Consider the following 115,343-nt stretch of genomic DNA (forward strand, 5'->3'; position numbering starts at 1 on the left):
AGGTTTGATATCTAAATCCACTTTCCAGAGTGCTGCTTCCAACAGACCATTGATAAAAAAGGCCGATGGTAGATCAGCATCAGTACTGGTCTGCACCAGCTCTACCTTACCTGACTCTACAAACGGAGTCAGCAGCTGATCTATACCCAGTGAATAAGGGATATACTTGACTTTCTTGACCAAATCATTCTCTAATAAATCAATCAAAAAGCGTGCATTGACCTCAGACATATCTCCCGAACGACGTACATACGATAAAAATGGACCGCCACCTACCGTAGCAACAACAGCATTGCGGTTGTACGAGGTCTTCGTCATCTCAAAAAGAGTGCCCCCAGTAAGATCAATTTCATCTAGATCAGTGAAATAGAAAAGATCCTGCAAGGTTTTGGTATGTATAGGAAAGGTTAATTTCTTGATATTAGCTACACCTACTTGATTGAAGGTAGTCACTCCATTTTTCTTCAATATATCAGCTTCTGCCGGTAAAAAAGGAGTCGTCGATGAAGGCATAAAGAAACTCACTTTCTGACTCAAAACAACGGTATCGAGAATCTCAACTCCATTAACTTTGGGCACCACACGATAGTCCACATCGACGTTAACTTCATCCCCGGTTTTGAGGTTTTTCGCAAAAATACGAGGATTCACATCGCGCTGGCCTTTATTTTCGACCCCGAATTGATCCTCGTACGCAAACTCTAGATCACAATAAGTGAGCAATATGGAGGAGATATTATCAGCCCAATCCAATACCGCGGCAGAAGGAGATGCGAATATCCGGGGCGACTGCACCGCAATAGTCGTCAACTCATTATTGGTATAGGGAATCAAGGCGATCTCCTGTGGCACAGATTTGTTCCCATACTGATCTTCTGTATAGACCTTAAATCGGTACAACTTGGACATCTTTAAGTTAGGTATGTTGACCCAAGAAACGACAGAATCTATTACGATCCGCTCTTTGTCATACTCGACGACCGTCTTACTGGCTTTACCGAGATAAATCTGATCGCCCGTAACACGTCCCGCCTTCATCAGATCGAGTTCGACACGTTCAAACCCAACTTTACCCGATATGGTATCAAACTTAGCAGGATATACTTTCTCTCCACCAAAAGGCTCAACGTTATCGTAAATCCCCTTACAGGAATAAGTCACGAATATGCCCAACCAGGCAACGAGACTCCATAAAACAATATTTTTCATTATCATATCGCTATTAAGGGATGTGCTTATATAGTAGACTAAAGCCCCACTATAAGCACCCCCTGTTACTACTTAATTTGTGGCTTTGCGGCCATAAAGTGTTATCTCCGAAAGTGCATTTGCATTGGTTCCTGTATAATTGGACAGGAAGTCCGATATGGCTTCATAGCGAAACCATCGTGTCTTTTTCGTAAAAGTCGGGAAGTCGGGATACATATAAGCCATATCCCCGGCCTGACCGGCCTTCACAAAATCTAAATCGCTAGGCACTAATGGTATCGGAATCTGATGGTAACGGATCAGCACCCATTCCTTGGTATCCTCATCCCAATAGTACATATTATAAGAACCCACATTCTCCGAGCGGTAATACTGACCTCTGATACCTAGCGAAGCCGCGCCGTAGCGACGCTGATGGGTCACTACGCGGCTCAATTCGTAATAGTCTCCTAGATCAATCATGAGGTTCCAAGGAGTATTCTTATCCGCTAGATTACCCGTGCGCCCACGCCCGCCAGTATGCATAAAGTTAAAATCTTCACCACTATTGATAATTCCATCTATTGTATAGCGTGTACGGCCTTCTTTATCATTACCGAAAACCATAGGGATACCACCTACAGAATCATTTGCATTTGGTAGTTTCCATATATTCTTAGGAATCAACTCATCCTTTAATAGGATCACCTCACCCTTTTCTATAGGCTCGGTAATATTCCCATAGTTATCCTCTACGCGGACCTTTACACTGACCTTGTCCGAAACAACCTCGTCCAAATCATAAATAAACTGCCGGTCAGTCTCTGCTTTGGAACTGAAGATCGTGGTCACTTTTCTAGCTCCGGATTTATCCGAGAATTCAAAATCAACATACACATTTATATTCTGCTTTAACTCATTCCCCCAATCCACAAAAAAGGACCCAAAACCCGGTCTTACTTCCAGCGAACGAGCCACACGCTGATACGCTGGTTCTAATGGCTCTATATTGACAGCCAATGGAGTGGAGCGGTTACCAGCTCTATCCACGGCATACAGACGTATCGAATGCATATCCGTATCAGGAAGCCCATAGACATCCAAGGAATCTACAAAATAAGAGGCATTGAACCTAAATGTCTTTCCTTTGCTGTTGGTATATTCGGCCTCTACAGCCAAGAGATCTTCATCATCAGGCAACCTATAGAAAAATCGGGCACCCCCATAGAGGGCTTTATAATATTTGAGCACAACCGGCCCCGGCGGTGTACTATCATCAATGTTAATATTGTACCGGTCTTTCTCCTTACAGGAGAAAACCAATGCCAAGAGTAATACACATACAATGGCATTAAAAAAGTTCTTTATCTGTCTATGACTCATTATCGTTCCTATATAGGTAATACACTAAATATTAATACAATGGCCTAATTGACCCAGCCCGGATTTTGGATTAATTTGCTGTTCGTATTCATCTCGTTCAGGTCGATCGGCCACAGATAATCCGTAATGGTGAAGCGTCGCTGTTGTTTTACATCCAACACAAAGAAGGTTTTAGCATCCTTGCCATCGGTATCCCATCCCCACATAGGTGACGAGAATGCCTGTCCAGCACGCTTGTAACGCCACATGTCCCAAAAGCGCAATCCCTCAAATGCAAATTCTATGGAGCGCTCCTGTAGAATGATATCGCGCAGCCCTTCTTGACTGAGATGCTTGTTCGGATAGCGCGCTAGGCTGGTATTACCCCATGACTCCTGTACATCTGGAATCCCGGCACGTCGACGGATTTTGTTGATATCAGCATACGCTTCTTCGCTAGGCCCATAGTATTCATTCATTGCTTCGGCACGCATCAGATACAAATCCGACATCCGGATCAGCGGCAATGGGTATTTAATAACACGCTCCCACGCTCCAGACTGAGACTCGGGATGTGTCAGCTTTTGAACACCAATACCAGAAGCTATAAAATCGGTCGGGAAATAAGAAGAGCTACGGCCTCCATCTGCATTGTAATAAAACTGTGTATTGATACGCACACCATGTCCTCTCCAAAATCCTCCCGTGACACCAAGATTCGCATAAAAACGGGGCTCCCTGTGCAGGTACAGATTAATAGTCTCTGCACCTGGCTGCATATAGCCCTGCAAAGGTTGATAACCTACTTCTTCAATACCAGGCAAACGTACCACATCATGCTTACCATTCATATCGTAAGTCAGATCTTCCCCCACTGGCAAACCATTTTCAGTATAATAACGCTCGGCCATCTGATAAGATGCTCCCAGCCACTGGAATGAGAAAGAGTTGCTATTGGCCAAACCATCCCCGTAACCAATAGGAAGACGTATCGCCGCGGCGGATCCTAATCCTGCCGATCGGTAAGTAATCCCAGACATCCCCCAGACAAGCTCTTTATTCCATGGATCGGTAATCACCATACGGAGATCATATAAAGTCTTCATTTTATCAGGATTTTTTTCAAAAGCTTCGCGGTCGTAGATAAATGGTTCTTTTTGGTAAGTATACATTCCCAATCCATTCCGTTCGGCTATGACTATAGCTTCATTGACGCCATCAAGAGCAGCTTTCCACTTTTCCTTATTATAAGACAAAGGGAAGAACGGCTGCCCTTCGGCATTTACAAAATCACCGAAGAACTCGACATTGCCATTGAAAAACGGACTCGCCTGATAGATTAAAATCCGAGCTTTCATCGCCATAGCAGCTACCTTATCTACCTGTCCTAAATCACTATCCAAAGCCCGCTCCTTTAAATCGGGGGTAGCTTCGTTAATCAATCCCAGGATAAAAGCGAAACTCTCTTCTACCGTAGACCTAGGAATAAACAGCTCTTCCTTTGTGGATTCAGGGCCTGCTGTTTTTTTCATGATCACAATCGGACCGTAATGACGTAACAATAGAAAGGCATAGTATGCTTTTAAGAATTTAACCTGAGCGGACCATTCTCTTTTCTCTTGATCACTCATATCCTTGACTCTCCCAATATTTTCCAGAAAAACATCAGTCTGACGTATTGCTTCATAGAGTGATTTACCCGCACCTGTCCCGGACCAATAGCCCAACTGGGGAGAGGTCTGCGTCTGCAACCCTCTCATGATACGAATACCACGAAGGTATCGATCATCATTATTCAAATCTAGACGTGCCAACCATTCATCACCAAGCAACCAAGAACTACCATGTGTAATATCATCGTTAGGTATATAACTATACACCTTAGCTAATGCATCGTATGCATCCTGCTTTAAATTGAATATATTCTCTAACTTCAATGTATTGTCCGGGACTACGTCCAAATATTTGGTACATCCCGAAAATGTTAGAGTAACACCGCACATAGCGGTCAGTATACCTTTTTTCATATTCATCTTCATTCCCATTAAAAAATCAACTGAAAACCTACATTAAAACGTCTGTTAGGAGGATATCCTAACCCCTTGCTCCCCATCTCGGGATCCCACAGTTTGAAACTGCTCAATACAAAGACATTCTGTGCGCTGAGATAGAAACGAGACCCTTTCTTGACACCAAAACGTTCCAGGCCTTTTGGACTATAGCCAAACTCGACAGACTTCAGCCGCAAGAAGCCACCATCCCGTAACCACCAGGTCGAATTGCGCGTATTATTGGTCATAGCATTCGTGGATAACCTCGGCCAAAACGCATGTACATCAGGATTGGTCTCGCTCCAATAATCATCCGCTATAATCGCTAGAGCATTACGGTGATTGACAAATGGAGCTATCCCACTATCGCTCGCATTAATGAAGAAGGAAGTCCGTGCATTGCCTTGGAAAAAGAAAGAAAAATCAAAGGCCTTATACCCCATAGATGCTCCAAATCCATACTGTATCTCTGGTACTGTAGGATGTCCGATAGGTACCATATCATTCGAATTGACTACCCCGTCACCATTTACATCCATATACTTGATATCACCGGCTTTATACTCGCCAAAATCCTGCTTAGGTGAATTGTCTATCTCATGTTGATCGACAAAAAGACGTTCTGCGATCAATCCACGTGGCTGATTAATATTTGTTCCGATTTTCTTGAGGTAGGTATCCGAATAATCCTTTTCATCAAGTGCTACATATTTATTGGTCGCATAGGTGAAATTACCACGCAAAGACATCCAAAAATCCTGGCTGAAAGTTCTGTTAAACTCGACCATACCATCAAACCCCTGCGACTTGACCTCGCCCACATTGCCACTGATAGAGGCCTCTAGACCTGCAGTAGATGGAAAATTCTGTCTGATCATGTAGATTTTACTACGATAGTCTCGAAAGAAGTCCCCCTCTATTTTCAATCCACCATTAAAAAAACCGGTTTCAAAACCCAAGTTTATCTTCTCTGACTGCTCCCAAGTGATATCAGGATTGGCATAACGGTTCGTCTTATAACCTCCATATCCATTATTAAAGGTACTACCCCAAGTATATCCGGCTCCGCCCAATGATATATCCGAAAGGTAAAAGAAACGATCTTTACGACCTGCGATCGCATCATTACCAACAATACCCCACGTACCTCTCAATTTGAAAGTATTCATTACAGGTCGGATATTGTCCCAAAACTTCTCATTGGAAATCATCCAGCCTCCGCCTATTGAAGGGAAAAAACCATAACGTTTATTGCCTGTAAATTTTTCCGAACCATTGAAACCATAAGCAAACTCGGCAAAATAACGGTCATTGTAACTATAGGAAAAACGTCCTGAGTTTCCCATATTACGCTCGGGTAGTGTTTCATATATCGATTTACTAATTCCTGATGTCAGTAGCTTCTCTTCCATCATACCCACTGTCATAGCCGAAACAGTGTGATTACCAAACACACGATCCCAATTGAAACGGGCCTCAAAATAGAAATGTCCATTTGAATTGCGTGAAGGATCCACATCTCCTAAATAAGGTCTTCCACCTACCGGATTCAAGATCAACAAATCGTATGCGCCAGTGATCTGATTATACTTGTCAATATCATAATAATAAGGATCGTAACTCCGGCGTCCTGCATAGCGCCCCCAAGTAGTCGCCGACGCCTTACCTTGAAACTTTAGGCCTTTGGTAAAAAAATCTAAATCCTGAGAAAGCGTAGCCTGTGCGATTACACTATTCTCATTACGGTCTTCATAGCCGCGCACCATCTCTGCATAAGGATTGGGCATTAGTCCAGTCTCGGTATATTTATTACCAAATAGAATATGCTCTGTATATAAATTGGCGGCATCAGGCTGATAATAAGGAGCAAAATCAACCGGATTGATATTCATTACCATTCTGAAAATATCGGTTGCCGATTGAAAAGGGCCATTATACTTTTCATAACGTGCCTGAATACGGGTATCCAACTTGGTAGTCGGGGTCAACTTGAACACGACATTGGTACGGATATTATAGCGACCGATATCAATATTATTATTAAAGTTATTCTTATTATCCACCTTCAATAATCCAGACTCCCGATCCGCTCCAAAAGCGACATAATAAGTAGCAACCTGACCGCCTCCAGAGATATTTAAGTTTACTTTTTTGTTACTTACAGATTTGTTAAAAAGATAACTATACCAATCAATATTAGGATACAACATCGGATTTTCTCCATTGATTGTCGATTGTATCTTTTGTTCGGGATAATAGTTTCCCAACGAAGGATCTCTAGTGGTACGGGCCTCGTTATAGAGTTTCATATAGGACACCCCATCTACCATATCTATCTGCTGTACTGGTGTAGCAATATGATAATCAACACGGGCGCTCAGCTTTACCGGGCCTTCTTTTCCAGATTTGGTCGTAATCATGATAATACCGTTGGCTCCACGGGCACCGTACAATACCGTAGCGGAGGCATCCTTCAGTACGGAGAACGACTCAATGTCATCCGGTTGCAGACGGGCTAAGTTATCGGTGGTAGATTCAAAACCATCAATAAGTATCAGCGGTGAAGATTGATACCCAAAGGTCGTAACCCCACGAATAAAGAATTCCGCATTGTCAGCACCCGGTTCTCCCGATGGCGAGAATGCGATCATCCCTGGAATCCGTCCCGCAAATGCCGAAGTAAGATTCGAAGAAGGAACCTGTAGGTCTTTCGTATTGACCGTCGTAATCGCCCCTACAATACTGGATTTCTTTTGGGTACCAAAGGCTACAACAGTCACCTCATCAATCTCAGATTCATCTTCTGAAAGCTGAACCTCGATAACATGCCTATCACTGACAGGTTCCAACCTCAGGATATAGCCTACAAATTTAAACTCTAGCGTATCCTTGGCTGCACTGGAAAGTGAGAACCCTCCATTTTCATCGGTCGAGACGGTACTACGCTTAAGTTTAGAAAGAACACTTACACCGGCAAGTGGCTTTCCTGTTTTTAAGTCTTTTACGATACCTGACACATTTCTATCTTGCGCCTGTACCGAAGCGCTGAATAAATAGGAAATGGTCAAAAATACCCATACAACAATGTAACGTATTTTCATATATAACAACTATTTGGTTTAGAATTATCGATCAATATTTCATGACTGGCATATGCTTTCCAGCAACTAAAAACAAATCCTAGTTTGCAAGCAACTTGACCCCAATTTTATTCGTTTAAGATTAATTACAACAAAGTTCTACATTTAAATAACAGGTCTTTTCATTTGGACTAGTCGTATATTTAAAATCTAAACCACAAAACAAGCAAACAGCTGAAAAACAAGGAATTAAAACAACAAACAAAACCTAAAATCTAGACTTTTATTTATAAAAAATTGAACTAAAAGCACGACAAATAAGAGGGAATATATTTTTAGAGAACCGGGTACATGAAGATCGTATAAGGGGGCTATTTTGAAGCTGAAAAACCCCAAATAGAAGACCTATTGGGGATACATGCTGCAGCTATAACAGGCTATTAAATATTACTTAATATTGCACAAGGAATAGGGCTTCTTCTGAAGATCTCTGATAGTATCTTCAAACAAATCCGGATGTGAAGATCTATTTTTATTCTTCGACCTGTAAGTATAAACAGTGGTTATGGAGCACCTCAAAAATCTCGCAATCTTATTATTATCAGTAATACCCAATCTAATAAGCGCGTAAATGCGGAGTTCCGTGGTAAGAAGATCATTATTCTTGATTAACTGCTTTTCTTCTTGTGGAAAAAGATTATTAAATTCATCTATAAAATTAGGATACAATTTTAAAAAAGTCTCATCAAAGTTTGTTAGAAACGACTTGTGCTCTCGCTCTACATGAACCTTCGAGTCGAGTTCTTTTTGAAGTTTCTCAATTTTTCCACCCTTGAATAATCTTTTCAAATTCGTCCTATAATCATCAAGTTTATCAATATAGTCAGAGCAAAGATCTATAAACTTGCTTAAATAGGTTTCTTTCAACAAACCGATTTTCACCAGTTCACTATTTAGGAAAACAAGTTGGCTATTGGCGATCTGTAGCTCCGCATTGGAAAGATGCAAACTCTCACTTACAGAATTCAAGTCTCTATTTGCTATGATTAAATCATTGTTTAAATGATGCAGCTGATTTCTTGTCTTGCGAAGTCTTCTGTACTGTATCGTGATTCCCAGTAAAAGACAAGCAATAACCGAAAACCCAACTATCATAGCATTACGCTGTTGTAATATTTTATTATTATAAGCATCGTAGATATTGGGGAGAACCTGTGTAATCTGTTGCATCCATCTAAAAGCCCCACTATATATTGCGTCTTGCAGGGATATTTCTACAAATTTATGTGCGATGTCGATTTCCCCTTCCTCATATAAAAGCCCCCCCAATTTCCATAAGGATACGTACTCCTTTACCGCGAACTTTACGTCTGTAATAGCCGATATAGCTAGATATAGCTTTTCGCTTTCGGTATCTCCTTTCAAATTGTACAAATTAGCAATATAGAAAGCCACGATAGCCATATCCCGTTCATCTGTGGTTAACTTTTCATAAACTGCCAGCAAAACTTCCAACGCTTTATCATATTGCTGGCTCGATCGCAATTTGTTCGATAGGTATACAGAATGCCAAATCGACGTCTTAGGCGTATAAACCAAAAGGGAGTCCACATCAGCTTCTATTTTTTTGATATAGCTATTAAACTCCCCTTCTACGATAGTGTGCTCTGCCAATCCCTTATGTAACTCCATTTGCGTTACATAATAAAGTCTTCTGATTTCATCATCAAGGTCTGTTCTCGTAAATAAATCCTGGTTCAATAAATCCTGGCTTTCTTTATACATCCCCGTAAAAGCATAACAACGGGCAATCAATACGGTAGATTGGGCTTTGTATGAAATATTAGATGATAATTTATCCTCTGATAAGAGGAACATTTGCTGGGCGTACATCAAGGCAGAATCAATCTGCAAATCAAAATACATATCAAACAGCTCATGACAGAAATCAAACTCTTCCTTAGCATTGGAAACTGCTTGTAGCTTTTTCTTAGCCTGTTCAATCTGATCCAGCTTTGCATTAAAATAGTCCCCACGTTTGCTCAATACCTTTTCGAGCAATTCAAAAGACTCGTCATAAGACATCTTTATCTGAGCCGTAGGCATTAGCGTTCCGAACAAAAAGAATATAACAGTAAAAATCAAATTGGCTTTCATAAGGTTTAGTAATTGAATACATGATTCAGTTTATGCGAACCGACACATTGCTATCATCCCCCATACAACAATGTAACGTATTTCCATATTATAATAAAAAGGCAACATGATTAGAGGTTAAAATGGTTATGTTTAAAACCGTCTTTTTCAAATACTTTCCTATTTCTTCATTTTATTTAAATTTCAAAACCGAACAAACAAAAATCTGTTGCAAAAATAGTGCTCATCCGTTAAAAAATGACTAACCCGGAGTTAACAAAACATTAAAGATCACAATCAAATCGCTTATCAAAAGAAAATCAACACGATAACTACGTGATATTCGGGATTTATCATAATATGTTTAAAATTGGATTAGACTTCAAAAACAACAAAAATATGAAGCAATACGAAGTTAAATCAAAACCAAAATAAAAACAATAAAAGTAATTTCAAAACTTATTTTAATAAAAGGCAAAAAAACAAATTTAATTTTAAAGCTAAATATCAATACTTTACTTATTTTTTTACCGAAGACTAACGTACACAAGAAGAGATAAAAGGCTTTAGCTAAAATATGAAATAAAATGAAAACAAATAATTACATACGTGGCCCTATGTATCATTCGAATCAATAAAGACCTACATCGTCAACGCTTTATCTTTTTCTTTTTCCAGCCGTGTCTCCTGATGAGCAGGAGTCACTAACGGTGTAATCTCTATTTCGCTCTTATTGGCGTCTTCTTTTTCGGTGACTTTCAAAAACAAATTGATATAGATCAGTCCTGCAAATAGGAGTATAATCCCGAGCAACTGCAATAGCGAAATCTGTTCCTGCAATACTAAAAAGGCACATAATATAGCCGCAGGAAGTTCTAATGTAAGGAGTATCGCGCTGAGTCCGGGTCCTAGTTTGGGCATCCCTACGCTAAAGCATATAGGTGGGATTACCGTACCGAATATCGCCAAGAAAAGCCCCCACTGAAAAAGACCTCCGTCAATATGGGTACTGTGGTATAGGGAATTGCAGTTCATCAAAAAAATAGCAAGAGTAGAACCAGTCGTCATCAGGGCACTCTTTTCCAGGAAATGCATCCCTTTTCCCAACTCGCTGGTGAATAGGATATAAAAACAATACAAGACCGCAGAAGATAGAGCCAGAGCAATGCCCAACAACGAGAAGTCCTTGGTGGTAAACCCCGTAAATCCGCCCGCTAGAAATGTTGCAAACAGGATAAAAGCGGCAGCTCCCAACTGCTTGAGATGCGGCCGTCGACCGAGTACAAGCCATTCGGCAAACATGCTCATCCAGGCCATCTGCATCAGTAAAACTATCGCCAGAGAAGCTGTGATGTACTGTACAGACAGGTAATACAAATAGGTGGCGACGCCCATACAGGCTCCTGCCAAAAGGAGTTTCCACCGTCCGGCCTGTTGTGGTGCGGGGCGCTTTCTCCCATCACGCCACCATCTCCCAAATGAAGCTGCCCATAGAATCACTGCCCCGATAAAGCCCTGTATAAAGGTAACCTCTGCGGCACTATATCCCTGCCCATAAGCAATCTTGGCGAAAGAGGACAGCATTCCATAACTAAGCGCCCCAAGAGCAACAATCAACACGTATTTATTCATTACTTAATTTAGTACGGTCAAATCTATCAAAACCAGAACTATACCCAATAATTAAGTTTTAAATATGTATTTTGCACACAAAAACAAGCCCATTTTCGTTTTTTAAACAAAAACAAGTCTTAAAACAAACAAAGAATCGGAAAAAATACAATGGAAAAACTAAGCCTACAGGAGATGACGCTACTACGGGAGCTTCAGAAGAATGCTAAGTTTGATATAGCAGAGCTCACCGATAGCCTGAATATGTCCAGAACATCGGTATATGACCGAATAAAACGCCTGGAGAATGAAGGATACATCAAAGAATACGTCGCTATCCTGGATCAGGAAAAAGTCGGGCTAAACTTTACAGTGATTGTAAACGTCTCGCTGATCAGTCAGCAAAAGGTACATGTAGATCGCTTTTTAGAACAAATTACAGATCTGGATGAAGTCATGGATGCTTACGTAACCGGTGGGATATTCGACATTGTACTAAAAGTGGTGGTAAGTAGCCCCGAAGCCTATAATGCCTTCGCTTCAGGAAAGCTCTCTGCAATACCTGAAGTCAGCAAGATACAGAGTTCGTTTGTAATGCGGTATATCAAACAAACAACTGCCCTTCCATTTTAAGATCGGAGTAGAGACGTAGATAGGAATAACTGACGGGGCAGTCTAACTGAAAAGACCGCTTAGATAAGGGTATCTAAGAGGTCTTTGTTATTTAATAAATCGTAAGCTTTTACTTCGTCTATTTTTTCACTTTAATATTACGAACCATTTCCAATTGCTCATCAATGCTTCTTGTCGACTGATTCTTACGGATAAGATCCGCCCTGATCTGTTCCCCAATCCCCAGTGCTTTATCCAGCTGATGATTTCTCCAGGTAATATAGAAATACACATGCATATATCTCGGATCTGGATTTCTTTTCAGCAAGGTCTCCATCCACGCAATCCCCTCTACACTCTGATTGGGTCTGCCGGTGAGATTGCCCAACAAGCTGGTCAAAGAAAGGGTATAGTCATCACTGTTCTGACCATATTGATCCAAAAACGCAATACAGTTCTTGATGTAATTTTCAATGGTTACATCTAAAAACAGATTACAGTACATTTCATACTCGGCGACATAAGGATATCCTTTGGCCTTAAACTTCTGAAGAGCGGCCGCATATTCCTCCGCCTGTGTACCTGACCTCGCCAGACCGGACAGATAGTACAGGTAACTTTTAGATATAAATTCCTGAACCTCCTGATTACTGTTATTTATAGCAATCTCCTGCTGATGATCTTCTACATAAGTGAATAAAGTTGAAAAAGGCTCAGCTCCTACAAGCTTAATAAGTTCAAAAGTCGCTTTACTATTTTTCGCTACCGGTGTCAAGCCTTCAAAAAAATCTAAAAAATCCTTAGTAGCTTTCTCTTGTAGATAAGCCTCTTTAAGTGTTGTAAAATAGGTCTTCACAAAGTCACTATCCCTGTTTCCATTTTGCCACTTTTTCAGAATAGAAAGTAAGTTTTTGTCGGGGTTCATCGCTATCCGCGACACCTCAATAAGGGCATCCGCAGATAAGCCCCCTACTGCAGCGTGAACGACTTCTCCCTGTCCATTAAGAAACATCAGGGTAGGATAGGCCACAATCTGATACTTTTTACCCAGCTCTACTCCTACACCTTTATCATCACATTGGATTTTTAGATTTACAAAGTTGGTGTTGAAATGATTTCCAACTTTATCCTGAGAAAACACTTCCTTATCCAGCATCTTACATGGACCGCACCATGAGGTATAGAAATCGACAAAAATCAACTTGTTTTCTTGTTTCGCTTTCTCAAGCGCAATCTCATAGTCATGCAAAAAAACAATTCCCTGTGCTTTCAGCGGTTGATATATACCTGCTATAAATATTATAGCCAGCGCAAACAGGTTCAATCTTCCTTTTTTCATTATACTATCCATTTTTAAATTCCTTCGTATCCTGGGTTTTGAATAATTGCTTTGTTCAATTCTTTTTCTTTCTGTGGAATAGGCCAGATAAACTGTTTTACGGACTTGACCTGAGGTTTGATAGAATAAATCAACGCCTTACCATCCTTACCTTTTAAACGTAGGGAAGCAAACCATTCATACCCGTTTTCCAATGCCAGTTCACGCGTTATTTCCTCAAACAAAACCGTGTGCAATTCTTCATCCGCAATGTCATTTGCCTTTAATCCCTCTTCGCCAGCACGCAACCGCAACACATTAAGTGCTGCTACCGCATTTTCCTTTTGCTTAAGATGCACATAGGCCTCCGCTTTGATCAGATCCATCTGACTGGTACGCATATAGTAAGGAAGACAGTTGCCATCCTCTTTAAATAATTTTGGCACACGTACAGTTTCTTTGCCATTTACCATATCTACCCGCTTATAAAAAGGGGCTCTACTATCTCCGTTCAGGATTCCCTCTAATAATGCCGTAGGCTTGAATTCTCCGCCAAACATTCTAACGATACTTCCTACATTGGAGAACACATTGGCGAGCATCTGCGCGTCCATATATCGGGTAAACAGAAGCTCCGAAGACTTGTAACCATTTTTAAAGATATCGCCATAGGTGACTTCCCGTTTACGCAACGGATCGTTGAGGACCTCGTCTGCCAACTGGATTGCAGTATTCAAATCGCTGGCTGTGCCCCGCATTAGAAGCAGTTCGGCTTTATAAGCTTTGGCCAATAGATTGGACGGACGGTAGACGGTGCTGAATGATGGACTGGTAGCAATAACAAAGTCCAGATCCTCCAACAATAGGTTATAGGATTCCTCTACGGTAGCACGCGGATAATTATTGGTCGATACACGGGCAGGTTCTCTTCGCATCAGTGCACCATAAGGCGAGGTGATATCCCAAAACTGTCCATAATAGCGGAAGATATAATACTGACCGAAAAAACGCATAAATCTGGCCTCTGCAATAATCTCCGCCTTACGGTTTCCAGCAAATTTCGTATCCGGCAATTCGCCTGTCTTTTTGATTACCGCATTAGCCGCATTTATAATCTGCGAACACTCATCCCAAGCATCCCCAGTATTGACGGTATTTTCCTCGAGATCCCTATCGAAACCCCGGAAAATACCGGAAGTAAAACCGACCATATGACTTCCATCCGAGATATAAGCTGCACCAAAAGGCCCAGGGTTCATTGCCTTAAATGGCACATAAATCCCGATCAGCGCGGCTTCTGCACTAGCGGCATCCGTAATAGCATTATCTTCCACAAGGCTGTGTGGCGGTAACTTATCAAGATAGCTATCACAGGATGTGATCCCGAATAACGCACATAATCCAAGGCTATATATAACTGTTCTTTTCATTATTTTTCTATTACAGGTAAAACTTAAAACATGATCCGTGCACCTACTTTGAAAGTGCGTTCGTTGGGATAAGCAGAATTATCCATCATACTTCCCTCCAAAGGATTACTACTAAAACTCTCCACATTGTATCCTGGATACTTGGTAAATGTAATCACATTGTTAACCGCAGCAAAAACATTCAGACCACTGATAATCTTTGTCTTCTGCAATATTTCTCTAGGAATATAATAAGACAGATTAATCTCTTGAATCTTTAAGAAAGAAGCATCGTACAACCAGAAATCATTAATCTTGTTGGTATAATAACTATGGCGCATCAGCGGATACTTTGCATCGCGGTTTTCCGGAGTCCAGCGCTCTAAAGCCAGCGCATCCACGTTATTAGGTGATATATAGCTCATCTGAAGCTGATTTTCGCCATATTTCCAATATTTGACACCTCCCTTTTGGAAAGTACCAGTGATATCTAATCTTAGCCCTTTGTATTGTAATGACGAGTTAAATCCGCCATAGAAACTTGGCTGTGTTTTTCCGATCACTCGTCTATCCTCATGAATATCATCGTCCTTACCGGTTCCCGAAGAAATGTAACCGTCGCCACTCACATCCACAAACTTGATATCTCCTGGCATGGAATAAAAATTTGTTTCCTGATATCTTCTCTCTGTATTTAAGGCTTCATAGCGATCCACTTCTTCCCAACTCTGGAAAAAACCGTCTGTTTTATACCCGTAAACCAATCCCAGAGGCTGCCCCTCTTCGATGACATAATAAGATAGGTAAGTCGCTCCTGAAGTAGTTGATGCCCTATCAATGCCAAGCTTGGTCAGCTTGTTCGAATTTTTAGAAATATTGGCGCCAAGCTCCCAAGTAAAGTTGTCACGCTGTACAACGACACCGCTTAACCCCAGCTCAATCCCCTTATTGCTCATATTTCCAAAGTTCTGATATACAGACACGACACCCGTACTGGGTGCCATCGGTATACCGATCAGCATATTATTGATGTCTTTCTTATAGACATCGATAGAACCGCGGATGCGGCTATTTGCCATGAAACCAAAGTCTAAACCTACATTATACTCACTGGTAGACTCCCACTTCAGGTTGTCATTGCCCAGGTCTGTAGGCCGCACACCAGGCAGGTCCATATAGCTCACCCCACTCTGATACTGGGCTAACCAGCTGTAAGCTCCCACTCTATCATTACCGGTTTTTCCTGCACTCGCCCTGAATTTGAGTAGATCGACTGTGTTCTTGATCTTTTCAAAGAAAGGTTCATCAGAGATAATATATGCCGCAGACACAGCTGGGAAAAATCCGTATCTATTGGCCGGAGCAAAGCGTGAAGAACCATCGACACGAAACGATGAAGTCAACAAATAACGGTCTTTAAATTTATAATTGAGACGGCCATAGTACCCGATAGCAGCTGTCTCTGTCACGTCCCCGCTTCCCCATTGATATTTAGCAGCCTGCCAAACCGCATTTTGAATCTTATCATCGGCAAAATTCATATAGCGCTCATTGACGTAATCATTCTTTGAGGTATTATACTCAGTTCCCAATACAGCGGTGATATCATGGTCACCGACCGTTTTTAAATAGGACAGGTAATTCGTGAATGTGGTATTCACCCCGCTGCTCTGATTGTCCTGAAGTACACCTGTGGCGTTGCTATAATTCTTACCGACCTGGGTAGTTCTTGGATAATACTCTTTAGCCGCGCCCTGGCTGTAATAATAATTATAACGTGTCGTAAACTTAAAGTCTTTCAAGAACCTGAACTCAGCGTAAGGACTGATATTTAACACCTTACCCGTTCTTCTCTTAGTCACATCGTTGGCCAGGATCAGAGGGTTATCTAAATAATAGCGTGTGCCATTAAAATCATAGCTAAAAATATGGTAACTACCATCCTCATTATATACTGGAATATCAGGACGCATATTTGTCGCAGTACCGATAGAAACAGTTCCATTGGTCTCATCTGTAGTCCCCATCAAGCTAAAGCCTACCTTAACGTAATCGCTAAAGTTTTGATCGTAGTTCATATTGAGGGTATTCCGGTCGTAGTTACTTCCGACCAGCATCCCGTCATCTTTGTTCTTGCCGTACGAAAAGGAGTACTGCGAACGTTGATCCCCACCGCGAAGAGAGAGATGATGTACCTGGGAGGTAGCTCTGCCGATCATGAGGTCGACCCAATCGGTATTTGCCGAACCGAACTTATCCGCCGGCAGGTATCGTTCGTAAATATTCACTCCTGTAGTAGGGCTGGTAAATGCTTTGACCGCATCATCTCCCCCCCGCACGTTATACCCACCTGCGATATAATTGATCAGTCCTTCTTCAAAAAGATCTTTAAACTGATCTGCATTTAAGGATTTCACTTTCTTTTCCAATGCTTTCACCCCTATATTGTAGCTATAGGAAATCTGTGGCTTGGTATAGGCTGTACCCCGTTTTGTACGGATCTCCAGTACACCGGCGGATGCGCGGGAACCGTAAATCGCTGTAGCCGAAGCTCCTTTGAGAACATCCAATGCCTGAATATCATTCGGATTGATGTCGTTCAAGTCATAGTCATCGGGCATAGGTACACCATCGACAACAACCAATGGATCTACTCCGTTACCAAGACTTGCATCACCGCGGATACGGATACGTACGGGAGCTCCCGGAGAACTAGACCCGGTTATCACCTGTACACCGGGCAATTGTCCCTGAATGATATTACCAATAGAAATCGCAGTGGAAGATTCTAACACTTTGGGATTAAGACTGCTTACCGCATCAGTCAGGTCACGGCGTTTGATAGTACCATACCCTGCACTGACTGTCACATTGACTTCGTCTAAGGTCGAATCATCCAGTAGCATATTGATATTTCCAAGCTGTTCCTTTGCTTTGATCTCTATAGATCTATAGCTCACATAGCTGATGATCAGAACGGCATTTCTATCAACAGATGCTAATCGAAAGGTACCATCGCGTTCTGTTTGGACGGATTGTCCTTCTCCTTTGACATGCACAGAAGCTCCGCTCAACGCCTGTCCTTTCTCATCAACAACCTTTCCGACAACGGTTATTTTATCCGTCTGAGCACTGCTGACGCGGGGAGAAGGTGTTTTCTCCAAACGTAAAGCTACAATTTTATTGTCTATAGAGTACCTGATATTAGAGCCGGCAAAGCACGCATTTAGGGTTTCCTCTACAGTGGCATTTTTGACGCTGATATTGATTGGATTAGCTTCTTTAATGAGGGAAGCATCGCCCAGGATATCATAGCCACTCTGGATGCGGATCGCCTTTATGACTTTTTCAAGAGGCGCATTTTTTTCTGAGATTGTAATCCGCTGTGCAAAACTATTGGCCTGTCCCTGGGACAATCCGATAGTAAGCAACACGATCACAAACCGCATGGATAACATTGTTTTTCTTGGCATAAAAGCACGCAGCTTAAACCAATAGGAGTAATGGTCTTTCATATTTATTTTGGGTTAGTTATTCTTTCAAAAAAGGACAATCATGCGTGTCCACGAATTTAGGTTAAGTGTGCAGCAGCATAGCAGATCGGCTACGCATATTCTGCCTGTAATCATACGTTAGTACATCAAATTCACTAATTTAAAATGGTTAGATCTTTATATTAAATAACAGTAATTTTCCTGCCGGATATCTTAAACTTCACCTTTCCGGTACGCTCCAGGGCATGCAGCACTTCGGAAATATTCTTTGAACGGGATACGGTACCTATAAAAGCGATATTCTGGGGCTTGGATTCGTAAACGATATCCACATCGTACCATTTTGCTACCTTTTTCATGATGCTTTCAAAATCTTCATCATCAAACATAAAGTAACCGTTCTTCCAGGCAACTGCAGACTCGGTATCCACGGTCTTCACCGCTATCAATGAACTTCCTAATTCGGTTGTGCTTTGCTGATTAGGGGTTAGCATCTTGAACATACCATTGCCCGGCAACGCTATTTTCACACGCCCTTCCAACAAGGTGGTCTTTATAGTCTTCTCTTCCGGGTAGGCCGCAATATTAAAGGATGTGCCCAGTACTTCGACAACCTGGCCTGCATTGATTACCTCAAAGGGACACTTTGTATCTTTAGCGACTTCAAAGTAAGCTTCACCTACCAGCGTCACCTGCCGCTTACCGCCCACAAAACGGGTCGGATAAGTCAATGACGATGATGCATTGAGCCACACTTTAGTACCATCAGATAGTACAACACGGTATTGCCCGCCTTGGGGAGTACGGAGCACAGCCGATTGTACCGTACCTGCCTCTTCCATCAGCGGAGTACCATCTTCATAATGGTAATTGCCATTGACCGCAATAATCTCTTCTTTATCTTCCGACAGCTCCACCGAGGTGCCATCCGACAATAACATCGTAGCACGATTACCGCCAGCAGGTATATCCTGGTTATAGACCTGTGTCCCGTCCTTTATCTCTACCGCAGGATTTCTCTCATACATGGTATACGTTGCAAATCCAATCAATGCCAGCACAGCGGCCACACTGCCCCATCGCAGGACAATCTGCTTTATACTCCTTTTCTCTTTTACACTCTCCTGATCCACTTGTTGGTTGATACGACCCAAAAGTTGCTGCACACGTGGTTCGAAATGGCTAGGCACTACAAAATCTTCCTCTACTGCGATATCGGATGCTCCCAGTACCTCCTCTATCTCCTCATCCGTACAGTTGCAAAAAAAACGCATTAATGTCTCCCGCCCGCTATCGGGAATAGTCTTTTTAAGATACTGTTGATAGAGCTCTTTTAATTGTTTTAGATCATGCATTGGTCTCCCCATTTATAAACACTACGCTTAGAAAACACAAAGGGGTTAGTCTAAATCGAAAAAAATAAAATAAAATTTAAGAATGACGACAATGCCTAAGAATTTAGGAGTCGTTCAGATAGTATCAAAGCAACAGCCAAAGCACCTGAGATGTATTTCTGATGCGTAAACAAATGGCTCTTGACAGCCTGTGTTGCCTTGACCAAATGTACATGCACGGTCTCCGGGCTGATTTCCAAAATTGCCGCAGCTTCTTTGTAGGATCTACCCTGGATTTTACACAGCTGGAACACCTCCCGTTGCCTAGGAGTGAGTCCTTTTAGTGCATCATCCAAGAGCTGTTGGGTTTCCTTTGCAGCAAATGCTTCTTCTGTAAAATTTGTGATCTCCCCAACCCCATGGATCTCTTTATAGAGTAGCGTATTACGGGCTATACGGCGATAATGGTCGATCAACATGCGCTGAGCAATGCGATACAGGTACCCTGCAAAAGGCTTTTCGGGATCAATTTGTTCGCGGCGCTCCCACAGCTTAACAAATAATTCCTGCACAATATCATCTGCCTGCGCCGCCTCCGGCAGTTTGCCATCGAGCTTGAACAACAATTGTGGACTATGTCTATTGTACAGTATCTCAAATGCAGTATGGTTTCCTTCACGCAAAAGCAGAAGTAAAGACTTCTCATCATTATGGTCTACATTATTCACAACTGCTAACTCGATTAAGGTTCTAAAGTTAAGTTATTGTTTTTTCAAAAAAAAATCGCCCGGTCTCCCAAGCGATTTTCAATATTACTTTATAAAATATCGGAACTACAACTGTTGTGCTCTTTCCAATAGGGCATCTGCAATTTTGATTATTTTAGAAGTTTCATTATCGGCCAATGCCCGGGCGGCTTCAGCAGCTTTTACGGCTTCTTTTTTCTTTTTTAACGTAATACAAATCTCAGCAAAAGTTCCCTGATTGGAGTAAGAACTTCCATCCAGCTCTACGGCTTGTTTAGCAAGAACATAACATTGATTCAAAAGTGCTTTCGAAGGGGCTTTATCTTGTCCATATTTACCCGAATTGCGACGGGCTATGAAACTTAGCTTTTCCGCTTGATCTTTTAGAATGCCTTTGCGAAACTTGTTGGTCATTTGTACAAACTCCTGATCAGTACCGTTGGCAGCTATCCATTCGACCTTATACATGGCTGCTTCAACCTGCATATCTGAGTCTCCTTGTTCAAAAAAAACAAGGCCATTTTCAAATTCCACCTTATCTTTATCCCGGATGTAACCATACATGGCATACCGCAGAAGGTGCTGTTCTTTTTTCTGAAACTCATCTTTTGGTACGGACGTTTTAAAGAAGGCCTTGTTCGCCAAAAAGAACTTCCCATATTTATCGTTACCATTCTGTCCTAATTGCTTAATAGCCTCCCAACCGACGGGTGTCTTAAGAAAATCTGTATCTGCTAAAGCATCTAGGGCAACACGAGCGGACTGTGCTTCCTTAGGATCCACGCTACTCATCACTGTGATATAGCGCAACAAAAACTTAGGGTCTCTTTCTCCTGAAGCAAATTGTTCTTGAATAACAGGAATATGAAAGTCCTTATTTAGGGCCTGCTTACCCTCTATAAGGAATTTATCGGCTTCCATACGGGATTGCGTACGATACACCAAAGCACCTTCTCCATCTAAGAACAAATAGGTAGGGAAACTACGAATACCATACTTTTTAGCAATATCGATCCCCTCTCCGACTTCGCAATCGAACTTGGTGTTGATAAAATTTGTGTTATAGAAATCTGCAACTTCCTTCTGGTTAAAAACATTACCTTCCATCCATTTACAGGGTGCACACCAAGAGGTGTAGCCGTCCAAGAAAATCAATTTGTCCTCAGCCTTAGCTTTAGATTTAGCTTCTGTAAAGCTTATTTTTTGGAAATCGACATGCTCCTGTGCTTGTAAGGATGTCATTCCCATAAACAACACAAAAGCGGTAATAATCCTATTCATTCTGTTTGTATTTTATAGTTCTTTAAAGGGATAAAGGGGAATTACTCCCCTTTAAATTTCATTACTTCGTGACCTTCTTTATAGGCCTTGTAGCGACATAAGCCGAATTATCTGATGCATTTGCCGTTAACGGATAATATCCATGCCAGCTCGGATTTGTATTAAAGTCGAAAGTCTGAAACTGCTTGGACGTACCATTCTTCAGCATTGTTGACGACAGATAATATGAACCGGAGGAAGATGCAATTTCCAACGCAGTACCGTGTGTCTTAAGCGCATTGTTAACAGCTGTAAGATTTGCGTCCAATGCTTTTAATTCGTCCACAGCAGGTAAATACCAACCAATGGTATTTCCAACAGATGCTTTATATTCATACGCGTACACAAATGCACTAGTCGTCGCTGTAAGTTTGGTAGCTAACGTCTTATTCTGAGCAATTAACGCCAAGGTATTACCATATCCATCAGTATAACTAGGGGTAAAGAAATTAGCTCCGACAGCACCAAACTGCTTCGTAGTATGCTCTAAGGCTATTATTTTAGCTTCCTTAATATTGGAAGGATTCACCCAGAATACAACACCCGTAGGTTTAAAATCAGCATCGTAGATTAAATCTCCTACCTCATAATATGCTTTAGGAGCTGCTAATGTATAAGGAAGTGAGAGACTAGCTGTCGAACCATTACCACTTACGCTTAACTTGATTTCTCCCTTACGATTAATAGTGGTAGCACCAAAGAAATCGTTAGGTGCCTTTACGTTGAGAATATTACCTGATAAAGTCACAGTCCAATCTGACGGTGCAGAAACGATACTAACAGAAGCGCCTTCACTATAGCGGATTTCGGATTTTAGCGTTTGGCCCTCAACCGCATCAAAGCGTTTTAATGCGGAGGTAATATAAAGACCAGACGAGCTTACATTCTTAGGATGAGCTGCCATAAACTCCCACATCAAAGGCATAATACGTGTCCAATTGATACTGTGCCCTTCGTCTTCGATCATAAAAAGCTCAATATCGCCTTTACCCCCATTCCATTTTTTGGTTAAATAAGGTTTATAATTATCAATATATAAAGTATCGCTGTACACTGCATCGGCAGGAAAATATCCAGCCACCTTATTTGCCCACACCGTAATATTATCAACTACTGCTGAAGCTATTACGGATTCATCTTTCTTAGCATTAAACGCTCTAATAGGTACAACTCTATTAGGTGCAACCTCGGAATCTTGAATTTTCATTTGTCCAGCGACTGGAACTGCGGCTGCAAATATATCCGATCTATAAAATGCCAGTACATATGAAAAGATGGCTCCACTGGAATGTCCACAGGTATAGATTCGGTTTACATCTATTTTCGGAGTCTGATTTTTGAAAAAATCAACCATCGCGTCGACAAATGGAAAGTGGTTGTCAGAATTTTGCCAATTGACAGCACTTCCAGTATCTTCACCTGCAGGAATCGCTATGATACAGTTTTGCTTAATCGCCAACTGTAATAGAGGTTGACTCATGGATACATTAGCGATAGGATCCTGCCCCGCTCCATAGCTCCCATGGAAATCAAAGATCAAAGAAATTGGTTTACTTTTGTCAATAGAAACCGGCATAAAATATTTAAACCTACGGACAGTTGCTATTCCCTTTGTTTCGACATCAAGTTTCACCAAATGTATACCCGGTTGCAGTTCACCCTCCGTTCCTCCTGGAGTAACAGCGACCGTATCATATTGATCTATTTCTACGTCCTTCTTCTCCTGTGACAAGTATTCACTTGTATCTTTAACACAGGACGAAAAGGCAAAAAGATAAAACAAAAGGAGTGAAAAATAGATTCTTAAATTCATTATCTTCATTACTATTTCTATTAAATATTATCAATTAAGGTAACTCCCCCATCAGATCGACCATCCCGAAAATTGGTCTGGTATTTAACCTTTACATCCACTGGAATACCTGAAATACCCTCATATTTTTCTTTTAGATTCAATCGTAAGGTCGTTCTGTCCAAATCAAAACGTAATACATCACCTTTAAGTTCTGTTCCACTACCTTCATTATCGGCACCATAACGAGATACGCCCAAAAGTAATGTCCCTTCTGATCTGGACACGCTCATACTGGTAATCTTAGCTTCGTTATCATAACCTAATGAACTGAGTGAAAGCACTTCATGACCGGTTCCTGGGACAGTTCCTGAACCTATGTCTAAGACATTATACTTGTATAACTTGTTTCCAGCTGTAAAAACTACATAAGGTGATGTCTTCATATTATAAAACTTACTTTCCTCAGTGGCTACACCTCCACTAACTTCCCCAGTCAAAGAATATTTCGTTCCAGCTTTGCCAAGTAATAGGAAACGTAGAGAACTTGATGATGATTTCAATACTGCATAAGAAGTTCCTGATTGACTCGTAGGAGATCCATAAATCAAATCGTACCCAGGAAATGCTTTCACATCCGTAGTTGGTATTTGCCGACTTATTCCTGAATTTGAATAAGAAAATCGTCCAACAGTACGGTCGAATACAATAAAATCACCCAAATCATAACTATGATTAAACATTGTACCCTTATCTACAGTGGGTGTCATAGTATGATAATAGCCAAAAGGTGAGAAATAGTTACTACGGCCATAGGCGCTCTTACCATTATATGCAAAACTAGGAGTCCAGTTATAACTACTTAGCGAACCGTAATAAAGCGCCCCTCCGGAAATTAATTGAAAATTTTCCATTTGCTGAATTCCACTACCGTATGGATTTTTACGCCATGTATAAATAGCTGATGCCATAAACTCGGGCTTATAGCCTTCTGTATCTGGTTTTGGATAATAAGCTGTTCTCGTAAAAGCATCCGCTTCTAAATAGGGTACTACATTTGGTTCTAAGGTACCTTTATCAATCAAAGCCAACTGATTGTCTACCAAAACCAGAACCCGTCCATTTCTATTCGCAAATGGAGCATTATTGGTTTCTTCTACAGGCAAGGTCGCTTCCAACATCAAAAAGTTTAAACGCTGCGGATTGGTTCCTAACGGCTTTCCAAAGCGAGATTCATAATAGTTAACAACCCAATTAGACGGTTTATCCAGCCGCAGATAAGAAATCTCTGCCTTCCCATTGGATTTACTTAACACCATAATCAAATCGCCTGCAGTAGAAGAAGACACATTTACTTCAAAACGGAAGTAGCTCTTCACTTTAGTCTCTTTATCTTCTACTATAAAACGGGATACCTTATTTCCAGGAAGCAATTTTATTACCGTAGCTAACTCCGCACTTTGTCCAACCTTCTTACTATCAATCTCCCATAAATAATTAAACCTACTCGTATCGCTATAAAGTGTACCTTCGAGTTTTGGACTTATTTTTAAACTATCGTCCATATCTAAAGCATACTGTCTTTCTATTCCATCTATTTTTATTTCATTAATTTCCTGATAATCCTCAGGGCCGGTACCGAGATCTTTATAACAGGAACTCAACAACAAGGCTCCCATAAAGATTCCCCAAAATTTATTATGTATAGCTATCATATCTACTATCTTTATTACAATTAATTATTTTGCTCAACTAACCGATCAATATAAATACGTGCTCCAGTCTCATCATCAAAAGTCGGTTCGCGCTCTAGATAATTACGTAAAGCTTCAAAATATTCTCTCCCCCCATTATTGAAATTGAACGGTTCTTTCTCCTTATTTGCCCATTTTTCATTAAAAGAAATCAAGATCTTCCATTTTTTAGGATGATAAAACATTAAAGAGCCTACTCCATCCCACCATTTTGGTTTTACGAGATAGTTATTCATATACAGATGGGTGTACAAACCATCTTTCATACCCAAATTAAAGTCTTCTGTAGCCTCCATGTCCAATGTAAGGCGATAATCTACAGGATTAATAAAACTGGTCCCTAGATCTTTCCTTAAAACAACAATGCTGAGTGTATCTTTTCTTCGTCCTGCACGAAAAGTCTGCGTCGACGAAAAAGGCTTATAATGTACACCTTCTTTCGCTGTAGTCGAATCTGGATTAATACGCACTCTGTATGTTCTATCCTTATTGGAAACATCACCGAGAAATTCTACAACAATCTTAGCGGTATCCTCTTGGACTTCGTCATCTGACATACCAAAAGATAATGTAGTACGATCAAAATAAGTTCGTCGATAAACAGTGGCCTGTCCTTGAGTTACCGTATCTTCTTTAAAATACTTAAATTGGATACGCGATTTTTCTGTATACAAGTTATCTATGGATTGATCGCAAGAACTTAAATTTATTACGATAACAAAAAACGACAACAAGGTTAAAATATATATACTTTTCATAATAAAGTTTTCTTAATTACGGTGTCCGTTTTCAATTTCTTTTCGTGGCATTGGAAACACAAATATGTCGTCACTTGGTGGCAATACTCCGATTGTGCCACTATTGATTGGAATGCCAAGATTGAGTCGTTTGTATACATACCACAACTGTCCCTCGCCTACCATTTCGCGCTTCAACTCATCAAATATATACTCCATAGTAAGGTATCCCCATGGTGCATTATTACGAATACGATGATTACGTAACTCATTGATGTATGCCTGTGCCCGCATATCGTCTACTCCTAGATATGCTTCTGCCAAAATCAAATACATCTCTGATAACTTGATCATAGGCATCTTACGAAAAATATTCTTTGTATTATCAACGGTAAACTTCATGAAAGAACCATCTACTGTAGAAAACCATTTGATATTACGGATATCATCATTATTGCCTTCATACCATTGAAACCGACTTCCAAAAGTGAGAAGTGCAGCCTTACTTCCACCTGACTCTGGTGTTGATGAAAAATGCAAAGCTTTACTATAATCTGAAATCTTTCTATTCCGCAACGAAAAGATATGCTCATCAGAGAATAGAATATCTATTTCTTCATCAGGCTTGTCAGCACTAGCAAAGTTCAACAGTTTAAACCGATTTGACTCGATTACCTCCTTGGCATATTTTATCGCGTTGTTTTTATCATTTCGCATCAAACTGACACGTGCCATTAAACCTTTGACAGCGAATAGATTCATTCGTGCCACGTATTTATCCGCATCGTTTTTATTAGTCATCTCGTAAGGTTTTACACCTATAATTGGATCATCTGCAAGTAACCTTTCAGCTTCTCTAAGATCATCCATAACTAATTGAACGCATTGTTCAACCGTATAAATCGGAGGAAGTGATACACCGAATTGTGTATTGTAAGGAATCCCTTGCGCCTTTGGAGAACGCTTAACATCTGGAGCAAAGAGACGAACTAAATCAAAGTGTAGATAGGCACGTAAAGCATAAGCCTCCCCTAACACCTGACTTTTTACTTTCGGTGTCAGCACATCTACATCTTTCTCTGCCCAATAAATAATATTATTAGTTGCACTGATAGCCGTATAAAGCTTATTCCAAATACCCAAGAAAGTAGATTCTACTTTTTCATCTTTATAATCAAATGCTTTTAACTTTTCGTAATCAGCTGAAATACTATTGTAGTTATAATATTGTGCCAATAGATCCAACACCTCCATACTAAGACGCTTACCATACAAGTTCTCACTAGCCATCGCACTGTACACTCCGGCAAGAGCTTCTTGATAACCTTGCTCCGTACTAAATAACTTTTCCTGTGGAACCTTATCTGCCAGCTCCACATCCAACCACTTGTTGCACGCAGAAAAAAGAAAAACACAGCTTAGTAGTATTAAATATTTTATCTTCATATCTATAGTATTAGAAAGTCAAGTTAAGTCCCAATGAAACAGTCTGTGCATAGGGATAAGTCGTACCGCGTTCCATTTTTACAGTTGAGAACCGGAAAAGATCACTTGATGTCACCATAATTCGCGCACGCTCCATTCGTAAATGTTCTAACGTTCTTTTCGGGAGATCATAAGTCAACGTTAAAGTTTGTAATCTTAAGAAATCATTCCGCTGCACCAAACGTGTTGTCTGATAAGGAGCTGATGTGTCATCAATCCGCCTATATAATGTAACATCTCCTGGTTGCTTCCAACGCTCGTACAAAACTCTTCTATCCGCATTAAAGCGCGGATCGGAACCTTCTACCTTTTGCGCTAACGTGGAATTATAAATTTTTGCACCATATTCATAGGCTAAAATAAAATACAGGTTAAAGTTTTTGTAGATTAGATTAGACTGGAATGTCCCCATCCACTTTGGATTCATATCACCTACTATGATTTTATCTTTTGCATCATATTTAAAAGTAAGATCTCCGTTAAGTTTTCTATAAATCTCATTACCAGTCATTGGGTCAATCCCAAGGGATTCCACGACCATCAATGCACTTTGTGAACGCCCTGATTCGTAGGCACGTAATGGCTTAGGACCTGTTACATTCTCTTCCTTATTGGCTTCTTCGTTCATCGCTTCCAAAGCATTAGACAGTTTTACAATCTTGTTTTTATTGGTAGCTGCACCTAAGGTGAAATTCCAAGTGACCGGACTGTTCCCGCGTAAAACATTGAAACGAAGACGCATGTCCATCCCTTTGTTTTCCATTGCGCCTAAATTCTCGGTATAGCTAGTGAATCCAGTAGATGGAGCAACGTCGATTGGCAATAAAAGGTTTTGCGTTTGCTTAATATAAGCATCAACATTTAACACCAATAAATTGCGGAACATGGTCCAGTCGGCACCAAGATTAGTCTGTAACGTGTTTTGCCATTTCAAGGCAGGATTTCCATAACCTAGTAGTTGCGCGCCGTAGAAGCCATTGTATTCGTAGTCGGCATTATAGCTGTATTTTGTCAACGCTTGATCCGCTGAAAAATTGACCGATCCTGTACTACCGACTGATCCCCTTATCTTTAATGTACCATCGCTCTTCCACCAGGCCTCACGATCAACATTCCAAGCAGCCCCAACCGACCAAAAAGGAGCAAAACGAGATTCTCTTCCAAAACGGCTAGAGCCATCTGTACGGAATGATAAATCCACAAAGTATTTGTTGTCATACCCAACATTGGCATTTCCAAAAAATCCAATCATCCGTGACTTATCTAAACGACCATTAGGAGTTGAGTTTTCCTTGAATTGTTGTGCATATTGAATAAAATTCAAGTTGTCAGATAGAAACCCTGTAGCCGTATAGCCTTCTCCAATCTGAGATAAAGTAACTGTATTCGCTCCGACTCCAATGTTGGTAGATATCTTATCTAAAAAGACTTGATTATAGGAAGCTGTTACTGTACCGTCAAAATTAATATCATCCTGATCAAAAATAGTATAGCTACCCTTATTTTCACTTTTCAATTCTTTGTCAAAAATCGAAGAAAACGGTGAAATGTATTTTTCTTCCTTAGTCAATTTTTTACTTAATGAAGCACGTCCCGTTACCCTAAAATTAGAGCTGACACGCCAATCCATATTAAAATTGTCTTGTACCTCTAGGTAACGATTGTAATCTAAATTAGGTAAGGATGCATCCACCAATGGATTCATTGTATTATTGAATTCGTAATGACGAATCATCTCTCCTGTTGTTCGATCATAGATCCGATCAATAGGATTCATTCGTGCATACGAACTGAAGGACCCATATGGGGAATTAAAACCTTTAACATTATTAACCGTCACATCATTACGAATCAAGAAATTGCTTTTCGGATAATAGTTAAAGCTAACGTTAATCCCATAGCGATCCCTTCCTGATCCTTTCATCACTCCCTTATCTTTATCATAATTAAGTGTAATTCCGTAACGAAAACTACGGTCACCACCCTCTACAAAAGTACTGTAACGCTGATTGACAGAAGTCGTGAGTGGTTTTGACAACCAATAAGTATCAACACCTCGAACAACCTCTGCAAGACGGTCGCTGTATTGCATATCTAATAGAAACTGCTCCTCTCGTCCAAGACTTTTATACAACCCTCCTAATCTTTCATACTCTAATTTTTCCCAAGAATTCATCAAGTTGTAATCTCGAAGATCTGGAACGGATACATTCGAATTGGCATTAAAGGATACCCGAACGGCGCCTTCTTTGGGTGGAATAGTCGTTATAATAATAACCCCATTCGCACCACGGGAACCATATAGAGATGTAGCAGACGCATCACGAAGAATAGCAAAAGACTCGATACGATTCATATCCAAGTCGTAGATACGTGTAGCAGACACTTCAATACCGTCTAATAAATATAAAGGCGAGTTTGGATTACTTCGCGCATCATCGGCACTAGACCGTAAATCAAAGCCATTCTCCCCACGAATGGTAATATCGGGAACCCGATTTGGATCGGAACCAAACTCTAAATTAGGTGCTACACGAATTGATGGATCGAAAGCATTTAACGCCTGCATCAAGTTTAGTGACCCTACTTTTTTCAGATCTTCACCCGACACCACAATCTGTGATCCTGTAGCACTTTCCTTTGTACGATTGAAGTAACCCGTCGAGACAGTCACTTCTTCAATGCTACTAGAAGACTTTAACACAACAGTCATCTCCTTCTTGGCTTTGACTATCTGTTTTTCATAGCCCACAAACGAAACAATTAGATTTACCCCTTCTTTGGGTACCTTCAGTTCGAATTCGCCATTATTACCACAGGTACATCCTAGCTTCTGTCCCTCTACTTGTACTGTGGCACCAATTAGAGGTTTTCCATTCTCATCCGTAATTTTTCCTTTAATAATAACCCCATCCTGAACTTCTACATTACGTACAACAGAATGATCTTTTTCTTTAGGCAACAGTACAATGGTTTTTTCTTCTATCCTATAAGTCAATCCCTTGGTAGCTAAAATATCTTCTATAGCTTTCGACAAAGGGGCATTACTTAAATCTACAGAAATGCTACTTTCTAGGTCTAACATTCTAGAATTGTAGAGAAACCCGTATCCTGTTTGTTTGGTTACTGTGCGTAGAGCATCTTTTATTTTTACACGCTGTCCTTTTAGTGTGACTTGCTGCGAATACACAGAGGCACTGAGATGTAACAGCGGAACAAGCGTTAAAACTCCAGTTAATTTCATAATTCTCCAGATTTTTTGTGTCCTCGATCGATAACTGTCCGATTGGTCAATCGGAGAGGACAAATTAATACGGCATAGCCACCTTGCAAAAGGTGCTTTTTTATCCGAGTAGATTTGCATACTTTTGGTTAAGAGTTAGTTAATAAACAGTATAAAATGGGTAGAGACGACCTCTAATATCAGTCCCGATGGCCGTCGGGACTTTTTTATATTTTTTCGTCGTGTAAATTGTTATATCACATAGGCATCTTCTTCATTTTTTAGGTTTTTAATATAAGTTGTTAGTTTTTATTTTTTAAAACGGGATACAAGCACTCTTCTTTCCTTAATATCAAAAGTCAGTTGCTGTGAGGCGCTCAATATCCGCAGAACCTGATCGATATTTTCTTTTTTAGGTACCATTCCCCCAAATACACAATCACTATAATCTCCCTTTTCGAAAGCAACATCAACATCATACCACCTCGAAAGCGTCTGCATAATCTCCCTAATATTGCTATTATCAAAACTAAACATCCCTTCTTTCCAAGCTAATAAACTTCCTAAATCCGGAATATTATCGACACCTAAACCTCCTTGTTTCTCATTCCATAGGCACATCTGCCCTGGACGTAACTCGACCTGGCGCCCACCGGCAGAAACCGCCACACGTCCCTCGATAAGACTCGTTTTTACAATATGTTGATCGGGATAAGCATTGATATTAAAATGGGTTCCCAGCACTGTAATAGTCTGCTGTCTCGCCTGCACGATGAAAGGTTGCCCTTGCTTTTTAGCAACTTCAAAATAAACTTCACCAGTGATCTCGACACTACGTGTACCTTTATCGAATTGAGTAGGAAAGGTAATAGATGATTCTGCATTAAGCCATACTTTGGTTCCATCTGCCAATACTACGGCAAACTGCCCGCCTCGAGGCGTACTCAATGTGCGTTTTCCAATATCCTTTTGCGAAGCTGGCAGATCTTCGGTATTGAAAGTCATCATACCTCCACTGTCTTTAGTCAAAAAAAGGTCTCTAGCATCATCATCAACTAAACTGTCTAAATCTAAAACACGACCATCTTCGAGATGAAGAATCGCCCGATCATCACCTGGTAATATAGTAGAATACATAGAATCGCTCGAAACAGACTCTGAATCCCCATAATGCAGTCCCAACCAACCACCAACGCAGAGCAATACCGCAGCGGCTGTACCGATACTCCAATAAATACGTTTTACTTTTCGTCGGGCACCACGAATACGATCATGTAATGCCACTGAAACACGAGATAGAATAACTTGTTCACTAGCAATAGGAGCATCTTCTTCCCCCTCGAACTCGGCTAAAATCAAGTTACGTAAATACGTGGAGTCATTTTCTTCTTGAAAATGATCCAACAGTTGGAGGAGTTCGCTAGACGATGCTCGTCCCGCAAGATATTTGGAAAATAATTCTTTTAGATTCGTTTCTTGTTTCAAACTGATTAGGTTCTTTATAAGCTAATACGGGGATGTATTAAAAAGTACCTACTCTAAATTTACTTTTTTTTAATAAAATATTATTCAACTATATCCGATGCTATGCTAGCTGCCCCAAATCGTTTCATTTCCTGCAGAATAGTTGCTGTCCAAAAATCTAATTCTAACTCTTTTTTCCGGATTATCTCCAATGAAAAACGCCCTTTCTGATAACTATCTGCGAGTTCGCGCCGCTGATAATCGACCAGACTTAACTCAAGCTGTAGATAAGCTCCTTTTTGGGCAATCTGCTCGGCTAACATAACCGGCTCTACACGGCCGTCAATCAGCTCAGACTCTTCCGCCTCCAACTTGGAAACCATAGTTTTAATAGCACTTTCGGTAAGATGTCCCCGTATAGGGATATTGGCCAAATAAGAGATCGATCGGTCCAGCAACAGCAGGTTCAGAATATGCTCATCTTCTATCTTTTTGTCCACGGGTTTAATCAACTTAATCAATCGGGACAGCGTAAGTCCCTGTATCAACAAAGTGAAAATAATAACCACGAAAGAAACAAAAAGCACCGTACTCCGCTGCTCGATCAACAGCCCCCGCCCATCAGTAAATGGCAATGCTAATGCGGCTGCCAATGAAACAACCCCACGCATCCCTGACCAGGATAGAATAAGATATTCCTTCCCCGATTCTGCATATATCCCCATAGTATGGGCAGACCTGCTAAATGAAAAAGCAGGAATAGCAAAAAGCACCAATAACCGGACGGCTACGAGAATCAAAAATATCAGAAACCCATAGCATACTAAAGGGAAAATTTCAGGCGAAGGTATATCAGCGAGTATGCTTGGCAACTGCATACCTAAAATAAGGAAAATCAGACCGTTCAAAATAAATATAATGACATCCCAAATATGCCCCATCTGAATTCGGCTAGCAGCAGTAAAGATGGCAAAAGAATGCCAAGAAAGATACATCCCCAAAATGACAACAGCTAGCACGCCAGAAAAACCAAGATGCTCGGAAAGACTATAAGTCGCAAAAGGCAATAAGACAACGGCAAATGTTTCAACATTGCTATCATTACGAAGGAAAGCATATATTTTGAGAAAGAGAAACCCGACAGCAATACCAACAAAAACACCTCCCAAACTGATGTACAGAAACTGCCATCCGGCATCCCATAATGAAAAAGCTCCTGTCATAACCGCTACAACAGCACATTTATAAGCAATTAATGCAGAAGCATCATTCAGTAAGCTCTCCCCCTCTAATAGGACAATCAATCGCTTGGGCAGAACTATACTTTTGGTAATACTACTAGCTGCCACCGCATCGGGCGGAGATACAATAGCCCCAAGTACAAACGCCAAGCCCCAGCCAAACCCAGGTAACACATGATGGACAAAAATAGCAACGATAGTGGTGGTAAGAAATACGAGGATAACAGCGAGAATGGATATTTTCGAGAACTCCTTCTTAAAATCGGGAATAGAAGTATTCCAGGCCGCATCAAATAAAACAGGCGGTAGCACCACATAAAAAATCATCTCCGGACTGATATCTATAGTAGGTAATAAACCTGTCAGACTCAACAACAGACCTACAAGTACCAACAAGATAGGAAGTGCTAGTTTTACTCGCTCCTTGACGGAAATAATAACAATTAAAATAATAGATATCCAGATAATTTTCTCTAACTCTTGCATGTCTCCTCTATTAGACCGCAAAAGTAATTAGCCAAAACTCACCGACTATTGACCTAAGTCAAAAAGGAAATGTCTAACCCATCTTTATTTTAAAAGATCGAACATGGCAAACGTTATCAAAAAAAATAGAAAAGGGAACTCTTTCTTAAGAATACTGTTCGCCTTAGTAAGATGGTTATTGATAGTGGATTTGCTAATCCCTAGCAACTGAGTTATCTCCGCATAGCTCTTACCTTCTAATTTAAAAAGGATGTATACTTGCCTACATTGGGGGGGGAGCTTATCGATAGCCCCCATTAGTCGCTCTTCTGTCTGCTTAAAAATAATATCCTCTTCAATATGTCCATATAGTTCGGAGTAATTGCGTACAAATTCTGCACGGTACCGCTCATCAACACTTTGCTTCCGGAAATAATCGTAGACTAGATTTTGAGCTATTTTGAACAGGTAGCCCTTAAAAGATTGATTGACATCGATCTGCTCCCGCTTCTCCCAGACCCGGAAAAAGAGATCCTGCAAGAGCTCTTCGGCAGTGTCAGCCTGTCCAAGGAGACGTATCAACCGGCCCAATATCCGGGGACTATATTCTGTGTAGAGTGTGTCAAATGCGGCATAATTTCCTCTCTTCAAAAGCAATAACTGCTCTTGCTCCTCCATATCACTACTAAAACTATTCCTCCTGAACATGTGGCCTTTGCTATTTGTCTCATCACGTTGCCTCTACTGATACAACCGATTGGAGGTCAAATATAAATCATATTCAAAAACAATACAAGTCTATTTTCGTCTAGGTTAAATAACCCATTACGTAACTACCGTCTCACTGCAACCGATCTGGAAACTGCTCTACTTTTTCAATACTCAATTGCTGCATCAGTTGGTACAGTTGAGCTTTTAACAAATTAATAGTATGGGTACCTCCTGTTTCTCCCAATGCTCCTACACCATACATAAACGGTCTTCCCATAAAGTTGAATGCAGAACCTACAGCATGCGCTCTTCCTAAATCCACCCCCGAACGGATACCTCCATCCAACATAATCGTCATCTGCTTTTTATACCGTTCATTACTAGCTAGATACATCATCGAATGTATAGAAGACTCTGCGGCATCTAACTGCCTGCCTCCATGATTGGATACAATAACCCCATCTACACCAATATGTAATGCGTCTTCCATATCTTCTTCCGTAGCTATACCTTTCAATACCAGCGGTCCCTTCCAGATATCGCGGATAGCCTTGATCTTATCAACAGTAACTTTACCTGTAAACGTGCGATTCATAAACTGACCGAGCTGTGCCAGATCGAGTCCTTTTTCCATATAAGGCTTTAACGTAGCAAATGAAGGAATACCATGTTGTAAAGTCTTGATTCCCCAAGTCGGACAGCGTATCGCCTGTAATATCGTAGAAGGCGTTAACTTCGGTGGCATGGATAGCCCACTTTTTATCTCTCGATAACGGAGTCCGAATGAAGGCACATCGACCAGCACGACCAATACGGGACATTCAACATTCTTCAATCGTTGCAAAATATCATCACGCAAACGATTTTCAGTAGGATGATACAACTGAAACCAAGCCTTACCATCCGAAACTTCAGCTATGCGTTCAATACTCGCTGTAGATACTGTGCTAAGGATATAAGGGATGTCCTGATCCGCGGCGGCTCGCGCAAGTATCTCCGGAGCATTGGGCCACATAAGCCCCTGTAAACCGATCGGTGATATACCAAAAGGAGCACTATATTTCTTACCGAAAAGCTCTACAGACATATCTATCGCACCGACTTCCTGCAAATAACGGGGCTTTAGTAAAATTTGATCAAAATCATTCTCATTTCGAAATAGATTCAATTCTTCGTTACAGCCACCCTCTAAATAATCAAATGCAAATTTAGGTATACGGGATTTTGCCTTTTTCTTCAGGTCCGCTATGGAGGGGTATTGTGGGTTATATAACATATTGGTATAGTGACAAATTGAATTATAAAAATAGATTTTTTTTCGATTTTCACCTAACACAATATTACCCAATCGATACGTATTATTAACACCGCAGAAGCTGGGAAGCTCCTGCGGTGTTCTATACTTAAATTTGCTCGATATTAAATCCGGCTTCTTTGACAATTTCTACGACCTTGTCGGCACTAACACTGTCCGAACTTACCGTAAGGACTTTATCCTTATTCGTCGTATCTACTTCCCATGATGCGATACCTTCGACTTTATCCAAGTGTGGGGTCACTTTCGTAACACATCCACCACAGTTGATATTCGTTTTAAATTGAAATTTTTGAGTTTCCATTGTATTATTGATTTATGAGTATTTAAATAATTGTGTTTATTTTTTCAGTTTGAGACGTAAACTATTGCTCACCACACTGACGCTGCTCAGCGCCATAGCCGCCCCCGCAATCATTGGATTCAACAAGAAGCCATTGATCGGATAGAGTAATCCCGCAGCCAAGGGAATACCAATTAGATTGTAGATAAAAGCCCAGAACAGATTCTGCTTTATCGTCGCCACGGTCTGCTTAGAGATTTTAATCGCTTGCGGGATTTTCAACAAATCGGACGAGATGATCGTCATCTTGGCCACATCCATTGCAATATCCGATCCTTTGCCCATTGCGATACTAACATCTGCTGTCGCCAGTGCACTACTGTCATTAATCCCATCACCGACCATCGCTACAACATGGCCCTGAGCCTGTAACTCTTTTACAAAATCGGCCTTTTGATGCGGTAACACTTCCGCCCGATAATCTGCAATCCCTGTTTGTACGGCAATCGCCGCTGCCGTCGAGTGATTATCTCCAGTCAGCATGTACACCGATATACCTTTGGACTGAAGCTCTTTAATCGCTTTTTTGGAGGTATCCTTGACCTTGTCCGCGATAGCCATAATCCCAAGTACACTATGCTCATTGGCAAACCAGATAACCGTCTGAGCCTTATCAGCCCAAGTAGCGGCCAGTTCTGACACCTCTTTAGGAATCTCTATCTGGTAGCTAGCTAGAAGAGCAGGATTGCCCACAAGGTACTTCTGCCCATTTAAAACAGCCTCTACACCTTTGCCCGTAATACTCTCAAAACGATCTAAAGGTATCGAATTATAACCTTCTAAATGATGGACAACCGCATCGGCCAAGGGATGTTCTGATTTCCGCTCGATAGAAAAAAGCACCTGTTTTACTTCCGAAGCTCCCTCTTTCCAATATTCGGAAACGACTTTCGGCTTACCTTCTGTTATCGTACCGGTTTTATCCAAAACTATCGCGGTAATATTTTTTGACAACTGTAGACTTTCAGCATCCTTAATTAATATCCCGCTTTCAGCGGCTTTACCTACACCTACCATAATAGCTGTTGGAGTAGCCAGTCCCAGCGCACAAGGACAGGCGATAACCAATACGGTGACGGCTGATATTAATCCCATTACCCAGGCATTATCTCCTCCTAGCACGCCCCAGAGTATCGCTGTCACGATTGCAATACCGATTACTATAGGTACAAAGACTGCTGCAATCTTATCTACCAACTTCTGCACCGGAGCTTTGGAACCCTGTGCATCCTGCACCATCCGGATAATCTGTGCCAACATGGTATCTTTACCCACCTTGTCCGCCTTAAATTGAAAACTCCCTTTTTGATTGATAGTTCCTGCATACACCCGGTCTCCCTCTTTCTTTTCTACCGGAATAGGTTCACCGCTCAACATACTCTCGTCGACAAAGGAGACCCCACCATTGACACGACCGTCTACAGCGATCTTCTCGCCCGGTTTTACCAGTACAGTATCCCCAACCACCAACTGTTCGATCGGAATAAGCTGTTCCTCGCCATTGGACAAAATGACCAATACGGTCTTGGGCTGCAATCCCATAAGCCTTTTAATAGCAGAAGAGGTATTGCCTTTTGCTTTTTCTTCCAATAGCCTTCCCAATAAGATAAAAGCGATAATAACAGCGGCGGCTTCAAAATACACATGCGCCTCGACTCCTCTCTTGGTCAAAAAGTCCATCGCTACCATATTAAACAGACTAAATACGTAAGCGATACCTGTACTCAGTGCCACTAAGGTATCCATATTCGCTTTTTTATGCTGTAGCTGTTTCCAGGCATTGACAAAAAAATCTTTCCCAAACCACAGTACAACCGGTGTAGAAAATACCAGCATGATCTCATTGGCATAAGGCATATTCATAAAGAACATACCGATAACGACTACAGGCAAAGAGAGCACGATAGCACCTATCGTCTTACGCTTCAAGTCTGCATATTTTCGTTCATGGATTTCTTCCAGCACTTCCTGCTGTTTCTCTTCCTCCGCAACCAGTATATCGAAACCGATCTCCTGGAGAGCCTGCTGCAGTTTCGCAGGATCGTCATGCCCTTCCTTAAAATTGACCGTAACCGTAGCCGTAGCAAAATTGACAGATGCATCTATGATTCCATCCACGGTCTGCGCCATGCTCTCTACGCTCGAAGCACAGCTCGCACAGCTCATATTCAGTACCGGAAAGGATTTTTTTATTTGTTTTGTTTCTATTACTTCCATAATCCCATATGTATTTTAACCTTACAAAGGTGGGCAATCATTGCTCGATTGTATTATAGTATTTGGGAAATGTGTTATAGAATTACGAAGATGCTAATGCCAACAGGTCTTCTTTGGAAAGACTATTGAACCAGTTTGCATCGGTACCGACAAGGTCACTCGCCAGCTTTTGTTTGCGCTGTTTGAGGTCAATTATTTTTTCTTCAATGCTGTTGGTACAGATAAGGCGTACCGCTGTCACTTTTTTATCCTGCCCGATACGGTAGCTCCTATCAATAGCTTGATTTTCTACCGCCGGATTCCACCAGGGATCCACCAGATACACATAGTCGGCTCCCGTTAGATTCAACCCTACCCCTCCTGCCTTCAGGCTGATAAGAAATACACGGATGGAATCGTCATGCTGGAACTCCGAAACGATGACTTTTCGGTTTTTAGACTGCCCTGTAAGATAGGAATAAGCAATATTATTTTGATCCAACCGCTCTTTTACCAAATCCAGCATCCCTACGAACTGCGAAAAAACAAGTATTTTGTGCGCCCCCATCTTACCCTTTATCTGCTCTACGAGCACATCTATCTTAACACTATTTGAGGAGTAGTACCCTTCCTGCAATAGTGCGGGCGAGTTGCATAACTGCCTAAGTCGGGTCAGCGAAGCCAGAACATGTAGACGGTCCTGATCCAACAGGTCAGCATTGGTGCCGTTGATATAGTTGCGGACTTCCTCTTCATACGCCGAGTAAATAGTACGTTGCGCTTCGCTCATATCGCAATAAATGACGGACTCCGTCTTATCTGGGAGCTCGTGTAAGACCTGCCGCTTGGTCCGTCGCAATATAAAGGGGGCAATCTTTTGCTCGAGCTCTATCGCCCGTTGTCTGAAATCGAACTGATCTATTGGTGTAGCATAGGTATCTTTGAAAAACTGCTTATTGCCAAGCAACCCAGGACAAGCGAAGGAAAATAGTCCATAAATATCAAAAGTACCGTTCTCTATAGGGGTACCTGTCAGAACAATCCGATTGTCTGACTTTAAAATATTAACGGTCTTATAGCGTTCTGAATTCGGATTTTTTATCAGCTGTGCTTCATCAAGAAATACATACCCAAAGGATTGCGTTCTAAAAAAGCTAATATCCGACGAAAGTATACCGTAGCTGACTAGAATGACATCATAATCTGTGAGTAGCCGTTCTTTTTTAGACCTCGGCATCGCATTATAATTAAGCACGCGCAGGCTAGGTGCAAAACGGGCAAGTTCGTCCTCCCAATTGAACAACAACGAAGTGGGTAAAACAATAAGGTGAGGATTTGCACTTGATCTAGCCCTGAGGTGCAGCAAAAAAGCGATAACCTGAACAGTCTTCCCAAGTCCCATATCATCAGCAAGACAACCACCAAAGCCAAAACGGTCCAAGAAACAAAGCCAGTTAAACCCTTCCTGCTGATAGTCCCGTAAGGTAGTTTGCAGGCCAACGGGGACTTTCACCACTGGAATAGAGGTTGCTTCTAAAAAATCATGCTGGAGGACGGCGAGTTCTTCACGCACTTCGTTGGCTAACACATCTTTCTCAAAATACGCTGCTACTTCAGAAAAACGGATTTTGGGTATATGCAACAGTTCCTTTTCCAGCTGTGCCATACTAAAGTAACGGCTTATTCTATCCATCCACTCATCGGGCAACAGTCCTAATGTACCGTCATCCAATTGGACAAATTTGCTTTTATTTCGAAAAGCGCGCTGAATCTGCCGTATTCGAGCTACCTGTCCGCCAAAATTGATTTTGACATGTACATTGAACCAATCTTTACCGCTATTTACTTTGATATCGACTTTCCCTTTATAAGGATTAATTCCTGTTCCGCCCAGCTCTTGAAACCCTAAAATGGTAATACCTGCTTCACGCCAGGACTCAAATGCGGCTAAGAACCAGGAATCATCGAAAAACTTATCCTTGTGCAAGTAGAAATACTGCGCGTACTGCAACTGTTCTTCAAAATCGGGATGCTGACTGAGTATGGCAGCGGTAAAACGGTCTTCGTATTCCGAATCGCGGTTCCGTTTGAATCTATTGCCGCCCGCATCCAAAACATAGAGCTGTTTACGCGAATAGACCGGTATTTCAGAATCATCGTAACGAACCACCGGTGTAAGCGAGATAAAGGTGCCTTCTTTTTGTAAATACAGCAAACACTCCATCTCTGGTTTATCATCCCCGACCGTTGCAGAAAGGGCTTTATGGATATAGGCGTATTCGATGTCGACATAATCCTCTATGGGATCCAAAAACTGCTTCGCAAAAGCATCGTATTTCGAACTGTGTATCAACAGCGTTTCATTATTACTTTTTAAAAACTGTAGGACACGCAACAGATCACGATCAGGCACATAGATGTACTGCTGTTTAAAAAAGATAAAGCAATCGTTTTTTAAGACCAGTTCGGATATGGGCACAATGGCCCCTAAAACAGATAATGCGCTATTGACCTCGTAAAATGGTTCTTTCTTGAGGACTTTTAATTTTAACTCGGGCTTGACAACAGCGAGTTTCACAGGAAGCAGACTTTTCACAGCGATACTCTCCGAATAACTCCTATCATGATAATACACATCTAGCCCAATAGGGTTGGATGCAATAATCTTTAATGCGAGTATCTCGGTGGCGCTGGCTTCGCCCTCAAACCTATTCTGATAACTAAGCAAGGCCGTCAAAAAACGAACGTTATCCATACTATTGTCCTGTAATAATTGTTTCGTCAGGTCTACAGGAGTCAATGGATTTTTCAATTTGCCCTGTTGTGATGTCTCAGCCTCAAATAACAGGAAATTGACCTGATCGTAAAACCGGTGCTTGCTCAACACCAATATCCATTTTTTTACATCACTTTGGGATAGATAAACAGGTACAGGAGAATCAGTCCTGGCAAAGGAAGCTTGCTTTAAAAACGATTGGTCCACACGCAGTAACTCCTTTTGCTTGCTAAAGATCTGTAGTTTACCCTCTTCAAACTGTAATTGAAAATAGGCGTCCATATCCGTTTCATGCTCTAGTCCGTATCCCCTAGCAAGGCTACGAAGCCGGGCATCGCGGACCTTAGGATCAAAAAACACACGTAGCTCCTCGCGCTTGAGAATAGCATCCAACACTTCAAACTGATGGACGCATAGCTTATCAGACTGGATGCCACAGGTACAAGTCAACGCTACGGTATCCCTTTCCTGCGAAACGCTGACCTTCGGATAGTCAAGCTCCCCTACATCTTTCGTAAAAACAGCTTCATTCACCTTCATATCCAATGGAACGAAAAGTGCACTATCTTCTAGTGCTAGACCACTAACACCTACTGACAGATGACGCATCAAATCATAAATAGAACATGTCCCTAATGAGATGTTCCTAAGAATGACGACGTGTATTTGCTCCATGCAGTTATTGGGTTCTTATTCCAGCTGTTGTTTATACCGTTGCAATATCCTACTATTTGTGCAGAATACAGCTATGGAGGGCATAAAAAAAGGAGGTGCTCAACGCACCTCCTAAGGAAAAACCAAATTCTGATTAGGGTATCATATAAGTCTCGGTAAAACTTTTTTCCATCTCCCTAGAGTGAACGGATTTGTTTCGCATAAAGAACCATCCATGTGCGGCATTCGGATAAAGCATCAACTCAAATTGCTTCCGCTCCTCTTGCAGTGCATCGACCAAACGAATCGTATTGCGCATATGCACATTATCATCCAACGTACCTTGTGCAATGCTCAACTTACCCTGAAGATTTTTAACATAGTGTAGCGTACTGGAAGTGTAATATCCCTCCGGATTTTCTTTTGGCGTATCCATAAAGCGTTCGGTATAAGCCGAATCATAGAACTTCCAATCGGTAACCGCCCCTCCTGCTACCCCCGCTTTGAATGTTTCAGGCGCTTTAAGCAGCGCCATTACAGTGATGTATCCACCGTAACTAAAGCCTTTTATCCCTACATACTCAGGATCTATAAAGGGGTATTTTTTCTTTATTTCTTCGACGACGAAAGCATAATCTTTCACTTCCCAGTCTCCAAGGTTACGATGCATATAATCTTGTCCTTTCTTACCGAAATGTCCAGATCCTCTATGATCGATCTGCACACGTATCATATTGAGGGTATCCGCCATCGGGTCACCAAATCCTCCGTAATAGCCATCCCGCACCGTACCTGCATTCGGACCTCCATAAATCAATACCATCAGTCCGTGTTTACGATTTGGATCAAGCTTGGCTGGAAATGAGATGCGCGCAGGGAGCTCGAAGCCATCAACTGTCTGGAATCTCAACAGCTCTGTCCTAGAAGCCTGCCCCTGTAAGCGATCATAATCCTTTCCTTTACTATCGGCGAGCTCACGGATTACTTTGCCTTTGTTATCGAGAATAGCGATACGCTCAGGCGTCTTATAGTTGCTATAACTGCTAATAAAATAGCTAGCATCAGGAGAAAGTTGCGTTTTGTGTGTATATTCTCCAAAGGTAAGCCGATCTATCTGTCCGTTCTTTAAACTTACTTTGTACAAGTCATCGCGGGTAGAGTTCTCCCGATTGCCAGTGATATACAATACACCTTCTTTCTCTTGAACCTTATCGATACTCTTCACAGTCCATTCACCCGTCGTCAAGGGACGTACCAGTTTTCCACTTCTATCGTAAAGATAAAGGTGCATCCAGCCCGTCTTGTCGGATTGAACCAAGAACTGCTTACTATGAGGCAAGAACGTAATTTTATCCTTTTGATCTATAGCTACCCACGTTTTTTGAGTTTCAGCATAGATACTACGTTTCTTACCCGTGCGTGGATCTACGGCAGAGACAACTAGCGAGTCCTGACCTCTATTCAACCATTGTACGTAAAGCTCATCGGACTCGGGGGTCCATAATGGCTGCCCAAAATACTGATCTTCCTTGGGATCATAGTCCGCCCAAATCACCGCATCCTTTTCTAAATTGTATATTCCAACACTGACATCGGGGTTTTTATCTCCTGGAAGCGGGTAATAAACAGGAACCTGTATAACGTGTTGCGCCGTATCCACCGCCATATAATGAACAGGGACCTGCGTATCGTCAAAACGCATAAAGGCTATTTTCTTGCTATCAGGGCTCCACCAAAAAGCACGGTAGTTCATGTCTCTACCAAGAATCTCTTCGTTATAGATCCAGGAAGACCAGCCATTATATATAGCTGCTGCTCCATCGTTTGTCAGCTGCTTGACTTCGCCCTTATCGATATGGTACAAAAAGAGATTGCCCCCTTTCGTATAAGCCAGATGGCTCGAATCAGGAGAAAGCGTGGTATTCTGCATATCCCGTAATTGAACCTCTTTCTTCCCATTCCTTGCCGCAATGCGTACATCTCCATTCTTGGCAACAGAAATAGCACTCGGAGTATAGCTTGTAGGTACCTGTTTAGTTTGTTCTTTACCAGTCTTAACATGAATCACTACATTTTCCGAGCCTGTCCCTGTGGAGGATTTCCGAAAGAATGCATAATGATTGTTATCTTCCCATCTGTAGTTGCTCAGCCGATTGACGTAATCATAAGGTGAGTTGCTCGGGACCTGTGCTACCGCAACGCCTATTCCACAGGCACCAATCACTGCTAATGTTTTAATCCAACTCATTCGATTACTTTTTAAGCTCTGCCTCCAACATTTTCTTTAACTCAGGATCGCTAGGTCTAGGTGCGTCCGATGTCACAACCTTGCCCTCTTTGTTGAATACCATAAAACGTGGAATTCCTTTGATTTTATAATCTTTCGTAATCTTCGAATTCCACCCACCAGCAAATAACTGTACTCCGCCCAGGCGTTCGTCCTTGATCATTTGCTTCCATTTATCTTTGTCCTTAGCCTCATCAACGGATACCGATATGATAACGATGTCTTTACCTTTTACGGCTTCTTCCAATTCTCTCAATGCAGGAAACTGTGCCTTACAAGGACCACACCAGGTAGCCCATACATCTACTAGAACGACTTTCCCTTTATAATCACTCAGAGAAATTTGCTTGCCATTGGCATCAGGATAAGTAAAATCAGAAGCTTCTTCACCCGCTTTACTCTGATAGAGTTTAGCTCCTAAATCTTCTAATACCACCTTCTGTGTAGGAACATCAAAATATGATGCGTTTTTCTCCGTAAATGCCGTAAACTGATCATAGGTCTTGATTATAGGTAGACGCCCTTTTATTAAATAAGAGGCTTTTTGCTCATTTGTACTAAGGTAGGGTAATAAAACCTCGTCATCTTTGATATCATGCTGCCGCGCGATATACCCTATATACATACCTACGAAACGTTCACCGTAAAGATATTTCATCACGTTGTTACTCGCGAACTTATCTTTTTGTACAAGCGTAGAATAAATAGCTGGTCGTTGCACCGATGCGTCAGGATGTGCTGTACGGGGGGTACTCAGAAAGTTGAGCGCATAGAAATCCATGCTCATACGTGCATAATCCTTCATCAAAGCGTTAAATGCTACATTTTTGGTATTGACCTGCTTTTGAAAATCCGTAACAATTTTGTCGGCATTTTCCATTGCTGGAAAAAAATCAACATATGTACTTCTTGATTTATTAAAATAAACAGCTTTACCTTTTATCTCATTACTCAATGTGTTCCATTGCTGTAACTGTTGGTTTTCTTCGGAAAGACTTCCCAATAGCTCACTCTGTACCCCTGTGATATTCATTTGAATGTTCTCTCCCTTCTTGATATAGAAATCAAACTGGCCATCCATCAGTGAGGGAGCTCCAACAGCATAGAAGCCTTCATAACTCGGTGTAAATAAAAATCCGTAGCTACCATCTGCCCCGATGTCTGTCTTAGCAATAGAAACCGGTGCTCCATGCTCAATGCGCATCAGCTCTATACTTGTATAGCGTACAGATCCTGGCTCGATGATCCCTTGAATACTACTCATCTGAGCCATTAAGCTACTTCCTGCAACCATACTGATTACCGTCAATATTATTTTTTTCATCTGTTTAAATTTGTGTTGAAGCCATCAGATTTACTCATTCTCTTGTGTAAATGAATAAATCTTAATGGTTTCTTAGTTGTTATTTATTATATTATTTTTCTTGTCTCTGAAATTATTCCCAACCTGGATTTTGTGTTAACTTGTTCCCTGGCTTGATCATTTCCGTCAATGGAATCGGGTACAAATAATGCTTGTTCAAAAATATCCGCTGTTTCGCTATATTTTTGATCGTATAAGTCTTAACGTTGGTTGTAGGATTACGTACAATCTCCATCTTCTTGATGGGATTGGTTGTTGTGCTGAACAGCTGCGTTGCCAATTTCCAACGTTTTACATCGTGAAATCGGAAGTCTTCAAATGCCAACTCTATACGTCTTTCCTGGCGGATCGCCTCACGCATCTCGTCCTTGGATAAACCTCCCCTTAGATCTGGCATCTGTGCACGACTCCGCACTTTGTTGATTGCCTCATAAACTGTAGCATCCGGTCCCGCACTTTCATTCTGCGCTTCAGCATAGTTTAATAAGACCTCCGCATAACGCGCTAAGATCCAGTTTTGTGAAGAACGTACATTTGCGTCCGCAAACTGAATACTTTCGTCCGTAAATTTCTTTAGATAATACCCTGTATTACTGACCCAACCACCGACCATACCTCCAGAAAGTGTCAGATCCAGTCCCCCATTATAGAGTTGCATGGCCCGGCCTCGAAAACTAGCCCCATCGTACAAAACAGTCGCTGCAAAGCGTGGATCACGACCTACGTACGGATTGTTCGGGTCATATCCCGAATTCGGATCACTGATTGACAAACCTGTCGCCTGCATCTGATAAGCATCCACTAGATTCTGGGTAGGTAGCGTCCCTCCACGTCCGCCAAATGCGGGCGGTTGATTATTCGAGTCAAACAGATGTCCTCGCTCTGACCTGTTTTCGTTATGCTGAACGGAGAGAATTATCTCCGTATTCATCTTATTTTTACTCGAAAATACAGCAGCGTAATCCACTGGTAAATTATAAATTCCTAAATCCATAATATCCTGAGAGGTTATGGCAGCATCTGCCCAACGCTCGGCTATCATTTCGACACGGGCTTTGTAAACTAATGCGGCCCCTTTGGTAATTCTTCCCCAATCGGAAGCGGCATAACTCTTTGGTAATACCTTGGCTACCTCCTGAAACTCCTGAATTAAAAAATCCTGAAAAGCCGTAAGTGACGCACGCTCTACAAATGCCTCCTCATCAATCGATTCCTGTGCAGTGGTAATAATGGGTAATGGCCCAAACCATTGCATCATGTCATAGTAATAGTATGCCCTCAAAAAACGAACTTCCGCCTTCATACGCTGATTCAGTTCCTGATTACCGGGGACCTGATCAACTTTCTGGATGAACTCATTCGCTCTACGGATAAAAGTCCAACGGTCAGAAGTCCACATTCCATTCAAAGGCGAATTACTGGCATCATAATTACCCAACCAATAGGCATTAAACGCAGCACCGTTCACCTCGGCATCATCCGTCAGATTGGACAATAAATTACCATTGAATACACTCGCACTATAGTGCGGCAACGAAAAACCGGAGCTTAGTTTGGAATAAAAATTGGCCGTATATACCAATACCATATCCTGATTTTGCCACATCAGAACATCAGTCACCTGATCTGGCGGTGTAATATCCAAAATACTATTACAACTGCTCAGGCTCAAGCCTATAGACAATAACCCGATATATTTTATTTTTCTTAAATTCATTTCTCGTCTTCTTTCGTATTAAAAGGATAAACTAACACCAAAACCTATATTCTTTTGTGTGGGATAAAACGCTCCATTAGTGCCACCATTGCCAACATTGGGTGTTTCAGGATCTATTCCCCCCTCTACCGTAGTCCAGGTAAAGAGATTCGACGCCTGCACATATACCCGCATGGTGCGTAAATGAGCTGATTTCAAGAAGTCGGCGGGGACTTGATAGGATAGCCTTAAATCCCGCAAGCGAACAAAGTCATCTTTCTCAAGATTGTTGTCATTTCGTCTACTATTATTGGTTGATCTGCCCTGCCTTGGATATCGAGCCCCTTCATTGCCTAGTCTCCAGGTATTCTCATACATATAAGCCCAGGTTGAGGTATTGCTATATTGAATATAACCTCCTAAACCCGCGTTGAAAAATGCCGTCAACATGAAATTTTTATAGTGAACATCAAATCCCAAACCTAAGTTATAGGGAGGAAAGCCGTAATTGTTATGCCAGTATTGATCTTCGGCAGTCAATTTTCCATCTCCATTGAGATCATTAAATTTTAAGTCTCCCGGTTTTATGGTTTTGTTTTTCATACCGTCCTGATCAACATGCCAGGCATCAATATCAGCCTGGTTCTGGAATAATCCCGCACTTTGATACACCAAGATATTATTAACGGAGCGCCCTTCCATTCGCTGATAATCGGGCAATTCGGAAGTTCCTTGGTCAACATAAACCGAGCGTACAAACGTAAAGTTTCCGTTGATCCCCAATTTCCAATCCGCATTGAACTGATGCTTGCTGGATATATTGAAGTCTATCCCCCGGTCACGCATCTTCGCAAAGTTTTGTATCGGTGCTCCAATACCAAATGTCTGTGGTAGTGTTACAGCTTTACTCAGCAGGATATCATAGCGGTTTTTTTGAAATACATCAACGACAAACCCAAGCTTTCCATTCCACAATGTAGCCTCTAAACCGATATTCTCCTGTCTATTCTTTGCCCAGGTGATACCGCGGTTGGGCATAGTACCGTTAGCTAAAAAGAAGGTAGGAGCAAAGGCAGTCCCAAACATATAAGCACTGGGATATTGATTACCGGTGTTAGCCACACGATAGGTATAATAGTAAGAGTTAGCACCTATGCCATCATCTCCTGTAAGCCCTATGGAAGCTCTTAGCTTTAACGCATTGACCGTACCACGTAAGGGTTCGAAGAATTCTTCTTTGGATATATTCCAGGCTGCTGATGCTCCAGGGAAGAAACCCCAACGATTACCAGGTGCGAAAATTGTAGATCCATCAAACCGAAAACTTCCCTCTAAAAAGTAACGCTCATCGTAGTTATAGTTAACACGTCCCACATAGCCTAAACGTGCCGACTGTGTACGTTTACCTGAAGTAACTTCCCCTGCCGTCGATCCAATATCGATGATATCCAATCCGGGAGCAATCAGGTTAATACGTTTATCCGTATTCGCATCAAAAGAAGATTCGGTAACGGTGAAAAGTCCCAATAAATCTACCCCATGAACACCAAACTTACGCTTATAGGTAACCCCTAAGTCTGCGGTATAAGTATTCCCATCATTTACTTGATCTTCAACCGAAGGCTTACCTGCTCCTGATACCAATCTGGTTCCTGTTGGTGAAGATGGATCCCATTGGTATAAAGGTACGGGGACAATATAATCTTTGACACGAGAGAAGCTCTTGTCCACAGCTATATTCCCATAAGCTGAAAGTCCAGGGACAGCCTTACTTTCCCAAGTTAATTTCCCCACCATGGTAATAAAATTGTCTTTGGTGTACCTATATCCTGCCCGATCAGAAATATCAGCCATTGGGTTTCGCCCTCCCCCTGTACCGACTCCAAAAGTACCATCATGCATATAAATCGGAGTCAATGGCGAAGAGTTTAATGCCGAAGAGAGGACACCAGATCCCCTGACATCTTGCTTGCCCCCACGATAACCGATATTAACCTGCGCTTTGAGTTGATCACTGAGCTTAAAATCTAAATTAGACTGCAAGGTATATCTCCTATATCCATTGCCCGCATACATACCATCCTGATCCGTAAAAGATCCCGAAACAAAATAACGTACAGCTTCAGTTCCGCCATTGATATTCATACTATGACTGTGTACTAGCGAAGAAGAATTCGTCAACAGGTCGATCCAATTGGTATTTGCAAAACGATAGGGAGCATATTGATTTCGGATGGTATCCAGTATCGCTGGAGAATAAGGGGCTACAAGACCATCGTTAATTGCCGCTTCATTCTGTGATAGCGCATACGTATAGCCATCCAACATTTCAATCATCCTTCCCGGTCTGCTCCATGTTGTATTATTCACATAGTTAAAACTTGGTTTCCCTATCTTACCGCGCTTTGTGGTAATAATAATCACTCCATTCGCAGCCCTTGATCCATACACTGCTCCGGCAGCATTATCTTTTAATACCGAAATACTTTCTACCTCGTTAGGATCTAGCTCTTGTAGGTTAAATTGCGACCCCGAATTTTGATCCCGAGGTACACCATCGATAACAAGTAACGGCGGTTGTGTATAAGAGGTAGTACGAACCATCAGTGTAGCATTATCTGATCCTGGCACACCGGAGCTGCTACGGGAAACCACACCTGGAAGACGCCCAGAAAACACCTGCGAGATATTGGTCGTAGGCATCTGTGTAATTTCTTCTGTCGTAATTGTAGAAACCGCTGTGGTTAGATTTTCTTTTTTCGCTGTCCCGTAGCCAATAACGACCATCTCCTCGAGTTCCTGATTTTGAAGCGTTAGGGTAATTTTATTTTCTACATCTGGCAAAAGCGTAGCTATCTTACCCACATACCCCACCATAGAAACACTGGCTTTCAGATTCTCCGTTCCCGGAATCAAAAAATAACCATTCTGATCACTCTGAAACTGATTCTCTACATTCGCAACGCGAATAGTAACCCCCGGCAACCCTAAGCCTTTTTCATCAAGGACACGTCCTTTGATATACTGCTGCTGTTGCTGTACACGTGATGCTGCCCGGCGCTTAAAGACAATCGTGCGATCGGCAAGAGTATAAGTAATTGGCTGCTCGATACAACAGCTCTCCAGAACTTCTTTTAATGGTCTGTCTTTAACATCAATATTGACTGGCTTAAAGGATTTGGCCAAATCTGGGGAATAGGCAAAATCATATCCCGTCTGTTTACGAAGCTCTCTTATAACTTCTTCTAGGCTAGCATTCTTGAACTTGAGGCTCACCTGCTGTGCACTCAGTCCGAAGGAGCTTGCCATCAATACGCCCATAACAACAGGTTTAATGCATTTTCTAGCACTGAAGGTGCTAAAAATACGATTTCCCATCTTTTTTTCAGTATCCGATTTAGGTTGCATATTAAAAATTGTAAATAGTTTCTTTTCTATAATTAAGGTTGGTTTTCTTATTTGGTTAGGTATACCTTATTGCCTTGAATACGATAATTGATCCCGATACTTTCATACAAAATCTTCAACATAGCATTCAATGGCTTATCACGAGAGACCTGCAATGTGATATACTGAGCCCTGGCTTCTTCACTACATTCAATCTGTACGCCATACCACCGCTCTAGAATCGGAATCAAGCTACCTAGACGCTTGCCATGCAAATAAAAATCACCCTCTTTCCAAGCGACATACTCTTGGACATCTACCGAACGGACCTGAATCGCATCGTCGACAATAGCCTGTTGGCCAGGTGCAAGGACGCGCTGCGCTCCATTTCGAATTATTTTCACTTTCCCTTCGACCAATGTCGTACGATAGGACGCTTGTCCACTATAAGCCTCCACATTGAACTGTGTACCCAATACCTCTACTTCATGTCCTCTGGAGCGGACAATAAAAGACTTGGCTATATGATGCTGGTATTTTTTACTGACTTCAAAATAAGCTTCTCCATTCAGCTCAACTGTCCTTTCGGTAGTACCTTTGAAAGTAGAGGGAAAACGTAAAGACGAAGCAGCATTGAGCCATACTTTGGTTCCATCTTCCAACTCTATCTGATAGTGTCCACCCTGAGGAACAGTGATGGTCTGCCATGTGACAGCAGATCCCGACTCACCTACGTCGGCTATAGATTCGCCATTCTCATACGCAATACCTGATGTCTGCACCTTGATCCCACCATGATGGTCATCTAGATTTACAAGCGTACCATCATCTAAGGATAGGGTAGCCACGTTTCCTTTGGAGTGGATCTGTATTTCCAAGGGTTCGACCTGCTGCTGGGTCAATTGCTGTGGAGCAGGAAGTCTAAACCAATAAAACGCAAACCCGGCGACAAGTAACACAGAAGCAGCAACAGCTCCCCAATAGAGTCGCAAGCGTCTACTCGGCGCCACAGTAACTTCCTCTGCTGGTTGTTCGATGATACCAAAGAGGATCTGGTCCCTAAGCGCTGGGCGCAAAGCGATTTCATCTTGTTCCTCTTCGAAGGACTTGCCTATCAACTCACGAACTACCTCTGCAGTAGACTCTTCGTTCATCAGCTGAAAAAGCTCACGCTTTTCGGCTTTGGAACAAGTTTGATTGATATAGCATATCCACAGATATTCTATCCTATCTCTATCCATAATTTGTTTTATGAAAATGGTAAAGTAGTAGACTGACGTACTTCATACTACCGCTTCGATACTGAAGACTTTGAAAAAAACAGGTCGGGTAGGTTTTTATTTAACTTTTTTTTATCTAATCAATAGAATGACTAAATAAGCTGGGAAACCGCTATTTATCAACACCATTCGCAGCTGTCTCAAGCTCTCTTTCATATGAAAATGAACTGTATGAGTCGATATATCCAGTTGTTCTGCCGCTTGTTGATAACTCATTCCTTCTATACGACACAATTGATAAACTTCTCGCTGTTTTGGGGTAAGGTGAGCCAAGGCCTGTTCAAGTACATGCTGTCCTTCTTTCGCATGGATACCCTCCTCCATACTATGGTCGACAAAATATTTATCATCTTCCCATTCTTCCAACTCTAGAAAATGTATTGCTTGAGACTTGAGCATATCGAAGGCCACATTCCGCGCTGTACGTATAAGGTAACCCTCCAACTGTTCGACCTCGAGCAACCTCGAGCGAAATTTCCAGATACGCAGGAATACTTCCTGTACCACCTCCTGCGCAAGGTTCTCCGACCGCGTCAGTTTAAGTGCAAACGCATTTACCTTAGGGCTAAAAAAATCAAATAGGGATGTAAAAGCCTGCTCATCTCCGGCAGCCAAAAGCTGAGTAAACTCCTGATTGAATGTAGGCTTTAACATGTATATGATTCTTATTGGGAGGCAAAGATAAAAAACTGAACAAGCATTGCATGCTTGTTCAATCGAGTAAATTTGTTCAGGTCACAAATTTACAATCCGATAACAGAAGGAGGCTATCCACTCCGCTAGATGAAATGTAACTATGATACCCCTTGCCGTTGAGAAGGCAAGGGGATATTAATTACTTATTAAAAGGAGAATGTAGCATGAGCTTGACCATCTTGTCAATTCTTTCCGTATACTCTTCCGTCAATTCCCGATTGGCTGTAAACAACTGTTTACGCTGCATCGGTAAGCTATAAGGTAATGTCCAGCCACGCAATGATTTGGCCACATCATCCATCCCATTAATCCCTTGCATCGCCTGTACCCCGTCAGCCCAACAGACAAGACCAATCAATTTGCCTGTCAAATAAGGCGCTTGTAATTTTGCACTGCACTCTAACCAATCGAGACAGTTTTTCATTACCCCGGTCATTCCTCCATGATAAAGAGGAGTGAGCCATACATGTAAATCAGCCTCTCTAAACATGATATTCATACGATCTACAGCATTGGGCACTTTATTGAGCGTTGTATCAAACAAGGGAACCCCAGAATCTGTAACTCTAAAAACATCGACAGAAGCATTTTCCGCCAGAAACTTTTCCTCAAAATACTTTGTTATTATTTCGGAAGTAGCTCCTTCTCTTCGGTCCAGCGAACCGTTAAACAATAATACCTTCATAAATCTATCTTTTAAAAATAACTTTAGGCATACCCGCCTCACCATACATCAACGTCGCGACTACTGGGCGCAACTTATCTACGACCACCATAAAAAGATCCGGATCAATTTTAGGATTGGCCTTTACAACGACCTTGGCTCCTTCCAAATGTGTAAATTCGGCCCGTACAAGCTCCTCTCGCCACAAGAGGTTCTTGACTTCATCCACTGTTCTATAGTCTACCCGTTTGGCAATACCATGTAACTTATCTGCCAGCATAAAATAAACCCAGGTCGGAATGATGGTATCTTCGCTGCAACCGATAGCAACTACCCTATCGGACAAAGCAGCCCAATCATACCGGGACAATTCTTCTTTAAACTCCTTTTCCTTTATGATAAGCCCCATAAACAGAAAGTCCTTGATGTCAAGAAAAAAAACTTCCTCCTGTGGCTCGTAATCCATCAGATCGACGGTTATAATACCGGATGCATGCACCTTGTTAAAAAAAACTTCTTCTTCCATATCCTACTTTTTAAAATACACAAATTAACTGGAGATCTACCAGCTCAATGTGAAGGGTTTACAAACCCAATATTACCTGTACAATGTAACAGTCGTAATGAATAAAATTAAAGAAACTTCGATAATCCATATTGCAAAAATGAGAAATGCGGATTAATAAAACAAGTTAAAACTTGTTTTATTAATCCGCATTAAAAAACGACCGAAGAGAGTTGATGGAGCCCCTGCAATATAATGTCAAATCAATAGAACAAACACTTTCAGAAAAAATAGGATTATCTTTGCGCCAGAACATAACAAACTGTACGAATGAAAAAAGAAAGTGTAGACCGTATCTTAATGATTATCAAAATGCGTGGAGAGGCTACACTTGCTTTAATAGCATCTGAACTGGGCATTACCAAGGAAGGTGCCCGTCAGCATCTCCATCGTCTGATCCAATCCGAACTGGTGGTCTCTGAACAACGGAGCGAGGGCGTAGGGCGTCCAACGATATACTACGCGCTCACAGAAAAAGGTTTTTCACGCTTCCCTGATACGCATGCTCAGGTTACTGTTGATTTATTGCATGCCGTAAAAAGCCTTTTGGGAGACGACGCCTTAGACCTTTTGATTTCGGACCGGGAACAACAGACCTATACCCGATATGCTGCTGCACTAACGGGATTAGATACCATAGAAAGTCGATTGGAGAAGCTTGGTCAACTGCGTAGCGAGGAAGGATACATGGCAGAATGGAAGAAAGAAGAGGATGTCTATTATTTTATAGAGAGCCACTGCCCTATCTGTGCGGCGGCCACAGCCTGTCAGGGGTTTTGTCGGGCCGAGCTGCAGAACTTTATCAAACTGTTTGGACCTGCATACGAGATCAAACGGCTGGAGCATATCCTCGCCAAGGATAGGCGCTGTGTATATGAAATCAAGAAATCGCCCAAGGCAACTAAATAGTTTTTCAAACCAGAGGTTTCAAAATGTTGAAACATTTTATATCCTAACTATTTACAGTTCAAAATATTCTTTATATCTTTGCGGACTTTAATAGTATTTTTAAACAAAATTTAAAAACAAAAACAGGTAAATGCCTACTATTCAACAATTAGTTAGAAAAGGTAGAGTAGCTCTGGTTGACAAGAGTAAGTCACCAGCGTTGGACTCATGTCCACAGCGAAGAGGTGTATGTACACGTGTATATACTACTACCCCTAAAAAACCAAACTCAGCAATGCGTAAAGTAGCTCGTGTACGTTTAACAAACGGTAAAGAGGTCAACGCTTACATCCCTGGAGAAGGTCACAACTTACAAGAGCACTCGATCGTTTTGATCCGTGGTGGTCGTGTTAAAGATTTACCAGGTGTGCGTTACCACATCATCCGTGGTGCATTAGATACTTCAGGTGTAGCAGGTCGTAACCAACGTCGTTCTAAGTATGGAACTAAGCGTCCTAAACCAGGACAAGCAGCTGCAGCTCCAGCAAAAGGCAAAAAGAAATAATTAAACGGAGGAAAGAAAAATGAGAAAATCAAAACCAAAAAAGAGAATCATTTTACCTGATCCAAAGTTTAACGACGTTCAGGTAACACGTTTTGTAAACAATATGATGTTTGACGGTAAGAAATCTATCGCTTACTCTATTTTTTACGATGCAGTAGAATTAGTAGAACAAAAAACACAAGAGAACGGACTAGAAGCTTGGAAAAAAGCTTTGAACAACGTAATGCCTGCAGTAGAGGTTAAATCTCGCCGTGTTGGTGGTGCCAACTTCCAAGTTCCTATGGAAGTACGTCCAGAGCGTAAAATCGCTTTAGGGATGAAATGGTTAATTTCTTACGCTCGCAAGCGTGGTGAAAAAACTATGTTCGAAAAATTAGCAGGAGAGATCATTTCAGCTTCTAAAGGTGAAGGTGCTGCTGTGAAGAAGAAAGAAGATACGCATAAAATGGCGGAAGCTAACAAAGCGTTCTCACACTTCAGATTCTAATTTTGAAAACGACAAAACAAATATGATTACACCGATCGCAGATAAAGATTTCCATCATTATCACGATCGGTGTACTTATTTAAACTGTTAAAATTAAACAGCCTCCCAAAGGCAAACTGCAAAAAATAAAATGGCAAAAGATTTAAAATTAGTTAGAAATATCGGTATCGCTGCTCACATCGATGCTGGTAAAACAACAACTACAGAACGTATACTCTTCTACTCTGGTGTAAACCACAAATTGGGAGAGACTCACGAAGGTTCTGCGACTACAGACTGGATGGCACAAGAGCAAGAGCGTGGTATCACGATCACATCTGCAGCTGTAACTGTATTCTGGAACTACCGTAACAAAAAATACCAAGTAAACGTAATCGATACTCCTGGACACGTGGATTTCACGGTTGAGGTAAACCGTTCGTTACGTGTACTAGATGGTCTAGTTTTCTTGTTCTCAGCAGTTGATGGTGTTGAACCTCAATCAGAGACTAACTGGAGATTGGCTGATGGATACAAAGTACCTCGTATTGGTTTCGTTAACAAAATGGACCGTTCAGGTGCTGACTTCTTGAAAGTAGTTGGCCAAGTAAAATCTATGTTAGGATCAAATGCTGTCGCTTTACAATTACCAATCGGTGCGGAAGATGGTTTCGAAGGTGTAGTTGACTTGATCAACAACCGTGGTATGGTATGGAATGAGGCAGACAAAGGAATGACTTTTACTGAAGTTCCTATTCCTGCGGACATGTTGGACGAGGTAGCTGAGTACCGTGAGAAATTATTAGAAGCTGTTGCTTCTTATGATGAGACTTTGATGGAGAAATTCTTCGAAGATCCAAACTCATTGACTGAGCGCGAAATCTTAGATGCTTTACGTAAAGCAGTATTGGACAACGCAATCGTTCCTATGGTATGTGGTTCATCTTTCAAAAACAAAGGTGTACAGACCATGCTTGATTTAGTAATGGAGTTATTACCTTCACCTCTTGATATCGAAGCGGTAAAAGGTACAAACCCTAACACTGGTGAAGAAATCGAGCGTAAGCCATCTGAAGCTGAGCCATTCGCTGCTTTAGGTTTCAAAATTGCGACTGACCCATTCGTAGGCCGTCTATGTTTTGTACGTGCTTACTCAGGTGTATTAGACGCTGGTTCGTATGTATTAAACACACGTTCAGGAAACAGAGAGCGTATCTCTCGTATCTTCCAAATGCACGCTAACAAACAAAACCCAATCGAAAGAATCAGTGCGGGTGATATCGGTGCAGTTGTAGGTTTCAAAGACATCAAAACAGGTGATACACTATGTGACGAAAAGAATCCTATCGTTCTTGAGTCAATGCAATTCCCAGAACCAGTTATCGGTTTAGCGATCGAGCCTAAAACTCAAGCTGACGTAGATAAATTAGGTATCGGCTTAAGTAAATTGGCTGAAGAGGATCCTACATTCGTAGTAAAAACTGACGAAGAGACTGGTCAGACTGTAATCTCAGGTATGGGTGAGCTTCACTTGGATATCTTGATCGACCGTCTACGTCGCGAATTTAAAGTTGAGGTAAACCAAGGTGCTCCTCAAGTAGCATACAAAGAGTCTATCAAAGGTAGCACTGAACACCGTGAGGTTTACAAAAAACAATCAGGTGGTCGTGGTAAATTTGCGGATATCAAAGTTGTTATCTCTCCTGTTGACGAAGATTACGATAATACGAAATCAGCTTTACAATTTGTAAACGAAATCGTTGGTGGTGCTATCCCTAAAGAGTACATCCCTTCTGTTCAAAAAGGTTTCGAAGCATCTTTGAACAATGGTGTATTAGCTGGATACCCACTATCAGGAATGAAAGTTCGTTTGATCGATGGTTCATTCCACGCAGTCGATTCAGATGCTTTATCATTTGAATTGGCAGGAAAAATGGCATACCGTAATGCATTACCTAAATGTTCTCCAGTATTGATGGAGCCTATCATGAAGGTAGAAGTATTGACTCCAGAAGAAAACATGGGTGATGTAATGGGTGACTTGAACCGTCGTCGTGGTCAGATGCAAGGTCTAGACACACGTAATGGTGCTCAAGTAATCAAAGCTATCGTACCTCTTTCTGAGATGTTTGGTTACGTAACACAATTACGTACTATCACTTCAGGTCGTGCGACTTCAACTATGGAATTTGACCACTATGCAGAGGCACCACGTAACGTACAAGACGACGTGATTGCTAAATCTAAAGGTAGAGTTAAAAGTATAGAAGACTAATAATTGAGAGTAAGGATAAAGTAGCAAAGATGAAGGACATGTCTTTGATCTTTGCTACTTCCCTCCTTAATCCAAAGACAGATAAACCGGTCGCTGGTTGCGAATAGCTCTAATCAGCGGTCATCTTTAAAAACAAATAAAAATGAGCCAAAGAATCAGAATCAAATTGAAATCTTACGATTACAATTTAGTTGACAAATCAGCTGAGAAAATCGTAAAAACAGTAAAACCTACAGGTGCAGTTGTTAGTGGTCCTATTCCATTGCCTACTGAGAAAAAAATCTATACGGTATTACGTTCACCACACGTTAACAAAAAAGCACGTGAGCAATTCCAATTGTGTTCTTACAAGAGATTGTTAGACATCTACTCATCTAACTCAAAAACAGTTGATGCGTTGATGAAATTAGAATTACCTTCAGGTGTTGAAGTTGAAATCAAAGTGTGATAGATTTCAGTTACTGAAAAAGAAAAGCCTTCTTGTTAGAGAAGGCTTTTTTTATGGATACAAGCGAAGCCATCCTGTTAAATAAACGTAAACTCTACACGGAATGGGTGCAAGGGTACAAACTATTGCCTAATTTTGTATATGGAGAATTTAAAAGGAAAGAATGCACTCATCACCGGTGGCGGTAGAGGCTTAGGTAAGGCAACTGCCCTAGCGTTTGCCAAAGAAGGCATCAACGTAGCGATTACAGGCAGGAATGAACAACTATTGAAAGAGACCATCGCTGAGCTAACAGCTCTTGGAGTACAGGCGACTTATGCGGTCTTTGACGTGGCTGATTTTGACGCTGTGACGATGGCTATAGCCAAATTAAACGCGGACTTTGGAACATTCGACATTCTGGTCAACAATGCAGGCGTAGCCGCTTTTGGATCGGTATTGGATATGGATCCAGAAACCTGGAAAGACATTATCGAAACCAATCTATTGGGCACCTATTATGTCACTAAAGCGGTACTACCACAGCTTATAGAAAAGAATGAGGGAGATATCATTAATGTATCTTCTACCGCAGGTCTGAATGGCGCAGCCACCACGTCCGCATACAGTGCTTCCAAATTTGGCGTTATTGGTTTCTCAGACTCACTGATGCGCGAAGTACGTAAAAACAACATCCGTGTGTGTACACTAATGCCAAGTACTATTGCATCGGATATGTCCAAAGAACTGAAGCTCACAGACGGCAATCCAGAGACCGTGCTACAACCGGAAGACTTTGCCGAACTCATTGTAGCTAATCTAAAATTACCACGTAGAGCGATGCTAAAATCAGCTTCATTGTGGTCTACAAATCCATAGATAACAAAAAAGCCTCACAAATGTGAGGCTTTTTATTTTTTGAACTTCTATTCAAATTAGAATTTGAAAGTCAAACCGAATTTAGCAGTATTGAAGAAGTTATTGAAAACATTTACGTTAGTATTGAATTCAGTCTCCGCTTTAGCACCGTCTACATCAGCTTTACGTGAGTTGAAAGAAACAACATCAGCGAAAGCAAAGTTAACAGCGATTTTCTCCGTTAAGAAGAAGTTAGCACCGATACCTGCATTAGCACCAAATCCATTGAATTTAGCTGCATCAGTTTTAACATCACCTACTTTTTTCTCACCAATTTTTTCGTTCATGTAACCAACACCTACCTCAGTGTAAGTTTTGAAACGTGAACCAACTTCTAAGAAGTAGTAACGTCCGAAAGCACCAACACCAAAGTTTTTGTCTGTAGCTACAGTTTTGATATCAGCTGCATAAGTAGTTTTTTTATCTTGACCGAAACCGAAGTCAACTCCCACTGCGATTTTATCAGTTACGAAGTAACCAGCTTTAGGATTAAAGTTAAATCCTGATGTTTTAGCTTTTGTTCCTTTATCATTAGTGTTTGAAGAGTTGAAGTTACCTTCTACGATGAAGTTACCTTTTTCAAAACCAAATTCTTGTGCTTGAGAAGCAGCAGTCAAACCTGCAACAGCAGTTAATGTAAGTAAAAATTTTTTCATATCTTTTTAATTTATATTTAACAATGGCAAATGTAGAACTTTTTAAAATCAAAAAAAGAACAAAAAGTCTTCTAATTGTCACAACAACTAAAACAATGAAATAAAAAACTAAAAATCAATTAGTTACAAATGTAACAATTGTGTTTTTTATCAAAATCCAATAAAAACGGCACCTTTTATACAATAATATCAAGAAAAAAAGCATTTTAACACTGACTATTAATCAATAATAGTCAATTATTTAAAAGGTTTCAAACGAAACTATAAAAACAGCTCTAAAAATTTTGAGCGAATGAAATTTTAGAGCTGTTTTGGTCAATACCGACTGCCCCATCCGCTTACACCTTCAGCTCTGAGACGTCCTTCGACTGTTGCTTATACATTCGAAAACAACAAAGAGCCAAACCGATACCTGTTAGTCCAGCCGATAATAGAAAAGGCATCCCAGGAAAATAAAACTCCGCCCCATCTCTTGTGAAGTAAGAGAAGCTGGAAGTCATAATCGGTGGAGCGACAAAAGTCGTAAATCCGAGCAAGCAACCTAGAACTCCCTGGAGCGCTCCTTGTTCGTTGTCAGGCACGCTAAGGGAAAGAATACTTTGCATAGCTGTTCCTTGAATACCTCCAATAATAAATACAATTATTCCTCCGAATAATAACCATTGCATATCTGTGAAAGCAAAAATTAAAAACCCCAGTAGAATGCAACATAATCCACCAATCAACATCTTCCATTCCCCTATCCTATCCGTCAGAAAAGCTACTCCACATAATTGTACAATAATAGAAAGCGCACCAATAAATGCCAAGGAATATCCCACCATTGCGTTACTCCAACGAAACTTCTCAATCGTAAAAAATGACCATACACTCTCCATACTGTGGGTAGCCATAGAAACAAATAACATCGCGATCACCAACGACCAAACGGCAGGGAGTCTCCTCAATTGTACAAGAGCTCCCAAAGGGTTCGCTTTTTTCCAATCAAATTTTCGACGATTATGTTTCTCCAATGACTCTTCAAAGAAAAAGTAGCCGAATACAAAATTGACCAGACTCAGGATTGCCGAAAAGAGAAAAGGCATATGTGTTCCCCATTGGGCCAGTACGCCTCCTATTGCAGGGCCTAGTATAAACCCCGCACCAAAAGCTGCATTTATAAAGCCGAAATATTTTGTTCGATCTTTTCCTGTACTGATATCGGCAATACAGGCCGATGCTACCGAAAAACTCGCTCCGGTCATGCCAGCAATTGTCCGCCCCCAAAATAACCAAAGTATGTTAGGGGCAAAAGCCAAGAAAACACAATCAATTCCAAATCCGAATAAGGAACTCAAAAGTACAGGACGACGACCATAAGCATCGCTAAGATTCCCCAGTATAGGAGCGAATACAAATTGCATAAAAGCATAACTGAAAGAAAGCCAACCTCCATACTGGGCGGCAGTACTAATATCGGTGTGCAATAAATCGGTCAGTAATTGTGGTAACACAGGAAAAATAATTCCAAAACCAGCGGTATCTATCGTGACCACTATAACGATAAAAACTAGAGTATATCTCTGTTTAGATTTCATATTGATGTGACAATAATAAATAAGCCACTATGCCTGACGCATAATGTCTGTTAACAATATATTTTAATACATGGAATGCACTTCGATCAGAAGTGATCAAAGCGTAGTTCTATAGAAAAGAATATTTTTATTACTGCCGCATAATAGCACAAAGGTATTAAAAAGAAAGCTTAACATCAAAATTTCCTGACCAATACAAACAATCAGCTTAGATTTTATCTTTTGGGTCCATCTTCTATCTCCCCTACGGTTGGAAGACTTATTATACAACAGACCTTATATATTATCTTAAGGTCTTATTTTACGCAGCGATTTATTCGAATGGTCTTTTAATGGTGCATCTACCCTTCTTCAAGAATACTGGGGGACAAGTTCGGGATAGCGTTGGTTGTTGTTTGCCTATCGTTTGCCTTGGAGGCGAAGTGAAGGCAAAGGAATACCGAAGGGTAGGCGAAGTTGTCCCAAAGAAACCCCGAAGCAGGTACAGTGCTATATCGAAGGACAACCGAAGCTACACCAGACTTGAGGGGACTTGAACGGACTTAAGGAGAGTTGAGGAGACTTTTATACTTCGAATACTAACTCGAAGTGTAAGTCACCTTTTTATCTCCTAATTACTATCTTTCAAAAAGCAAAAGCCTAAGCTACTCTGGCACAACTCGAAGAACATGCAGTCGTTTAGAACCTGCACTTACACATTAGAATCGTTTAACAAAATTTTAATCTGTTTGAGATGGTGGATCGGGTGGTATCCCATTAAATAGAAAATTTCCCGGACACTCATTTTACCTAATAGAGGATGTGGTATGACTAAGCGATCCAGTTCATCTTCTTCGTAAAGCCCCAACAGCGCTTCTATCTTTTCAAGATCACCTTGGATGGTCGTCGTAATGGTTTCTTTTTCCGCCAAACTAACTTCCGCAGGAGGCAAGAACTGCTCCGGAGCTTTTAGACTGGTTTGGGTATAATTATCCAGAACTGTTTGGTAGTCCCAACTCTCCCTTTCTAATAGGCCGAACATCTGAGCTAGATATTCTTTCGATGCCAATGCTCTGGTAAACGGGACTATCGTCAATGCGATATGATTTAACTGTTGCCCAGCTGTCCATTTCCCTTCTCGGGTGTAGAGGTATTCTTTTTCGTTCAATTGGTCTATATAATCCACCGCGGTTTGATGGTTTTTTACGAACGTTTCAATTAATTGGTGCTTTGTCATATTCAAAAGTGATTAGCTATATGAACCTAAAAGTACCAATAAAAGCTCTAAGTTTCCTTAGAGCTTTTCAATAAATATTTTACTATAAGGCCTGATTTACCTCATCAATCATTCTGTTGATAGAAATCACTCCTCCTCCCGCTAGATACCATGTTTCGGAATCTAAGTACACAATCTTTCCATTTTTAAAGGCGTTTGTGCGTTGGATCAATTTGTTCTCAACTTCCTCTTTGTTTAATGGAGTATCACCAATAGCGGCACTTCTATCCACCACAAATAAGATATCAGGATTGGTCTCTGCAATAAATTCGTTAGAAGTTTTCGTGCCATGAAGATGGGTATCTAAACCTTTTGCTGCCTCCTGTACACCTAGAATATCGTGGATAAGACCAAAGCGTGAACCACTGCCATAAGCACTAAAACGTCCTTTGTTATGTAATACGACTAACGCCTTTGCATCGGATTTCCCTGCTTTTTCTTTGACCGATGCGGCCTTCTCCTTGATAGCGGCTAGGGAAGCTTCAAACTCTTTTTCCTTACCGAAGATCTTACCCAGGTTGGTGGTATTTTTCGCTAATGCACCGAACTGGTCTTTTGTATCCCAGACAGGGATAATAGTCGGGGCAATTTTAGAAATCTGTTCATAGGAATCTTTCAGCCTTCCTCCGATAATGATTAAATCAGGATTCAGCTCATTCAATTTTTCGATATTAGCCTCAACCAGATTCCCCAGGTCAGCAATGCTCTCATCGTCCTTATATTTTGAAAGATACTTTGGCACTCCTGTTTTGGGGATACCTACCGGCTTTACGCCTATAAAGTCTAGGTTTTCCAATTGACTAAAGTCCAATACGACTACTCTTTTGGGATTGACCGGCACATCTACCGTTCCCAATTCATGAGTTATGGTGACTTTATCGTTAGATCCTTCACCTTCAGTCTTACTTTGGCTGGCATTGTTACATCCCGTAAAAGCGACTGTTATCGCCAATGCGAATAAAAAAACAGATTTTTTCATATGTATATTATTTAAACAGAATTAGCACTATATTTTTTTGACTTTTAACAATAGATACAGGAAATATATCCCTCCCACTAGGTTGATAATCGTACTGATAGGGGTAGAAAAATTAAGTATCCGTTCCATAATGAACTGCCCTCCGACAATAGCAACAATAGCTACCAGGCAACAGGCAGGAATAACCAATCCGTGGCGCTGTGACTTAATCAATTGGTAAGTTACATTGGTCACCAACAAGCCTAGAAAGGCGATAGGACCGATTAGCGCTGTTGAAACCGATACAAGAATAGCAATGATAATAAAGAAGGTCTTCACCACCTTAGGGTAATCCACCCCAAGACTAATTGCTTGATCACGTCCCAAAGCAAGTACATCGAGATACCGATTCATTCGAAAACCGAAGAGCAGAACGATTACCAAAATACCTGTAGCATACCATAGCAAGCTTTCATTGATCTTATTGAAAGAGGCAAACATCTTTCCCTGGATAATGAAAAAGTTATTGGGATCAATCAATAGCTGCATAAAAGAGCTGAACGTATTGAACAAAATCCCTAGTACCAGTCCCACCAATAGCAACAAATACATATTGTTGCGCCCTCTTCTATAAATCAGAAAATAAAGCAGAAAGGAAAATCCGATCATGAATAGAACCGACAGCAAGAAATTGTCAAAACTATTAAGAACACGGAAAGTCATATCGCCGTATACAAACACGATTATGGTCTGCAATAGCATATAGACTGATTCAAATCCCATAATAGAAGGGGTTAAAATCCTATTGGCAGTGATCGTCTGAAAAGCAACAGAGGAATAAGCAACACAACAAGCTACGACAAGCATCGCGACCAACTTGATGGACCTTAATTCTAATGCAAACCGCCAACTAGTCCCAAGATTATAGCCTAAGAATAAACCTATAATAATAAGGGCCAATAATAGTAATAGCAAAACTCTCTTCTTGTTCTCCTTCATTTCTTGCGCAATAAAAGAAGGAGAAATAGTATACCTCCAATAAAACCAACGACCATACCTATCGGAACCTCGAAAGGGAAAATGATTACCCTTCCGATAATGTCACAGATCAGCAGGAAAATAGCTCCCCATAGTGCAACATAAGGAAGTGTCTTCTTAATATTATCGCCATATACCATACTGACTATATTCGGAACGACCAACCCCAGAAAAGTAATAGAACCGGCAGTGATAATGACAGTACTAACCGTTAAGGAGACACATAATACCCCTATATTCATAACAGCTTTGTAATTCAGGCCAAGATTTTTGGAGAAATCCCGCCCCATCCCTACGACCGCAAACTTATTGGCATATAGATAAGTAACTATTATCGCAGGTAGACTGACGTAAATAAGCTCGTACTGCCCCTGCAAAATACCTGAAAAATCACCCATCATCCAGGCGTTCATATCTTGCACTAAATTATGGTTGACAGCGAAAAAAGTAGCGATAGAGTTCAGAATACCTCCAAACATAAGTCCTACTAATGGAATAAAAATAACGTTGCGGAATCGTATACGTTCCGTAATAAATAAGAAGAGTAAGCTACCTAGAAATGTAAAACAGAACGCAAAAGCCCCTTTTACAAGCATACTAGATGCTGGAATAAGAAACATCCCTGCCAATAAGCCCATCTTGGCTGCTTCTAATGTCCCAGCTGTAGTGGGTGACACAAATTTATTCTGTGTCATCTGTTGCATAATAAGGCCACATACACTCAATCCGATTCCAGCTAGCATCAAGGATATCGTCCTTGGTATGCGACTCAAAGACACAATAGAAATCTTGTCCACATCCCATCGAAGAATATCTGATACAGAAATATCGGCCACTCCTACAAATAAGGAGAGTATAGAAAAAAATAATAAAACGAATATAAGTAGTGTTGTCTTCAACTCCTTAGCCCAGTATTTGAAACAATTAACAGAATCATTACAATGATATGCCTTAAAGCTATTCTTATTAAGACTTATTATAAATATATTTGCAAAGCTAGATTTATCTAAATGCAAGAGGTTAACAAAACAGGATGATTATTTAATATAAAGGGATTAAAATGAGGCTTTCAGCAAAGTTGAAACAGGTTGACAGGTATTATATCCAAAAGGAAATAGACGATGCCTATAACAGGTCTACCCTACTGGACGAAAGGGAAGTTGACATTGTAGAAGACAGAATAGGCCAAATCACCTACAAACAGATGTCCTGCGGGGGCATGTTGTTAATTGATGTAACAATGACCCTGCAACATGCTATGACGGATATCTTCAAGATAGACGGTGAAAGTGTCATGATGGAGTTTATGTTTGACTCTAAAATAGAAGCTGATATTGATAAGCTAACACACTCTACATGGGATCTAGCCAACACACATAATATAACCTTCTCTAAAAACTACCAAGGACGGTTTAAAATACCTCCAAACATCCCTGTTCAGTTTCTAATCATCATCCTCTCTAAGGAGTATTATTTTAACCTCATTCCGAAAGACTATATACTGCATCAAGAGTTTGCAAATAATATCTTCGAACAAAAGACAGCCACCCTATCCGGCACGATGCTGCAGTTCAACCCGTCTATGCATGCTGTCATTCACGAAATAAGGTCATGCACTAGAAAAGGAGAGTTAAAACGCCTCTATATTGAGAATAAAATACAAGAGCTCCTCTTATTGCAACTCGAAATAAACCAAAAGCAACATCTTCTATATAATAGATCAGGCTTGAATGACCGTGACCATAAAAAGCTACTGGAAGCCAAGAATATATTAGACATCGGCTTTAGAGATGCCCCAGGAATTCCGGAGCTTGCTCGTATGAGCTATCTCAATGAGTTCAAGCTCAAAAAAGGCTTCAAATCCTGTTTTGGCATGACCATAAAGAGTTATGTCATTTCTTTACGGATGAGACATGCCATAGATTTATTGAATGAAGAGAAACATAGTATAACCGAAATTGCCTACCTGTGCGGATATAATGGCATCGTACAGTTCTCCTCTGCATTTAAAGCGTATTATGGTTACGCTCCGAGTAATATGAAATAAATGGGATTTTTCGGGGGAATAAATAACAAAAGCTCCAAGTTTCCTTGAAGCTTTTTATAGTAGCGGGGAGCAGGATCGAACTGCCGACCTCAGGGTTATGAATCCTGCGCTCTAACCATCTGAGCTACCCCGCCGTTTCAGTGATGCAAATATAGCAATAAGGAATTATTTTCAAAGTAATTTTTTAGAGATTTTAATAATTTTATAACCTTCAAAAAAGCCCCCTTACGCAATTATCTAAGAATGAAAGCTGTAACATGTTGACAACTTTTTGGATGTTAACAAATTTTATTCTGCTTCATGTGCTTTTAAAATAAAAATATGTATTATTACAGAAATCAATATGAAAACGTTAACTAAAAAATGATTTAGCTATGTCGGAAAAAACTAAAATTCACCTAGAATATATAATCAACTCTTCTCCACGTATTCTTTACCCTTATTTAATTGAGCCGAACGATCTTGCACAATGGTTTGCTGATGATGTAATCTATCACGATGGAGTCTACGAATTCATTTGGGATGGAGAATCTCACAGAGCAAAAATTGCTGTTTTTAAAGAAAACAAATATGTTAAGTTCAAATGGATAGATGACGAACCCCACTTTTTCGAACTGGAAATCATACAGGATGAGTTAACAAATGATGTCGCGCTCGCTATCACAGACCATGCGAAAGACGAAAATGTAGAAGATCGAAAAAAAATCTGGGATAACTCGATAAGCTATCTTCAAAGTGTAATTGGTGCTTAAAATTCTGTACCTTTGTTTATCACGCATAGCCTCATGTAAAGCTAACAAGGCTATGCTTATAGATACATGAAAAAAGTACACAAATTAATACTACAAGCATTCATTAAGCCATTCATTGTCACATTTTGTATCGTGATGTTTGTGCTTTTGATGCTTTTTTTATTTAAGTATATCGACGACCTAATCGGAAAAGGATTCGAGTGGTATGTTATTATGGAGCTTATCGGCTATCAATGTGCCGTACAGTTGTCCATGGCCCTCCCACTTTCCATGCTTCTCTCCTCTATCATGACTTTTGGTAACTTGGGAGAAAGCTATGAATTGGTCGCCATAAAAGCTGCAGGTGTTTCATTACGAAAAGCCATGAGCCCTTTATTTATTCTAGTTGGCATATTTGCAGCGGGTTCCTTTTTATTTTCCGATTATATTCTGCCTGTAGTCAATCTAAAGATGGGCTCGTTATTATGGGATGTTCGCAACAAAAAGGCTGACTTTCTTATCAAACCAGGAATCTTCAACAGTACTATTCCGGGATATGCAATCCGAGCCAAAAGCAAAAGCAAAGACGGCACCGTACTATACGACCTCACAATCTACGACAAATCAAAAGGCAATACCGCGAGTGATGTCCTTGTAGCAAAAGAAGGATATATGTACAATTCACGAGATCAAAGCTTTATGATCTTAAAGCTTATCGATGGCGTTCGTTATGAAGACTCTCGTTCGAATAATGCAAAAACCTATGACCCACGTCAGCAGTTCACTCGTTTTTATTTCAAAGAAACAGAGACTAAGTTTGATATGGATGCGTTTGAAATGAAGCGTACCGACGAAAACCTCTTCAAACAACATCATCAGATGCTAAATCTACGTCAGCTTAAGCTTAAGTCTGATACCAACCTTATGGAGTTAGATAGCGTCTCCAGGATTAGTGCTCAGGAACTAAAACATAATATCCTTTATACGTCTCGATACTATAACGAGGGGAATAGAGAGAAAGCCAAAATAAAAATCAATGACGATATCCTGACCTATATTCCCGAATCCAACAGACGAAATGTGGTAAGCAGTGCTCTTGGACAGATTCAACAATTCAAAGACGGTACCTTTAATAGAGCTGCCGAATATCAAGGACTGATTGATAAGGATATTCGCTATGATGTTGAATATCATAGGAAATTCACACTAGCCATTTCCTGTCTTCTCCTCTTTGCTATTGGAGCCCCATTAGGTGCAATCATTAGAAAAGGTGGGTTAGGTGCTCCTGTAGTCATATCGATCATATTCTTTCTTATATACCATATCATATCGACTGTAGCAGAGAAGTCAGCAAAAGATGGAGCTATCACTCCTTTTTGGGGAATGTGGATGGCCATAGTCGTGCTTACGCCTTTAGCCGCGTTCCTTACCTACAAATCCACTACGGATTCTGCGCTGTTTGATATGGATCAATACAAGATAAAAGCACAACTTGCATTAGGCTGGATTAAAGACAAACTAAAAATCAAAAAACAAAAGGCTTAATTCCGATTTTGACTTCTTGATTATCAAAAGAACAAAAATCAAATATACCTTTGTAATTGGAAAACTAATATATCAATGGATATAAAATTAAACACAATCGAAGAAGCCATTGAAGACATCAAGGCTGGAAAAGTAATCATTGTAGTGGACGATGAGGACAGGGAGAATGAAGGCGACTTTATTACTGCAGCTAGAAATGCTACCCCTGAAATAATAAACTTCATGGCGACACATGGACGCGGATTAGTGTGTGCACCATTATCGGAAGAGCGTTGTAAAGAGCTCAACCTACACCCAATGGTAGGCCAAAATACCGCTATATACGAAACAAACTTTACCGTCTCTGTAGACTTACAGGGATATGGTTGTACCACAGGAATATCAGCTTCAGACCGCTCGAAGACAATAAAGGCGTTAATAGACCCTAACATTAAACCTGAAGAATTAGGTCGTCCAGGTCATATATTTCCATTGATAGCGATGGATGGGGGCGTTCTACGTCGTACTGGACACACCGAAGCAACGGTTGATATAGCAAGACTTGCAGGTTTCGAGCCAGCAGGTGTATTGGTAGAGATTCTTAAAGAAGACGGAGAAATGGCAAGGCTTCCTGATTTACTGGAAGTTGCCAAACGTTTTGACCTCAAAATCATTAGTATAGAGGATCTAATCGAGTATCGTCTAAAACACGACTCATTAATCAACGAAGAGGTATCCGTAAAAATGCCTACGGCATACGGTGACTTCAAGATGAAAGCTTTTACCCAAAAGAATAGTGGTGAACAGCACCTTGCTATATACAAAGGCGAATGGAAAGAAGACGAACCGGTATTGGTACGTGTACACAGCTCTTGTATGACGGGAGATATATTTGGGTCATGCCGCTGCGACTGTGGCCCTCAGCTCCACAAAGCCATGGAAATGATTGAGAAAGAAGGTAAGGGCATCATCGTATACATGAACCAAGAAGGACGGGGTATCGGCTTAATCAATAAACTTCACGCCTACAAATTGCAGGAAGAAGGTATCGATACAGTAGATGCTAATATCCAACTGGGATTCAAAGCGGATCATAGAGACTATGGTGTAGGTGCTCAGATACTCCGCCATATGGGAGTTTCAAAAATGAGACTAATGTCCAACAATCCGACAAAAAGAGCTGGTCTAGTAGGGTATGGACTTGAGGTTGTTGAAAATGTGCCTATCGAAATAGAGCCCAATGTATACAACGAAGAGTATTTAAAAACTAAACGTGACCGAATGGGACATACCATTCTCAAAAACATATAAATAAAAAAAAGAGGACTTGATCCTCTTTTTTTATTTCTACCATAAGTGATAACGCACACCCAACATCGCATAGTTGGGCTTGAATTTTTCATCGGTCGTAATGTACTTCATCTTATATCCAGCATAGACGGATAGCTTAACAGGAGAAAAGTAATAACTGACTCCTACTTGTCCATTCATAACAAATGCATCATTGTTGACCTGTTCATAATCACGCTCTTCCCCTTTTGTATAACGAACAAATTCTCCAGAAGCACCTACCCCTAGAAAAACATTCCAATTGCTTTTTCTTTTATTCAAAAGAGAAAACAGATAATCAGCACCTGTAACTACAACCGTATCTCCAGCATGCACCTGTGCTTGCAATGCACTCCGGCTATCAAGGTCATACTTCGCCTGAACACCAAAAGTCTTTTCTCTGGCCTTTTTCACGTTTATATCCCCATAAAACCCGAATGCCCAATTATGTTCCTGGCTAAATGAAACGGTTGTCAGGGCTACTACCGCTATTAAAGTCAAAATTCCTTTTATCATAATAGTTTTAATCTACTTGTTCTCCTTTTGATTTACGATATGTTTTATAAAGCTTAATCAAAAACATCAGCAATACTGCCAGACACACAATGCCTAATACGCCATATATCCAGTTGAGTGCTGATTTCAAAATAACAACAAATACGATTGCAAACAACAGTATTGTAGAAAGTTCATTCCAGAGCCTCAACTGTGTAGAGGTCCAGGTCGAAGTTTCATCACGAAGTGCATGCATTATCCGCTGTGATCTGAAATGATAAAAAACCATACCTACAACAAACAACAGCTTGACATGCATCCATCCCAACGTCAGCAATCCAGGACTCGTGTATAGCATCAGTAGTGCCGAAGCTATCGCAATATACATTGCCGGAGTCGTTATCACCCACCATAGGCGGTTTTCCATTAATGTAAACTGCTTATGCAAAATCTGATATTCGACCTCTCCCTTACCTTTTGCTTCAGTATGATAGATAAAAAGTCGGGGCATATAAAATAATCCCGCCATCCAACAGATCACAAAAATAATATGCACTGCTTTCGCATATAGGTATATCATAGCACAAAAATAAAAAGGAAAAATTAAATAATTTTTCCTTTTTTAATCTAATCGTTAGTATCTAAACTCTCTTATGACTTCCACTGCGTATTTGACATGGTCAAATGGCATATCAGGCATAATACCATGCCCTAGGTTACATATAAAGCCATTTTCCCCACGCATTCTTTCAAACAACTCATGAATCTTAGCTTTAATCACCGGTTTGTCTGCGTACATGATAAACGGATCTAAGTTTCCTTGGACAGCCATGCCTGCAGGCAGACTTTTCTTGATATTTAGCAGATCCGCATTCCAATCAACAGAAATAACGTCAGGGTTACTTGCAGCCATTACAGGTGCAAATACAGATGCTCCTTTAGCAAATGATATTACAGGTACTGTACGCTTCAGATTTGCTAAAATATACTTATTGTATTTATGCGAGAATGTATGGTAGTCATTCCACGATAGTGCATTAGCCCAGCTATCGAAAAGCTGAACAGCATTAACACCTGCATCGATCTGCATATTCAAGTAAGCTATCGTCAGGTCCGCTATTTTCTGAAGAATAAGGTGCGCCAATTCAGGCTCATTATTCAACATCAACTTCGTTAACTTAAAATCTCGAGAAGATCCACCTTCAACCAAATAACTTAGTATTGTAAACGGCGCTCCCGCAAATCCAATCAAAGGAATGCGTCCATCAAGACGTTGTTGTATAACACGGATTGCATCCGCTACATATTGCAATTTGTCAAGACAATCCACTGATAGATTTTCGGCATCCTTCCAAGTACGGACAGGGTTCGAAAAACGAGGCCCTACTCCTTGCTCAAAAGAAAGATCTCCTCCCATTGCCTCTCCAGTGACGAGGATATCCGAAAATAAAATGGCAGCATCAATACCTAAAAGATCAACTGGAAGCATAGTTACATCTGCGGCGACCTCTGGAGTTTTACACATCTCCAAAAAGCTGTATTTATTTTTAATCTCCCAATATTCCGGCATAAAACGTCCTGCTTGACGCATCATCCATACCGGAGGTCTCTCGACTTGCTGCGAAAGCGCAGCCTTGATAAACAAATCGTTCTGTAAAGTTGTACTCACTATTTCTTAATTATATTTTTTTACGTCTTCTCTAATTTTTGCAACGATATCACGTTGTCTATGCGTCAAAGCCAGCTTATCTGTGAGGTCCAAGTAGGTTTTCACCCTATCGTATTCCTTTTTGCGCAGATTAATATTAGCTAGATTAATCAGGACCATCCCTTTCTCATTGTCTCTACGCCAAGGTAACCGCGACGCCAATTGAAAATGATACTCTGCCTCCTCTATATTATTTTTTTTTAAGGCCAGATTGCCTTTCATAAACTCATAAAAGTTACGTCTACCTTTACGTAGGTTATCTGGATTTTTAATCTCAGAAAGCAACTTTTCTGTCTTTTCGTAATCTTGCTTATGGAAAGACTGAGTTGCTAAAAACACCGTCCCTTCTCGGTATTGACTCCATATGAAGTAACCGATAATCCCCAATAAGTAGATAGAAATATTATAATGTTTAAAAACAACGGCATAGGCCAAACCAACAACACCTATACCTATTATTATCATTCGCCGCTGTGTATTCATATGCTAATAATTATTACACGATCCGTCAGTTGACGGATCGCTTTGACTTTTTATAGTCCTCCGGCAGGCTAACAGATACAAAATATTTTCTGCCACCTGGCGGTTCTGTTATATCAATTTTACAAATAATTATTCAGCCTGTCCCTCGACGTTATCTGTGAACTTATAACCTACACCTCTTATCGAATGAAAATAAATAGGATGTTTTTGATCTGGTTCAAAATACTTTCTAAAAGTCAGAATAAAGTTATCAATTGTACGTGTAGAAGGATATACATCATAGTTCCACACAGTTTCTAAAATCTGCTCTCTAGAAACAGCCTCATTGCGCCGCTCGATAAGCAACTTTAGGAGCATCGTTTCCTTTTTTGTCAACGAAGTCACTGTACCATCCGCCAAGTGCAACTCATAGGAGTTGAAATAAATAGTCTTGTCGCCGATCGTATAAGAATTAAGCTCCTTCAACTCGTCTCCTTTCATTCCTCTACGGATCAGATTTCCAACCCGTAAGATTAGCTCTTCAAGATTAAATGGCTTCACCAAATAATCATCTGCACCTTTCTTTAAACCTGTAATACGATCCTCGCTGCTATTTTTGGCCGTTAGAAACATAATAGGCACTTCAGTATTCTGAAGACGGATAGTTTCTGCTACCTGAAAACCATCGATTTCAGGAATCATTACATCCAAAATGATCAGGTTGAAGCGTTCTTCTTTGAAGATTTTCAACGCCTTCTTACCATCGGTAGCCGTCGTGACACGGTACCCTTCTAATTCTAAATTTAATTTGATGGCCTCCAACAAGTGTTCCTCGTCTTCGACTAAGAGTATCCTTTGTTTAGCTTGCATAATTTTCAAATGTTACTTCAAAGATGCTACCAGAAGGTTTGTTATCCATAACCCTAATTGTGGCATCATGTTTTTGCAATACAGATTTTACTATATATAACCCCAAACCAGTTCCTTTGGTTTTGCGGGTAGATTCATTCCCTACACGATAGAATTTATTAAAGATAAGTCTCTTTTCCTCATCTTGTATACCTGCTCCATGATCAGCAACAGAAAAAACAAGGTCATTATCCTTTTTCTTGAGACTCACTTCTACATTAGCACAAGGGGGCGAGTATTTGACGGCATTCTCAACAAGATTGGTCACCACATTAGTAATTGCAAACTTATCTGCATGTAGAACAATTCCCGGTTCGATTTGCGGTCTAATAATCTCTGATTTGCACGCATTTTTTTGAAGTCGATCTAAAATCTCCTCAATCAATTCCGAAAAATCAAAATCCTCTTTAGGCAGAATAAAAGTCCTGTTTTCCAATTTGGTAGCCAACAAAACATTCTCCACCAAATAATCAAGACGTTCAATATCTTTCAACGAGTTGGACAAAAAAGTCTTCTGCTGTTCGCGATCCAGATCCCGCTTCAAGATGGTCTGCAAATAAAGCTTAACAGAAGCCAAGGGCGATTTCAACTCATGTGTTACTGAAAGCAGGAAATTCTGTTGTTGCTGTTGGTAATAGCGTTCGCGTTCCAAATGTTTTTTCAGCTTGATTACAGCGAGAACAAAAATGGCTATAAAAATCAATCCCTCACCAATAATCATTCCCTTTCTATCCGGAACATGCTTTATGAACATATATCCCCACCCTATTAATTGGCAAAGTGCATATAACGCCAGTAGATAAAACCAAAAGAGTGCTCTTCTCATAAATGCTATTTCAGCAAAAATAAGTAAATATAGGTGCATAATAAAATAGCCCGTGTTTTATGACACTAATAAGAAAAAGAGGGGGATAGGATTATATTGTTTACAATATCGAATTTACGTAGGTTTGTATATGTTCAAGCAAAAAAAAGACATATTTTTCGACCTAGATCATACCATCTGGGATTTTGACAAAAATGCTGAAGAGACGTTACAAGAACTCTATACCACGTTTCAATTTGACCGACTTTTTGGGAGTGGCCGTGCAGACTTATTTATTGAAACCTACACGCAGAACAATCACCGCGTATGGGCCTTATACCATCATGGTAAAATAGACAAGCCTACGTTAAGAAAATTAAGATTTGCAGACACCTTTACACAACTTGGTGTCGATCCAGAGCTATTCCCTGTTGCCTTTGAAGAAGAATACCTCAAGCTCTGTCCTACAAAGACAAACCTATTCCCAAATGCACATGAGACACTCACCTACCTACAAGGCAAATACAACCTCCACCTCATATCGAACGGATTTAAAGAAGCTTGTGAACTTAAATTAAAACACAGCCATCTAGCCGACTACTTCAAAACAATCGTTATATCCGAGGTATTTGGAGTCAACAAACCCGATCCGCGTATCTTTGACCATGCCATAAGTAACGGAGAGGCTGAAAAAACGACTTCTATTATGATTGGAGACAATATTGATGCAGATGTGCGGGGAGCACAAAACGCCGGTCTAGAAGCAATATATTTTAACAGTACTGGGGCAGATAAACCCACAGACGTAAACTATATGATCAGAGACCTCAAGGAGTTACAGCATATTTTTTAAAAGGGGGGAAGATTAACCCCTCCCCTATTTTAATACTTTTTTAAACAACCGTATATAGGCTTGTGCTATTTTATCCATGCCATAATCATTGGGATGGGCATAATCTACGGTAGAGTTGACATCCAAAGCAATGGTTCGACTATCTAACCAATATAGATTTTTATTCCCTTCTTTTATTAAGCGATCAAAAGTAGCTTTTCCTACTTCTGTAGACTTTTCATACTCCTCTAGCGTACCTTTATTCATAAACCCCGGGGTAAATGCCGAGCTGTGCCCGGTGAGAATAATTGGAGCTGTTGGGTGTTTTATCCGAATGGTTTTGACAGCTCCCACAATCAAGGAATCCAATTGCTTCTCGCTACGTTGAGGAGTGATCGCTAGATTAGGAAGACAATCTAAAACATATACCGCAGCCTCTTCCTGAGCAATCAAATCTAACACAGGTTGTTCCAATCGTCCATTTCCTGAAAAAGCCAGATTGATAACCTCCTTATCCAAAGAACGTCCCACGATATTTGTCCAGGCCATACCAGGTCGCGACACACAGGCACCCTGTGCGATAGAAGTTCCGTAAACTACGATAGGAGCCGTCTTTTCTTTGTTATTCACAAAAGAAAACTGTTGCGATTTGTCTACACCTATTTCAAGCCACTTTACCGTATTATACAACGGCAGGTATAAACGATATATTCCAGTTTTATTATTGCCGATATTACTAAAGGTATACTGTATCGTATCTTTGAATTGGTAACTTCCGTATGCCCAGCGCCATGTATTGGCTTCTTTCAGGTATAAATCGACGCCACTAACCCCTGTAGTCGGCATATGTGGCATGCTCAGACCTCCGGATACGGCATAGCGCACGACTATAGTATCAGCATCGGTACGAAAGTCCACATATACTCCAGCGGCATTCTGTCCCAAATTCCAGACAGCACCTCGAACCTGGCTCTGTAATCGACTTGGGAGGCGGCCAAGCGAAGTTTCATTCCGCATTTCTTTGGCCCTTCCCTTTAGAACCTCAGACCCTACAGGATAAAACGTTCGTTCGCTCTGCGCCAACACATTGAGTAAACAGACCGAACAGAGGAAAGCACATACAATTACGACTCTCCATCTCACCATAAGCACACGCATTAAGGCAGCACCTTAACGGTCACATTACGATACCAGACATCGTCTCCATGATCCTGAAAACCAATCACACCCGGTTCAGCGCCCACTTTAGAAAGTAATTCAAAAGCTAGAGGCCACTTATCTTGACTAAACTTACTCGATTGCAATAACTTATTCCATTCAGGGGTTCTGATCGTATACTCTACGACCTTCTTACCATTCTGAAAATGTTGAACTTTCTCTCCTTGAACGATGATTTTCGATTTATTCCACGCTCCTACCGCCTTTGCATTCTGAGGCTTTGCGGGAATCATATCATAGAGTGATGCAGACTTTCTATTTCCATCAACACCCTTGCTGGCGTCTGGATGCTTCTCGTTGTCCAGAATTTGATATTCTGGGCTTGATATATAAATCGGTTGACCTTTAACCTCTTTGGCTAGAAAAAACACACCGGAATTGCCCGCTTCAGATATCTTCCATTCAAACTCCAGTTCAAAATTCTTGAAATCGTGCGCAAAAATTAGATCACCACCTTCAGGCTTATCGACACTAGGTTTTTTAGAAAACTTAAGTGCACCATCCTCTATAGCCCATTTATTAGGAACATTGGTCTTATTATACCCTCGCCACCCCTCTAGGGAACTACCATCAAATATCACGTAGGCTCCATTTTTGTTCTTCTTGAACTTTGCCAAATCTACCTTTGGCAGGTTCATCAATTCATAGGTCGGAGCGACAGCCTCGAAGCTCTTTTTGCCTTGCGCGTGTGCTGCTGAAAAGGAAAACATCCCCATCATTAAGCAAGCTGAAATAAAGCTAGTTTTCATATGTATATAATTTGATTTCCAGTTGCCATATGGAATATCCAAAGTATATTCATTCGTGTTTGTGCAGTCTGTGCTACATGGATATTTCATCTGGTTAAATTTGTTTTTCATTTGTGAAGAAGCTATCAGATTCATTCTCTCCTATGATCGAATAAACCATGATAGTTTCATTAAAATATTTTTTATTTACGGTCGTTGAATTACCCAAAAGTCATCGAAAACTATTCAGGTTCAAATCTATAATCAAAATTCTACCAATAAATATACAAATACTTAATGTAATTCCTACACTTAGTAGTTTAAAAGAAAAACCTAATAACCGCCCATGTTTTCATCGGAAGGCATGTCTTCATTTTTCTTTCTGCCTTTGGTCAAATCCTGTACTCCGAAACGGTAAGAGAAGCCAAGCGTAAATGTACGCTTAGACCATCTAAAGTACCGGTCCGAATACTGAGAAGGTAAATAACTATCGCCACCAAACTGTCTAGAATCAAATAAATCACGAACATTAAACGTGACACTGCCTTTCCCCTTCAACACGTCTTGCTTTAAAGCTAGATCTACCCCCTTCATGGCTTTCGTCCGTCCCTGCAAACTGTTCATTGGAGCACGGTAATCGCCACGCAATTGAAGAGAGGTCAATTTTGCCAATTTAAGGTTTGTCGTTAGATTTGCATTCCAAGAGAGTCCGTCAGAAGAACGAACATTATACCCTTCATTCGGTTCTATTTTAAAATAGAAAACATTTCCATTGCTGGTTATATCCCACCAGGGAAAAATATTCACCTTAGACACGACCTCAAACCCGGCATTATTTCTGGAGCCTATGTTTTCCCAACGCATAAAAGTAGCATTGGGATTATCAGCCAAATAAATAGCTGCTATCGGGTCATTTTGATCATACTGAAACGGTTGCGTCACATCGTTTATACGGCGGTAGTATGCCGAAGCAAGGAAATTCCACCCCGAATAAAACTTCGCAAAACTCATCTCTACAGCATGGATATCTTCAGGCATCAACTCCGGATTACCTTGTCTAAAGTTCGTCTCGTCCGATAAATCCACGAAAGGATTGACTTGCCAGCCCCTTGGACGCTGTACCCGTCTAGAATAACTCAGCTGTACCTTATCACCATCCGCGTTAACATCATAAGTTAAAAACAAACTCGGATATACTCGAAAGTAATCGAGCTTGCCTGGCGTCACATCTGTACCTTTATTAATGAGAGATGGGTCATAACTACGGATAGTCGTATTTAGAAAAGCATCCTCCGCACGCACTCCTAATTGTAGCCCTACCCGTTGAGATAACATACGCTGATAGTTAGCGTACAATGCATGAACACCCGATTTCATATTAAAATCATTGTTTACCCCATAATCAGGTTCAAACACTCCTCCTACTAATTTATCCGAACGTTGCCCTTCATCCGACGAGCGCAATATCGTACGATAGCCGGCTTCGAATTTATGGTTCTCGCCTAATGGCAAAACATAATCCAGTTGAAAATTCCAATTCCGGCCACTTTCATTAGTTGCATTTTTTCGTCTACTTTCGGAGATAGTAGAAGTCTCATCGTAGCGCTGTATATAGTCATTCGTACCATCCTCCTTGTCGTAGCCATAAGTTACATTAGCCGTCAACTCCTCTCCTTCCTTACGTAGAGTACGCTTAAAATCAAAACTGACATCGTATCCCAGGTCCTCTTCTTTCTGTCTGGATTCACGGGAACTGGAACTACCATAATCGGGGCGGTTATAATAGTTGTAAAAAATATCTTCGCCTCTTTTATTATCCCTCAAACTCAAATTGGCTCCTACGCTAATCGTCGTCTTTTCATTAGCATAATAATCCGTTCCTAAACGAAAAGAATTATTTATTCCCTTTCGGAATGTTTCTGAGTTCGATTCGGTGATTTCACTGTTATCCTGTTGCAAACCGTCAAACAGCTGTACCGTACGTACGCCACCCTCGCCTACATTACGGCCATTTCTATAATTATATCCTCCAAAATAATTAAACTTCCGGTCTCTATAATTCAACGTAACCCCCGCATTATAATTATCGTAACTACCGACAGAAGCATTTGCCACCCCATTAAACCCAGTGCGGACATTCTTCTTCAAGACGATATTGATAATTCCGGATTGTCCTTCCGCATCATACTTTGCCGAGGGGTTCGTAATGATTTCTACCTTAGCAACGGCATCAGCTGGTAACGACTGAAGCAATTTATTAACATCAGAACCTGCCATAGCAGACTCTTTGCCATCTATCAAAATACGAACGCTGTTAGACCCTCTCAAACTCACAGAACCATCCATATCCACCTGTAAGGTGGGAACATTGGCTAGTAAATCCTGCGCCGTACCACCTACACTAACAATACTTTGGGAGACATCAAACACCTTTTTATCGATTCCCAACTGCAATTCGGGCAGACGCCCCTTTACCACAATCTCGTCCAGCTGACGACCACTCTCAAAAAGGGATACAACACCGATATCATTTGTCTTATTAGCAGCGATTACCACACCTTCCCGTTCATAATCAAGCATTCCTACAAAACTGACCTTTACGAGATAAGTACCGGCAGGTAGCCCATCAATAGAAGCGACTCCGTTACCATCCGTCTGCCGTCCCTTTACAGAGGCCTTTGAAACAGCGTGCAACAACGAGACACTGGCTCCAAGAACAGGCTCTTTGGTCGACTCTTCTACGACAGTGACTTTAAACTGGCCTTGCTGCGCATATATGAATAAAGGAAGAGCAAAAAATAGGGTAAATAGTAATTTAAGTTGCATAGCTTAGATTGAGTTCGTAAGCCACAAAAATGGAGAATAAAACAGAATAAGGGACTATCGTAACTGTATTATTACCAAGCAAAAGCTACTCCACCGAAACGGTAAGACCTTCTGCCTTCAATATCTTCCGATAGATCTCCAGCTCTACATAAGGTCCTTCTAACACAGCGCATTTACCTTCAGTGTGCACCTTCCAAGCAATACGCTCGGCCTGTGGTTCTGTATATTGCAAATGATGGATCAGACAATAGATCACGTGATCAAACGTATTGATATCATCATTCCAAAGAATAAGCTTATGGCTTTCTTTTACAGAAGCTAATATTTCTTCAAGCGTAAAGGTTTCTTGTGCGGTTTCTACACCCATAGCGCAAAAGTAGTGTATTTTTCAAAAAAACCGTAATTTTGTAGTAATTTCCTCCCTATGGACGGACCTCTTTGAATAAAAGGTCATCCTAATCAGCGGATGGGTTGAAAACAATTGGATTATTAACGACTAGAATTACAAGATCATGTTCCAATCTAAAATAGCAGGCATAGGACACTATGTTCCTAAAAATGTGTATACCAACAATGACCTCACCCGATTCATGGATACCACTGACGAGTGGATCCAAGAACGTACCGGCATCAAGGAAAGACGGTATGCCGACCGTCTGGAGGAAACGACGACATCAATGGCTATTGAAGCAGCCAAGATCGCTATAGAGCGGGCAAAAACAACAGCTAAAGACATCGACTTCATCATATTTGCCACCCTATCTCCAGATTATTATTTCCCAGGCTGTGGCGTACTGCTCCAAAGGGAAATGGGTATGGGAGAAATCGGAGCATTAGACATCCGTAACCAGTGTTCGGGCTTTGTCTACGCATTGTCTATAGCGGATCAATTTATAAAAACAGGAATGTATAAAAACATACTGGTGGTCGGTTCAGAAAAACATTCTTTTGCTTTGGACTTTTCGACACGAGGCCGTGCCGTATCCGTTATATTTGGTGATGGAGCGGGTGCCGCCGTACTGCAACCAACAACTGAAACGGGTAAAGGCATCTTGAGTACCCACCTCCACTCGGATGGTGCGGATGCCGAAAAACTAGCGATGTATTACCCTGGAGCATCGGGAGGAAAAGGCTTAGAAAACAGACCAGAATGGCCCGATCAGGAACTGGGAGGAATGTTCGTGACTCCTAAAATGCTAGAAGATGGAAGTGCTTTTCCGTATATGGATGGTCAGGCCGTTTTCAAAAAGGCAGTAGTAAAATTTCCGGAAGTCATCGGTGAAGCTTTAGCCAAAAACGGGTTAGCACCTGCCGATATAGACCTTCTGGTACCGCATCAAGCCAATCTCCGTATATCACAGTTTGTACAGAAAACATTGGGATTAGCGGATGATAAGGTATTCAATAATATTCAAAAATACGGCAATACAACTGCTGCATCCGTACCAATAGCGCTTTCAGAAGCTTGGGAAGAGGGCCGGATCAAAGAAGGCGATTTGATTTGCCTAGCCGCATTTGGAGCAGGCTTTACTTGGGGATCGGCATTGATCCGGTGGTAATAATATAATGTTGTGATAAGGAATCGTCTTTCTGCCGACTTTCTTATCACAACATTTCAACTTGCTTTCTTACAATACACGCACCAATAACCCCTTCAGGTATTCACCTTCGGAGAAAGAAGCACGAACGGGATGATCCTCCGGTTGCGAAAACTGTCTAATAAATTGGATTTCTTTACCTGCATCCAAAGCAGCCCAAGCTATAACTTGTTTAAAGGTCTCAATATCCATTGCTCCAGAGCAAGAAAAAGTTGCTAATAGACCACCACTCTCCAACAACATCAATCCCCTACGATTCAAATCCTTATAAGCTCTCGAAGCTTTTTCTAAAGTCGATCTGGAGGGTGCGTACTTTGGTGGATCTAGCACAATTACATCAAACTTTTCTCCACCTTCTCCCAATTGACGCAAATACTTATTTACATCAGACTGAACCGCTACATGTTTTGTCTCATCAAAACCATTATACTTCACATTTTCCTTTAAGGTGTCTATCGCCAACGCAGAACTGTCAACAGAGACAACTTCATCAGCCCCCGCCCGAAAAGCATTTAAAGTAAAGCCACCCGAATAACAGAAGCAATCCAGCATCCGCTTGCCTTTGACGTATTGAGCCGTCAAAAAACGGTTTTCACGCTGATCGCAGTAAAACCCTGATTTCTGACCATCAATGATATTTACTTTATAATGGATTCCATTCTCTAAGATTTCAACAAAATCTGGAGGTAATTCGCCCCACAACACCCCATTACTATCCGGTAGCCCTTCATATTCTCTGGATTTCAAATCACTTCTTTCGTAAATTCCCTTAGGTTGCAGGAGGTTCACCAATTCATCAACGATAAGTCCTTTGACCTGTTCTATCCCTGCCGAATGAACCTGAATAGAAATATAGTCTGCATATTTATCCGCAATCAGTCCAGGTAAAAAATCAGCTTCTGCAAAAATCAAACGAACCGCATCATTATCTGCCGTCAACAAATGTTTTCTATTCTGAATGGACTTTCTTACCCGTAGCCTCCACCAGTCTTCATTAATCTCATTCGCCGGATTCCATTCCAACAAACGGACTGCAACGCGCGATGTATTATTATAGACGCCATAGGCAATGAACTCCTCTTCTATGTTGTATACGGCTACAACCTCTCCTGGTTGCACCCGACCATTTATTTTGCCTATCGCTCCAGAAAACACCCAAGGGTGTAATTGCCAAGCAGCTTTATCTTTACCTTTTTGTAAGATTATCTTATTCATCGCACAAAAATAAAACTGAAGAAGCAAACAATATTATTTATTTTAAACTTTTTCAAAATTTTATTCCAAACTACACAAAAAAAAGAGCAGTTCCTATCGGATACTGCTCTTTTCGGATATAGGACGCTCAGCCTATCTACTAGCGAGCAAATAGGCTTTAAAATCTTCATAGCTGACTTTTAAATCCGTCGCAAGCTTAGGTTTATTGGACAAATCTACTGCTCCCTTAGGAAGAGTTACTTTGGCAAATACCGCTTCGTCTATTGCGTCTGGAAATTTACAAGGGTGTGCCGTTGATAAAAATACCGAAGCGTAGGTCCCCGGTGTATCTCTACGATACGCCTCCGATGCCAGATAAGCTATCGCAGTATGAGGGCAAGCTATGTAATTATATTTTTCATACAGCTCTTTCATCGCTTGTTCAGTTGCAACATCATCATAGGTATACGAAGATATCATACCTCGAAGGTGTTCTAAATCTCCGTCAAACATATCTTGTATTCTGACCCAGTTACTTGGATTACCTACATCCATAGCATTGGCTAGTGTTTGTACGGAAGGCTTGGGTTCATAACTACCCGAACGAAGAAAACGGGGAACGGTATCATTTACATTTGTCCCTGCGACAAAATGCGTTACCGGAAGTCCCATTTTATAGGCCAATAACCCAGCACCGATATTTCCAAAATTGCCACTAGGCACTGTAAATACGACTTCAGAAATCCCCTGAGCTTTCAATTGCGCATAAGCCCAGAAGTAGTAGAATGTCTGAGGAATCAATCGGGAGATATTGATTGAGTTTGCTGATGTGAGACGCAACACACTATTAAGTTCGGTATCATTAAAAGCCTCTTTCACCAAAGCCTGACAGTCATCAAATGTACCATCTACTTCCAGAGCTCTAATATTCTGCCCGTTAGTAGTCAACTGTTCCTCCTGTACCTTAGATACTTTTCCCTTAGGGTACAAAATCGTGACACGCGTTCCTTCAACTCCTAAAAAGCCTAAAGCCACTGCTCCACCGGTATCTCCTGATGTCGCTACCAATACATCCAAGAGCTGATCACCTTTTTGAGAAAAATACCCCATGACCCGACTCATAAAACGAGCTCCAAAATCTTTGAAAGCATAAGAAGGTCCATGGAACAATTCCAAAACAGCCGTCTCCGCATTCAAGAATTTGACAGGGGCATCAAAATTAATGGCATCATCTACAATCTTCTTCAAGTCAGCCTTGGGGATATCATCACCGATCAATGCTGAGGCCACCGTCAACGCGATCTCCTGAAGTGAATACTGTTGTATATTCTGGATAAAAAAAGGATCTAATTGTGGGATGACTTCTGGCATATACAATCCCTTATCCTGAGGGAGAGCGTTGAAAACGGCTTCTTGAAAAGAAACACGCAATGCTTTATTATTTGTGCTATAAAGTTTCATATCTATATAATTTGACTGTTATCTGTCACATGGAATACTCATGACTGTTTATGCTCCGCTAAACATGAGTATTTCATATCTATATAATTTTCAATGGTCATTAGTTAGTTTTGGGCTTTTCTATACGTTGTCAAACTCCAACAGTCGAGGCCCTTCGACATTAACAGCAGACACATACTGATAGCTATCGATTTCTTTTGACGACAGGTGTTCTTTTATCTTAGTTGTCGCTACACGAGCGATATCTTCTCCTCTAGAGATGGCTACGACCGACGGTCCAGATCCCGATATCCCGAAGCTTAACGCTCCACATTCTAGGGCGATCCGCTTCATCTCATAGAATTCAGGAATCAAAATAGCGCGTGTAGGTTCGATCAAGACATCCTGCATACTGCGACCTATCAAATCATAATCATTTTGAAAAAGGCCCGCAATCAACCCTGCGATATTGCCCCATTGCACTACAGCTTCTTTCAATAGCACCTTATCTTTTATGAGCTGGCGGGCATCCCGTGTCGGTACATCGACCTGTGGAAATACAATTCCTGCATAGAGATCTCCGGGTACCGGAAGCTTTATAACGTCCAGTGCTTCCTGTCCTCGAATCAACGTGACTCCCCCCATTAATGCTGGTGCAACATTATCAGCATGTCCATGTCCACACGCCAGGCGCTCCCCTTCTACACAGTAGGGCATTAACTCTTCCTTCGTAAGAGGTGTTCCCAACAAAACATTAATAGCATACAGACCAGCAACGGTGCTCGCAGAGCTAGAGCCTAAACCAGAACCTATTGGCATATGCTTGATAAGTTCAATCTCCACACCAACGGTATCTGCAACTCCCAGATCCCGCAACAGCATCTTCACACAAGCACTCACCGTATTACGGTCGGCATCCAGAGGCAAGCGTCCGTCATCCCCCGCTATCGAACGGATACGGACCCCTGGTTCGGCTACGCGATACATCTTGACCTCATCGCCAGGTTCATTGACAGCAAAGCCCAGGATATCAAAACCACAGATCATATTTGCCACGGTAGCAGGCGCAAAAACCCGAACCTTATCTTTTATATTATCAAAGTTTACTTTCTTATCTAATTTTATTTCGTTCATAACTCGACTGTTAAACTGAATCAAATTCTTATGTAACGGCTTACCTGGCACCGACATTAATTAAATCGGCAAATACGCCTCCTGCTGTTACTTCTGCTCCGGCTCCAGGCCCCTTCACGACCAGCGGACGTTCTTTATACCGCTCCGTTGTAAACGAGATGATATTATCACTACCGGATAGTGCAAAGAAAGGGTGTGAGCTATCGACCATCTGTAAAGAGATCTTTACTTTACCATCTTCCAATGTACCGATGTAACGGATTACTTTATTTTCGCTCGCCGCTTTATCCTTCAACGCATTAAAATACTGGTCAGCTTTCAATAATTCGGCATAAAACTCATCAACAGAGGCCGCCTGCAAACAGGACTCAGGCAGGATAGCACCTAAATCGACATCAGATGCTTCGATTACATGATCTCCATCTCTTGCCAAAATCAACATTTTACGCATAAAATCTACTCCTCCCAGATCATCACGTGGGTCAGGCTCTGTATAACCCAACTCCTGTGCCTTTTTCACAACTTCATAGAAAGAAGCATCGCCAACGAAATTATTAAAGATATAAGAGATCGTCCCCGACAGAATTGCTTCTATCTTTAAAATCCGATCCCCGCTCATCATCAGGTCTTTTAAAACACGTACAATAGGTAGCCCGGCTCCTACATTGGTTTCATAGAAAAAGTCAACGCCGTGTAAGCGCGCCGTGTCTCTCAACGAACGATACTGTGCATAATCGCCCGAATTAGCGATCTTATTACATGTTACGATAGATATATTGGACTTAAAGATGTCTTCATAATAGGTAGCAGGCAACTTGCTCGCTGTATTATCAATAAAAACACAATTCGGCAGATTCATCGCTCGCATTCTTTCCATAAAACCTGATAAATCTGCTATCTCACCATTGCCTTCCAAATCCTCTTGCCAGCCTTCTAAATTAATTCCCGCTTCGTTAAAGAGCATTTTCCGGGAGTTAGAAATCCCAACGACCTTTACTTCGATATCATTATTGTCCAGTAGAAAGTCGTGTTGCTCATGAAGCTGCTTAAATAATGTAGCGCCGATATTGCCTGTACCTAAGTTAAAGACATGTAAGGTCTTTTTCAACTCGGCAAAGAACGCATCGTGCACAGCATTCAACGCCTTGGCAAGGTCATCTTTTGAAATAATAACCGATATATTAAATTCAGACGAACCTTGAGCGATAGCGCGTACATTTATACCATTCCGCCCCAATGCATGAAACAACCTTCCCGATATACCCGGAGTACGCTTCATATTTTCACCCACTATAGCCAAGACAGAAAGATTTTCTTCCAACTCAGGCATGATAAGCTTATTGGCATCAAGCTCCAATTCAAATTCAACGGCGATCAATTGCAATGCTTTCGCTGCATCCTGTGGATTGACCGCAAATGTTATACTATGCTCAGAGGATGATTGCGTGATTAGGATCACATTGATCTGCTCTCTTGCCAACATCGTAAAAAGTCGCCCGGAAAATCCAGACTTGCCAATCATTCCACTTCCTGTAAGATTGATAATAGATATATCTGAAATAGAAGATATACCTTTTATAGGATAACTAGACTTATCCGATTCAAATTGAATAACTGTCCCTGCCAAATGCGGTTCGAAGGTATTACGGATAGCAATAGGTATTTTTTTCAGAAATGCGGGAATCATCGTCGGCGGGTAGATTACCTTGGCGCCAAAGTATGAGAGTTCCATTGCTTCTGTGTAAGATAGTATAGGCAACGAAAATGCTTTTTTAACGATCCGCGGATCAGCTGTCATCATTCCATTTACATCGGTCCATATTTCGATAATAGAAGCCCCTAGGACAGACCCAAAGATGGCAGCAGTATAATCGGAGCCTCCACGCCCCAATGTCGTCACACGTCCCTTATCGTTGGATCCTATAAAACCGGTAACAAATAATAATTTGTCTGCATGGGTATAAGACAAAGCCTGAATAAGTTGTGTCGTCAACTCTTCATTGATGTGGGCATTTCCAAAATTGGAGTCTGTCTTGACATAGTGAGAAGCATTGATATACTCGGACTCCGGTATATATTGCTCCATAATCTTAGAAACCAGATAATTTGAAAAGCGCTCGCCAAAAGAAACAATCAGGTCTTTGCTCTGCATACTCAACTCTCTCAAAGCAAAGACGCCTTGTAGGATTTCATCCAGGTCGTTGAGCATAAGCTTTAACTTGGTAAATACCGGATTTTGGAATTTGACCGCGATAAGGCTCTTTACAACATCAAAATGCTTTTCCTCCAGCACTTTCAGATTCTCATCAAACGGTTTTCCTTCAGCAGCATGTTCCGCCATTTGGGTCAGCAAGTTCGTTACCCCCGACATTGCAGACAAAACAACAAGTGGCTTTTCTCCTTTATCAAAAGATTCCTTAACGATTGCCAACACCCCTTGGATACTCTCTTTTGTACCTACCGAAGTCCCTCCAAATTTTAATACCTTCATTTAGTTTTATATTAGTTTGTGTTAAAATAGTTCAAAAAAAAAGCCTTCCTCTTTTCTGGAGGAAGGCTCTATATATTCGCTGCGCTTAATCATTTCACCATAGAACTACCTCCTCCAGAATCTATCCCGGTGGTAATAATAGTTGTTGAAATAATAGTGCTTAAAAACATCTCTTTTGTAAATTTTCAATAAAGATAATACAACTATATCAACAAATGCAAATTTATTTTAATAAAATAGAAATATTATCCCATTATCTCTATCGAATCCAAGTTGGTAATCAAATACACCGACTCGTTAATATATTAGAAATAACATTTTACAATACACATGGAAGGCAAAACATAATACACCTTGTATTACAAGCATTTAGGTGAATTAAAAAGTTAAAGTTTTGTTAAAAAAATGTAAAATAGTTTGGAACCGCAACCATAATACCCTATCTTCGTTGATGTCGATGTGTAGATATGCATCTACGGAAGGAAAGTTGTAATTAAATAAAGCGATTTAATGAAAACAAAAAAGATAATAGCGAGTATGCTATTTATAGGCTTTTGTCTAGTGTCGCACGCACAAACAACAAACAAAAGTAAAACAGGAGATCAGGACAATCTTACAAAAGAGTACTTTTCTCAGATTATGGGTGTAGCTATTAATACTACAACAAGCACAAAACTTTATCAGTTCGTCTACGATTGGTTAGGTACTCCCTACCGACTAGGCGGAGATTCCAAAAAAGGCATAGACTGTTCCAAGTTCTCTTTGGCTGTTTATGAAAACGTATTCAATACCACAATCGGATACAATAGCAGGAATCAATATGACAATGTAACTCCCATCAGAAAAAGCGACCTTCAAGCAGGAGATTTAGTTTTTTTCAAAATCAGAAGTAAAAGTATAACACATGTAGGCGTCTATCTAGGAGACGACAAATTTGCACATGCATCCTCGAGTAAAGGTGTAATGGTAAGTAGTCTTAATGAAGCTTACTGGCAGCGTTATTACTATAACGGAGGAAGGCCTAAAAAAGACGAAGATAGGATTATGACAGCGGATGTGTCAAACTACAAAGAAGACAACAAATAGACTTTGTTACTATTTGAACAATATAGAAAGCCTAGATGGAATCCATCTAGGCTTTTTTTATTCATCCCGCATTAAATAATTTTCACGCGTATTATATAGAACTTCTCTCCTAATTTCACTAAATTAGCGTAGTCAAATAATCATCATGTCAACAAAGAAAACTCTTATATTAAACAAGCAGCAGATACAGCAAAAATCCCGTCGCATCGCTTATCAGATCCTAGAAGACAACTTTGAAGAAAAAGCGGTAGTACTCGTTGGAATTGCTGACCGAGGGTATATTTTTGCGCAACGCCTACAAAACATACTTCAAGAAATAGCGCCTGAAAAAGAAATAGAACTTATTAAGGTCAATATAGAAAAGAGTAAAAGAAATCTGGAAGCCAGCACAGACCAACCTGTTGAAATGGCTAAAGACAAAGCGGTCATCATTGTTGATGATGTGCTTAACAGTGGCCGTACATTAGCCTATGCCCTAGGAGCCTTTATCAATGTACCATTAAAGAAAATGCGGACGGCAGTGCTCATTGATAGAAGCCACCATAAGTTCCCTATATTTAGCGACTTTTACGGTGTAAAACTATCTACAATTCTGAAAGAGCATGTTGAGGTCAGACTAAAAGAAATCGATAATGAAGAAGATGCTGCCTGGCTTTACTAAGCAGCACCTTTTTCATCCCTAGCCTTTATTTATCTTAAGTTTCATTCCTGGCTTAATCATATCACTTTTTAAACCATTGTCGGCTTTCAGTTTGGAAACCGAACTCCCCGAAAATTTATTGGCTATTCGATCCAGGGAATCTCCTCTTTGCACCGTATAGACCACATTCGTATTTTTTCTTTTAGCGGTCGCAGTCTTAACATTCTCCGCCAAACGGGAATCAACAGGTTTCTCTACAATCAAAACGCGTCCTACAACCTTGCTCTTAGACGACAATCCATTCCAAGCTACAAGGTCCTGAACCGGAACTCCCAGCTTACGGGATACACTAACCAAGGTTTCACCGTTTTTAACTTTATATTTCTTTTGCCCCTGAACAGCCAGCTTTGTTTCTACTTCTTCATTTCGACCTGACTGCTGAGGCAGTACAACGTCGTTTAAAGCTGAATACAAAAGGCTATCATTTGTATTTTCGGTAAGAGGTAACAATAGACGTCGTGGCTTCTCAACTGAGCCTATCACTATATTTTGCTTGAATGCCGGATTATACTTCTTCAACTGATCTAAAGACACCCCGACAGCTTCTGCTACATTTGCCAAAGCAATCCTCTTATCCACCATAATCAACTTGCTCTCCATTTGTAATTCCGTAGCTTCTGCCTCTATTCCATAATAGTCAGCATTCGAAAGAACATAGGTCATCGCGATATACTTGGGAATATAATTTTGCGTCTCTTTAGGAAGGAATGGGGCTAGCTCCCAAAAGGAAGGATTTGTGAATCCTGATCGCTGTATCGCGCGCTGCACACAACCTCTTCCACAATTATAAGAAGCCAAAGCGAGTAGCCAATCGTTAAACTGTGTATGCGCCTCATTAATATATCGAGCGACGGCATAGCTCGCCGCATAAGCGTCTTTCCGCTCATCAATGTTACTATTCATCTCCAAGTCATAGAACTTGGCGGTAGCATACATAAACTGCCAGGGGCCAACCGCACCTGAAGTAGAAACCAAATGAGGATTTAATGAGGACTCGACTAAGGAAAGATATTTGATCTCCTCAGGTATTTTAGCTTCTTCAAAGACAGCTTCATATATTGAAAAATAATGCTGGCTCAACCCTAACAACCTATTCATATAGGGCCTGTAGTTCTGAGAGGCATATTTACTAATATAGCTCCTCACCTGTGAGTTGAATTCCAAGGGCACCTCCTTTGAGATAGACTTCAACCTTCTCAATATTCCCAGGTCTTCGGGGGAGACTTCCAGATTAGGATCTATATTTTCCTTGATTGAATCGAGATGAGATGCCAATTGCTTTTGCTGAAGCTCTATAAAGGCATTCATCGAACTGTTGAGCTCTTCTTTTTGGGTATCAATCGCAACTTCCTGAGCTACCGTACACGAGAACACAAATACAGTAGCGACTGACAGTGTAATAGAAAATTTCATGCTTTCTAGTTTTTTAGCCGACTAGTGGGCAAGGTTTACAAAATAAAATTCCCATGATTCTTTTGAATATTCAACAGACATGAACCGATTCCACTGTTATCGGGAGACCTCTTGAATACGAATACAAAAGATAAAACATCATGAAAAAAAATCTTAATGGCCTTAAACGGCGAACACTTGCAAAAAAAAAGGGATTCAATCCTCCAAAGCGAAGATCAAATCCTTTTTCCTATGTAAGAGCAATCATTAAGAATTGCTTGTGTTATCAGATGTATTGTTCTTTTGATCGGTAGGCTCTTCCTTCTGCCCATCCTTAAACTCTTTAACACCACGTCCCAAGCCACGCATTAATTCAGGAATCTTCTTCCCTCCAAACAATAATAGAACCAAGACAACTATAATGATAATCTCTTGGGTTCCTATAAATAATAAATTTGATGTATACATTTTGTTCTATTATACTTATAAAATACTTTTACAATAAACACTCCTTCTTACAAATATAGATATTAATAAATTAATATCCCGTAACTATCTTGCTATCCAAGCAGATGGATCCAAAACAGTCTCTCCCTGGAAGACACTGAAATCAATATATGAAAACCCTTCTTCGGCATCTCCAGCAGCTGTACCGATTACGGTACCTGTACTTACGGACTGGCCTTTGCTGACCGAAGTTGTCTTCAAATTGGAATAAGCGGTATAATAATTACCATGCTTAACGACCACCGCTGAAGTTCCCATGCTTACAACCTGCACTACCGTTCCGGAAAACACTGACTTTACCGCTGCACCATCTCCTGTCCGAATACGGATATAGTCATAGAAGTCCCTAACTCCATGCTCAACAACTACACTTCCATAGTTACGAACGATATTACCCTGCGCTACAGGCCAAGGTAACCCTCCTCTATTAGCCTGAAAACTTGCAGACAATTTTGCGACTTCAGGTGTACTCGCAATAACGTCAGCTCCTTTTCTCTTATCAATTTCCTTCCGCGCGTCTTCAACCGATTTACCCGTTTTTTTCGACTCAGCCAAGGCTGCTTTCTGTCTTGCTTCTTCCGCTCTCCGTCTCTCCTCTGCTGCCTCCTTAGCAATTGCGGCTTTTATCAACGAATTTAACTTCTTCCGCTCCTGTTGTTTTGCAGACAATTGACCTTGGAATGACCTTTCCTCTTTTGCCAACTGGCTTAATTGTCCTTGATGCTCCGAACGGTCTTTGGCGATAACATCTCTTTCTTTTCGTTGCTCAGCCAATAGCTCATTCTGTGTCTTTCTATCTACTTCCAGACGTGCGATCTTCAGCTCTATCTCTTTTTTCACTTCCTCGATTTCGGCTGCTTTAATTTTTCGGGCATCATTAAACTGTTGCAAATATTTTACCCTTTTAAAGGCCTGGTTAAAATCCTTGGAAGCAAAAATAAACATCATCTTGTTGTAGGCATTCTTGTTACGGAACGCGAACATGATCATCTTCTCATAATCTTGACGCATTTTCTCGAGTTCAACTTTTAGTGCTGCTACCGATTTTGTATTGTCATTGATCTGCTTAGAGAGGTTACTCAACTCGCGATTGATGATGGTAATTTTATCTTCCCGTAAATTCAGCTGTCGGCTGAGTGCATTAACCTCCTTTTGGGAAAGGAGCTTTTCTTTGGTTTTGGCAGACAACTCTTTGTTCAAGGCAGAAATATCGGCATTGATTTTTTCCAATTGCTTCTTGAGTTCCACACTGCTTTGACCGTATGAGAAATGCGCACATGCGCCAATTATAAATATACTGAGTAATATTTTCTTAAAAACCATGAATTGCTATTTCTAAACTTAGCGTTTTATATAACCTCCAAAAATAAACATATCTCACCTACTTGCCTAATAAAAATAACTTTTTAACACCTTCACCACATCATTCTACCATTTTATATTTAGCGGGCACAGCAAAAGGCGTATCTATATCCTGATTGAAATCAACTTTATTGTAATTTAAGATTGCACTTATCGACATCCCTCCAGCCCCAAGTTTTATCTGTTGATTCTGTGGAAAACTATAGCCACCAGAAACCGCAAAATTACTATAGAAGGACTCTAGGTTATCATCACGTCCTACAACATTCAACCGGAATACCTTAGGCCTATTCTTCTCATTTAAACTGTATTGAAAAGCCAATTGGTCTTTTACTCCAACAATCTGCACCTCATTAGACGCACTCGCCACTGTAATTTGATCGGTCCGCAACAAAGGCTGCGACACATTAGCCATTAAAAGATCCTGCAACGTAAAAAATGAAACCCCTTCTCCTATATACCGATGCACGTAATCAAAACGCTTCGCGACGTACTCACTTCTCATTTTATTTAAGATCTGTATGCTGTCTGGCGTGATCTTAACACGTGCAACTTCAAAATTAATCAATGTTGCAGTTACCGAAATCCATATCTCGCGATCACGCAGGATCCTGACATGTAAAGTCACATCGTGCTTTTCATTATCAAACTCAATTTTCGATTTTGCTCGTCCTGAAAATGTACTAAAATCGAGATTATTAATCAAATAACCTTCTGTTCCACTCTTGTATGCTGTTCCTTCTCCACCTTTCGCACCGACCACTTGTTTCTTACTACCGCAACCGAATACAATAGATAATGTTAGCAACAACAAAACACACCTACTCCACATATCGTTTATCTTTTATTTTTAACTTAATCTTATTTACGTCCACGTTATCACCTTTGACAAGAGACAATGCTTTTTCCCACTGTTTGACCGCTTCCTTTTCTCTACCAAGCTGTATAAGGATATCGCCATAGTGTTCGAATAACAAAGCAGATGGAGATGCAGAAGATTTAATGGCTTTTTCCATCCAAAAGGCAGCCTCTTTATAAGAGCCCTGCTGAAATAGAACCCAGGCATAGGTATCTTGAAAAGTAGATGAATTTACATCTATTTCATTCGCCTTCTTTGCATAACCTGCCGCCTTATCCAGATCCTTTTTCCGAATAGAGAGGTAATAAGCTAAATTATTCATAGCTGTACTATTCGTACTATCCAATTGTATGGCTTCTTCATAAGCGACATCCGAAGCGGCATCCATTTTCAACTGATGGTACAGATCACCGAGTCCGCTATAGATGATTGACCTCAAATAGGTATTCTCCTCCTCACTATGATCCAAAGCCATCTCCAACATAATACGTGTCTTTTCAAAATCCTCCTTTACCATGAAAGCCAACCCAGAAAAATACATCAGCATCGCATTACCGGGGTTTGCACGGATCGCTTCGTCTGCGTGACGAATAGCTTCGTCGACCTCATTCAATCCTAAATCAGTATTGATTAGCATACGCCAAGCATCAACATGCCTAGGATTAATCCCTACAGCAGTAAGAAATAGTGAGCGGGCCTCTGCGGTATTCCCTTTACGCCATAACACTTCACCTTTGACCACATGACTCTCTGCTATTCTCGGGTGCACCAAGACCAACGTATTGGCCAGTGTTTGAATTTGATCCAAGGTGAATCCCTTAAAATCAGGATGCATTACATTCAACATCACGCGATGCTTATCCCCGAACTCGACCTGACTAGACTCAAATGCAAGCTTTAGCGACTCGAAAGTCATCTTCATTTTACCATCCGACTTATACGCATCTGCAAGATCAAGGTACAACACCGGATCTTTACTATATTTTATTCCTCGCTCTAAAATCGCAATAGCCGGCTTGGTCTTACCACTTTGCAAATTAACATAGGCCAATGTACCATATACATGTCTTAATGTTGATTTACCATCCCATGGCTCTAAAAGCGACTCTGCATCCTTAAAACGATCATTCATCACGTAAACATCGGCCAATACCACATCCAATGTATCCGAGGCATGTCCGCGAGCCACCTCATCGTGATACACTGCAATAGCCTCATCCAGCTTCTTCGCATTGGACAACAACATAATCAAATCTCTTGCTATAGAAGGAACCCCTGCATGTCTTCCTCTCAGGTCCTCTAGTATAATACTCGCCTCTGCCCAGTTCTGCTTACTTTTATAAAGCTCTACCAATAGGTTTGCGTGCATAACATTCGCATCATACCGATAGGCTGCTTTGGCATTTTCTAAGGCCTCTTCGTAATTCCCGGTCTGGCCGAACAATAAAGCTTTCGCATAATAGACTTCAGCAGCGTCCGGGTACTGCGCCGTAATACGTTCCATTTCACCCATAGCTTCCCTAAAGTCACCAACTTTCAATCGCTCTTCCACCTTTGCCAACTGCATCTTATAAGGAGGGTCAACACGCTGGGCGTTTGCAGCTCCTGCAAACAATAACACCCCCAATACGAATACTTTTTTTAGCAAACCTTTCACTTTCATATTCAAAACCATCTTCAAAATCATAGTAACACCTTTACTAAGGTAACATATTGCCTTAAAAAAAGAGTACAATAGTATCAAAAAGTTTAATCCCAAACTCCTTAATAAATGTTAAAATTATCCATCCTACTATAGACTTTATAAGGGGTATGCCACTTTTCATGCCAATTTGGAGGTACACATCTATTCTCTTAAAAAACGAAAAACATAAACTCCAAAATAAAAGGCGCACTGTACTTGTGTTTTAAGAAATAAAAATTGTACCTTTGCAATCCGATTGTAGTGATTACGATTGGTAAAATAACAAGTTTAATTAATTAAATAAAAGCAAGTGAATACGTTAAGTTACAAAACTGTCTCTGCCAACAAGAACACCGTTAACAAAGAGTGGATCGTTGTTGACGCTGAGGGCGAGATCTTGGGGCGCTTGGCCAGTGAAATTGCGAAAGTAATTCGTGGAAAACACAAGCCTACATTTACCCCACACGTAGACTGCGGTGATAACGTGATTGTTATCAATGCGGACAAAATCAAAATGACAGGAAACAAATTAAGCGACAAAACTTATGTTCGCTACACAGGCTACCCAGGTGGTCAGCGTTTTGTTTCTCCGAAAGAATTAATGGCTAAGCATCCTGAGCGCATCATCGAGAAAGCGGTACGTGGTATGTTACCTAAAAACCGTCTTGGCCGTCAGTTGTACAGAAATTTATTTGTATATGCTGGTGGTGAGCACAAACATGAGGCACAAAACCCAAAACCAGTTAAATTCTAAGGAGCATTATTATGTCAACAACTAACACTTCAGGAAGAAGAAAAACTGCTGTTGCTCGTATTTACTTAGGAGCAGGTAGCGGAAACATTACCATCAACGGTAAAGATTACAAAGAGTATTTCCCAACATTGCCTTTGCAGTACATTGCTACTCAATCATTATTAGTAGCAGAGTCACTAACAAATTTTGATGTTAAAGTTAACGTTCATGGTGGCGGAGTTAAAGGTCAAGCAGAAGCGGTACGTTTAGCAATTGCTAAAGCACTAGTTGAGCTAGACCCAGAAGTAAAACCAGCTTTACGTGCTAAAGGTTTAGTAACGCGTGATGACCGTATGGTTGAGCGTAAAAAACCAGGACGCAAGAAAGCTCGTAGAAGATTCCAATTCAGTAAACGTTAATCAAAGGAGGATCACAAAATGGCAAGAACTACTTATCAAGATTTATTGGATGCTGGTGTTCACTTTGGTCACCTTACTCGTAAATGGGACCCGAAAATGGCTAAGTACATTTTCATGGAACGCAACGGTATTCACATTATCGATTTAAACAAGACTCTTACGAAATTAGAAGAAGCAGCTTCTGCTATCAAACAAATCGTAAAATCAGGTCGTAAAGTTTTATTCGTAGCAACGAAAAAACAAGCAAAAGAAATCATCGCACAACAAGCTAAGGATGTAAACATGCCTTATGTTACAGAGCGTTGGTTAGGTGGTATGCTTACAAACTTCGCAACAGTTCGTAAGTCTATCAAGAAAATGACTACTATTGACAAAATGCAAAAAGATGGTACATACGATGTATTATCTAAAAAGGAAAAATTAATGATTCAGCGTGAGCGTATCAAATTAGAGAACCTTTTAGGAGGTATCGCTGATTTGAATCGTTTACCAGCAGCTTTATTCATCATCGACGTGAAGAAAGAGCACATTGCAGTAGCTGAAGCTATTAAATTGAACATTCCTACTTTTGCAATGGTAGATACAAACTCTGATCCTACAAACATTGATTTCCCAATTCCAGCAAATGATGACGCTACTAAATCTATTAGCTTAATCGCAGGAATTATTGGACAAGCAATCGTTGAAGGTTTAGAAGAGCGTAAACGCGATAAAGAAGAAGATGCGGAAAAAGAAGCTGTTGCAGCTAAAGCAGCAGTTGACAATGGTGAAGCAACAGATGCTGCTCCAGGAAAACGCACTCGTAAAGCAAAAGACGTAGAATAATAATTCTATATTAAGCCGGATGGACAAGTGTTGGTTTCTGGAAGAAAAGCTTCCTTAAACAAACTCGTCTATCCGGTTTCTTTTTATAACATTAACAATAGCTTTACTTACAAAGTATACTTTTGTTAATCCTACAATTGTAATTTTAAAAAAAATAAAATATCATGTCAGTACAAATTTCTGCATCAGATGTAAACAAATTGCGTCAACAAACAGGCGCAGGTATGATGGATTGTAAAAAAGCTCTAGTAGAAGCAAACGGCGATTTCGAAGCTGCTGTTGACTACCTACGTAAAAAAGGAGCTAAAGTAGCTGCTAGCCGTCAGGACCGTGATTCTAACGAAGGTGTTATCATCGCTAAATCTTCAGCTGATGGTAAAACTGGTATCGTAGTAGAAGTTAACTGTGAAACTGACTTCGTAGCTAAGAATGCTGATTTCGTAGCTTTCGCTGATAAAATCGCTGATGTAGCTTTAGCTAACACTCCAGCTTCTTTGGATGCATTAAAAGCGTTAACAGTTGATGGAAAAGTTATTTCAGAAGCTTTAATCGAGCAAACTGGTGTAATCGGCGAGAAAATCGACGTTTCTAAGTTCGAAATCGTAACTGGTGAAAAAGTAGTTTCTTATATCCACGGTAACTACCGTTTAGGTGTATTAGTAGGTCTTTCTGCTGACGCAGCAGGAGCTGAAGAAGCTGGTAAAGATGTAGCTATGCAAATCGCTGCAATGAACCCAGTTTCTATCGATAAAGATGGTGTTGATTCAAAAACTATCGAGCGCGAATTAGAAATTGCTAAAGAGCAAATCCGTGCAGAAGGTAAACCAGAAGAAATGGTAGAAAAAATCGCTGCTGGTAAATTGAATAAATTCTACAAAGAGAACACTTTATTGAACCAAGAGTTCGTAAAAGATTCTTCTAAAAACATCGCTCAGTTCTTAGATACAGTTTCTAAAGGATTGACTGTAACTGCTTTCAAACGCGTTCAATTAGGAGAATAATCAGAGTATTTACTCGGAAAATATAAAAAACCTGCTTTAAAATTTAAAGCAGGTTTTTTTATGGCCTTGATATTCATCACTTATTCGGCCGGTGTGATATAAAATGGGATTTCAACTTATCCAATCCAATATCCTCTTCTTCTTTATCCAGTTCATACAGCCACACCTTATCATTCAACATCTCCACACGTTCCTTAGAGTTTATTAAATCCAGGGGTTTCACACGAAATTCTTTACTCAACGGTTGCTGCCGTGGCTGTAATGTTTTACTATGTTGAATTATCTGTATATGAAACGTAGGCCATTTACCTACAGTTGCAAAATTAGCCATATAGAACTGTGCATAATCATGCGTTGGAATCAAGTTTCCAAAAACACCCGTCACTTTGGTTCCAGATAATACAGAAACACTTACCAAGAGCTCAAAAGACGTTTCATTGATAATGTAAAACTTCGCTACACCATTTTTTTGTTCGCCTGCTACGCCTATGAAGATACCTTTATCGACGAACGGCTGGTTTGACGTAGAAGTACTTTCTTCTAGCTCGTCTTCGGGCATCCTCATATTCCCATGAACAAGTGTAACCTTGGTTTTTAAAACCGGAATCTCAAAACCCGTATCATCTGTAACGCCAATAACATCGTTGGCTTGAATAGAGGTAATATGCCCCTCAATGGGTTCCTCTACAAATCGTACCAAATCACCTATCTTCAAATTCATCTTTTTAACACACTTTGCTTAACACATCGACGACACGGTCAATGTCTTCTTTATTATTATATAAATGAATCCCTATACGGATTCCCTTTCCTCTCGGAAAACACTTAATCCCCTCCTCTTGCAACAATGGATAACAATCCTGCGGTACTTGCAAATTGATGAGCCCAGACCTACAAGACCTGCTTTCAACGATTGGAAGAATCCAATTTCGATCGATAAACCGCTCGTAAGCATAAGTCACCACCTCATCTAAATGCCGTTTTACGTTCGAGAGGCCTATTTCATTGAAGAAAAGAACAGACTGAAGCAATGTACCTTGACTAAGTACATCCTGGTGTCCCGGTTCAAAAAAGGTATCAAGAATTGACTTGTGTTCCCACATCAACTCTTTAGGCCGCTCCCGCTTCTGAGCATCTGCGTATAGCACATCTTTTAATCGGTCGGATATCATTACGTAACCATTTCCAAAACCTGCAACCATCCACTTGTAGCCGCTACCACATACCGCATCAAAGCCCGATTCCATAAAATCAAACGGTTCGGTCCCTAAATACTGTGTAGCATCACCTATCAGAATGAGATCTGGAAAATCACGTTTAAGCTCTTTAATAAAATCAAGATCTATCTTAAGCCCACTTATATACTGTACGATACTTAATATAAGTACATCGGTCTTTTGCTGCTTGAGTGCATCGAGAATGTTGGCTTCTAATCGTCCATCGCCAATCGCTACAATATCATAACGATAGCCCCGACTAATCACCGGATAGTTTAATGAAGGATAATCATCCTCGACCAATAAAAACGTGGATTCTCTAGGTAAGCCTTCCAGCAACACGTTGAACCCGAACGAAAAGTTCGGGACAGCATACACATTAGCTACTGGACAATTAAATAAACCCGATATCTCCGTCTTTACTCCCTTTATAAAAGCCACCTGCTGATCCCTTAAGCCACCCTGAGGATCAAAAAAAGCAAGCTCCCATTCCCGTCTCCATTCGTGATGCCTTATAGGCATTAGCCCATTTCCTGGGGTATTGAGATAAGTCAATCCCTTAGGGATATCGAAATAACTTTTGTAGTCCATTGTTTTCAACTTCTTGTTGTTGTAGTTTGCTATAAAAAAAAGATGCATCTACAGTAGTCGCCCCCATTGATGCTAAATGCGAAGAATAAATCTGGCAATCGATCAACTCCAGATCAAAGTTTTGACATAGGTAAATCAGGGCTGCCTTTGAGGCATCAGGAACCTTAGAAAACATGCTCTCTCCACAGAATACCTTACCGATCAAAACACCATATAATCCGCCTACAAGATTTCCGCCTTGACGCACTTCAATACTATGAGCATAGCCTTCCTGATGTAATCGAGCATAAGCAGTCAACATATCATCCACGATCCATGTTCCATCCTGACCTCTTCGCGCTACAGTAGAACACTGCTGCATGACATCTTCAAAACAAGTATTAAAGGATAGCTCAAATATATTCTTGGCAAGTACCTTAGTCATAGACTTACTCACCTTCACCTCTTGAGGATAGAGAATAAAACGTGCGTGAGGAGCGTACCACAGAATAGGCGTATCATCGCTGTACCATGGAAATATCCCGTTCTTGTAGGCCTCGAGTAATCGCTCGGTACGAAGATCGCCACCTACTGCCAGAAGCCCATCTTCCTCCGCCAACTGTACATCGGGAAACAAAATTAAATCTTCATCTAACTGAAATACCATGGGACAATAGACTTAGAGCTACTAATCTGGTTGTCTCGGTTCCTTACTGATTTCGTCAAAAAGGCGATCCATATGCTCGACATACTCATTGGTATCGTCAAGAAAAAACTCCAAATCTGGAACAATTCTAGCCTGATTCTTAATTCGTGCACCTAGCTTATACCTGATTTCACTGACTTTAGCCTTAATGCTTGCGATATCATCTTTGGCGGTATTGGTATTCAAAAAACTTAGATATACACGAGCTATCGCAAGATCTGGAGTAACACGAACCTTTGTTACTGTTATAAAAGCTCCCGGAGCCCAATTTTTTCCGTCCCGTAAAAACAGTTCGGCCAAATCCTGTTGGATGACTCCCGCGAATCTTTGTTGTCTCTTACTTTCCGTTCCCATGCTATATGAATATTTAAAATAATAATACAGGCGTCGACAATGTCAACACCTCACCTCTCACAAAATTAGACAAAATGCTTTGTATTCACGAACACCTGAAATAAAACTTTCGTCCCTGCTATTGATTCAATAACAGAGATGAACCGATCCCCATGTTATCGGGGAGCTCTCGAATGTCAATACAAAAAGAAATCATCATGAAAAAAGTTCTTGATGTCCTTTAAACCGAATGAAGAGAGCTCATGGGCCCCTTTAATCATAGTATCAAATCAATAACACATACATTTTAGGCAAAAAAAAAGACTTGTCGCGGGCAAGTGGACAAGTCTTCATCAAAATTAGTTTATAATTGGGTAGAAAAATTTCTTTCAAGTTTTAAGACTTTGTCGTCTATCAATATTCAGTTGTTTACTTTTGTTGGTTACAAATGTGAGTAAAGACTCACAAAGTATTTCTTTTCATCTCCCTTTGTGTTACAAACATAAGCAGATATTTATAATAATCGAAAATATATTTTAAAAAAAAGTAAGTGGTCACTTTTGTAACTATTTACTCTTCTTCTTTCTCCTGTGTAAATACATCAATCGATTGCCTTCCAAATTCATTGCTGTATACCTTAATTAAAACACCCACTGAAGAGAGAATGAGCGGTCCAAAGATAAGCCCCAGCATACCAAACATATTAAGTCCCAATAGTACACCAAACACCGTAATCATTGGTGGCACATTTCCTAAAGTCTTTAATATCGTAAATCGCAATATATTGTCGATCCCCCCCACTAGGAAAAAGCAATAGATCCCCAAACCAATACCACTGGCTGTCTCTCCGGATGCCAGTACCATTATCGTAACCGGAACATAGATGGTCATTGTTCCTAAAACCGGAACGATTGAAGCCACCCCTGTAAGCACGCCCAATAGCACAAAATTCTCTACACCAAAAATCCAGTACCCCAACATAGCCACCAATCCTTGGCAGATACCTAGAATAGGAATACCTAGCGCATTTGACCGCACCATCAAATTCACCTCATTCCAAATCTCATTCTTGCTACGAACAGAGAAAGGTATCGCTCTTTCTATCGCTCTCTCCATCGCTTTACCATGCACCTGCATAAAGTAAAGGACAAACAGCGTTACGACCACATTAATAACCACCTCGACAACAGAGTTTACGATATTGGGAATATATCTCGTGAGGCGCTGCACAAAAGCCAATAACGCTTCATCCGACATATCGATATCTTTAAGCAGTGGTTTGTCTTTCATATACTCCTTTATCAGATTAAACTGGTCAACCATCCGATCCGTATTCGTCAAGAATGTAGACAGCTGTGGTGCCAAGTAATCTACAATAGCCCATATCGGCAATACGATAAAGACAATCGAAATAAAAATATACATGACGCTGGTCATCGACTTATTCCACTTGCGTCCTTCAGTAAGTGAAAAATAAGAACTTCGGAATAAGATATACAGGGTAATTGCTCCCAAGAAACCTGGCAGATAATACAGCAGATTCTTAAAAATCAAAATGCAGATCAAGAGGATAATCAGAATCAGCATAATCTGATTAATAGGGGTATTATTTATCTGCTTAGCTCTCATATTATTTAGATTCTAAATCAATTAATCTCTTTGACCTTTTTAACACTCAGCACCGTGATGAATACCCCGATAAATAAAACGATCCACCCCCATTTCAAATGCAATGTCTTAGCTAGCATACCATCAACAAATTTCATCCCAAAATAATTGTTTATCTTAAAATAGACACCCAAGAAAGCAACCGCACACCAAACCAAGAGTAGATAAGATGTCAACCGGAACCAACTCACCTTCCTAAGTGTAAAAAAAAGAACCAATAACGATAGTAGTCCAATGGTCCCACCAAACAAGATAAGATCGGTCTGATACAAGTTCCAGTTTCCGATCAATGGCACCTTAAGAAAAGGACAAAACACCGTGGAAAACGCCGCAATAACTATCCCTAGCAATGCGTATATTTTATTAAGCACATACATAACGTAAAGGTAGATTTCAATTTTCGAATGTCAAAAAACTTTAGACGCAATTAGCAACATTTTTTAGTCCCTTTCTATCACGCACTCTTTCTCAAAAAAAGCGCTGAACTGGGATCAAAACCAATAATTAGTTCCTTGATCTCCGCAAGCATCCCCCTGCTCCTAAAGAGAAATTACCCTTAGATTTCACTTTGATCGTGCAAACTCTATAAACGTCGCAGGAGCTTAGACAAAAAACAAAGAAGGTATAACCAAGAAACACCCAAAAGAGAACCGCTAACAACATGCTGTAAAAAAGCGATTTAACAAAAAATTAACATTATTTATAACCCTTCTAAATTAGCTCGTTTGACAGATTTTTGACATAACACCCGAGGTTTTAGTCTACATTTGCATCAGTATAATAGAGGCTAGATTACCAAGGCGTTGAAGAATTTAAAAGTTATAGCATTTACCCACAAGCATGTTGACCTAAAAGATTTGGGCAATCTGGTGATTTGTAACGAAGAGTTAGATTCCAGATTAATCAATCTAAAAAACAACTTAGACATCCCTGAGATATTCTATATTGCAACATGTAACCGTGTGGAATTTGTTTTCTACGGAGCCCATGAACTGACTGATGATTTTATCGCGCACTTCATGGATAAGATGAACTTCTGCGTACCATCAGAAAGGCTTCAATGCTATCTAGGACAAGTAAACCGTTATTCTGGACTAGAGGCATTAAACCACCTTTTCAGAATGTCTTGTTCCTTAGAAAGCTTGGTCGTAGGTGAAAAAGAAATTTTAGCTCAGGTTAGAAGAGCCTACGAAAAGTGCAAAGAGGCAGGATTTACAGGAGACTTTCTTCGCCTCATGATGGATCGCCTTGTAAAAACAGCAAAAGAAGTCTACACCCATACCAATATTTCTCGGAATCCGATTTCTGTCGTATCGCTGGCATACCGCAAGCTGAAAGAAGTAAAACTATTAGGAAACCCTAGAATACTAGTAATTGGATCGGGAGAGACGAACCAAAACCTAGCGAAATATTTAAAAAAGCATAAACTTTCAAATTTTGTCGTTTTTAATAGAACAATTGAAAACGCAAAATCACTTGCCAGAGAGCTAAACTGTGAAGCTTATCCACTAAGCCAGCTGGCAGGCTACAAAGGAGGTTTTGATATTATGATCACCTGTACCGGTGCATCAGAAGCTATCATCGACAACAATCTATATCAAAACTTATTACAGGGAGATACCGATAAAAAGATCGTCGTCGATTTAGCAATACCAAACGACATAAACGCGGAAGTCATCCCCGACAATGCAATTCACTACATCGAAGTAAGCGGTTTACAAGCTATCGCAGAGAAAAACCTCCAAGAACGCTATGGAGAACTGACAGCTGCCGAAAAAATAATCAACGAAAACATCAAAGAATTTCTTCCACTTATTAAACAGCGTCGCGTTGAAGTGGCTATGCGTCAGGTACCTGACAAAATAAAAGAAATTCGGGAAATTGCGTTGAATGAGATTTTTGCACAAGATGTTAGTAAACTTGATCCGCAAGCGCGTGAAGTACTAGAAAAGGTCATTAACTACATGGAAAAAAAATACATAAAAGTTCCAATGGTAATGGCAAAAGAGATCTTGGTCAAAAACACCGAATTCGAAAACAATTAATTTACGATAATCTTCCTAAAAGATACTTTATTCTGACATTATATGATCAGATTATTAGGGTATTTGGCTAAATTTGCTGTGGTATTTTTCGTAACATAAACAATCCATGTTGAATAGAAAACTAATTATTGGAACTCGAGGCAGTGAGCTTGCACTGTGGCAGGCTAACTTTGTAAAAGACAGATTAGCGGAAATTGGCATAGAGGCCGAATTAAAAATCATCAAGACTCAAGGCGATATTATCCAACACCTTAGACTTGATAAACTAGAAGGAAAAGGCTTCTTCACCAAAGAGCTCGAAGAAGAACTACTTTCTTCTCAGATTGACCTAGCTGTACACTCCCACAAAGACTTGCCTACTGTAAATCCTCCAGGTCTAATCATTGCAGCGGTTTCAGAAAGAGAAAACCCTGCCGAAGTGATCATCATCCACAAAGACTGTGTCGATATCACAAAACGTCTATCCATAAAACATGCAGCTACAGTTGGTACTTCTTCAAACAGACGCAAAGCACAATTACTATCTCTTCGTCCAGACTTAGAATTTGAGGACCTTCGTGGTAACCTTCAAACGCGAATTCAAAAACTACGCGACGAAAAATACGACGCTATTGTCTTAGCAAAAGCAGGCGTAAACCGTATCAACATGGAACTTTCGGATTTCCATATTGAAGAGATCGCACCCGTAGAAATAATACCAGCCCCTGCACAAGGAGTATTAGCTATCCAAATCAGAGAATCTGACCAAGAGCTATTTAATACACTTCAAAAAATCAATGATACCAAAGTCGCACAGACGATCGCTGTAGAACGGAAAGTACTCAACATGTTTGACGCCGGTTGTCACGCTCCACTAGGCTGCTACTGCCGCGAACGTGATGGTAAATTTGAATCTTGGACTTCTATTGCAGAAGACAACGAGGATTTTCCAGATCGCCTATACCTACAGGCCGACACTACAGAGGGAATGGCTGAAGCCATATTCAACAAGTACAACAAATCCAGAAAACTTCCTTCCTCATTGTTTATTACAAGGGATCTGGATGAAAACTCCTATTTGGGCCGTTACTTAAAAAAGCATAACATACAGATCGACGCACGCTCGTTGATAAAAATATACCCAACGATCAATGTCCTCGACTCCTTTATATTGAAAAGAGCCGATTGGATCTTTTTCAACAGTAAAAATGCTATCGAGCATTTCTTCGCCCTTGACCCGCTCATTCTGAAAAAGACTAAAATTGCGGTATTGGGAAGAGGTTCGGAATCTACCTTACGAAAGTTCGGTCGAGTAGCAGACTTTTCTGGAGACGATCTTGGTATCAGTACAGAAGCTATCGCACAAGCTTTTGCAGAATTGGTCGACGGACAGACCGTCCTCATACCTAGAGCCAAAGACTCATTACAAAGTATACAAAAAGCTTTGACCCCAAATACGCATATTATAGATATGCCTATTTACGAAACAGTACTCGAAGAAGAGGTTGACAAATCCAATGCTGAGGTATTAGTTTTCACTAGCCCAAGCAATGTACAAGCCTACTTCAAAGAAAACCTTGCAGACCCAGGTCAAAAGATAATATGTATCGGCTATTCCACAGCACAGGCCATAGAAGAAATGGGACTTCCTTATACCCTACCCTTCTCACCGGATGAAATGGGACTGGCCGAAGCCATATTTGGACTGGATATGTAAATCGAACTTTGTACTAAAAGACTAAGAAATGTTAAAACGCCCTAGAAGAAACAGAAAGTCTCCTGTCATTCGTAACATGATACAGGAAACACACGTATCAGCAGCTAATCTAATCTTCCCTCTATTTATTGTAGATGGGGAGAACCAAAAGGTAGAGGTAAAATCCATGCCGGGTATCTATCGCTACTCTATAGACAACTTGCTTAGAGAGGTAGAAAGCTGTCTCAAAATCGGTTTGAACGCATTTGACTTATTCCCTGCTGTAGAAGAAGCACTGAAAGATAAATACGCAACAGAGAGCTATAGAGAAGGTACGCTTTATTTGCGCGCTATTGAGGCCGTAAAAAAGAACTTCCCAGAGGCATGCGTTGTGACCGATGTCGCTATGGATCCATATAGCTCCGATGGTCATGACGGTATCGTAAAAGATGGCGAAATCTTAAACGATGAGACACTGGAGGTTTTAGGTAAAATGGCACTAGCCCATGCTCAATCTGGAGCTGATATTATCGCTCCTTCCGATATGATGGATGGACGAATTGGCTATATCAGAGAAATCCTGGATTCAAACGGCTATACTGATGTATCACTGATGTCCTATACCGCAAAATATGCTTCGGCATACTATGGTCCATTCCGTGATGCCTTAGGATCGGCACCTAAAAATGGAGATAAAAAAACCTATCAGATGAATCCTGCAAATAGCAGAGAAGCGCTGATCGAAGCACAGCTGGATATGGAAGAAGGGGCAGATTTCCTTATGGTAAAACCAGGTCTTCCTTACTTAGATATCATCAAGCTATTGCATGACAATTTTGACCTGCCGATAGCGGCCTACAATGTATCGGGAGAATATGCTATGCTTAAAGCTGCAATAGCAAATGGATGGCTTTCAGAAGCTGTGATTATGGAAACACTATTAAGTTTCCGCCGTGCTGGGGCGACTTCTATATTGACCTATCATGCAAAAGAGGTCATAGAAAAGGGCTGGGTAAAATAGATCTGAAAAAAACAAACTCTTATTAACGTTATGGCGACAAAAGATATATCAAGAGAGAAATCTGCTCAACTTTTTGAGAAGGCTAAAAATTATTTCCCGGGGGGGGTCAACTCTCCTGTACGTGCGTTTAAATCTGTATATGGCAGTCCATTATTTATTGAACGCGGAGACGGTTCGCGTCTCTGGGATGCGGACAACAACGAGTTCATAGACTTCTGTTGCTCTTGGGGTCCTTTGATCCTAGGACATAATAATCCGGAAATCCGCGAAGCGGTACAAGCCCAATTGGGTAAGGGATTGAGCTTTGGAGCTCCTACCCGTCTCGAAAATGAACTTGCCGATCTGATATTAACACACAATAAATATATTGAGAAGATACGCTTTGTTAGTTCAGGCACCGAAGCGGTTATGTCTGCAATTAGGCTAGCCCGCGGCTACACGAATAGAAGTAAAATTGTCAAATTCGAAGGCTGTTATCACGGTCACTCCGATTCACTTCTTGTAAAAGCGGGATCAGGCTTGGTCACCTTTGGAGAAACTTCTTCTGCTGGAGTCCCCAAAGCATTTGCCGACGAAACAATCGTAATCGCTCTAAATGATAAAGAAGCATTGGAGAAAGTCTTCTCTGATTTCAAAGACCAGATTGCAACCGTAATCATCGAGGGGATCCCAGCCAACAATGGACTGCTTATCCAGGACAAAGAGTATATCCAATTCTTGCGAAAAATAACGAAAGACAATGGTGCTTTATTAATTTTCGACGAGGTGATAACCGGCTTTCGCTTAGGTTTTGAAGGTGCTGCAAAATATTACGACATACAACCCGACATACTTACTTACGGTAAGATCATCGGTGGTGGTATGCCTGTGGGAGCTTATGGAGCATCTTCCGAAATCATGTCAAACATATCCCCTGATGGGAATGTTTACCAGGCGGGTACACTATCGGGTAATCCTGTGGCTATGGCAGCAGGGATAGCAGCTTTACGGATATTGTCGCAACCTGGATTCTATGAAAAGTTAGAACAGACAACACAAGCTTTCATTAATGAAATTCAATCGTTCATTAACGAAAAGCAACTTGATGTAAAGATATTTACAGTAGGTTCGATTTTTTGGTTTGCCTTTGCAACTTCAGAACGTATACAGCGTGCTGACCAGATCAATCCGAATTCCATGTTGTATTATAAAAAAATGCACCGTGAGTTGCTCAATAGAGGAATATACTTTGGTCCATCGGGCTATGAAGTAGGATTCATATCCGCGGCACATACAGAAGCTGACCTAGCGACAGCTCTCGCTGCAATCAAAGATTCTTTACTGATTGCTTTCGAAGCATAACCAAATTTAAAAAGCATGAAACGGGCTTCCTTTGCGTAGGAAGCCTGTTTTTTTATTCCTCAAAAACAAATACGGCAATCCAGCTGTTGTATACGTTACATTAAATTCACACATAAACGTTAATATTATGAAAAATTGGATATGTAGCATTACAGCACTGACATTACTAGCTTCCTTTAGTGCCTGTAATGGCCCCACAAAAAACACGGACGGTGAAGTCAAAGATAGTACGCTACTCAAAGATACAGTAGGTGCTATAGCCGTAAACCCTATAGCCCATGCAAAGGATTTTCCGGGTGCCACTTTGAGCATAGCCAGCATAACGGGTGAAAAAGTCGGTAGTGACTCTGCAAAAGTCACTGTAAAATATAACGTACACAACTTCAATCTGACCGAACAGACCACACACACCCACAATATGGCCAATTCTCATGAAGGTCAGCACATACACTTCATACTGGATAACACTCCTTATGCCGCACTGTACAAACCAGAGCATAGCGTTACCGTAGCACTCAACTCGGAGCATTACTTAATGTCCTTTCTATCTAGGTCATTTCATGAATCGATCAAAACAGTGGATGCGTCAAAATTGCTAAAATTCAAAGTAAATGCCAACGCTCAAATTGAAGAATTACCAAAAGTAACAACGCCCTCTCTCTTCTACAGCAGACCGAAAGGCGAATACAAAGGAGCAGATACCAAGACCATCCTATTGGATTTCTTTATAGAAAACACAACATTGGCTGCCGACGGAAATAAAGTCAAGGCAAACATCAATGGACAGGAATTCATACTCGATCAATGGGCCCCTTATGAAATACTCAATCTTCCTTTAGGCGAAAATCTTATAAAACTTACGCTAATTGATAAAGACGGTAATGCATTAACCGGCGATAATGTGTCTGTAGAGCGGAAAATAAAGCTTATTGCGGAATAATCAACATACTATATAAGGCGCTAGAACTACCTAGTCATAGAGTAAATCTAGAGCCTTATTCTTTTATGGCAATATTTTTGCTTAGATTAAACGATTAAAGACTTGTCGTGTCTTATCTTTATAAATAGAAAAAAGAAATCGATTGTTTAACATTGAAACTAATTTGAAAATATGAAACGATTATTACTAGCATTTGCGATAGCAGGGGCATCCCTCGTTACGCTTAATTCTTGTACAAAAGAATACATTACAAATAATTTTGTTCCTAGCCAGACTATGGTATACGAAAGATTTTCTAAAGACTGGACTGGATCGAAAAACAGTATTTATGTTGATCTAAACGTCAAAGAATTGACCAAATACTATATGGACCAAGGGATCGTAACACTTGCTATGAGTCAGGATGGAGAAAAAACGTTTCAGGCTATTCCTGGAACTATAGACGGTATATCCTATTCATTTGACTATCAACTCGGCAGTATCCGTGTTTATATAGAAGATCCAATAATGGACAACGGTGTGACAATCAATCCCCCTGATAAGGTAATCTTCAAAGTTTCATTAACAGATGCTGATTGGGTAGAATAAGACTTTAAGGAGGCTATCATTTTACAATGCGCCCAAAAAGTTAAACACTTTCTGGGCGCATTTTTATGTTGAATACTCCCAGTCCTCTACCTTTTCTAAATAGACTTCCTATCGCTACTTTTTGATAAAACAATAACTAAAAATAAGACACAAAAGGTTTGTTTTTCGGCCAAAATCAAGGGGGTACAAAAAAACATTTTGCCGTTTTCCAAACCTTTCTTACGCCATTTTAGAAGCAAAAAATAGCCCAAAAACAGCCTTATAGACATCAAAAACCAACTTTTAGAACGTCAGAAAATCGCAAAAAACCGACTCCCGCACGCTAGCGTGCGGAGTCTAGGCGCTAGCTATCCGAGTTGACAACCTAGCACGCAGCGATTAGGCGCTAGCGTATACGATTTAGATGCTAGCACCTAGCTTCTAATCGCTCCCGATTAACATCGGGAAGCTAACTCCCAATAAGCAAACGCTAGCATGCATTGTCCAGATCCTAGCCCGTCTATGCTATATGCTTGCTATCAGCCTCTCCGCGTTAGCGATTTGTATCCGCGAGCTAGCGTATCTCCTCTGCTCCCTAGCTTGCATAGTCTGTGTGCTAGCGTACCATGTCTACACCCTAGCGTCTATCTTCCCAACGCTAATGCATGAAATAGAATCGCTACCGTTCTTTCCACATAAGTTATCGAAAATAGACTATCCACCACAAGCATTTGGTGTTCCTATGTAAATTAACACTGAGCTTATAACTCAAAAAAATAGGGTAAAAATTGTCCTAAGCAGATGCTTAGGAGTTTAACAACTCTCTTACGTGCTGTAATGCCACCTCTCCAGGGTTCCTCCTACTCACCATTTTAACGATCTCCAAAATACGCTGACGCTAGTTAAAACTGTATATTGCTGTATTTTTTCGTCAATCAAGTAGCCCCCAGGATAACCAGATAGATCAATAGACCTACCTTTGCATATCGTTGAAAGCATCCAGGTACTCCACGCGATAAAGCATTCCATTGACTTTCTTTTTCCATAGCAGCTTACCAGTCAAGTCCAACTTCATAAACGTACCCGTCGTAGAACTTGTTACTAATAAACTGTTGTCATTCATCAAAATAACACTTCCCATTATGGCCGAGTAATAAGGATATGGAACATTTACAACTAATTTCGTTTTGGCGACTTTTAATCTCTCATCTATCTCAAAAGCTAATACACGTGAATAAGGCCTTTTTGCATGACCATTATCAAATACCATAATATCACCTTTATGATTGCGATGGGCATAATGTTGAAATACAAATTCAGATAAATGATCCATTGCTAAATCTCCATTTTCCCCCAATCGCCAAATCACCGCTCCATTTTTGGAGTCAACTTTCCATACTTGATGGAGAGCACGAAGCGATATTAAGTAATTATCGTCCTGATCTATAAATACCGAATTTATCCAAGGCTGCTCTTCAAAAGAAGACGGAAAATAGGTCTTGAATTCACTCGTATTCCATTCCCAAATTTTGCTTCCTGAACTACTCCATTGTACTAAACCATCCCAAATCCTTCCATCCTTAAAAGTATTTGTAATTAACACGTAATTACCCGCATTATTTTGTTTTAAATCATGATGAACCATTTGATCGAAGCCTTTATTGCCTAACTTTCCATAAAACAAGGTATCTCCTGCTAAGGTGCATTTGATAACAATATTACCATCTGCATAACTTGTCTTGTTCTCATCTTCGATCATTAGTATAGCATGGTCATCAGTCATATGAACCGATTTTACAACATTTGGACCTATGCGATACCAAACTAATTGACCATGATGATCTAATACATAGGTACAGCTAGGACTTGTCATATTCGAAAACAAAAAATAACCTTCCGGTTGATTGACTATTCCTTCATCATTGGAATTGTAAAAGTCTTTTACCCATTGCGGAATTTTAGCCGTGGTAAAATTTCTTAAACCAGAAACACTTTTCCCATTTATCAAAACATCAAATTCATAATCGGTATTTTCCAATAAATCCAATAAAGGAATTCGATGTTTAAAAAGAGACTTCTCAGTACTCACAGTTTTCCAATTCTCTTCACTTCCCTTTATTCGATATCGCAAAGAGACAATATCAGATCGTGTTAACTCAATAATTATTCGTGCCGAGAGCGCAGAATTCTCATCGTTTAAGACCTTGACTTGGGCAATCAAAGTATCGTCCTGCTGTGTACCCTTTGTGCAACTCGAAGATACAAGCGCACAAAGGAAAAACAACAGTATATATAAGTAAAAATAATATGGTTTCATTGGCCTATTTATCCCACCAAACAGGTGATAACCAATCATCTGTCCCCCCCATACGATCAAGTGCTATTTGCAACTGCTCCTTATTTTGCAATACCTGATTCATTGGATAGATAAATCTCTTCGGAATAACACCATTAGTTGAAGTGGTATAATTTGCTGGAGGCTTTGACGGTACTACCACCGATGGATATCCTGTTCGTCTATAATTCGAATAAGCCTCCGGACCATTCAAAAAGAAGTTTACCCACATCTGTCCGTGAATAGCGTCCATCGCTCCTTCAAAACTAGTGGGGAATGGCTTATAAGCATTTTTCAATTCATCCACATTCGCCGCAGCAATACTTGGTGCATTGGGATACAGAGACATCATGGCACAACTTGCTTCTATTCCTCTATTAAAGAAATCAACTGGATTAGCTAATCCCCCCCAACCCCGTAGGGCAGCCTCCGCCTTTAGAAACTCAACTTCAGCATAAGTCAAGTGAAACGAAGGTGCATTCAGTGCCGAAACATAAACACTGGGTTGAACGTAAGCATGGGCATTTGTAACGGGATGTCTCACCCCATTAGCATCGGGATCTGTTGTACCTGTATTCCAATCAGTCCAACTCATTGCACCTGGTCGAACGCCGATAGGACGAAATATCTTGGTGATGTCGATGACTGAACTTGAAACACCGATCACCCCATCATTTAAATAAGTACCTCCATAAATGGTCAATCGTGGATCCTTACTATTTTTCATATAATCTACCAAGGTAGTTACTAATTTGAATCCAATAGAGTTATCACCACCTTTAAAAACCTGCGAAGCACCATTTCCTCGTAATTCACCTTCTGCATAGTTTATGGACATATGCTTAGTCATGGCGATATCATCATTGCTAGTCATCACGCCTCCCTTCAATGCGGCTTCAACTTGCTTTTTCGATTCAGCTGGATTTACATTGCTCACCCGCATACCTAAGCGCAATCGAAGTGAATTGGTAAATCGCTTCCATTTCGCAACATCCCCGTCATAGAAAACATCTCCTTTTACCTTCGCTTTTGACAAATCAAATAATGCATTGGCTTCATCTAATTCTTTGAAAAAATCCATGTAGATATCTTCCTGCTTATCATACTTTGCCATCAATTTCCCTTCCGTATACCCTTTGATCGCTTCTGAATAAGGAATGTCTCCATACAAATCGGTCATCTTAGCATAGATAAAGACACGCATAGCTTTAGCCGCGGCGTGCATGTTAACTTGCTCTGGATCTGATTTAGTCTTGTCGACCACATCTTGTATATTTTTTAAATCACGGGGATATACGGTATTCCATAAAGTCTCCCAATAGATCCGTTCAAAAATATTATATTGCCCCCCCGCTTGAATTCCCCAAGCTCCTCCTAAATGTTGAATCATGGGTGAGGTAAGCAATAAGTTGGTACGCCAAGCCTCATCCCGATCTCCTGCCAATCCGGCTTGAACTTTGGTAAATTGGTATCCAGGTTCTAACGTACTAAAACCTGCAGGATTATCGTTAAGAGAGGTGAGATCTTTTGTACAACTGCCTAAGCCTAATGCCAAAGCTATCATCGAAAAACATGTTACTCTTTTCATTCTATTTCTTTTTATTAATGCTATCATGACAGCGATCTTAAAAACTAGCCTTCAAATTAAAACCTATACTTCTACGTCCTGGCAACGAGCCATATTCTAAGCCTTGCCCATTTCCGTTATTGTAATTCGACTCCGGATCAATATTGGGTACATGCTTAGAAATTATCCATAGATTTCGTCCAATAACCCCCAATGACAGATTCTGTAGTGGAAAATTCTTGATCAAACCTTTTGGAAGGGTATAACTAAAACCAACGTCACGTAGTTTTACATAGCCCCCATCATATATAAATGGAGCAGCCGTGTTATCAACGATAGTACGCCAATAGATATATGGGTCTACCCCGATATTATTAACTTCACCTTTTTCGTTGACACCTTCACCGATAAAACCTCTATTATTTCGATTTATGTCATCAGGATCACCTCCTGCTATTTGTAAAGCTCTACGTTCCTGATTGTATTCATTCCAACTATCACGTCCTTCTTGGGTATTCAAATGGGTACCATTTTCATGCAT

At 40.7% G+C, this 115,343-nt stretch carries 91 protein-coding genes and 1 tRNA gene (2 of these 92 running past the window's edge); 25 read left to right on the plus strand and 67 right to left on the minus strand.

Annotated features, from left to right (window positions below; translation table 11 throughout):
• The 6 genes from JKG64_RS14865 to JKG64_RS14890 form a co-directional block, all read right to left on the minus strand.
• Nucleotides 1-1,209: the 5' portion of a DUF4998 domain-containing protein gene (locus JKG64_RS14865; RefSeq protein WP_210355118.1), read on the minus strand. The gene continues 462 nt to the left of window position 1, outside the view; the window shows 1,209 of its 1,671 coding nt (coding positions 1-1,209); its start codon is at nt 1,207-1,209; its stop codon lies off the left edge, out of view.
• A 72-nt stretch (nt 1,210-1,281) separates the two neighbouring features.
• A complete protein-coding gene (locus JKG64_RS14870; protein ID WP_210355119.1) occupies nt 1,282-2,571 on the minus strand; it encodes a DUF4959 domain-containing protein in 1,290 nt (429 codons plus the stop codon).
• A 44-nt stretch (nt 2,572-2,615) separates the two neighbouring features.
• The gene (locus tag JKG64_RS14875; RefSeq protein ID WP_210355120.1) at nt 2,616-4,583 is read right to left on the minus strand and encodes a RagB/SusD family nutrient uptake outer membrane protein; all 1,968 of its coding nucleotides are present in this window, start codon (nt 4,581-4,583) and stop codon (nt 2,616-2,618) included.
• Nucleotides 4,584-4,594: 11 nt separating this feature from the next.
• Entirely contained in the window at nt 4,595-7,702 is a 3,108-nt protein-coding gene (locus JKG64_RS14880) for a SusC/RagA family TonB-linked outer membrane protein (RefSeq protein ID WP_210355121.1), read from the minus strand.
• A gap of 426 nt (nt 7,703-8,128) precedes the next feature.
• Complete coding sequence (locus JKG64_RS14885) at nt 8,129-9,838, minus strand: DUF6377 domain-containing protein (RefSeq protein WP_210355122.1); 1,710 nt, start codon at nt 9,836-9,838, stop codon at nt 8,129-8,131.
• Nucleotides 9,839-10,459: 621 nt separating this feature from the next.
• Nucleotides 10,460-11,449, minus strand: coding sequence for an EamA family transporter (locus JKG64_RS14890; RefSeq protein WP_210355123.1), 990 nt, complete (start codon nt 11,447-11,449; stop codon nt 10,460-10,462).
• Nucleotides 11,450-11,599: 150 nt separating this feature from the next.
• Between JKG64_RS14890 and JKG64_RS14895 the strand changes: the two genes are divergently transcribed.
• Nucleotides 11,600-12,061 carry an Lrp/AsnC family transcriptional regulator gene (locus JKG64_RS14895; RefSeq protein ID WP_210355124.1) on the plus strand — a complete coding sequence of 154 codons (462 nt, stop codon included), beginning with the start codon at nt 11,600-11,602 and terminating at the stop codon, nt 12,059-12,061.
• A 118-nt stretch (nt 12,062-12,179) separates the two neighbouring features.
• On the opposite strand, the gene JKG64_RS14900 is transcribed toward JKG64_RS14895, so the two are convergent.
• From JKG64_RS14900 to JKG64_RS15025, 26 genes are all read right to left on the minus strand, one after another.
• Nucleotides 12,180-13,379: a thioredoxin family protein gene (locus tag JKG64_RS14900; RefSeq protein ID WP_210355125.1), complete on the minus strand. Its 1,200-nt coding sequence runs from the start codon at nt 13,377-13,379 to the stop codon at nt 12,180-12,182.
• Between the two features lie 14 nt (nt 13,380-13,393).
• A complete protein-coding gene (locus JKG64_RS14905) occupies nt 13,394-14,788 on the minus strand; it encodes a RagB/SusD family nutrient uptake outer membrane protein (protein WP_210355126.1) in 1,395 nt (464 codons plus the stop codon).
• 23 nt (nt 14,789-14,811) lie between these two features.
• Nucleotides 14,812-18,282, minus strand: coding sequence for a TonB-dependent receptor (locus JKG64_RS14910; RefSeq protein ID WP_210355127.1), 3,471 nt, complete (start codon nt 18,280-18,282; stop codon nt 14,812-14,814).
• 161 nt (nt 18,283-18,443) lie between these two features.
• Nucleotides 18,444-19,616 (minus strand): FecR family protein, encoded by a 1,173-nt coding sequence (locus JKG64_RS14915; RefSeq protein ID WP_210355128.1) that lies wholly within the window; start codon nt 19,614-19,616, stop codon nt 18,444-18,446.
• Between the two features lie 95 nt (nt 19,617-19,711).
• Nucleotides 19,712-20,323: an RNA polymerase sigma factor gene (locus JKG64_RS14920; RefSeq protein ID WP_210355129.1), complete on the minus strand. Its 612-nt coding sequence runs from the start codon at nt 20,321-20,323 to the stop codon at nt 19,712-19,714.
• A 105-nt stretch (nt 20,324-20,428) separates the two neighbouring features.
• Nucleotides 20,429-21,622 carry a thioredoxin family protein gene (locus JKG64_RS14925; protein ID WP_210355130.1) on the minus strand — a complete coding sequence of 398 codons (1,194 nt, stop codon included), beginning with the start codon at nt 21,620-21,622 and terminating at the stop codon, nt 20,429-20,431.
• 61 nt (nt 21,623-21,683) lie between these two features.
• Nucleotides 21,684-23,474, minus strand: a complete 1,791-nt coding sequence (locus tag JKG64_RS14930) for an alpha/beta hydrolase family esterase (protein ID WP_210355131.1) — start codon at nt 23,472-23,474, stop codon at nt 21,684-21,686.
• A gap of 20 nt (nt 23,475-23,494) precedes the next feature.
• Nucleotides 23,495-25,168 carry a PKD-like family lipoprotein gene (locus JKG64_RS14935; RefSeq protein ID WP_210355132.1) on the minus strand — a complete coding sequence of 558 codons (1,674 nt, stop codon included), beginning with the start codon at nt 25,166-25,168 and terminating at the stop codon, nt 23,495-23,497.
• Between the two features lie 20 nt (nt 25,169-25,188).
• The gene (locus JKG64_RS14940; RefSeq protein WP_210355133.1) at nt 25,189-25,965 is read right to left on the minus strand and encodes a DUF4843 domain-containing protein; all 777 of its coding nucleotides are present in this window, start codon (nt 25,963-25,965) and stop codon (nt 25,189-25,191) included.
• Between the two features lie 12 nt (nt 25,966-25,977).
• Nucleotides 25,978-27,390: a RagB/SusD family nutrient uptake outer membrane protein gene (locus JKG64_RS14945; protein ID WP_210355134.1), complete on the minus strand. Its 1,413-nt coding sequence runs from the start codon at nt 27,388-27,390 to the stop codon at nt 25,978-25,980.
• 10 nt (nt 27,391-27,400) lie between these two features.
• Complete coding sequence (locus JKG64_RS14950; protein WP_210355135.1) at nt 27,401-30,673, minus strand: SusC/RagA family TonB-linked outer membrane protein; 3,273 nt, start codon at nt 30,671-30,673, stop codon at nt 27,401-27,403.
• A 288-nt stretch (nt 30,674-30,961) separates the two neighbouring features.
• The gene (locus tag JKG64_RS14955; protein WP_210355136.1) at nt 30,962-32,137 is read right to left on the minus strand and encodes a FecR family protein; all 1,176 of its coding nucleotides are present in this window, start codon (nt 32,135-32,137) and stop codon (nt 30,962-30,964) included.
• Between the two features lie 80 nt (nt 32,138-32,217).
• Nucleotides 32,218-33,843 carry a Na+/H+ antiporter gene (locus JKG64_RS14960; RefSeq protein ID WP_210355137.1) on the minus strand — a complete coding sequence of 542 codons (1,626 nt, stop codon included), beginning with the start codon at nt 33,841-33,843 and terminating at the stop codon, nt 32,218-32,220.
• A gap of 84 nt (nt 33,844-33,927) precedes the next feature.
• Nucleotides 33,928-34,530 (minus strand): RNA polymerase sigma factor, encoded by a 603-nt coding sequence (locus JKG64_RS14965; protein ID WP_210355138.1) that lies wholly within the window; start codon nt 34,528-34,530, stop codon nt 33,928-33,930.
• A 133-nt stretch (nt 34,531-34,663) separates the two neighbouring features.
• Entirely contained in the window at nt 34,664-35,809 is a 1,146-nt protein-coding gene (locus JKG64_RS14970; RefSeq protein WP_210355139.1) for an alpha-hydroxy acid oxidase, read from the minus strand.
• A gap of 127 nt (nt 35,810-35,936) precedes the next feature.
• The gene (locus tag JKG64_RS14975; RefSeq protein ID WP_021068952.1) at nt 35,937-36,152 is read right to left on the minus strand and encodes a heavy-metal-associated domain-containing protein; all 216 of its coding nucleotides are present in this window, start codon (nt 36,150-36,152) and stop codon (nt 35,937-35,939) included.
• 36 nt (nt 36,153-36,188) lie between these two features.
• Nucleotides 36,189-38,408 (minus strand): heavy metal translocating P-type ATPase, encoded by a 2,220-nt coding sequence (locus tag JKG64_RS14980; RefSeq protein WP_210355140.1) that lies wholly within the window; start codon nt 38,406-38,408, stop codon nt 36,189-36,191.
• Between the two features lie 82 nt (nt 38,409-38,490).
• Complete coding sequence (locus JKG64_RS14985) at nt 38,491-41,838, minus strand: DEAD/DEAH box helicase (RefSeq protein WP_210355141.1); 3,348 nt, start codon at nt 41,836-41,838, stop codon at nt 38,491-38,493.
• A 133-nt stretch (nt 41,839-41,971) separates the two neighbouring features.
• Nucleotides 41,972-44,065 (minus strand): S9 family peptidase, encoded by a 2,094-nt coding sequence (locus JKG64_RS14990; RefSeq protein WP_210355142.1) that lies wholly within the window; start codon nt 44,063-44,065, stop codon nt 41,972-41,974.
• 4 nt (nt 44,066-44,069) lie between these two features.
• On the minus strand, nt 44,070-45,428 hold the full coding sequence (locus JKG64_RS23255; protein WP_210355143.1) for a TlpA family protein disulfide reductase: 1,359 nt from the start codon (nt 45,426-45,428) through the stop codon (nt 44,070-44,072).
• A gap of 112 nt (nt 45,429-45,540) precedes the next feature.
• Nucleotides 45,541-47,184, minus strand: coding sequence for a RagB/SusD family nutrient uptake outer membrane protein (locus tag JKG64_RS15000; RefSeq protein WP_210355144.1), 1,644 nt, complete (start codon nt 47,182-47,184; stop codon nt 45,541-45,543).
• 18 nt (nt 47,185-47,202) lie between these two features.
• Nucleotides 47,203-50,541, minus strand: a complete 3,339-nt coding sequence (locus JKG64_RS15005; RefSeq protein ID WP_210355145.1) for a SusC/RagA family TonB-linked outer membrane protein — start codon at nt 50,539-50,541, stop codon at nt 47,203-47,205.
• Between the two features lie 77 nt (nt 50,542-50,618).
• Nucleotides 50,619-51,791, minus strand: a complete 1,173-nt coding sequence (locus JKG64_RS15010) for a FecR domain-containing protein (RefSeq protein WP_210355146.1) — start codon at nt 51,789-51,791, stop codon at nt 50,619-50,621.
• A 111-nt stretch (nt 51,792-51,902) separates the two neighbouring features.
• Complete coding sequence (locus tag JKG64_RS15015; RefSeq protein ID WP_210355147.1) at nt 51,903-52,484, minus strand: RNA polymerase sigma factor; 582 nt, start codon at nt 52,482-52,484, stop codon at nt 51,903-51,905.
• A gap of 181 nt (nt 52,485-52,665) precedes the next feature.
• Nucleotides 52,666-53,211 (minus strand): NADPH-dependent FMN reductase, encoded by a 546-nt coding sequence (locus tag JKG64_RS15020; protein ID WP_210355148.1) that lies wholly within the window; start codon nt 53,209-53,211, stop codon nt 52,666-52,668.
• Between the two features lie 4 nt (nt 53,212-53,215).
• A complete protein-coding gene (locus JKG64_RS15025; protein ID WP_210355149.1) occupies nt 53,216-53,716 on the minus strand; it encodes a DUF2480 family protein in 501 nt (166 codons plus the stop codon).
• Between the two features lie 309 nt (nt 53,717-54,025).
• On the opposite strand from JKG64_RS15025, the gene JKG64_RS15030 reads away from it, so the two are divergent.
• The 6 genes from JKG64_RS15030 (at nt 54,026) to JKG64_RS15055 (ending at nt 59,255) form a co-directional block, all read left to right on the plus strand.
• The gene (locus JKG64_RS15030) at nt 54,026-54,664 is read left to right on the plus strand and encodes a helix-turn-helix transcriptional regulator (RefSeq protein WP_210355150.1); all 639 of its coding nucleotides are present in this window, start codon (nt 54,026-54,028) and stop codon (nt 54,662-54,664) included.
• A 130-nt stretch (nt 54,665-54,794) separates the two neighbouring features.
• Entirely contained in the window at nt 54,795-55,208 is a 414-nt protein-coding gene (gene rpsL / locus JKG64_RS15035; protein WP_002993550.1) for a 30S ribosomal protein S12, read from the plus strand.
• A gap of 19 nt (nt 55,209-55,227) precedes the next feature.
• Nucleotides 55,228-55,695 (plus strand): 30S ribosomal protein S7, encoded by a 468-nt coding sequence (gene rpsG / locus JKG64_RS15040; RefSeq protein ID WP_022829265.1) that lies wholly within the window; start codon nt 55,228-55,230, stop codon nt 55,693-55,695.
• Between the two features lie 130 nt (nt 55,696-55,825).
• Entirely contained in the window at nt 55,826-57,949 is a 2,124-nt protein-coding gene (gene fusA, locus JKG64_RS15045) for an elongation factor G (protein WP_210355151.1), read from the plus strand.
• A gap of 142 nt (nt 57,950-58,091) precedes the next feature.
• A complete protein-coding gene (gene rpsJ, locus JKG64_RS15050; RefSeq protein WP_013667229.1) occupies nt 58,092-58,397 on the plus strand; it encodes a 30S ribosomal protein S10 in 306 nt (101 codons plus the stop codon).
• Between the two features lie 141 nt (nt 58,398-58,538).
• A complete protein-coding gene (locus JKG64_RS15055) occupies nt 58,539-59,255 on the plus strand; it encodes a 3-ketoacyl-ACP reductase (protein WP_210355152.1) in 717 nt (238 codons plus the stop codon).
• Nucleotides 59,256-59,311: 56 nt separating this feature from the next.
• Here the strand turns inward: JKG64_RS15055 and JKG64_RS15060 are convergent, their stop codons facing one another.
• The 6 genes from JKG64_RS15060 to JKG64_RS15085 form a co-directional block, all read right to left on the minus strand.
• The gene (locus JKG64_RS15060; RefSeq protein ID WP_210355153.1) at nt 59,312-59,950 is read right to left on the minus strand and encodes an outer membrane beta-barrel protein; all 639 of its coding nucleotides are present in this window, start codon (nt 59,948-59,950) and stop codon (nt 59,312-59,314) included.
• 338 nt (nt 59,951-60,288) lie between these two features.
• Nucleotides 60,289-61,527: a TCR/Tet family MFS transporter gene (locus JKG64_RS15065; protein WP_210355154.1), complete on the minus strand. Its 1,239-nt coding sequence runs from the start codon at nt 61,525-61,527 to the stop codon at nt 60,289-60,291.
• 691 nt (nt 61,528-62,218) lie between these two features.
• Entirely contained in the window at nt 62,219-62,743 is a 525-nt protein-coding gene (locus JKG64_RS15070) for a DinB family protein (protein WP_210355155.1), read from the minus strand.
• An 82-nt stretch (nt 62,744-62,825) separates the two neighbouring features.
• Nucleotides 62,826-63,761, minus strand: coding sequence for a siderophore ABC transporter substrate-binding protein (locus JKG64_RS15075; protein WP_210355156.1), 936 nt, complete (start codon nt 63,759-63,761; stop codon nt 62,826-62,828).
• Between the two features lie 27 nt (nt 63,762-63,788).
• Nucleotides 63,789-64,739: an iron chelate uptake ABC transporter family permease subunit gene (locus tag JKG64_RS15080; RefSeq protein WP_210355157.1), complete on the minus strand. Its 951-nt coding sequence runs from the start codon at nt 64,737-64,739 to the stop codon at nt 63,789-63,791.
• Nucleotides 64,736-65,677 carry an ABC transporter permease gene (locus JKG64_RS15085; RefSeq protein WP_210355158.1) on the minus strand — a complete coding sequence of 314 codons (942 nt, stop codon included), beginning with the start codon at nt 65,675-65,677 and terminating at the stop codon, nt 64,736-64,738. The genes JKG64_RS15080 and JKG64_RS15085 overlap by 4 nt, the downstream gene beginning before the upstream one ends.
• Before the next feature lie 161 nt (nt 65,678-65,838).
• On the opposite strand from JKG64_RS15085, the gene JKG64_RS15090 reads away from it, so the two are divergent.
• Nucleotides 65,839-66,825, plus strand: a complete 987-nt coding sequence (locus tag JKG64_RS15090; RefSeq protein ID WP_210355159.1) for a helix-turn-helix domain-containing protein — start codon at nt 65,839-65,841, stop codon at nt 66,823-66,825.
• Between the two features lie 60 nt (nt 66,826-66,885).
• Here the strand turns inward: JKG64_RS15090 and JKG64_RS15095 are convergent.
• Nucleotides 66,886-66,959: transfer RNA gene (locus JKG64_RS15095), tRNA-Met, on the minus strand.
• A 240-nt stretch (nt 66,960-67,199) separates the two neighbouring features.
• Between JKG64_RS15095 and JKG64_RS15100 the strand changes: the two genes are divergently transcribed.
• The 3 genes from JKG64_RS15100 to JKG64_RS15110 all read left to right on the plus strand — a co-directional run bounded on the left by JKG64_RS15100 (nt 67,200) and on the right by JKG64_RS15110 (nt 70,391).
• The gene (locus tag JKG64_RS15100; RefSeq protein ID WP_210355160.1) at nt 67,200-67,577 is read left to right on the plus strand and encodes an START-like domain-containing protein; all 378 of its coding nucleotides are present in this window, start codon (nt 67,200-67,202) and stop codon (nt 67,575-67,577) included.
• Between the two features lie 66 nt (nt 67,578-67,643).
• Complete coding sequence (locus JKG64_RS15105; RefSeq protein ID WP_210355161.1) at nt 67,644-69,101, plus strand: LptF/LptG family permease; 1,458 nt, start codon at nt 67,644-67,646, stop codon at nt 69,099-69,101.
• Between the two features lie 75 nt (nt 69,102-69,176).
• On the plus strand, nt 69,177-70,391 hold the full coding sequence (locus tag JKG64_RS15110) for a bifunctional 3,4-dihydroxy-2-butanone-4-phosphate synthase/GTP cyclohydrolase II (protein WP_210355162.1): 1,215 nt from the start codon (nt 69,177-69,179) through the stop codon (nt 70,389-70,391).
• A 36-nt stretch (nt 70,392-70,427) separates the two neighbouring features.
• Here the strand turns inward: JKG64_RS15110 and JKG64_RS15115 are convergent, their stop codons facing one another.
• The 6 genes from JKG64_RS15115 to JKG64_RS15140 all read right to left on the minus strand — a co-directional run bounded on the left by JKG64_RS15115 (nt 70,428) and on the right by JKG64_RS15140 (nt 74,809).
• The gene (locus JKG64_RS15115; protein WP_210355163.1) at nt 70,428-70,925 is read right to left on the minus strand and encodes a hypothetical protein; all 498 of its coding nucleotides are present in this window, start codon (nt 70,923-70,925) and stop codon (nt 70,428-70,430) included.
• A gap of 7 nt (nt 70,926-70,932) precedes the next feature.
• Nucleotides 70,933-71,484 carry a CopD family protein gene (locus JKG64_RS15120; protein ID WP_210355164.1) on the minus strand — a complete coding sequence of 184 codons (552 nt, stop codon included), beginning with the start codon at nt 71,482-71,484 and terminating at the stop codon, nt 70,933-70,935.
• A gap of 54 nt (nt 71,485-71,538) precedes the next feature.
• Nucleotides 71,539-72,573, minus strand: a complete 1,035-nt coding sequence (gene hemE / locus JKG64_RS15125; protein WP_210355165.1) for a uroporphyrinogen decarboxylase — start codon at nt 72,571-72,573, stop codon at nt 71,539-71,541.
• 6 nt (nt 72,574-72,579) lie between these two features.
• The gene (locus JKG64_RS15130) at nt 72,580-73,095 is read right to left on the minus strand and encodes a hypothetical protein (RefSeq protein WP_210355166.1); all 516 of its coding nucleotides are present in this window, start codon (nt 73,093-73,095) and stop codon (nt 72,580-72,582) included.
• Nucleotides 73,096-73,224: 129 nt separating this feature from the next.
• Nucleotides 73,225-73,944 carry a response regulator transcription factor gene (locus JKG64_RS15135; protein ID WP_210355167.1) on the minus strand — a complete coding sequence of 240 codons (720 nt, stop codon included), beginning with the start codon at nt 73,942-73,944 and terminating at the stop codon, nt 73,225-73,227.
• Complete coding sequence (locus JKG64_RS15140) at nt 73,934-74,809, minus strand: sensor histidine kinase (RefSeq protein ID WP_210355168.1); 876 nt, start codon at nt 74,807-74,809, stop codon at nt 73,934-73,936. Before JKG64_RS15140 ends, JKG64_RS15135 begins: the two co-directional genes overlap by 11 nt.
• A gap of 130 nt (nt 74,810-74,939) precedes the next feature.
• On the opposite strand from JKG64_RS15140, the gene JKG64_RS15145 reads away from it, so the two are divergent.
• Nucleotides 74,940-75,641, plus strand: coding sequence for a YjjG family noncanonical pyrimidine nucleotidase (locus tag JKG64_RS15145; protein ID WP_210355169.1), 702 nt, complete (start codon nt 74,940-74,942; stop codon nt 75,639-75,641).
• 24 nt (nt 75,642-75,665) lie between these two features.
• On the opposite strand, the gene JKG64_RS15150 is transcribed toward JKG64_RS15145, so the two are convergent.
• From JKG64_RS15150 to JKG64_RS15165, 4 genes are all read right to left on the minus strand, one after another.
• Nucleotides 75,666-76,766 carry an SGNH/GDSL hydrolase family protein gene (locus tag JKG64_RS15150; protein WP_210355170.1) on the minus strand — a complete coding sequence of 367 codons (1,101 nt, stop codon included), beginning with the start codon at nt 76,764-76,766 and terminating at the stop codon, nt 75,666-75,668.
• 11 nt (nt 76,767-76,777) lie between these two features.
• Nucleotides 76,778-77,698 (minus strand): 3-keto-disaccharide hydrolase, encoded by a 921-nt coding sequence (locus JKG64_RS15155; protein WP_246512622.1) that lies wholly within the window; start codon nt 77,696-77,698, stop codon nt 76,778-76,780.
• A 201-nt stretch (nt 77,699-77,899) separates the two neighbouring features.
• Nucleotides 77,900-80,392 carry a TonB-dependent receptor domain-containing protein gene (locus JKG64_RS15160; RefSeq protein ID WP_210355171.1) on the minus strand — a complete coding sequence of 831 codons (2,493 nt, stop codon included), beginning with the start codon at nt 80,390-80,392 and terminating at the stop codon, nt 77,900-77,902.
• Nucleotides 80,393-80,477: 85 nt separating this feature from the next.
• A complete protein-coding gene (locus JKG64_RS15165) occupies nt 80,478-80,759 on the minus strand; it encodes an ATP-dependent Clp protease adaptor ClpS (protein ID WP_210355172.1) in 282 nt (93 codons plus the stop codon).
• Nucleotides 80,760-80,904: 145 nt separating this feature from the next.
• On the opposite strand from JKG64_RS15165, the gene JKG64_RS15170 reads away from it, so the two are divergent.
• Nucleotides 80,905-81,951, plus strand: a complete 1,047-nt coding sequence (locus JKG64_RS15170; protein ID WP_021068922.1) for a 3-oxoacyl-ACP synthase III family protein — start codon at nt 80,905-80,907, stop codon at nt 81,949-81,951.
• 69 nt (nt 81,952-82,020) lie between these two features.
• On the opposite strand, the gene JKG64_RS15175 is transcribed toward JKG64_RS15170, so the two are convergent.
• From JKG64_RS15175 to thrA, 4 genes are all read right to left on the minus strand, one after another.
• Entirely contained in the window at nt 82,021-83,205 is a 1,185-nt protein-coding gene (locus JKG64_RS15175) for a class I SAM-dependent rRNA methyltransferase (protein WP_210355173.1), read from the minus strand.
• A gap of 132 nt (nt 83,206-83,337) precedes the next feature.
• A complete protein-coding gene (gene thrC, locus JKG64_RS15180; protein ID WP_210355174.1) occupies nt 83,338-84,645 on the minus strand; it encodes a threonine synthase in 1,308 nt (435 codons plus the stop codon).
• 120 nt (nt 84,646-84,765) lie between these two features.
• A complete protein-coding gene (locus JKG64_RS15185; protein WP_210355175.1) occupies nt 84,766-85,758 on the minus strand; it encodes a homoserine kinase in 993 nt (330 codons plus the stop codon).
• 40 nt (nt 85,759-85,798) lie between these two features.
• Entirely contained in the window at nt 85,799-88,249 is a 2,451-nt protein-coding gene (gene thrA, locus JKG64_RS15190; RefSeq protein ID WP_210355176.1) for a bifunctional aspartate kinase/homoserine dehydrogenase I, read from the minus strand.
• A gap of 510 nt (nt 88,250-88,759) precedes the next feature.
• On the opposite strand from thrA, the gene JKG64_RS15195 reads away from it, so the two are divergent.
• Both JKG64_RS15195 and JKG64_RS15200 read left to right on the plus strand, forming a co-directional pair.
• Entirely contained in the window at nt 88,760-89,335 is a 576-nt protein-coding gene (locus tag JKG64_RS15195) for a C40 family peptidase (protein WP_210355177.1), read from the plus strand.
• A 145-nt stretch (nt 89,336-89,480) separates the two neighbouring features.
• A complete protein-coding gene (locus tag JKG64_RS15200; RefSeq protein ID WP_210355178.1) occupies nt 89,481-89,996 on the plus strand; it encodes a phosphoribosyltransferase family protein in 516 nt (171 codons plus the stop codon).
• 18 nt (nt 89,997-90,014) lie between these two features.
• Here the strand turns inward: JKG64_RS15200 and JKG64_RS15205 are convergent, their stop codons facing one another.
• From JKG64_RS15205 to JKG64_RS15225, 5 genes are all read right to left on the minus strand, one after another.
• Complete coding sequence (locus tag JKG64_RS15205) at nt 90,015-91,448, minus strand: lytic transglycosylase domain-containing protein (RefSeq protein ID WP_210355179.1); 1,434 nt, start codon at nt 91,446-91,448, stop codon at nt 90,015-90,017.
• A gap of 246 nt (nt 91,449-91,694) precedes the next feature.
• Entirely contained in the window at nt 91,695-91,895 is a 201-nt protein-coding gene (locus JKG64_RS15210) for a twin-arginine translocase TatA/TatE family subunit (protein ID WP_021068914.1), read from the minus strand.
• Nucleotides 91,896-91,979: 84 nt separating this feature from the next.
• Nucleotides 91,980-93,257 carry a murein hydrolase activator EnvC family protein gene (locus JKG64_RS15215; RefSeq protein WP_210355180.1) on the minus strand — a complete coding sequence of 426 codons (1,278 nt, stop codon included), beginning with the start codon at nt 93,255-93,257 and terminating at the stop codon, nt 91,980-91,982.
• Nucleotides 93,258-93,357: 100 nt separating this feature from the next.
• The gene (locus JKG64_RS15220) at nt 93,358-94,128 is read right to left on the minus strand and encodes a DUF4292 domain-containing protein (RefSeq protein ID WP_210355181.1); all 771 of its coding nucleotides are present in this window, start codon (nt 94,126-94,128) and stop codon (nt 93,358-93,360) included.
• The gene (locus JKG64_RS15225; protein WP_210355182.1) at nt 94,118-95,818 is read right to left on the minus strand and encodes a tetratricopeptide repeat protein; all 1,701 of its coding nucleotides are present in this window, start codon (nt 95,816-95,818) and stop codon (nt 94,118-94,120) included. Before JKG64_RS15225 ends, JKG64_RS15220 begins: the two co-directional genes overlap by 11 nt.
• 331 nt (nt 95,819-96,149) lie before the next feature.
• On the opposite strand from JKG64_RS15225, the gene rplM reads away from it, so the two are divergent.
• The 4 genes from rplM (at nt 96,150) to tsf (ending at nt 98,817) form a co-directional block, all read left to right on the plus strand.
• Nucleotides 96,150-96,593 (plus strand): 50S ribosomal protein L13, encoded by a 444-nt coding sequence (gene rplM, locus JKG64_RS15230; RefSeq protein WP_210355183.1) that lies wholly within the window; start codon nt 96,150-96,152, stop codon nt 96,591-96,593.
• Between the two features lie 11 nt (nt 96,594-96,604).
• Nucleotides 96,605-96,991: a 30S ribosomal protein S9 gene (gene rpsI / locus JKG64_RS15235; RefSeq protein WP_021068909.1), complete on the plus strand. Its 387-nt coding sequence runs from the start codon at nt 96,605-96,607 to the stop codon at nt 96,989-96,991.
• An 18-nt stretch (nt 96,992-97,009) separates the two neighbouring features.
• Nucleotides 97,010-97,816, plus strand: a complete 807-nt coding sequence (rpsB, locus tag JKG64_RS15240) for a 30S ribosomal protein S2 (protein WP_210355184.1) — start codon at nt 97,010-97,012, stop codon at nt 97,814-97,816.
• A 164-nt stretch (nt 97,817-97,980) separates the two neighbouring features.
• Nucleotides 97,981-98,817 (plus strand): translation elongation factor Ts, encoded by an 837-nt coding sequence (gene tsf, locus JKG64_RS15245; RefSeq protein WP_210355185.1) that lies wholly within the window; start codon nt 97,981-97,983, stop codon nt 98,815-98,817.
• Between the two features lie 76 nt (nt 98,818-98,893).
• Here the strand turns inward: tsf and JKG64_RS15250 are convergent, their stop codons facing one another.
• The 6 genes from JKG64_RS15250 to JKG64_RS15275 form a co-directional block, all read right to left on the minus strand.
• Nucleotides 98,894-99,538: a hypothetical protein gene (locus JKG64_RS15250; protein ID WP_210355186.1), complete on the minus strand. Its 645-nt coding sequence runs from the start codon at nt 99,536-99,538 to the stop codon at nt 98,894-98,896.
• 4 nt (nt 99,539-99,542) lie between these two features.
• Nucleotides 99,543-100,625, minus strand: coding sequence for an aminotransferase class V-fold PLP-dependent enzyme (locus JKG64_RS15255; RefSeq protein WP_210355187.1), 1,083 nt, complete (start codon nt 100,623-100,625; stop codon nt 99,543-99,545).
• Nucleotides 100,594-101,271 carry a leucyl/phenylalanyl-tRNA--protein transferase gene (gene aat / locus JKG64_RS15260; RefSeq protein ID WP_210355188.1) on the minus strand — a complete coding sequence of 226 codons (678 nt, stop codon included), beginning with the start codon at nt 101,269-101,271 and terminating at the stop codon, nt 100,594-100,596. Before aat ends, JKG64_RS15255 begins: the two co-directional genes overlap by 32 nt.
• A 21-nt stretch (nt 101,272-101,292) precedes the next feature.
• Nucleotides 101,293-101,664: a 30S ribosome-binding factor RbfA gene (rbfA, locus tag JKG64_RS15265; RefSeq protein ID WP_210355189.1), complete on the minus strand. Its 372-nt coding sequence runs from the start codon at nt 101,662-101,664 to the stop codon at nt 101,293-101,295.
• A gap of 549 nt (nt 101,665-102,213) precedes the next feature.
• Nucleotides 102,214-103,272, minus strand: a complete 1,059-nt coding sequence (locus JKG64_RS15270) for an AI-2E family transporter (protein WP_210355190.1) — start codon at nt 103,270-103,272, stop codon at nt 102,214-102,216.
• A gap of 17 nt (nt 103,273-103,289) precedes the next feature.
• Nucleotides 103,290-103,688 (minus strand): hypothetical protein, encoded by a 399-nt coding sequence (locus tag JKG64_RS15275; RefSeq protein ID WP_210355191.1) that lies wholly within the window; start codon nt 103,686-103,688, stop codon nt 103,290-103,292.
• Between the two features lie 426 nt (nt 103,689-104,114).
• On the opposite strand from JKG64_RS15275, the gene hemA reads away from it, so the two are divergent.
• The 6 genes from hemA to JKG64_RS15305 all read left to right on the plus strand — a co-directional run bounded on the left by hemA (nt 104,115) and on the right by JKG64_RS15305 (nt 110,921).
• A complete protein-coding gene (gene hemA / locus JKG64_RS15280) occupies nt 104,115-105,356 on the plus strand; it encodes a glutamyl-tRNA reductase (RefSeq protein WP_210355192.1) in 1,242 nt (413 codons plus the stop codon).
• Between the two features lie 106 nt (nt 105,357-105,462).
• Nucleotides 105,463-107,052 carry a hydroxymethylbilane synthase gene (hemC, locus tag JKG64_RS15285; RefSeq protein WP_246512623.1) on the plus strand — a complete coding sequence of 530 codons (1,590 nt, stop codon included), beginning with the start codon at nt 105,463-105,465 and terminating at the stop codon, nt 107,050-107,052.
• Nucleotides 107,053-107,080: 28 nt separating this feature from the next.
• Entirely contained in the window at nt 107,081-108,052 is a 972-nt protein-coding gene (hemB, locus tag JKG64_RS15290) for a porphobilinogen synthase (RefSeq protein WP_210355193.1), read from the plus strand.
• 30 nt (nt 108,053-108,082) lie between these two features.
• Nucleotides 108,083-109,393: a glutamate-1-semialdehyde 2,1-aminomutase gene (gene hemL / locus JKG64_RS15295; protein WP_210355194.1), complete on the plus strand. Its 1,311-nt coding sequence runs from the start codon at nt 108,083-108,085 to the stop codon at nt 109,391-109,393.
• A gap of 127 nt (nt 109,394-109,520) precedes the next feature.
• Complete coding sequence (locus JKG64_RS15300; protein WP_210355195.1) at nt 109,521-110,333, plus strand: hypothetical protein; 813 nt, start codon at nt 109,521-109,523, stop codon at nt 110,331-110,333.
• Nucleotides 110,334-110,504: 171 nt separating this feature from the next.
• Nucleotides 110,505-110,921, plus strand: a complete 417-nt coding sequence (locus JKG64_RS15305; protein WP_210355196.1) for a hypothetical protein — start codon at nt 110,505-110,507, stop codon at nt 110,919-110,921.
• Nucleotides 110,922-111,873: 952 nt separating this feature from the next.
• Here JKG64_RS15305 and JKG64_RS15310 read toward each other — a convergent pair.
• The 3 genes in view from JKG64_RS15310 to JKG64_RS15320 are tightly spaced (at most 37 nt apart) and all read right to left on the minus strand, a layout consistent with a single transcriptional unit that may run on beyond the window.
• Nucleotides 111,874-113,217 carry an aryl-sulfate sulfotransferase gene (locus tag JKG64_RS15310; protein WP_210355197.1) on the minus strand — a complete coding sequence of 448 codons (1,344 nt, stop codon included), beginning with the start codon at nt 113,215-113,217 and terminating at the stop codon, nt 111,874-111,876.
• Between the two features lie 4 nt (nt 113,218-113,221).
• Nucleotides 113,222-114,823, minus strand: coding sequence for a SusD/RagB family nutrient-binding outer membrane lipoprotein (locus JKG64_RS15315; protein ID WP_210355198.1), 1,602 nt, complete (start codon nt 114,821-114,823; stop codon nt 113,222-113,224).
• Between the two features lie 37 nt (nt 114,824-114,860).
• Nucleotides 114,861-115,343, minus strand: partial view of a SusC/RagA family TonB-linked outer membrane protein gene (locus JKG64_RS15320; protein WP_210355199.1) — the final stretch only. 2,925 nt of this gene lie beyond the right edge of the window; the window shows 483 of its 3,408 coding nt (coding positions 2,926-3,408); its start codon lies off the right edge, out of view; it ends in the stop codon at nt 114,861-114,863.

Origin of the sequence: Sphingobacterium tabacisoli, from assembly GCF_017908035.1 — a bacterium.
GTDB classification, from domain to species: Bacteria; Bacteroidota; Bacteroidia; order Sphingobacteriales; family Sphingobacteriaceae; genus Sphingobacterium; species Sphingobacterium tabacisoli.

Excerpts from the sequence above, each read along its gene's own strand:
- JKG64_RS14870 (WP_210355119.1), bottom strand. The coding sequence starts at position 2,571 with ATGAGTCATAGACAGATAAAGAACTTTTTTAATGCCATTGTATGTGTA.
- JKG64_RS14875 (WP_210355120.1), bottom strand. The coding sequence starts at position 4,583 with ATGAATATGAAAAAAGGTATACTGACCGCTATGTGCGGTGTTACTCTA.
- JKG64_RS14880 (WP_210355121.1), bottom strand. The coding sequence starts at position 7,702 with ATGAAAATACGTTACATTGTTGTATGGGTATTTTTGACCATTTCCTAT.
- JKG64_RS14885 (WP_210355122.1), bottom strand. The coding sequence starts at position 9,838 with ATGAAAGCCAATTTGATTTTTACTGTTATATTCTTTTTGTTCGGAACG.
- JKG64_RS14890 (WP_210355123.1), bottom strand. The coding sequence starts at position 11,449 with ATGAATAAATACGTGTTGATTGTTGCTCTTGGGGCGCTTAGTTATGGA.
- JKG64_RS14895 (WP_210355124.1), top strand. The coding sequence starts at position 11,600 with ATGGAAAAACTAAGCCTACAGGAGATGACGCTACTACGGGAGCTTCAG.
- JKG64_RS14900 (WP_210355125.1), bottom strand. The coding sequence starts at position 13,379 with ATGAAAAAAGGAAGATTGAACCTGTTTGCGCTGGCTATAATATTTATA.
- JKG64_RS14905 (WP_210355126.1), bottom strand. The coding sequence starts at position 14,788 with ATGAAAAGAACAGTTATATATAGCCTTGGATTATGTGCGTTATTCGGG.
- JKG64_RS14910 (WP_210355127.1), bottom strand. The coding sequence starts at position 18,282 with ATGAAAGACCATTACTCCTATTGGTTTAAGCTGCGTGCTTTTATGCCA.
- JKG64_RS14915 (WP_210355128.1), bottom strand. The coding sequence starts at position 19,616 with ATGCATGATCTAAAACAATTAAAAGAGCTCTATCAACAGTATCTTAAA.
- JKG64_RS14925 (WP_210355130.1), bottom strand. The coding sequence starts at position 21,622 with ATGAATAGGATTATTACCGCTTTTGTGTTGTTTATGGGAATGACATCC.
- JKG64_RS14930 (WP_210355131.1), bottom strand. The coding sequence starts at position 23,474 with ATGAATTTAAGAATCTATTTTTCACTCCTTTTGTTTTATCTTTTTGCC.
- JKG64_RS14935 (WP_210355132.1), bottom strand. The coding sequence starts at position 25,168 with ATGATAGCTATACATAATAAATTTTGGGGAATCTTTATGGGAGCCTTG.
- JKG64_RS14940 (WP_210355133.1), bottom strand. The coding sequence starts at position 25,965 with ATGAAAAGTATATATATTTTAACCTTGTTGTCGTTTTTTGTTATCGTA.
- JKG64_RS14945 (WP_210355134.1), bottom strand. The coding sequence starts at position 27,390 with ATGAAGATAAAATATTTAATACTACTAAGCTGTGTTTTTCTTTTTTCT.
- JKG64_RS14950 (WP_210355135.1), bottom strand. The coding sequence starts at position 30,673 with ATGAAATTAACTGGAGTTTTAACGCTTGTTCCGCTGTTACATCTCAGT.
- JKG64_RS14960 (WP_210355137.1), bottom strand. The coding sequence starts at position 33,843 with ATGCAAGAGTTAGAGAAAATTATCTGGATATCTATTATTTTAATTGTT.
- JKG64_RS14965 (WP_210355138.1), bottom strand. The coding sequence starts at position 34,530 with ATGTTCAGGAGGAATAGTTTTAGTAGTGATATGGAGGAGCAAGAGCAG.
- JKG64_RS14970 (WP_210355139.1), bottom strand. The coding sequence starts at position 35,809 with ATGTTATATAACCCACAATACCCCTCCATAGCGGACCTGAAGAAAAAG.
- JKG64_RS14975 (WP_021068952.1), bottom strand. The coding sequence starts at position 36,152 with ATGGAAACTCAAAAATTTCAATTTAAAACGAATATCAACTGTGGTGGA.
- JKG64_RS14980 (WP_210355140.1), bottom strand. The coding sequence starts at position 38,408 with ATGGAAGTAATAGAAACAAAACAAATAAAAAAATCCTTTCCGGTACTG.
- JKG64_RS14985 (WP_210355141.1), bottom strand. The coding sequence starts at position 41,838 with ATGGAGCAAATACACGTCGTCATTCTTAGGAACATCTCATTAGGGACA.
- JKG64_RS14990 (WP_210355142.1), bottom strand. The coding sequence starts at position 44,065 with ATGAGTTGGATTAAAACATTAGCAGTGATTGGTGCCTGTGGAATAGGC.
- JKG64_RS23255 (WP_210355143.1), bottom strand. The coding sequence starts at position 45,428 with ATGAAAAAAATAATATTGACGGTAATCAGTATGGTTGCAGGAAGTAGC.
- JKG64_RS15000 (WP_210355144.1), bottom strand. The coding sequence starts at position 47,184 with ATGAATTTAAGAAAAATAAAATATATCGGGTTATTGTCTATAGGCTTG.
- JKG64_RS15005 (WP_210355145.1), bottom strand. The coding sequence starts at position 50,541 with ATGGGAAATCGTATTTTTAGCACCTTCAGTGCTAGAAAATGCATTAAA.
- JKG64_RS15010 (WP_210355146.1), bottom strand. The coding sequence starts at position 51,791 with ATGGATAGAGATAGGATAGAATATCTGTGGATATGCTATATCAATCAA.
- JKG64_RS15015 (WP_210355147.1), bottom strand. The coding sequence starts at position 52,484 with ATGTTAAAGCCTACATTCAATCAGGAGTTTACTCAGCTTTTGGCTGCC.
- JKG64_RS15020 (WP_210355148.1), bottom strand. The coding sequence starts at position 53,211 with ATGAAGGTATTATTGTTTAACGGTTCGCTGGACCGAAGAGAAGGAGCT.
- JKG64_RS15025 (WP_210355149.1), bottom strand. The coding sequence starts at position 53,716 with ATGGAAGAAGAAGTTTTTTTTAACAAGGTGCATGCATCCGGTATTATA.
- JKG64_RS15030 (WP_210355150.1), top strand. The coding sequence starts at position 54,026 with ATGAAAAAAGAAAGTGTAGACCGTATCTTAATGATTATCAAAATGCGT.
- rpsL (WP_002993550.1), top strand. The coding sequence starts at position 54,795 with ATGCCTACTATTCAACAATTAGTTAGAAAAGGTAGAGTAGCTCTGGTT.
- rpsG (WP_022829265.1), top strand. The coding sequence starts at position 55,228 with ATGAGAAAATCAAAACCAAAAAAGAGAATCATTTTACCTGATCCAAAG.
- fusA (WP_210355151.1), top strand. The coding sequence starts at position 55,826 with ATGGCAAAAGATTTAAAATTAGTTAGAAATATCGGTATCGCTGCTCAC.
- rpsJ (WP_013667229.1), top strand. The coding sequence starts at position 58,092 with ATGAGCCAAAGAATCAGAATCAAATTGAAATCTTACGATTACAATTTA.
- JKG64_RS15055 (WP_210355152.1), top strand. The coding sequence starts at position 58,539 with ATGGAGAATTTAAAAGGAAAGAATGCACTCATCACCGGTGGCGGTAGA.
- JKG64_RS15060 (WP_210355153.1), bottom strand. The coding sequence starts at position 59,950 with ATGAAAAAATTTTTACTTACATTAACTGCTGTTGCAGGTTTGACTGCT.
- JKG64_RS15065 (WP_210355154.1), bottom strand. The coding sequence starts at position 61,527 with ATGAAATCTAAACAGAGATATACTCTAGTTTTTATCGTTATAGTGGTC.
- JKG64_RS15070 (WP_210355155.1), bottom strand. The coding sequence starts at position 62,743 with ATGACAAAGCACCAATTAATTGAAACGTTCGTAAAAAACCATCAAACC.
- JKG64_RS15075 (WP_210355156.1), bottom strand. The coding sequence starts at position 63,761 with ATGAAAAAATCTGTTTTTTTATTCGCATTGGCGATAACAGTCGCTTTT.
- JKG64_RS15080 (WP_210355157.1), bottom strand. The coding sequence starts at position 64,739 with ATGAAGGAGAACAAGAAGAGAGTTTTGCTATTACTATTATTGGCCCTT.
- JKG64_RS15090 (WP_210355159.1), top strand. The coding sequence starts at position 65,839 with ATGAGGCTTTCAGCAAAGTTGAAACAGGTTGACAGGTATTATATCCAA.
- JKG64_RS15100 (WP_210355160.1), top strand. The coding sequence starts at position 67,200 with ATGTCGGAAAAAACTAAAATTCACCTAGAATATATAATCAACTCTTCT.
- JKG64_RS15105 (WP_210355161.1), top strand. The coding sequence starts at position 67,644 with ATGAAAAAAGTACACAAATTAATACTACAAGCATTCATTAAGCCATTC.
- JKG64_RS15110 (WP_210355162.1), top strand. The coding sequence starts at position 69,177 with ATGGATATAAAATTAAACACAATCGAAGAAGCCATTGAAGACATCAAG.
- JKG64_RS15115 (WP_210355163.1), bottom strand. The coding sequence starts at position 70,925 with ATGATAAAAGGAATTTTGACTTTAATAGCGGTAGTAGCCCTGACAACC.
- JKG64_RS15120 (WP_210355164.1), bottom strand. The coding sequence starts at position 71,484 with ATGATATACCTATATGCGAAAGCAGTGCATATTATTTTTGTGATCTGT.
- JKG64_RS15130 (WP_210355166.1), bottom strand. The coding sequence starts at position 73,095 with ATGAATACACAGCGGCGAATGATAATAATAGGTATAGGTGTTGTTGGT.
- JKG64_RS15135 (WP_210355167.1), bottom strand. The coding sequence starts at position 73,944 with ATGCAAGCTAAACAAAGGATACTCTTAGTCGAAGACGAGGAACACTTG.
- JKG64_RS15140 (WP_210355168.1), bottom strand. The coding sequence starts at position 74,809 with ATGAGAAGAGCACTCTTTTGGTTTTATCTACTGGCGTTATATGCACTT.
- JKG64_RS15145 (WP_210355169.1), top strand. The coding sequence starts at position 74,940 with ATGTTCAAGCAAAAAAAAGACATATTTTTCGACCTAGATCATACCATC.
- JKG64_RS15150 (WP_210355170.1), bottom strand. The coding sequence starts at position 76,766 with ATGGTGAGATGGAGAGTCGTAATTGTATGTGCTTTCCTCTGTTCGGTC.
- JKG64_RS15155 (WP_246512622.1), bottom strand. The coding sequence starts at position 77,698 with ATGAAAAACAAATTTAACCAGATGAAATATCCATGTAGCACAGACTGC.
- JKG64_RS15160 (WP_210355171.1), bottom strand. The coding sequence starts at position 80,392 with ATGCAACTTAAATTACTATTTACCCTATTTTTTGCTCTTCCTTTATTC.
- JKG64_RS15165 (WP_210355172.1), bottom strand. The coding sequence starts at position 80,759 with ATGGGTGTAGAAACCGCACAAGAAACCTTTACGCTTGAAGAAATATTA.
- JKG64_RS15170 (WP_021068922.1), top strand. The coding sequence starts at position 80,905 with ATGTTCCAATCTAAAATAGCAGGCATAGGACACTATGTTCCTAAAAAT.
- JKG64_RS15175 (WP_210355173.1), bottom strand. The coding sequence starts at position 83,205 with ATGAATAAGATAATCTTACAAAAAGGTAAAGATAAAGCTGCTTGGCAA.
- thrC (WP_210355174.1), bottom strand. The coding sequence starts at position 84,645 with ATGAAACTTTATAGCACAAATAATAAAGCATTGCGTGTTTCTTTTCAA.
- JKG64_RS15185 (WP_210355175.1), bottom strand. The coding sequence starts at position 85,758 with ATGAACGAAATAAAATTAGATAAGAAAGTAAACTTTGATAATATAAAA.
- thrA (WP_210355176.1), bottom strand. The coding sequence starts at position 88,249 with ATGAAGGTATTAAAATTTGGAGGGACTTCGGTAGGTACAAAAGAGAGT.
- JKG64_RS15195 (WP_210355177.1), top strand. The coding sequence starts at position 88,760 with ATGAAAACAAAAAAGATAATAGCGAGTATGCTATTTATAGGCTTTTGT.
- JKG64_RS15200 (WP_210355178.1), top strand. The coding sequence starts at position 89,481 with ATGTCAACAAAGAAAACTCTTATATTAAACAAGCAGCAGATACAGCAA.
- JKG64_RS15205 (WP_210355179.1), bottom strand. The coding sequence starts at position 91,448 with ATGAAATTTTCTATTACACTGTCAGTCGCTACTGTATTTGTGTTCTCG.
- JKG64_RS15210 (WP_021068914.1), bottom strand. The coding sequence starts at position 91,895 with ATGTATACATCAAATTTATTATTTATAGGAACCCAAGAGATTATCATT.
- JKG64_RS15215 (WP_210355180.1), bottom strand. The coding sequence starts at position 93,257 with ATGGTTTTTAAGAAAATATTACTCAGTATATTTATAATTGGCGCATGT.
- JKG64_RS15220 (WP_210355181.1), bottom strand. The coding sequence starts at position 94,128 with ATGTGGAGTAGGTGTGTTTTGTTGTTGCTAACATTATCTATTGTATTC.
- JKG64_RS15225 (WP_210355182.1), bottom strand. The coding sequence starts at position 95,818 with ATGAAAGTGAAAGGTTTGCTAAAAAAAGTATTCGTATTGGGGGTGTTA.
- rpsI (WP_021068909.1), top strand. The coding sequence starts at position 96,605 with ATGTCAACAACTAACACTTCAGGAAGAAGAAAAACTGCTGTTGCTCGT.
- rpsB (WP_210355184.1), top strand. The coding sequence starts at position 97,010 with ATGGCAAGAACTACTTATCAAGATTTATTGGATGCTGGTGTTCACTTT.
- tsf (WP_210355185.1), top strand. The coding sequence starts at position 97,981 with ATGTCAGTACAAATTTCTGCATCAGATGTAAACAAATTGCGTCAACAA.
- JKG64_RS15250 (WP_210355186.1), bottom strand. The coding sequence starts at position 99,538 with ATGAATTTGAAGATAGGTGATTTGGTACGATTTGTAGAGGAACCCATT.
- JKG64_RS15255 (WP_210355187.1), bottom strand. The coding sequence starts at position 100,625 with ATGGACTACAAAAGTTATTTCGATATCCCTAAGGGATTGACTTATCTC.
- aat (WP_210355188.1), bottom strand. The coding sequence starts at position 101,271 with ATGGTATTTCAGTTAGATGAAGATTTAATTTTGTTTCCCGATGTACAG.
- rbfA (WP_210355189.1), bottom strand. The coding sequence starts at position 101,664 with ATGGGAACGGAAAGTAAGAGACAACAAAGATTCGCGGGAGTCATCCAA.
- JKG64_RS15270 (WP_210355190.1), bottom strand. The coding sequence starts at position 103,272 with ATGAGAGCTAAGCAGATAAATAATACCCCTATTAATCAGATTATGCTG.
- JKG64_RS15275 (WP_210355191.1), bottom strand. The coding sequence starts at position 103,688 with ATGTATGTGCTTAATAAAATATACGCATTGCTAGGGATAGTTATTGCG.
- hemC (WP_246512623.1), top strand. The coding sequence starts at position 105,463 with ATGTTGAATAGAAAACTAATTATTGGAACTCGAGGCAGTGAGCTTGCA.
- hemB (WP_210355193.1), top strand. The coding sequence starts at position 107,081 with ATGTTAAAACGCCCTAGAAGAAACAGAAAGTCTCCTGTCATTCGTAAC.
- hemL (WP_210355194.1), top strand. The coding sequence starts at position 108,083 with ATGGCGACAAAAGATATATCAAGAGAGAAATCTGCTCAACTTTTTGAG.
- JKG64_RS15300 (WP_210355195.1), top strand. The coding sequence starts at position 109,521 with ATGAAAAATTGGATATGTAGCATTACAGCACTGACATTACTAGCTTCC.
- JKG64_RS15305 (WP_210355196.1), top strand. The coding sequence starts at position 110,505 with ATGAAACGATTATTACTAGCATTTGCGATAGCAGGGGCATCCCTCGTT.
- JKG64_RS15310 (WP_210355197.1), bottom strand. The coding sequence starts at position 113,217 with ATGAAACCATATTATTTTTACTTATATATACTGTTGTTTTTCCTTTGT.
- JKG64_RS15315 (WP_210355198.1), bottom strand. The coding sequence starts at position 114,823 with ATGAAAAGAGTAACATGTTTTTCGATGATAGCTTTGGCATTAGGCTTA.